Below are 115343 nucleotides of genomic sequence, written 5' to 3' on the forward strand. Positions count from 1 at the left end.
AGTTGTATCGCTAAGCTATGGACGGGTGACAATCCTACTAGGAAAAGGCGACGGTACTTTCCAAACGCCTTTCGAAGTCACGAGTGACTACCTGACAGCCCAGTCGCTGGCCACGGGAGATTTTAATAATGATGGAAAAACAGATATAATTTTCAGTAATTATTACAGTACCCCTCACATGACTTTGCTCCTGGGCGATGGTTCCGGAAAATTTTCAGAGCCGATACGATTTGATGTGGGCCAAGAAATACAAAAAATTAGCGTAGGGGATTTAAATGGCGATCACAAACCGGACCTCCTGGCGATCAGTATTGATAAACTATATACTGTCTTGGGCAATGGCAATGGAACGTTCCAAAGTCCTAAAACCTATACCGTTCCGTATGATGTGAGAAGTATAGACGTGAAGGATTTTAATCAGGATGGAAAAGCCGATATTTTGGTTTCATCGAATTATTATCTGTTGCAAAAGGAACCTTTTCTACTCTTTTTAGGCGACGGAAATGGGGGAATGAGTACGCCCGTTTCCTTACCTTTTTTCGGTGGTGTAAAATCCACTGAGGTGGCTGATTTTAATGGCGATGGATCCTTAGATATTTGTGCGTCTACTGGGAATCAAATGGGTGTGTTGTTAAATCGAGGCAATGGCACGTTTGAATTCAGCTCGTTCTTGTCAACCCCTGCGTATTCGAGAGCTTTAACCGCCGGGGACTTCAATGGTGATGGAGCGTTGGATATACTTTCTTCGTATAGGTCAAACCTATCCGTTCATTTGGGCAATGGAAAGGGCAATTTTGGTACCATTGCTCATTATCCGCTAGCCGGAGAGAACCCACTAAGCGTAGCAACGGGCGACTTAAATGAAGATGGAACGCCGGATATTGTAACTGCCGACAGCTACCTCAACACGATCTCCGTCTTGAACAGTAATGCCTATGGAAGTTATTCCCCTCCCGTAACCTATAAATTTACGGGTCGCCTTTCAGCCGTAACCATCGGAGATTTCAACCGGGATGGCCATTTGGATCTCGCTGCTACTGACATCGGTACGACGTTTGGTATATCCTACGCAGACCGGGTTAATGTTTTCATGGGGAAGGGGAATGGAACATTCGATACCCACGTGCGATATTTTGTTGATAAATCTCCTTCAAGCATCATCGCCATTGATCTGAATAAAGATGGTATTCTGGATTTAGTTACTACGAATGCTGTCGGTAACAATGTCGCCGTTTTAGTCGGAAATCCGGATGGTACCTTTCAACAAACGCAATACTTTGCGGTAGGAAGCAGTCCTTCGCAGGTGAAGGCCTTTGATGTCAATAAAGATGGCCTGCTGGATTTATTGGTTGTAAATCGGGCCAGCAAGTCCGTTTCCGTGCTGATGGGAATGGGGGATAGACAGTTTGCCCCAGCCGTGAATTACTCCATTGACGCTATGCCTCGGGGGCTTACGCTGACCGACGTCAATCAGGACGGTTTTATAGATGTAGTAACTTCGAATGAAACGGGTACTAGCTTGTCCGTTTTGCTGGGAACTAGCCAAGGCGGATTCAGTACGGGGATTGCGATTGCAACCTTGGAAAATACGTATGCAATCACTACAACGGATGCGAATTTTGATGGCAAAGAGGATCTGTTGGTCACTCACCATGGAAGCAATACCATTTCATTGTTGCTTGCTCAGGGCAATGGATCCTTCGCGGTTCCGGTGCAGTATGTAGTGCGGAATAGTCCTCGTTCCATCGCTTTGGAAGATTTCGATAAAGATGGTAGGAAAGATGTTATTGTCGCCAATTATGCGTCCTATGACGTGAATATCCTGTACAGTCGGTTCGAAGCTCCCACACCCGTTCGACTCCTTTCGTTTACTGCCACCCGGCAGTCGGAAACCGTTCGCTTAGATTGGGCTACTGCTAGTGAAAAGGATGCGGCTCTCTTCCTGGTCGAACGTAGCCGAGAGGGTAAGACGTTTGAAGCGATTGCAACGGTGAAAGCGGCCGGTAACCGTGGAAGTAGATACGTAGCTTATGATCACCTGCCCTTGAAAGGTCTAAATTATTACCGCCTCACGCAAGTGGATGAGGATGGTAAGAAAAACTCGTATCGTCCCGTATCGGTGCGAATGAGCGGAACAGATTTGATCTATCCCAACCCTTCTAACGGTGAGTATGTGGAAGTAGAAGCCCTTGTGGCGTCTGAGATTCAACTCACGACTTTGCAAGGACAACGTTTACTGTTTAGTACGGAATCGGTCGGTGAGCAGAGCCAGAGCTTACGAATCTATCCTAAGCAGGTGCTTAAGCCGGGCGTATATCTGCTACGGGTAGCCGGCGTCACGCATAAGTGGCTGGTTCAGTAAAGTAAAGTTTTAATTCGGAAAGGGCAGTATTTCATGCAGAGTACTGCCCTTTTGTATGTTCTGATTGAAGTCTTTCGAGCGTAAAGGTTTAATTTCCTAGCCTTTACCCGTAACTTGAGCCCGAATGCTCTAAACGATTTTAATCCTATGAATCTTTTTTCAGCCATGAAGAAGCCAAGTTTACGTCAATCCTTGATTGTACTAGGGGGATGGTGCTCCGTACTATTCTTGTCGTGTTCCAAACCATCAAGCGTTAAGCCCGAGGAAGTAATTCCGGCAACGTTTGCACTGCAAGACGTTCGCTACTTTAAAGCGGCTAGTAATGGGTTTGATACGGTGGCCGTGAAACTAAAAGGAATAACGGTTTCAAACCCAGGCGACCAGCTAATTACGCAACCGTTCACCGATACTTTCGATGAGTTGGTGAAGACATCAGCATTTGAAGTCACTAATCCCAATGCTCTTCCGAAGGAGGTGAACCTGAGTGAATTTTCCGTGCGAGTGCCGGAACGGTGGTACGCCAACGATTCGTATGGGTTATTTACTGAAGCGTTCCCCTTGCGGACTCAGGAGCAACAGAAACCGTACGGATCCTACCAGAAAGAAACATTAAACCTCAGCATTCCACCTAAATCGACTATTGTGGTTGATCGTCAGATTCAGGCGTATCATCTTACCTGTTCGTTCAGTGCGGTAGTGGTGAATGAAGCAACGGGCCAGCGTTACCCGGTCAGTGGAACCTGGAAAGGCATTTCTCACTATAATAATGCGTCCGTGAAGCTTACCCAGCACCCGTTAAGTAAGTAGTAGAAAGTAAGCATGTCGAACCGCTCCTGGCAATAGTGCCATTGGGAGGAATACTCAGGTTGTGAGATAAAGTAAGGCTTTCTCAACCTACGTTGAGAAAGCTCTTTAATCGTTTAATTCAAGTTGAAGGGTAACGAACAATTGAATGTAAATTTCTGTCGGTCATCTTCTTACAGAACTCCGTCAGTTGTTTTGTTCAAATCCCCCGAATGTCCAAACCAACTGACGGAGGAGGCTCCCAACCGCCGATAAAGAGCCCCAACCTGCTTAAAGAAATAAAAGCTGTCTGACGAGCCTTTATTAAACGAGATTATTCAAAGGTAAGGCCAATATGCATAGGATAATCAGGTATAATCTGTCCATAAAGTAGCCCCCATATTTCAGGTGTAGTATATTGAAAAATAGGTATTTATAGAGGAATATTATTAAAAAACAGGCCTACTCGTTTGTTCCAACTCTTCCGTATGTCTAACTGATGAAACGAAAAGGTATTTGCTTACGGCCTTTAGTTGTTGTTTTTTCCTATCTTCTAGAACAAGAGCAGTTTGCTAATCCGATGGACAATAGGAAAAATTTTTCAAAGTTTCAAAGGCAGAAACGAGTCCAGATTAACGATCACTCCAGCCACTAGCAATGTAAAGTTGAACCACCAGCCAGCCAAGCCCTGCCAGTAATGATAAAATTGCCATCCAGCGTTTACCGGGAAAGCGGGTTTTCATGTAGAGGAGCACGAGGCCGTAAACGATTAAGCCTATACTGCCGCAGACCAAAGCGTAGAGGCTTAACCACGAGGCAATGTGAATGCCTAAGCAGACGGTGACTACAGGGAATAGTAAGGCCAGCAGGAGTAGGGCATGATAAATAGTAAGTTTCATCCGTTTAGAGGGGTAACTGGGTTATTCAATCTCTTACTCAAAAGTCTTGCCAAGGGTACGGGGTAGTCATTGAAGGATGGGCAGGTTTCAATAATAGAAACGCGAAAAACCTAAGGGGTTTGTGCAAACACTAGATGATTCTTTTACCTCAATCAAGGAAGGAACATTCGCATCTAGTCGATTTACGGTTCTTTGGAATGACAGTAAAAGTTGCTCCTCCCAAGACTTCGTTCATTACGAAACTGACGAGCTAGGCGTTTGCCTGAGTTGTTGAAGTTGATTATCTTGTTAGCGAGTTGAATTCATACCCCTAATTCAAGGAAATACATTACAATTCCTAACCTTATGCTCGTCAAATGGATGAAAATGCTACTGATCGTTGGTCTAACAGTAGCGACTGTGAGTCTCATGATTCTCTATCTGGATATTACCTCGGCTGCTTTTAGTTTGGGAGTCAATTTCGCTCTTATGTTTTGGTTTACTCTGTTTGAATCGCAGCTTAAACCCAAACTCAACTCAACCTATTTTAATTCGCAGCCTTTTGAAAAGCAAGGCAAGTGGTATAAGAAGTTAGGTGTAGAGGGATACCGGACTATTTTAACCAAAATTGGATGGGAAAAGATGAGGCAACAGCAGACACCTATCAAAAAAGATCTTCGGGCATTTCAGGTCTATGAGCGAGCTTCCCGAGTAGCCGAAGTGGGGCATTTAGTTATTGGTGGAATCGTCCTGATCATTACTACTTATGTCATACTTATGTATTCAATCAAAGATGCGTTGTGGTTAATTCTATTTAACCTCGTTTTAAATATTTATCCTATTCTGCTGCAGCGGTATACGCGTCCAAGGCTTCAGCGAATGATTAAAAAATTTGAAGTCACGGAGCTTACTAGCGTCTAAAAGTATTAGTAGTTTCGCCTGTACAGAAAGATCCTTTTAAAGATAAAAATATTCCATTTAGAGTTGAAATTGAACCATTGATCGAAATGAATAGACTTTTGTATTCCTTCCATTATAGTTTTGTTTCATTGAAACAGTCAGAGAAGTGGCGGCTTTGAAGACAGGTTCATATTAAAGCCTACCCGTGAAGACGAGTAGGCTTTTTCATTATCGTATCTACAAGCTTTAGGTTCAACACCCGTAATAACCATCCATCCATTTATTCATTCTAAAGGGTAAGATTGAAATTTAGAGTTTAAAGGAAAATTTCTTGTTGAAAGTAATGGGTTAACACTGTTCTGCTACTCAATCAAAGCATTTGTCAATACCTTATTTACTCGAACTCCTCAGTGCTTTACAGGTCAACAAAGTCTTTAGCTGTTACATAATTATATTTTTTCATTATGGAAGATTTTGATGTACTTTTACTGGTCTTTCTAGCTCCATTTCTTTTGTATCTTCTCATTCAAAAATACCTAGATTGGAAAAATAAAATATGTAAGATGTGATGACAGCAGTGGAACAGACTAACCGTACAAGATTATAGAAGCATGTAGTGGTAAAAAGAGTAAATATTTACGAATAGCATTGCAGGTTAATGGATGTGTGGGGGGCGGGTATTAATTTCTTCAAGAATGGCTTGATAATCTTTCTGGGCTTCAAGTAACGCTCTTTGTAATTGCTCATAGTCGTGATTCAAAGAGCCAAGCAGTAGAATAGCATTTTCTAAAGTTTCTACCTTGTGTAAGGCGTAATAGGTTCTCTTCGTGTCTTCAGACTTATCTTCCAAAAGTAGTCTGAACGTTAAAAGTGAAGACGACTGGGTATTCGCTAAGGACACAAGGATGCGTTCTAGAAGTAGTGGTTCAATCATGACGGTGTAGGGTTATACACCGCAAGTTAAAGGGCTGGATAGACGCGGGCAAACCATTCGTCTAATAGCCTATTAGCGAAGGAAAGGTTATTAAGGATATATTGATAATTTGCACTTTTAAAACTTACAATGATTAGATATGAGCTGGGTTAACATCAGTCATGGTATCATTCCTACTGTGACGAAGAATGGGAGCCTGCTTCTGGAGTGAGTATTTCCACGTTAGATAATCCAGGTTGGCTGGTAAAAGTTGACTTGACAGGAACCTGCCTTCAAGTAACTCAGTTAGAATATCAATTAATTGATCACGGAGATAATGATTGGTATGGATACTCTATTGAAAATAATGTTTTCAAGGTTGTGGTGATGCATTTAAGCTTTCGGTCATTATAAACGTATTTCGGCAATTAGTATATAAAAAAGACAATAGCACTGCATAGCAAACTCAAGAATCCTAGAAGTCATTTAAGTGAATGCATAAGAGAACACTATAGGCGTTCGGGCGTGAAAAGGAACCTGTCAAACCCTCCCCGGTAGCTTGAGGTATCTGTCCCCCTCCGGGATGTTTCGTGTAAGACTCTTACATAATTTCCAATCCTTCCGGAGCAGGCATTTCTTTGATACCTTTCTGTTTAGAAATCCAGTCCCATAGCTGTGAGGTTAATTCTTCAAAACGTTTAACTTTTATCCACTCCAAGGGGCTTGGTCTACAGGCCGGATTGTAGGTTACTCGTTTAACAATCCCCTTATAGCGTATCGTTAAAATATGCGAAAAAAAAGCGAAGCCGCCACTGGAACAATCGAATTCTTCTGGAAAATGCATGAAGTCTGCTTCGCAAAAAGCTCGATAAAAGGCCTTCTTTTGAGCGAAAGATAAAGGGATATGCCGCACCGAATCACCTCTTACATAGTGTTTAGTATAGGTGCCCTTAGCGGAGTCATAAACATCTAAAGGTATAGTTTGATAAACAAATGAAAAATCAGCTGGCATTTGCTCATCGTACTTGCTTTGGCAGGCAGAGAAAAAAGTAGTGATCAGCAGAAGAACGGCTAGGGATAAACGAGGCATAGGATGAGGCTAGAGATTATAGCACCGAATCTACGCAAATCGGTCAAACCAACAGCGTATTAGATAGCTAACCCTAATTCGAAAAGCCGTAATCGGCTGATTATGAATGGTGTAATTTTCCTCCGGGCGGGGTGTTGAGGTTATTCATTAGGAAGAGCTTTTGCAATGGATTTATATAGCTAAGTGGCCATTCGCTTCGCTCTTTTGCAAAAGGTAATCCTGAGTTACCTTTAGATTCAGGGAGTCTAATTTTAGATTATCCGTCATCCAATGGATAGGTATTAAGTCAATTGGTATCAATCGCTTACTCGGAATGGGGGTAGGTTCGTAGGCACACTTTAAGGCGATTTGGGATTAATGGAGAGGTCAACTCAAAACTGAGTCGGCTAAATACCGGTGAAGGTGATAGTACAATATCTCCAAAAACGATACTTAGAATAGCAATCTCAGAAGATGTTGATTTTTGCAATTGCTTATTGATCATAAACATGGTTAAAGAAGATTCCATCAAAACGTACTATTTCCGTATTAACAGATGTATTGACTACATCAAAGCTCATCTGGACCAGCCACTTACGCTAGAGGACCTTGCTCACGAATCAAACTTCTCTAAGTATCACTTTCACCGGGTTTTCAGGCAAGTTACGGGCTATGCTCTCCATGATTTTATCAGAAACGCAAGAATCGAAAGGGCCTGCTTTTACTTAAAACATGATCCACTAAAGCCGATTAGTGAGATTGCCTACGCGTGCGGATTTACTAATGCGGTATCCTTTTCTAGAAGCTTTAAGCAAGTGCATCACCTCAGTGCAAGCGAATGGCGGTTAGAACAAGCAAATAGCAAGATCGGTATAGTGGATAGCAAGATCAGTGAAGACCAGGGATTCATCCAAGGCTACCTTGCATCGAAACTAAATCGCAGGACTTCTTCTATGATCTCTCCCAATCTACCTCTGCAGGTTAAGCTGAAACAAATGCAGAGCTTCAAAGTAGCCTTTATCCGTAACCTAAACATTCATCAGCACGACAGTGAAACGTTTGAAAAGATGTTTGACACCCTGTTTGCCTGGGCTGGGCCCCGAGGCCTGATCCACTTTCCTCAAACGAAAGCACTGACGATATTCCGTAGTAATCCGAATCCTTCCGGAATGATACAAGCTGATGTGGCCCTGTCTGTACCCGAGGAGGTAGCTGGCGATGGCATCATTGGTACTGCCGAGATCACCGGCGGTCTATTTGCAGTGGTTTACAAAGAGGGCACCATGGAGGAATGCCAAGAAAGCTGGCAATATTTCTTCAGTCAGTGGCTGCCAGCGAATGGGTACCGGCCGGATCATCGCAATTTTTATATGAGCCATTTAAATGACCATAAAATGCATCCTCTCAGGCATTATATCTACGAAATGTACGTGCCTGTAATGCCATTGTAAGATAAAAAGCCCCATACAAGGGGCTTTTTATTAAAGGCGTTGGAGACGTAGCAACCGGCCTGCGTTGGAGCCTTTACCTATCCTGCTCAAACGCTAGTTTGAAGTCCTCTTATCTTACAAATTAACAGACTACGATACAACTAATGAAAATGGAAAGGGGTCTTAGCTAAAAACTACTCGAGCTATGAAGCACTTCTTAGGCCTAGTAATCATTCTAAGTATTCTTTCTGCGTGCCGGAAGGAATCACTTGACTCTAAAACTTCACGTTGTCAAAATGCTGCCTATCCGTATGAGCGGACATCGGAGGTGCATCTGGTATCAGCTACTGTTCGAGCAGCAGTAATGAACAACCAGCCCATCAATGAGTACTGGATTTATCCAAGCGATAGTAGGCAAGTAGGTCCATTAACCCCCTGCAACCTGCCCATAGAATTCCAAAAAGATAGCTTGAAAGTTAAAATTAGCGGCTACATGCTAAGCTTTCCAGGAATGGAATATATGGACTTAACAGCTTTCCCTTTTGAAGTAACAGAGATTCAGCTAGCAAAATAGGAAACCTGGAGCGTATTAAACAGCCATTGGTTAAAGGTGAAATGTCTGCACTCGCATGCAAGCACCTACCCGAAACCCGGTATTTCTCCATCTTTCCGATCAAGACCTCTTTGTAGAGGACTAATATATAGTAGCTAGCTAAATTGGATAGATGTAAGGCTTTTCAGTATCAGTTTGGCAATGGAGCTGGCGGGGGCGGTGGTAGGGGTACATAGCTTCCAAAATGGATTTTTTTAGAAGTGGGTTTCAACTCTAACGTGTCAAAGAGTGGTGTTAAGCTGTAAGCTAAAGCCACAATGCTTGGCGAAGCTACGTTAGAATAACCGCCGGCCTTGTGTACAGTGCGGTTTGCTTGGTGTATCCAAAGATTGTAGGTAAAAGCATCAGCAACTATTCCTGTTGAGGCACTATCCGCTTCATAATGATAAAGGGAGTCGATAGCGATGTTTAATTTATGAATGACACTTGAGTCAACTTGCCCCTGAAAATAATTAGTTTCAATATCACGATGTTTCCAAAATAGCACTGTTCCATCCTTTGCAATTTTAAAAGAATAGTTACGTGGAAGGTATTCACCTACAAAGCTACCCTCAAGTGTATCAAAAGCAGGCTGGTACGTGTTTACTTTAGGCCCAGGACTACAGGCAGACACAAGCCAGGCAAGCAGTAAGCATCGTTTCATAGCGGTGAGGCTGTAAGCAGCCAATATAGCAAAGAAAGCTTACCCGGGACAGCGAGTAGGCTTCTTCATTAGTTGTGTAGGAGTTATTTTTGAGCTAAACCACCGAGTTGCTTTTTAATCCAATCAATGTCTGCTTTTAAGGAAGCTGTCTCACTCTTTAACGTACTTTTTTGGAATTCAAGTGTAGCGTTCTGATTGCTTAAGGAAGCATTCTCCTGTTGAAGCTCTTTGACGGCGACTTCCAGCTTTTCCACCTTCTCAATGAGTGCTTTGATGGCAATTAGGTTGACGCCATCAAAATCCGCTTGATTAATCGACTTATCTTCTCCGATAGTCCCTAACTCGTCTTTACCAAAAGCCGCGTAGAAATCCTGAGCCATAGGACCGTAATGACGGTACTGTTTTACATCTTGACCTTTGTAGTTCCAAGTACCGAGTCGCATGTTGCTGATTTTTTTCAGAAAGGCAGCTCCGTCAGCTGAGCGAAAATTTTCTTTACGCGTGGAGTCAGAGATAACAGACCACGCATTGCCCGAGCTATTCAGTTTCACGCCAACCGCTGAAGCCTGAGGATCATTCGACGTGTAAAGCATATACCCATTGCCGAATCGCATGGTCAACTGATTGGTAGCAGTGCTATTAAACACATAACCTCCGTAGTCGCCGATAATCATAGATCCTTGGTAGGAGTTGGTTGAAACATTGTTGCCGATCGCTGTAGAATTGCTGCCACTAGCGGTAACACGAAATCCAATAGCGAAAGTATTGGCCTTGCTGGCCAGGGCATTATAACCAATACCGAAAGAGCGGATACCTACCTGGGCATTATCCCATTGATTACCATCAATGCTACCCACCCGAAAGGCCGCTTTATCTGCAAACCAGAGGAGTTTTTCGCCCGCACTGATGACATCCGCTCCGAACAGCACGTCTCTATTACCGGCAACGTTGAAGAATGCTTTCGGCGTGGAAGTACCAATACCTATTTGAGCATGTGCAGAAAAGCAGTAGACCCCAAGGCCTAGGGAAAGTAAAACGTGTTTCATAGAAGTTAGTAGAAGTAAGTAATGAGGTAAATGTTTGCCTAAACTACATAAAACCAATGACTTATACGCTTTGATTGTTTGATGGTGAAAATATTTCTTGAATTATTTGTGGGAATATTCCACGAGTCCTACGCCTTTGAACCATGCAAACATTTACAAGTATCGAGGAGGCGTTTAAAGGGTAGCTTGCTCATATCGATCCCTCATTACCAACTGATGTCAAGAAAAGCAAGTTTACAAATGCCTGGAGGGACTATACACACAACAAAGGAACCTCAGATAAGAGAATGCTCGAAATCCTTCATGAATATGAGAAAGTCGAGGTTAAGACTGTTGTCAAATTCACTCCTAACTAAGGAGTCTATTTTTACCCTTTTTTGTTAAGATTCTCTACAAATCAAATCTTAAATCACTGACCATCAGGTACAACAAATTTCATTTCACCCCTCGGCACCAAAAGAGCTTCTGCTACTAACGACAACGGAGTTTCCTGAACGCCTGCAAGAGACCGTTGATTATTACTGGTGTGCGTTTAATACCGGGTTAGCCTACGTAGGCATAAAGCTTTTGAATAAATCCAGCGTAGTTGAGGTAGGGTATAAACTGTACTTGCAAGGGGCACGTGAGAAAACAGATACGAAGTATTTCGTTCCACATACGGATGCAGAATGAGTTTCTACGTTCGGATGAGACCACAGCCGCCATGTTGGACCATAAATCAACTAAAGAGCTTAAAAACTAGCTGCCGAAATCATCTTCCAGAATGCGAAGACCACACGAGAAGATTATGACTCCAACGTCTCTGTACATAAACGTCGAAGACGATGGAAGACAGCACGTAGCCGAGTATCATCGAATCGGATCGAGACCATCTGCCGGCACATTGAAGACCCCATGACAGTCCATCACGTATAGATATTTCCGTTCTAAACAATCCATTTTTTTTCAACGCTTTCCTTCTTTCACTGCCCCGCCGTGATTTTAAATAATCGAACGACGTCTTCGCTGAACAGAGAGAGCGGCTAAAGGACCTCATCTGGATTGCCATCTACTAACCATTTTCAGCCTCTTAGGGCTTCTCTAGGAGGCTGATCTTTTTCAAACGTTAGAACTACTTAATGCGGTTTCTATTCCCCTTCATCAGCTTGAGGAGGAGGAACGCTACGATGTGGCTGTAGCATTCACGGCAATGGTTGAACTATTGAGCAAGCTTGCAAAAGAGCGTCACGACGTCGATGCCCAGGATTAGATGGCTTTGGGCAAACGGCAGCTTAAAAAAGATAGCTTTGAAACCATAAACCCGTCTAGTGTTGCTGAGCGGGTTTATGCGTTTTTAAGTGAGCTTAAAATTCACCAGATAAAGGTTCATGATCAGCTAGGGAAAAAGAAGGTGATCCATGTAACGAACAACTCCCAAAGCCTTGCAAAACGTTGGGAGTATTAATGGCCACTTCTCTCCTCATTCACCAGGTGAGAAGCGGGAATAATGATAAACAAATTATCTGATAATTAAAAAGTTAGCAATTCAGAAGTAGCTACGGATACTATGCTAGTAGAGCAGGCTAATAGTGCTGGCATGAAAGTAGTAGAGAAGTCTCCCATCCACTCGACTAGCCTATAATTATCCAATATCTATGAATACCCGTGACCAATCCACGCCTAAGGAAGCACTTCGACGGTTCATCTTTGAAAGTGCAAAAGACTACGCCATTCTCACTCTTGATTTAGACCGACGAGTTACCAGTTGGAGTACTGGTGCTGAAGCTTTATTGGGTTGGAAGGAAGAGGAAATTATCGGGCAGTTGGGCGATTTGTTCTTTGTGCCTGAAGACCGGGCTCAGGGGGCTCCTCAACAGGAAGCAGAAAAAGCCCTTACCGAAGGGCAGGCCGAAAATGAGCGTTGGCATCTGCGAAAGGATCAGTCCCGCTTTTATGGTTCAGGAATGACCACCCCATTACTAAACGAGCAAGGGCTAGTTATTGGGCTGACTAAAGTTATGCGTGATCTAACGGCTCAGAAACAGGCTGAGGATGCTCTTAAAGAAGCTCATGAGCGAATGATAGACATTCTCGAAAGTACAACGGATGCCTTTTACGCTTTGGATGCCCAGTTTCACTTTACGTACGTCAATGCAAAAGCAGCTCAGCTTTGGGGACGTGATCGTAATACACTCCTTGGTAAGCACTCCTGGACGGAATTTCCGAATGCGGTAGGGAGTGAATCGTATCGTAAGCACTATGAAGTACTGGAAACTGGTAAATCAGCTCAGTTTGAAACGATGTCGCCCTTAGTCGCTACCTGGATTGACGTCAACATATTCCTAAGTAAAGGCGGCGGTTTATCGGTCTTTTTTCGCGACATCACAGTCCGCAAGCAGGCTCAGCAGGCACTTCAGGAGGCTAATCGCCGCAAAGATGAATTTTTGGCCATGTTGGCTCATGAGCTTCGTAATCCCATGGCTACACTTCGAAATGGCTTGCAAATCTTATCGATGACGGACTCGACAAGCATCCAGACCAGGACGGTTGTCGAGCGAATGAGTCGACAAACCGATCATCTGGTACGCATGGTCGATGAGTTATTGGATGTCAGTCGCATCAGCCAAGGTAAGATCCACCTGCAGAAAGAACGCGTTAATCTGGTAGAACTGGTCCGCCAGGGCGTTGACTCCGTAAGCCATTTGTTTCAGGAAAAACACCAGACCCTCCAGGTCCGCTTACCTAACGAACCCATTGAAATTGAGGGGGATGCTACTAGACTTGTACAGGTAATCATAAATCTATTAAACAATGCCACCCGCTATACTCCTGAGCAAGGACAGATCGTGTTAACTCTGGAACATCAGGGAGGAGAGGTGGTCTTTCGGGTAGAGGATAATGGGATTGGTCTGGAACCGGATCAGCTCTCGGCTATCTTTGATTTATTCGTCCAGGTGGATAATTCACTAGCTCGGGCGAAAGGAGGACTAGGGATAGGCCTTACGCTGGTCAAGCGGCTGGTTGAAAAACACGGTGGCAAAGTGGAGGCCCAGAGCAAGGGCCTGGGCCAGGGGAGTACCTTCAGTGTGTACTTACCCACGTGGACCAGAGCCGGTGGCCTTCGCTCAGAGCAGGCTGGGGCAAAAACAGAACTCACTCGCCGCCGTATTCTACTCATCGATGATAATGCCGATGCTACTTACACGCTAGGTATGCTCTTAGAAATCAAAGGCTATGAGGTGCATACTATAAACAGTGGAATAGCGGGCTTACAAGTCGCCCAGAGTCTTAGTCCCGATGTAATCCTCTTAGATATTGGCATGCCGGACATGGATGGCTATGAGACCTGTCGGCAGATTCGTCAGCAACCCTGGGGACACGACCTGTTTATTGTTGCGGTATCGGGGTATGGACAAGACGAAGATAAGCAGAAGGCCGAGGAGGCAGGCTTTAACCGGCACTTAACCAAACCTGTGGACTTTGAAACGCTTTTGCAACTGCTGAATAGTCTTTAGAGTTACGGGACTGAACTGTGTAAAAGGTTATTCACTACTTGGCTAGATTTTACCAGCTCAGTGTTAATGATTTAAATGGTTAATGTCAAGGAGTCTTCTCAAAATTGAGGGCTCTGATAATGAGGCGGTTCACCTAAAGGTGAAGGCCCTCGACATCAGGTCAAAACTCTATCAAGCAAGCTCGGCAGTCGTCGGGCTTGTTTTGTTAGGGGAGCACTACGGAGATTTTCCGATAGGTGATTATCACAGGACGGACATTACCCAGAATATACGTACGATTGAGGCTGTAACCGACTTCCTACTATCTTTGCGTTAACCCTTTGTCCACTACTGACCTGTATGAAGTTTTTTTTCGCCGCTTTCCTTTCTGTAGCCCTTTGCTATGCTTTAAGTGCCTGCAGGTGGTGACAGCGGACAGCCGCAAACGTTTGTAAGCGACTTAGTGGTAGATGGTCAAGTACTGGCTAGTGTCGTGAACCGTGCAAACAAAACAATAGTCGCTTCGGTTAGGAAATAGTGTTTCATTGAGAAAGCCTGGTGACGTTATCAAATAAAGACTGAGGAAGCTTATGAGTGGGTGAAATGATTATTTCTTTAGGTTCAGGTGCTTGGCTGTGAACAATTAAAGGAAACAAAAGGAATAAGAATAGTAAAGCTTTACGCATAACGGTACAGATTTAAATACTGCAAATTAAAGGGCTGGATAGACGCCGGCAAACCGTTCATCTAATAGCCTATCAGCGGAGGTGCGGAAAGATTGTTAATGGCTTAGGGAATTTTTCAATAATTTAGAAAAATTACAAAGTGCTGATTAGTAAGGTGTTAAAAAGTTTACATCCTGATTTTGCAAAGTCTCTATAGCCATCAAGACAGCATTAACCTTTTACTAGAATTTTAGTATAATTCCTGCATTCTCGAATGACCTGCCTGTAACAACATCAAGACATTCCTAACACGTGCTTGGCCCTTTCCAGGTTGACGCTTTGCGACAGATCCCAATACCACCATTTATTAGGATTATTCTTTTCTAGCTCATAGCGACGCAAGTAAGCGACTTGGAATAGATGGAGCATCAATAGATAAGACTTCAATAGTTCGCCTCTGGGCAGTTCAATGATTCGGGTGATGCCTGTCTTCACTCCATAGGTTTTCAGCACCACACAGGGCGTGTACGTGCGTTTTAGACGGCTGTTAGTAATAGCTGTTTCAATGTCCTCTTCCTTGGGCTTCGATTGAATGATAAGGAGTTGTAGATCGCTGAGGAGGGCCTTTTGACTGGATTCACTCCATTGCATCAAGCACTCGGTTAGTATTTCCACCGAAAGAAGCCCTTGAGCAAAGAGGTTGAGTTGTAATGCTTCGTATGAGGTCATTTAAGTGAATGGACAAGAACTGTATACCTTCGAGCGTGAAAGGGTACCTGTCAAACCCTCCCCGGTTGCTTAAGGCGTCTGACCCACCCCCGGGGTGTTTAGTGGAGGATTCTTATAGCAGTATTATATCTTTTTGATCGGGCAATTCTTTGACAGCTTTTTGATTATAAATCCAGTCCTTGAGTTGGGATCGTAAAGCTTTATAGCGTTTGACTTTAATAATCTCTAGGGGACTTGCATCACAGGTTGGATTGTAGGTTACCTTTTGAACAGTGCCCTTGTAATAAATGATTAATTCTTCGGGTAAATAAGGAAAGGCTCCTCCACCGAAGCATTCAAAATACTCAGGGAAACTTTGAAAATCAGCCTCGCAAAAGGCTTGATAAAAAGCTTTCTTTTTTGCCATAGACAAGGGTATATGAGCCTGTGAATTAGAATTGATACCTGTATGAAATTTGGTATAAATACCCTTAGATGAGTCATAGGAATCGTAATGGCTAGCGATAATCACAAATGAAAAGTCGGCCGGCATTTCTTCGTCGTACTTGCTTTTGCAGGCAGAGAGAAAAGTAGTGACCAGCAGAAGAACGGCTAGAGATAAACGAGGCATAAGATGAGGCTAGGAATTATAGCATCTAATCTACACAAACTAGTCGATTCAAAAGTGTACTAGATAGCTAACCTCAATCCGGTAAACCGAAACTGCCTGATAATCAGCGATGTGATTTTTCCTCCGGGCGGGGCGTTGGCGTTCTTCATCATGACGAACCCCCGCAGTGGACTTCTCTAGCTAACAGGCCATTCGCTTCGCTCATTAATAGAAGACTCGTTAGAGGGGATTGGGATTCGACTTCTGCACGCTGAAGAACCTAATTGTAACGACTCATTTTTTGCTGGGCCTTCACATAACCAAAACCCTATTTAGAGGTGTTTAAACCCGGATTGTGGCTATTCCTATCGTTATAGTTTTGCTGGGAGCATAGCTATAACGTGGGATTATTCCACCTTTTGCAAAAGGTAATCCCGAGTTACCTTAAGGCTATAGAGCTTAGCGTAAGAGAGTCCAATATTGGGCTATCCGTCGGCTTGACTTGGGAGAACGCAATTTTGCGTCATCCGATGGCTCTCATTCAGTCAAGTGGTAATCCCTTGCTTCCCCTGAAGGGGGGCAAGATGGTAAGCACCTTTTAAAATTGATTCAGGATCACCTTTTAGCTTAAGGCTTGCTTTCTTTACCATACCATTCTTGAAAGCTATCTTCGTCCCTCAACGCTTTAGGCAGGAATTCTTTAGCGGTGGTTAAAATGCCTTCCCATTGCTCTAGAGTCAATACTACTTTTTCAGCTATGGGGTAAATCGTGAAGGAAAGCTCCCGGTCGTCGGTAATGCCGATCTCCATAAAAGGATTCAACTGCTGCTCTTTAAAGAGTTCCAGATAAGGATAGGTGAAGTTAATGTCTCCTACCTTTTCAATGCGAATGGGTGTCATAGCTGCGATAACGAATACTAGTTAAAGATAGTAGAACGTGGCAAATCTTCATGATTGAGGTCAACTCAAAACTGAGTCGGCTAAATACCGGTGAGGGCGGCATTATAATGTCTCCAAAAAGGATATTTAGAGGGTGGATGTGTGAACGCTGTATGGACACCTGCTAAGCCAGGATTTTGACCGCTTTAGGCAAGCCTTTTATCAGTATATTAGCTAGTCAATTAACCTAACGTTTGACCATAGAACACTGAAGTAGCACTTTTTCCTTCTTAGCTATTATGCTTATCAAAAATATCAGTGTCGATCCTCTCTTACCTGACACCCTACAGGGACACGTTTACTTTCCTCTATTCAACAAGGACATTCTTGTGATAGAGTTTACCGCCGATCATATCGAGTATGCCAATGCATGTGTAGGCTTGTTAGTAGACCTGAGTGATTTAATGATTTCTAAACTATGTCAAGCCTCTATTCGCTATTGCAATGCCTGTTTAGAAGCGATGGGTGAACCTATCAGGCACTTTGAAAACGAAAGAGAAGTACTTGCTCTGGTTGACCCTAGGGCTTTGATTATAGGGTATAGTAATGTAGTTCCAGCTATACATTTAGAACTGAGTTGTGAATGGGAGAAAGAACATGGGATGGAATGGGCTATACTCCAGAATGAAGTTAAATATGTTAGTTCCTTTCAAGGGATTGGGCCTTTCGATGAGTTAGATGAAAATGATTCTAATTTTGCCAAGCCTTGATTTTTATACGCTTTCAAAAGCTTTACATAACCTTTGATTCTACAACGGAGCACAACCATGACAGACTCTAATCGTCAAGAACTAATACGTATGATAGAATCTGCTATAGGCACCACGGTACCCGCAAATCCTATTTTTTTTGAGGGCTTAGGCATTGACGGTGATGACTGTGTAGAGCTAATGAAAAACCTCGCTATTAAATATGAGATCGATATGACGGATTATCAGCCCCTGGATTATCAGGCAACCGAATACGAAATCAGTACGTCTTGGTTCGGGGAAGTTAAACTTGATCGTCGGTTAAAAACATTTGACTTGGAGCATTTGATTAGCGTGATCAATCGGAAGAAATGGTATAGTCCTCGCTAGTTCAACATCTGACGGATTATAGAACAGTTTAAGGTAATAACCTATTGGAGAAACGATACGAAATCCTGGAAAGCCTTCCACCGTATGGCCCCATGTATATACCTGTGAGTCCCACAGACCATCCATTTTTAAGTCTTTACAGCGAAGGATTTGTTATTAGGTTTTATACCACCGATGGCGGGAGCTGGGTAGCTAACTTTAACCTTGGAGATACCACCTTTCATCAGGTATTTGACTTCCCTGAAACGGATCTAACGCTAGTCATTGCTGGCGGCAGGGGCTATGTAATGAATCGCAATCAGGTTAAGCCCCTTTCTAGCTTCGGTGGTGATCTACAAATGGCTTTACGTACCCCTCAAGGCGAAGTTGTTGCTGCCAGTGCCACCGCTATTGCCATTCTTAACTCAAAGGGAGAGCAGTGGACCAGTTCCAGACTTTCTTGGGATGGAATCAAGGATTTAAGCTTAGAAGGTAGATTGCTTCAGGGATATAGTCATGATCCCATAGATGATAAGGATGAATGGGTAGCCTTTACGGTAGACTTGGATAGCAAGCAAAGCAACGGGGGAAGTTATGCTAGGTACTTTCATGCAGAGGGCAGTCCTAAGAAGACCAGGCGGTGGTGGCCATTTTTGGCTTAACATAACTAGTACTTAATATAACGTTAGAGATTACCAACAAATGAAATTAGAACTTAGAGATTCTCTTAGAGGAGGGGTTGATAAAACTATTAAGCAAATCTGCTGGGTAAACTTCGACGATGGTTTGGAAAAAGGGGCAGAGCCTTCAGAACAAGTATTGATTAGTTTCGAAGATTCTGAAGTACTGCTAGTGATTGAAGATGCTCTTGATGGGGAACGTATAGATGTATGCTTAGAAAAGACTTTGATGGTAAACAAAGCAAAAGAGTTAACAGTACCGGGTCGATGTAAAGTCTGTGAAGTTTCTGGTAGTGAGATGGAGTATCAATTAATTGGAAAGAAAGTAGATCAGATCCTTTATTCTAAAGACCGAAAGGAGTTTGTTATTAATAGCCAGACCATAAGCGGTAATTTAGACAAATGTGTAGGAATACAGATTCTGTGCGGGTCTCTAAGATGGATGATCTTCAATAATGGAGTGGGCATATACTCAGGTATCAACGCTCCATATGTCCCATGTTTTGAAGAGACTTACGAATGGTTTAATACTGTATAGACTTTTACAAACGACCCTCGGCCAAATGTGAAGTGTCTGCACTCGCACGCGAGCACCTTAACTCCTATATTAGCCTTTGGAATTAAACTTATGATTATGCGTAGTAAAGAAGGCTATACGATCTATCTGCAGGATTTTATGCGAAACATCTATGTGGTCTGCCCATCTTGCCACAAGCAGGCGATAGTCCAGCAAACTTCAACCTTCCGAATTACCTGTTTTAGCTGTGGTTACTCTAAGCTTGAGAAGAATTACAGGGCGGCAGGGCTTTCTTCATTTGGGGGTTATACGCTTTGGTTAACGACGGAATGTCATGGCAATGAGTTGTGGGCCTATAACTACGAGCACCTAGCGTTCTTACGATTACATGTGGAAGCAAAGCTCAGGGAGCGGAATGGCGTTGAAATGAGTAACCAGACTTTAGCAAGCCGTCTGCCCCGATGGATGTTAAGCAAGAAATATCGGCAGGATGTATTGAAGTCGATCATCCGTCTAGAAAGGAAGAGGTAAATAAATAAGCACTCGCATGCAACCACCTACCCTAAAACCCGGTATTTCTCGACCTTCTCCCTCAAGCCCTCTTTGTAGAGGCCCAATATATAGTAGATAGCTAAGTCAGATAGCTGGAAGGCTTTTCGAGGGCAGAATTGGGTGTAAACAGGGCTTTCAGGAGACGAATCAGTCCAGCAGTTGAGCAAAGACGACTTAGCTATATAGTCCACTGTGTCTATCAATTACAAGAAAGCCTACTCGTGATAGCGAGTAGGCTTCTTCATTGGATGAATAGTCAGATCAAGGTAATGGTTTTTTAGAGATATAGATGACGCCACGCTGCCCATCGCAGAACTTGAAGTCTTTTATACCTCCGCATACGGCAGCGGAGCCGGAGATGTATAAACGTTGCTGAGAGTCCAGATAGATACTTTGGATCTGATGCTCCTGAGGCAAAGCTACCCGGCGACCCGTGGACGTCTTATAGCCTATGGTTTGGACATAGCTACTCGAGCAATTGGGACACGTGGGTGTTAACAGCTGATCAATTTCATACACCACTCCATTCGCGGCTTTTAGGCGGTTACGAGGTACGCGTAAGCTGTCGCGTTGAGCAATGGTTAACGTACGCGGAGGAATGCTAAACCAAGACTTGCCCTGATCTGTGCTGTAATCGCCAGGGTTAGCGGCGTACTTTTCTGGATAAGCAGAGCTTGACCATTGAGAAGACAAGGTAAATAGAGTGTCTGCCCGGGGGGCAAAGGCCATCACCCAAGCCATAACTGAATAATCGCTCTTATGCCAGGACTTGCCTCGATCTTGCGTATAGTAGAGCTTATAGCCCGTTGAAATGACAAGCGTACTGTCAATGTTACCATACACACCCCAGACTTCCCGTTCTTCAGGGGCCGTTAGAATAAGCCAATCCTGGGTTTCACGAGGTTGACCTGCTTTGTCAGGATTTTTGGAGTCAGGCTTACAGGAAAAGAAGGCAACCACCAGGAAGGTAAGTAGGTAAAAGGTTTTCATAAGGTCGAATAGTTCAGGGCAGAAAGCTACTGCTCAACCTTTAATCACCCAAGCCGGGTTACGTTAAAAGAAGTTAAGGGCTTCCTATGAGCTAGAAACGCAGCTTTTGATGGAAGTAAAATATTTCTTGAATTATTTGTGGGAATATTCCACGAGTCCTACGCCTTTGAACCATGCAAACATTTACAAGTATCGAGGAGGCGTTTAAAGGGTAGCTTGCTCATATCGATCCCTCATTACCAGCTGATGTCAAGAAAAGCAAGTTTACAAATGCCTGGAGGGACTATATACACTACAAAGGAACCTCAGACAAGAGAATGCTCGAAATCCTTCATGAATATGGGAAAGTCAAGGTTAAGACTGTTGTCAAATTCACTTCTAACTAAGGAGTCTATTTTTTTAACCTTTTTTGTGAAGATTCTCCACAAATCAAATCTTAAACCACTGACCATTATGATTACGCTTCCTTTTTCATCTTCGCACCGACGGCATTGCCGATAAAGAATTTCCGGTCATATATACAAAGGTCATGCTCAATGGCACCCGGGTTAACATGGGCTCCACTGGACTTCGGGTTACCCGCGAAAACTGGGACTTCCGTTTACGTCGCTACAAAGGCAGAGACGCTATATCCTTGGCCAATAACGCTCAGCTCGATGGCATCGAAAGCTAGATTCGTTCGATTATTCTCTACTTCGAATCTCGCCAAGAAAAGCTTACGCCCCCTAAGCTCAAAGAGAGGTTTAAACCCTCAGGCAACTTTGAAAAGCCCGTTCTTAAACTCGTCAACCTCTATTTGGAGGAGTCCGGCAAGATGGCTCAGGTAGGACAAATCGCTAAGTCATCACTGGCTACCCGCACCCATAAAGTGAAGCTGTTTCTCCAGTTTCTTGACCACGAGAATAAAATGTCGTTACTCATCGAGGAGCTACGAGGCCTTATTTTGGAACGTTACAAGAACTGGTATTGCTTCGGGGTTGCAAGCTTGCCTACGCTCAGAAATGCCAGCAGTTTGTCAAGTCATTTTTGCTCTAGTGATGGTATAATGGTCACGTAAAAGAAAACCGACTGGCGAACTATCGGGTGAAGGTGAACAAAACGCCCATCCTGGAACATCTTTCGGAGAAGGAAATAGCAAAGCTAGAGCGAACTGTATTTACTAAACGAGTGCAGGAGACCGTATACTGTTATCTATTTGCGTGTTATACCGGGCTAGCTTACGTTGATATGACGCTACTAAGTGAGGCCAGCATCGTTGAACAGGAGGGTCGGGAGTACTTGAAGGGAGGCCGGTAAAAGACGGGTACTAGCTTCTTTCTGCCGCACCGAGCTTTAATTGGAGAAATTGCCTTGTATTATATGGGTAATTGTATGGATTCTCTCTTAGAAAATCGTCCAGGGAGGCAACACATCACTAACTATAGCACTATTGTGCTTATTGATAGTGATGAATTTGAAAGAATCGAAAACAAGGGCGTAGGTGAAGAGGAGACCTTCGAACTCATCGATGCAGAGGTGAAGGAAATAATGATTCGAAATCAAATGGTTGCTTTTAATAACAATTACGAAGATTATGAGCAGTTAGGTATTGAAATTAGTGACTATGATAACCCTAAAAAACTCATCAGCTTTGATAATGTGCTGAGGTATTTCAACGAAACTAACCCAGCTCTGATTAGTGCTACGGAAGATGAACTTCGTCAATATCTTCCCAAAGACTTACCTAAGTTAATGACCCTGGACTCGTTTCATTTTATGAGTAGGTTCGAAGACGATAAATTCAACGTGCCCAGCAGCCAGGAAACCTTTCAGTTGATTGCAAAGGTCTTGGCGACGCAGGATCCAGCTCACTGGAAGCCTACGCAGGAACCCAATAACCATTGGTCAAACTGGGAATCTGGCTGGCTATAGACTCGCTATCATTGGGGTTACACGTTATTGTTAGGTACGCGGGTCTATATCTGGTCCGAGTAGACGGCCGGAAAATCTTCAACAATCCGGATCCGTTGGAGGTAGTGGATTTTATTAGGGTCAGCTAGCGTGTTATATTGCACACACATTACACCTAATCATCTTTGTCCACGTCCACCTTGCCACGAAGTTCTATTGCCTCATGAAAAAAGTACCGTTATTGGTAGGAGCATTCTTGCTTTTAGTGCTCTGGTCCTGCAAAAAAGATCAAGACGAATCGATCCCGTTTCCTCGCTACCTGGTGATGGATTATGTAAAAGCTAAAACCCCGATTAGACTTTTTACGGCTGGCAAAGAAATTACCGATCAGTCCATTATCAGTGCTTTTCTAAAAGACTCCACCTACACAGGATTTGAAAGATATACAAAGCATGCGAGCTACTTTGGGTATGAGAAGAGCCCCATTACTGCTGATACCCTTATCACCTTCACGCATTCCGATTCGGTGGTAGTGGGAAAGTTTGATGTGTATTCAAACCCTAGGCGTTCTGTGGTTAGGAAAGGCAAAGAGTTAGTCATCATTAGTCCCATATACGCTATTAGGTTATCTAACTCTCCAATAAATGAGATCGTAAAGCATAATCTCATCATTGAGGACTATATGCATCTACCTAATGAAGTTAGATTATACAAAGTTAGAGAGGTGTATGCGGCGTATGGGGATTACAACCAGCTAGAAATGCCCCGAATCAGCTACTTTTATAAAAGAGGAAATAGGGGTAATTCTTTAAGCACGTTAAATGAATTTGACGAATCCTATATAACTAAAGTAGCGAAAGGGGATACACTTGTCGTACAAGAGTATTTATTAGGTTTAAAAGCCAAATAAGGTCTCCTCAAAATTGAGGACTTTGATTATCAGGATTTTAAACCTAAAGGTGAAGGACCTCGACATCAGATTGAACCTCTATCAAGCAAGCTCGGCAGTCGTTGGGCTTGTTTTGTTTAGGGAGCACTACGAAGATTTCCCGATAGGTGATTATCACAGGACGGACACTGCCCAGAATATACGTAAGATTGAGGCTGTGATTGACTTCCTGCTATCTTTGCGTCAACGCGTTGTCCACTACTGCCCTGTATGAAGTTTTTTTCCGCTGCTTTCCTTTTTGTAGCCCTGTGCTATGTTTTCAGTGCCTGCAGAAAAGACAATCCGCCCGCGGAACCTGCGACCAATCAAACCATCTTCATAGCTGATAGCAAGGGTGGGCTTTATGCCTTTAATGCTCAAACGGGAGCAACACTTTGGGAAAAGCAAATTGACCATCCCGTAAGCGAAGGATTTGTGGTAGCCAATGGGTTGCTCTATATGCCAACCCTTGATCAAACCATTCAGACCTACGAGGTGCAGACGGGGAATTTGAAATGGGAAGTGAAGGTTGACAAGGCTAATCTATCCACCAATAATATAGTATTAACTAACGGCATACTATGTATCAGCGGGATTGATTATTTAGTAGGTTTAGATGCAACGACTGGGCAAAAGAAATGGGAGTTAACTTCCTTGGCTAATGATGGAATGATCTATGCTCAAAACGGAATAATATATATCAGATCGAGTGCTATTACCGCTATAGAGGCTTCCACGGGTACAGTTAAATGGCGAACCACATTAAAAGAATTTACTGAATCCCCATTTGTTATCGATCATGAATCTTTGTATGTGTTTTCATACGCCTCAGAACCAGACCCCTCCAGTCCCTTCGGATTTCCTAAGCCTTATGAACAAGTGACTCGACTGGACTTAAAAACAGGCAACATAAAATGGAGTCAACGGCTTGCTGGAACCGCGAGGACAAGATTATTTGCTTCTTCACCGGAACATCTGTTTATAAGATATAGAGGCTCGTTTGAATATCGCCTGATATCTCTAGCAAAAGAAGACGGTCGGCTGATTTGGGATATACCAGAAAAGCCAGGGTTTGGCTGGTCTTCGCCTTTTTACTCGAAGTCATACCTGTACATGGGGGCTGAGGATGGAGGATTTTATCAAATGCATGAAGAGACAGGAAGTTTCAAAAAAGTATTTCAGAGCAATGAGGCATTTCGAACCAGTCCTGTCATTGTCAACGGAATGATTTACGTCGGGGGCCGAGACCAGCGTTTGTATGCCGTTGAAGAGGCAACGGGGCAGGTAAAGTGGTCCGTGCCCGTCAAGAACGATCTATTCATTGTCTCACCCGTTGTACTTGATACTAAAGGAAAAGCCTATCACTACGCCGAATCAGGGATGTTAGACTAAGATAAGACCCATAATAATACAAAGAGAGAGCCTCAAACTGAGACTCTCTCTTTAGTGGAGACGGAGGGATTCGAACCCTCGTCCAGAACAGGGACGCCACGCATATTCTACATGCTTAGTTGTCTTTCGATTGTCGGGAATTCGTCAGGTCGACAACAAACCGAACGGATTCCGTATTCGCTAGTACTGATTAGGGCTTAACGAAATGGGCCCCTCAGACACTACCTTTCGACGTCCCGAACTCCGACCCGGTAGTGTGACGGTTCGGCGGAACGATGGCTAATGGTTAATCCTCCGGATTAAGCAGCCATAGCGTAGCTATTGTTGCCAGCTATTGTTTTAGAAGAATTTTACACGGAAGGTTCTTCCAACTTCCGACATGCTTACACCCGCAACTTCAACCCGCTGTCAATACCCGTCGTCCCCGGATGTTGATTGGGCGAAAATGATCGTTTTCATTTTCAGGTTCACAAATATAACTCCTTTTTCTGATAAATTGTTCAGAAAAGGCCTTTGTTTATAAGCCCAGCTCACTTAGTTCATCTTCCCGTACCATCAATAGTATGGCAGAATGAGGAATAATGAGGTACTTTTCACCATCAATTTCCACATCAAACGCATTCCGACGTAAAAATAAAATCTGATCGTTTTCGCGTACCTGTAGCGGAACGTATTTCACGTCTTCTTTTTTTTCTTTCCAGGGCTCATCCTCATCGCTGGCCGCTGGAATTGGAAAACCGGGGCCTACCTTGATGACTACGCCCTGCTGAATATCTTCTTTCTCCGTAACGGTAGGAGGTAAGTACAAACCCGAACGGGTTTTCTGCTGACCATCACTGGGGCGAACCAGTACCTTATCGCCCGCCATGATTAGTTTTCGTAACGTATGAATGCCTTCGAGCGTACTCATGATCTTTTTAAGTTATGCGGATTCGATTCGTTAAAAGGCCATTCCGTACGGGGTCAGACGGAAAAATTGTCAGGAATTTTGCCTCGCTTGCCAAGCTCTACTGCTTCTACGTCAAAAATTCGACCCTGATCGACTTTAAAGCGGAGTGCTGTCATGATTCGATGAAAGCCTTCTTTCCCCGCTGCACCCGGATTCATGAATAACATACCGCTGGAATCCCGCTCGACTCGCAGGATGTGCGAATGTCCACAGATCAGTACGTCGGGTTTTTGCTCCCGTAGCAGCTGACGGGCGTCAGGTTTGTAGCGGCCGGGCGTTCCGGCAATATGGGTCATACCCACGTTAACCCCTTCGCAGGTAAAATGATTGATCAGCGGAAACAGAGAACGTATTTGCGTACCATCAATGTTTCCGTATACGCCCTGAATGGGTCTGGCATACATTTGGAGGCGTTCATACACACTGGTACCCCAATCTCCTGCGTGCCAGATTTCGTCCGCCCAGCGACAGTGTGAATCAAGGGCTTCGTCGAACCAGCCGTGTGTGTCAGAAAATAATAAAATCTTTTTCATTTCTAAAGTATCCTTTTACCTTGCCACCCGGCAGTCGTTTCGCTGAAAGTCAGTGAAAATCATGTGTTACCTTCTGTTGAGATAACGTATAGAGACCCGTTATGCTTACCGTTATCTGAGTTGAACTACTTCCGGTTTCCTTGAAATCCTAAAGAAGTAATAAACTTTAATCAACAGACAATCAATGATTTATTGCTTATGATTATTACACCTTTTGAAACCGAACTGTATCAAAAACTCAGTGTTTTCTTCGCCGAGAATGGGTTTGAATTGCTTTCGGATCGAAAGCAGTTCAGAAAGCAAACGCCGGTTGGATTCTACAATGTTGTCTTTTCTACCTCGTATCGAACCAACGAAATCTGGTTGGATGTAAGCATTGGTTTGCGGCACCAGGAAATTGAATTTCTAGCCCAGCAATTTCTCGATAATGCCGAGGAATATCGCGAAGATGCAAATACACTGGTGATTTCAGTAGGGAAATTTAATGACGATAAATATTTCCGGTACAAGTTGCAAAGCACCGAAGATTTAAACGACGTTTGCGACCAGATCAAGGAATTTTTATTGAATCAGGGATTTGCCTTTATGGAAAAATATGGTTCGCTGAAAGCGTTGAATCACCTGCTCAACGATGAACCGACCAAACCTAGCAAGTTTCTGTATAATCAGATTCATCGTTGTTTTAAGGGAATTATCGTCGCCAGATTTAGTAATCACGAACGGTTTTTACGGCTGATCGACTTGTATCGGGTACAGGTGGCTAAACTAGGAGCGTCCATCGAGGAACAGCAAACATTCGAACGCTTGCTGAGCTTTCTCTTGTATCATTCGTTGAATTAATATTCCGTAAGTATCCGATTATCATTCTATCCGTACATCGGCAATTACTTTTTTATGTCACGTACCGCATTTATTACCGGAGCTACTTCCGGGATTGGCAGAGCGACGGCTTTCGCTTTTGCTGAACTGGGTTATCGGCTGTTATTGCACGGCCGACGCCAGGAACGACTGGATGAACTCAAAGAAAAACTGCAGGACAAGGTGGAAGTATACACGCTCAACTTCGACGTTCGCTACCGCGAAGATGTGGAAGAAGCGTTTTCTCGCGTACCAGAGTCCTGGCAGGAAATCGACATTCTGGTCAATAACGCGGGCAATGCTCACGGACTGGGTCCCATCCAGGAAAATGACCCCGACGATTGGGATGCCATGATTGATGGGAATGTAAAAGGTATTCTGTACGTGTCGAAACTGGTGATGCCTGGTATGATTGCCCGGCGAAGTGGCCACATCATTAACATCAGTTCGGTAGCGGGTAAGCAAACGTACCCTAACGGGACGGTGTATTGTGCTTCCAAGTCGGCTGTAGAAAGCATTAGTCAGGGCATGCGTATGGATTTGAACCCGTTTGGTGTCAAAGTTACCAACATCGCTCCAGGAGCCGTAGAAACGGAATTTTCACTGGTTCGTTTCAAGGGCGATGACAAACGGGCGGATCTGGTTTATCAGGGATTCACACCGCTTTCGGCCGAAGATATCGCCGAAACCATCACATTCGTAGTGACCCGGCCACCCCACGTGGTACTGGCCGACATTTTGATTTTCCCGACGGCTCAGGCTTCAGCCATGCTTCTGAAGAAAGACTAAGCGTTACGTATACGGCCTGCGTTATTGAGCAGGCCGTATAACTACTTTAGGTAGGGTTAATTTTGGGGCGGACTCTTTTGTGACGAGTCTTCTTCGAAAAGTCATCCGACATGACGCTGATATTTCCATCCACTTCCAAGACCGCTAGGTCAACCTTTTCCAAGCGTTCCACGCCGTGTTCGCGAATGGCAGCCTCCAGTTCATTGACGCTAATCTGAGCCTTCGCCAGATTCCGATCTTTCACGTGACCTTTATATACCAGTAAAATGGGCTCCCCCTGTAAGAGATGATTGATTCGTGGACTCCGGTACAAGAGTTTTTTCAGCACGAAATTACTCGCAAATAAAGCTCCCGCCGCGACTACTCCGCCCATCAAGCTCGTATCCGGACCTACCATTGCGTTTTGTACGGCATTGGAAATCAGTAAGACAAAAACCAGATCAACGACCGATAGCTGCGTGAGTTCCTTCTTTCCGAAAAAACGGATGCACACAATAATAAACAGGTAAACGGCCACGGCCCGGCCGCTAATGTTCAGTAGTTCATTCATAATCGGTTCGTAAAATAAGATGTGGGTCGCGAGCATCCAACACATCAGGGGTATCAGGTGATTTCTAATGGCTATATACCCGAAACGTAGGATTCTACCAAACACAAACCAATGAAGAAGGGGAACGGTAGGCGATAGCGTGGCTAACGGGTGAGCACTATGGTTAGCGTTACCCTGGCGATACTATTGAAGGCTATTATGAGACTTTTAACCTTGAAGGAACGGGTGAAGAGTAGTAGAAATTCGACTAGCAACGTTCTGCCTAAACATGGGTCAGGAAGCAGGAGTAAGGTAGTGGCAAGCATTGTAAAAGCTGAGGCCGGGTCATTGGTGAAATGACCCGGCCTCAGCTTTTACAATGGTAAGTATTTCTCTGATACCTTTAGTTTTGGCCAGATGATCAGTCTCTGAAGTAATTTTCAAAGATCAGTTAAAAGCCTGACGAAATTCCAGTGGCGATAGATTTGTCTTTTTCTTGAAAAGCGTGCTAAAGGATTGTGTGTGCTCAAAGCCCAGGGCATAGGCGATCTCGCTGACCGAGAGATTGGTTGTGGAAAGTTTTTCTTTGGCTTTCGCGATCAGTTTTTCATGAATATGTTGCTGGGTGTTCTGACCCGTATGAACTCGAAGTAGGTCACTCAAGTAGTTCGGCGACAGATTCATCTGTTCCGCAATATGTTTTACCGTGAGCAAACGCTGGGCGTCGTTGGTAAAGTAGTCATCGATCAACTGCTCGAACCGGGTTAACAGGGCTGAATTATTATTCTTGCGGGTCAAAAACTGCCGTTCATAAAACCGATTAGAATATTTTAGCAGGCTCTCGATCTGCGTCAGAATAATCTCCTGGGTATGCTTATCGATATGCTGGCATTCCTTGTCAATTTTATGAAGAATCGTGATCAGGTCATCTTCTTCTTCGGCTGACAGGTGCAGGGCTTCGTTTATCGCATAATCGAAAAAACCGTAGTGATGAATGCTGTTTGCGAGCGAATGCTGTAATAGGAAGTCCGGGTGAAAGATCAGGAGATAACCGGACCCGCATTCCATCGTATGCAGGTCCAGTTGCTGCACTTGATTGGGTGCGGTAAACGTCAGTACGCCTTTATCGTAATCATAATGCTGCTGTCCATACCTGATCTTGCCTTTGGCTTCGCGTTTGAGTGCCACGCAATAGAAGCGGTTGAAGAAACCTTTCCAGATCTCGTCTTCCAAAAAAACACTTTCTGTCAGATTGATCACACTCACCAGCGGGTGACGAGGTTCGGGTAAGGACAGTAGACGGTGAAATTCCGATATGGAGTTAATGGCGTTCATACCTAAAACTAATCAATTAATCCCATACTGAACTCATCGTAAGGAGCACCGGTATCCGTTCCTAAAGGCACGATGCTTTCCAGATGTGATAAATCCGCCGGAGTTAATTCAATCGTGGTTGCGGCAATGTTTTGTTCCAGGTACTTCCGGCGTTTCGTGCCGGGGATCGGCAGAATGCCTTTGCTCATGATCCAGGCCAAAGCTAACTGCGAAGAAGTGACCTGCTTGGCTTCAGCCATTGCTTCAATGGCCTTAACCAATTCAATGTTCTTGTTAAACATTTCGCCCTGGAAACGCGGAATGGCCCTACGGAAATCATTCTCAGGCAGGTCATCGATGCTTTTGATCTGTCCCGACAAGAAGCCACGGCCCAGCGGTGAGTATGCTACAAAGCCAATACTCATTTCCTGTAAGGTTGCCAGAACGCCACGTTCTTCCACCGTCCGCTCGAACAACGAGTATTCGCTTTGTACGGCAGTGATCGGGTGTACGGTATGGGCTCGCTTCACTGTTTCCGACGAAACTTCTGATAAACCGATGTACCCCACTTTGCCTTCCTGAACCAGCTCCGCCATCGCCTGAACCGTTTCCTCGATCGGCGTATTTTTATCCAGGCGGTGCAGGTAATACAGATCAATGTAATCCGTATTCAGATTTTTGAGCGAACGCTCCAACGCTTTCTTCACATACTCTTTCTTGCCATTAATGGCCCAGGTTACCTTGTTGTGGTCATCGATCTCCCAGCCAAACTTAGTCGCCAAAATATACTGATCACGTTTACCATGGATGGCTTTCGCAATCAACTGCTCATTCTTCAGCGGTCCGTACAGATCGGCAGTATCTAAAAAAGTACCGCCTAATTCAAGCGAACGGTGGATCGTTGCGATGGCTTCCTGCTCATCCGCAGGACCATACATGTGTCCTTCTTCAAAGCCCGTCATGCCCATACAGCCCAGGCCGATTACTGGGACAACCAAACCCTGGCTGCCCAATGCGATTTGTTTTATTTCCATGATGCAAAGGTCGGGAGGCGTAATTACACGCCTGTATGCAAACCCCTGAAGCTTGTAAGCAAAACAAGGAAGGATTATAAATTCAGTTTCACGTACGGGATCGAGGTTGTGAATATGTCTGTAGATGGTATTTCAATTGCCAGAGATCAACTTAGTGTAGACGTGGATGTGACCAATCCGTAACCACCAAGTAAAAGCCATTGACTATCAGTAGGGTAATCAATGGCTTTTATTTGGGGACAAAAGATGTCTTCTAAAACTACAATACTTTACTTATTTCAATTCACTGGCTTTAATCTCCTTGGTCCACTTCAGCTCGCCCCGGGTGTTGTACGCTTTTACGGTTAATACCCGTTCGTTTTTGGCACCGGAAAGCGACATGACCGCAAAATTGCGTTCGGTCAGTACGGTTTCAGGTAAGAGGGTTGGAGATACCGCTTCTTCTTTGGTTTGACGGGCAGGGCCTGAGGTGAAGGGCGAAATGGTGAAATCATAGAAAGGATACGCGTTGAATCGCTGGAGTTTGTGCACGGCCGTATGGTGACGGTCGCCCGAAAGGAATACCACGCCCGGAATTTTCTGTTCCGCAATCCGTTTCAGCAGTTCTTCCCGCTCTTCCGCGTATACCGAGTAGTTTTCAAACTGAGCCGCTGGATTAATCACCTGACCACCGCAGACCACAAATTTAAACGTGGCCTGGCTAAATTTCAGAGCGTCAATCAGCCAGTCAAGCTGCTTCTTGCCCAGGTAGTCTTTATTAGAACCTTCCAGTTCGTTAGGGGCTCGCCACCAGCGGTCATCCAGCATGAAAAACTGACAATCGCCCCACTGGAAGGTGCCCGTAATGCCTTCTTTGTCAAAGGCATAGTTTGGGTTGCCCCAGAATTGCTTGAAGATGTCGAGGGCATCCCTCTTCATCCAGAAACTACGGTCCGAATCATTAGGGCCGTAATCATGATCGTCCCAAATGGCGTAGTGGTGCGTACGGGCCAGCAGGGATTGCAGTTGTGGGAACGAACGGCCGTGCGTCATACGGCGGAGCATCCCCGTACGCGTACTCCAGTCCACCTCCCGGTAGTAATTGTTGTCACCACCCCAAACCATAAAGTCGGGACGCAGACTGTCAATTTTCGTAAAGATCTCGTATTGCTGACCGTAAGGCGTACCGGGGCGGTCGTACTCGGGTTCGCTGAAATAGGCACAACTACCGAAGGCAAAGCTAAACGCGGGTGGATCAGTACGGAATTGCCACAATTGTTGCGTCTGAAACTGAAGCGGATAGGGGCGGACTACTTTTTTTCCATCCACCCAAACTTCATACTCATACTTCTTACCAGGCTCTACCTGGTCCGCGTATAAATGAGCAATGTACGCGTTGGTTTTTTCCGTATTGACCTCATCGGTAGATCGTTTGTTGGAGGGATTGCCCACTTCCCAGTACTGAATTTTAACTTTAGCCGCTTTCTTAGTCTGAGCCCATACCATGACTTCCATGTAGTCGGAATAGCCCAGCATGGGACCGCTTTGTAACTGAGCCTGAGTGGTCAGAAGTGTACAGGTGAATAGAAGAAAAAGCCAGAAACGTATCGTTTTCTGCATGTGTTGATGATTAAGAAATAGTTAATAATGGCTCGTTGCCTTGCAGATTGCAAATTTAGGGGGTAACGTTTAAAGATGAGAGCCGCTGCAGTTTGTAGTTTGCGAAGGTAAAGTCGGTAAAGATAGCGGGACGGGTTGTCCGTAGTATTCACTACGGACTTTTTAAGTTGGTGGGCTGTGCCTACCGGGCTGGATGTTCCCCGCATTGCCTACGGGGCTAATCACACCCTTCGGAGTTGACTCTTGCGTTTTTGTTTTATAAATCATCTGCAGCTAAGGGGACGGGGTCTGTAACAGGATTGAGGTTCGGCTACTTGGCCTTTGTCAGGACGTTTGAAGAGCAAGTGTAACGCAGGAAAGGCCCGGCGACACCCGCCAAACTAATCCCATAAACTACGCATTCCTCTTTGGCAAACCCGTCACTTTCTGCCAACTTGCAGCTTTATTTTTTCTTACATTCCCATGCAACTCCGAGAAGGTTCTTATTTCATACAAAATCAGAAAGTTACTGATCTGGCCGAGCGTTTCGGTACACCCCTGTACGTATACGACGGCGAAAAAATTATTCAGCAAATTCAAAGCATTCATCAGGCTTTTGCAGGGATTGATCTGAAAATTAAATACGCCTGTAAAGCCCTGACTTCGCTTGCGGTACTTAAACTCATGCGTAAGCACGGCGTGGATCTTGATGTGGTTTCTCCGCAGGAGTTACAGATTGGTCTCCGGGCTGGCTACGCAGGAAATCAGATGAACTTTACGCCCAGCGGCGTGAGCTTCGACGAAATAGAATTTGCCGTTGAACAGGGAGCGTTTGTAAACCTGGATAACCTCGATGTACTGGAAAAATTTGGTCAAAAATACGGTTCGTCCAAACCCTGTATGATTCGGGTGAAGCCTAACGTAGCGGCGGGAGGAAATGCAAAAATCATGACGGCCCACGAAGGGTCTAAATTCGGTATCGATATTCGGCAAAAGGCGGAAATTCTGGCTCTGGTTGAAAAGTACGATCTAAAAATCGTGGGCTTGCACCAGCATACGGGCTCTGATGTAAAAGAAGCTTCTGCTTTTATCGAAGCCGCCAGTCGTGTATTCGAGTTTGCCTACGATTTCCCCGACTTGCAGTGCATTGACCTCGGCGGTGGGTTTAAAGTGGCCTATAAAGAAGGCGACTACACAACAGATATGGAGAAATTCGGAGCGGAGCTTTCAGGATTTTTCCGGGAATTCTGTGAAAAATACGGTCGTAATTTACAGTTATGGTTCGAACCTGGCAAGTACCTCGTTAGTGAATGTGGCTATCTGCTGGTATCGGCCAATGTGGTGAAAGAAGCTCCGGGCCGTACGTTTGTCGGCGTGAATTCCGGGCTGAATCACCTGATCCGTCCGATGATGTACGATGCCTACCATCATATTGTGAATGCCTCCAATCCGGATGACTCGGAACAGGATGTGTATGACGTGGTGGGATACATCTGCGAAACGGATAACTTCGCTTTAGGCCGTACCCTCAACAAAGTCAAAGCCAACGATATTCTCGCCATACTCAACGCCGGAGCCTACGGTTTCGCCATGAGTAGCCAATACAACAGTCGCCTGCGTCCGGCGGAGGTACTGGTATTGAATGGTGAAGCACATTTAATTCGTCAGCGGGAAACGCTGGAAGACGTCTTACGCAATCAGGTTGAGATTGATGTGTAGCAGGCAAAGTTTGAGGTAGTTTCAAGTTTGAAAGAGGATAAAGTGGGATGTTGCAGTACAAATCGTTATATTAATCTCCGACTGACTCGGAATGAGTATAAAGAGAATTTGTTAGTAAGACCGTTAAACGCTATACTGGCAAGGGAATTTACTCCTTTGCCAGTTTTCTATTTAGGCTATGTCGTTTCAATCAACTATACTCATTCATCCGGGACTCGGAAATTCCGGCGAAGGTCACTGGCAAACGCTCTGGCAGGAGCAATACAACCTTGAACGCATTCAACAGCGGGACTGGGAAACGCCCATCCGTACCGACTGGGTACAAACGCTGGATGAAGCCGTACTTCGGGCGGGTGTATCGAATGTGATTTTGGTAGGTCATAGCTTGGCCTGCGTGACAATTGCCTACTGGGCGGAACACTATCAGCGTCCGATCAAAGCCGCCCTGCTGGTTGCTCCGAGTGATACCGAAGCGGCTTCGTACCCCTCCGGCACGACCGGATTTTCACCCATGCCTACGGTAAAGCTGCCTTTCCCTTCCATCGTTGTTCGCAGTACCAATGATCCGTATATGACGATGGAACGGGCTCAAGACATGGGAGAAGCATGGGGGAGTGAGCTAATCACCATTCCCAATGCCGGACATATCAACGTAGCTTCGGGATACGGTTCCTGGCCGGCGGGGCTCGAACTTCTCCAGCAACTGGATCACCTGTAGGTTTGATTTCATAACGTTTTCCCCCATTCAAACGATGCTTTTTCGTTGTATTCTGGTTTTCTTTTTAGGCCTGGGCAGTCTGCATGCCCAGCAAAAGTTTGCGGACTTAGGTGATTTGAAACTTGAAAATGGGTTGACGATTCAGAATTGTACCATTGGCTACCGAACCTTTGGAAAACTCAATCCGCAGCGTTCCAATGTCATCTTGGTGCCTACCTGGTTTGGAGGCACCTCCCAGCAAAAGGCTAACATTGCTAATGCCGGGAACATGGCCGACAGTACTCATTTTTTCGTCATTGTGGTCGATGCCCTTGGGAATGGGGTCTCTACTTCACCCTCGAATTCTAAAACGCAACCTAACGAAAAATTTCCCCTCTTTACGATCCGCGATATGGTGAAGAGTCAATACGAATTGGTAACGAAGCATCTGAAACTGAATCACCTGTATGCGGTGATGGGTGTATCGATGGGAGGAATGCAATCCTTTCAGTGGGCCGTGAGTTATCCCAGCTTTATGGATCGGGTCGTTCCGATTGTCGGCACACCCCGTCAATCCGCGTATGATGTTTTGTTCTGGAACATCGAACTACGGACACTCGAAAGAGGAAATTATACCACCGAAGCTTTGAAAACAACGGGCCTCATTCACGAACTGAATCTGTTTACGCCCGAATACACACAGAAGAAAAGATCCGCACCGGAGGCCACGGCTTACCTCAATCAGGTAGAAAAGGATTTAAGTACGAAGAATCCGTATGATTGGGCGAGTCAGATTCGGGCCATGCTCAAGCAGGACGTAATGCCGGGAAAAACATTGCAAGAGGCCGCGAAGCAGGTGAAAGCAAAGCTATTGATTGTGGTGGCTACGCAGGATCACATGGTTAATCCGGCGGCAGCAAGCGAATTTTCAGGGTACCTAAAAGCTCCATTGGTTGAATTAACGAGCAACTGCGGTCACTTGGCAACTTCCTGCGAATCAGAGAAAGTGACGAGTTTTGTACGGGCGTTTTATGGGTTGTGATGGTTGATGGGATAAATTTGGTAAAGATAGTGGGGCTGTTCAGGTTGAATTGCTTTGGATTAAATAGCTTAAGATAAGGATATTAGTTGCGAAATTTGAAAACTTCCGTTCAGTAGTTCGAGCAGAAAAATAGAAAGAAAAAGCGGTTCGGAGTCAGTAACTCCGAACCGCTTTTTCTTTAAACATAAATCTCACTTTTTCCGGGCGAAATAGAAGAGCTGCGAGGGGAGGAGTTTAAATTTCTCTCCCAGCGTGAAATACCCTTTTCCATTTTTCTCAAAGCAGACGGCTTCACCCTGTGGCTCGAAAACGTAGGGAAGCATAAGCTTGTAACTGGAATAAATGACGTCCTGAATGGGTTCATTGACATCATCCCGATTCCAGAGATACATCGTCGTATAATTCCGCAGAATGATTTGCTTGCCATCCGCTGAAAAATCCCCACTCGTGATCATATACATGGGCAAGTCACAAACGTACATGGCTGGCATGGGCGAGTCGTACTTCTGTGGATAAGCGAGCTTGTACAACTTCGATAGTCCCGGACTTTTCGTTATGACGTAAATGTCTTGCGTATGGGGCTCAATCAGGATGGCTTCTGTATCCCGACTTCCTTCGGGATAGTAGAAAACGATTCGGTCGTATTCCGTCACTTCTTCATTCACCGAAGTCGGTTCCTTAAACCGATAAATGTAGTACTCGGGATACTGCTGCAGATTATCACCGGTATCGGCCAGGTAGATATAGTTAGTACTGTCTTTCTTATTGAAAAACAGATCCATATCCTCCCAGTCACGATTGGGGAAGGGCAAATTTACCCGTCCTTTCAATTGGCCCTGGTAGTTGATCAGCGAAAGACGGTTTGGGTTGTTACCGTCTTCCTGAACCCATAAGTGTCCGGGCATCGAACGGCTGTCAGCCATACCCGAAGCTTCATCAATGGTTCCAGCGGGAATACTATGGGACTGTTCGTACTCAAAAATAAAGGGCGGTGGCTCTGGTTGAGATCGTGTCAAGCCTGTTACCATCAACCCTAATATTATGACACGTAAGGTACCCATTTTAATTGGCGGTACTTTTCTCATCACGACAAAATAACAGGGCTTAGGGATAGCAACAAAAAATGCGTGCTAATTCCCTAGTATATAACAATTAACTCCGCAAATAGTCTAAAAAGTATAGACTACCGCGGAGTTAATTTTAAAATACCTTTGGATAAAATATGAGTACTAGCTCGCTCGCCATACCTCCTGGCTACCACCCATCGAGAGAATTTCGAGACGTGGGGGCGAAGGAAGGAGTACCATTTTAGCGTCCAGATTCGGGAAGTCCTTGAGCGTCACCCAAACGCCATCACCGGGACCAATTTCGTATTCTTCAAGGCCCGTTTCTTCGTCGATGACTTTTTCGTATTGCGTACGGGGGAGGTACGCCGTGGGTAAAAGTACATCAGTATCCGGACAAAATGTGGCATGAACGCGTTCCAGAATCTGCTCGAATTCTTCGCCGTATTCATCTACGAAGTCGTCTTCCAGGGCTTCCAGCGTTTCCTCCGCTTCATCGTAATCGGGATGGTCATATCCCATATGTTTTAAAGCGAAACGCTTGGATAAAAGCTCAAGTAACGTATCGTTTAGTTTCTGCGTGTTCATAACTAGTCGATCAAAATAGAGATAGCGTGTATTTCGACAAAAATAGGTCAATTCAGGTCATGTAATCAAGCCCAAAGCTCAGAGTTTCGCAGAATTACCTAATTCGGTCATCACGACCATACGCAGGGAATTTTTCTAGCCTAATTGGTATGCGTAGTGAAGGACTGTTGTAACAGCTGTAAATCCCAAGGTTGCTGGCTGTTGTAGCTAAGCTGACCCTGTGCTATGCTAAGTGGTGAAGGTACATTGTTGTAATACAGACCACCCGTACCCAAACCCTGCGGCAACGGATTCTGAAACTCACCAGCGAACTGAGCAATCGCATTCAATCCTATGTTCGATTCCAGAGCAGACGTAAGCCACCATTTAATCTTGAGTCGATTGGCAATCTCAATCCATTCTTTACAGGCGGTAAAGCCACCCAGTAACGTAGGCTTGAGAATGATAAACGTGGGCTGAATTTTTTTGAGTAGCCGCATTTTATCCATGTAGTCGTACACGCCGATCAGTTCCTCGTCGAGAGCAATGGGGATAGGGGACTGTTCACACAGGGCCGCCATGGCTTCGGGCTGGCGGGCTTTGATGGGCTGTTCGATGGAATGAATGCTGAGTTCAGCCAGCCGATTGAGTTTTTCCTGAGCTTCTTCCGGGGTCCAGGCTCCGTTGGCATCGACCCGTAGGGTAATGGCTTCGGGTGAAAAACGCTTTCGAATGGAGGTCAGACATTCCATTTCCTGCTCAAAGTCAATGGCTCCAACTTTCATTTTAAGCGTACGAAAACCCGCTTCGAGTTTCTGGTCAATTTGCTGGAGCATCCAGTTTTTATCGCCCATCCAGATCAATCCGTTGATGGGGATTTCCCGCTCACTTTCAGAAAAGCTATTTTTAAAAATCTGTCGTTTCCCTTCGTGTAACAAATCCCGTAGGGCCGTTTCCAGTCCCATTCGAATGGTAGGGTAGCGGGTTTCAACGAGCTGATTAAGGATCAGATCCAGATTCCAGGAAAAAACTTCCAGATCGTAGCGGTTGAAGGCCTGACAGACTTTCTGCAGCGTAGCTTCAAAGTTTACGTAATCGGGACTCAGACCGGCCAGCGGACTGGCTTCACCCAGTCCAAAGCAGTACGGATTTTCGTCATCAAAAACCTTGAGGTAATACGCCGTGTGCTGGGTAAGAGTACCCCTGGACGTGCCGGCTGCAAACCGGAAGTCAAGAATATGCTTGTGAACCAGCACTTTAAGAGACATACTAAAGGGGAATTGTTGGTTTAAAAGGGGGCAAAACTAAACAATTAGCCGCGTTTTGACGTTCTTTGCCGCAATATTTAATCCTGGAGTGTTCCGCAGTGCGGACCTCTGCTTGTCTGGTTTTACCCAACGCATGGGCCCTTTACTTACAATATTACGCCGACTTCTGTTGCCTTTTTCCTGGCTGTACGGATTTATTACTGACTGGAGAAATAGCCTGTATGATCGGGGGCTGACTCCGGTCACGAGCTTTGAGTTACCCGTAATTAGTATTGGTAATCTGACGGTTGGCGGCACGGGAAAAACCCCGCATCTGGAATATTTGATCCGTTTGCTGAGTCCATCCTTCGTGTTGGCGACGCTAAGCCGGGGATATGGTCGGCGTACCCGAGGGTTCCGTATGGCGACGAATCAGGATACGGCCGAAACCCTGGGTGATGAGCCGTTGCAAGTATACCAAAAATTTGGAAAAACCGTACGGGTTACGGTCGGAGAAAAAAGAGCGGAAGGTATTCCGAACATTCGTTCGGCGTTTCCGGAAGTGGCGGCTATTCTGCTCGATGATGCGTATCAGCACCGGGCCGTGCAACCCCGCGTTAATCTGTTGCTTACCGACTATAACCATCCCTTTTATACGGACCACCCTTTTCCTGCCGGAAACCTTCGGGAACGCCGGAACGGAGCCGAGCGGGCAGATGCCATTATCGTAAGCAAATGCCCACCCACCCTTACGGATGAGGAACGGCGACAGATTCAGCAGAAAATACTTCCATATGCCAAGGCTCCGGTTTTCTTTTCCGCAATTCGATACGGACAACCCGTGGCAGTACATACGAACACACAGGCGATCGGAAAGGTGATTCTGGTCTCGGGACTGGCCCGCCCGGAACTCTTTGAAGCTTACGCTCAGCGGCAATTTACCGTTGGACAGCATCTAGCCTTTGGAGATCATTACGCGTATACGCCGAAAGACTGGCAACGGATCGAGCAGGCTTGGGAGCAGAATGGTCGGGGCTGGGTCTTGACTACCGAGAAAGATGCCGTAAAGCTGAAAACGCTGGCACCGCCTGATTTCCCACTGTTTGTCGTGCCGATTGAAGTCTATTTTCTGGAAAGTAACCCCCTGAATTTTGACGAATGGCTACTGGAGCGATCCGGTCTGCACGTTAAAAAAGCTTAAGTCCCCCCGCAACTCATTTTTGCTTGTATTTTTGACGCCGTGAAGCTCTATCGATTCCTAGTCTCTTTTGGTTTTCTGGCCTGTTCGCTGCTGGCGAAGGCACAAACCGTACCCAATCCATTGCCGAATGCCCCGGGCGAAGTGGCTCCCAAACCGGCGGACGATCCCAACCGTCGCGGGAAAATTCTCGATGATTCGACCCAGCAGATTTACGGCCCGACTACTTCCCGGTATTTTTTGGAAGAAGATCTGTTTAACAACCGGAAAACGTTGTACGCAATTGATACCAATTACATCAACTTTCACCGGTTTGATTACCTGGAACACAAGGGCCGCTGGTATACGGACCTGGGCGTACTCAGCTCGGCTTTGCGACCGTTATACTTTACAGCTCCCCAGCAAATTGGAGCCCAATTAGGCTATGACGTCAACTCGCCGTATGCCATTACCCCGTACGACGTCAAGTATTACGATACCAAATCACCGTTTACGCAGGCTTATTTTGTGCAGGGTGGAAATGGACAAAGTGTGCTTCAATTTGATCTGAGTCGAAATGTGAATTCCCAGTGGAATATTGGTCTGCACGTCGAGCGAAATTTGAGTCGACGGCAAATCAGTGTAGGTTCGGCCCGAAGCCGATCCGACCGCGATCTGGGAGGCTTCTGGAATTTTGTAACGCATACCAATTACCACACGAAAGATGAGAAGTACGCCGTGCTGGGTCATTTTCGACTGTATGAACATTCCATTCGTGAACCCGGTGGCATCTATCCCGAAACGAATCCGGCGCGGGCTAATTGGGACAGTGTGCTGGCCGATCCGGCGTCAGCTCAGCAATTTCTGACGGCGTCCCGCAGTCGGGAGCGGCGAAATCAGTTTCACGTCTATCAGGAATATGTGCCTGTGAAGGGATTTCAGGTGTATCACGTCGGAGATTATATCAACCGGTTTAATCGCTACCGCGATCGGAACTATCAAAATTCCGTAACGACGGGCTTTTATAACAACCTGCCCGAACGAACCACCATTGGTGATACCATTCAAGCTCAGGCTAATTACTGGTTGCTGGAAAACAAAATTGGGCTGAAAGGAGCTCTGAAAGGCTTTAACTATCGGGTACACCTCCGCCGCCGGGATTACGGCATCAACCAACGCTCACGTCTGACTATTCAGGGAGATTCAACGACGTTTTTTACCCGTACGGTCATCGTCAACGACAGCGTACGTACGTTGACGGAACGCTTTACGGTTAGCAATCCTACGTACGGAGAACAGACCATTCGTCGCCGGAATGAAAACTTTCTGGGAGCCTGGCTGGCGTATTACTTCAAAGACAGTACCCGCATTGAAGCCGAAGGTGAGTACCTGATTGGGGCGGATTACCGCCTGCACGCCGATTATTACGGCAAATGGTTTAAGGCTACGTTTACGAGCACGCTCAATTCGCCTACCTTGATACAAGAGCGGTTTTTAAGTCCGCTAGTATCCTGGAGTAAGAATTTCGACAATGTCTTTACCAATCAAATCACGGCCTCTGCTCCGGTACGAATCAAGAACTTTTTTGTTGAACCCAGCCTGCAGTACAGCCTCACCAAAAATTACATTTATTACGATACCCAGTCAGTAGCTCAACAGGAAAACAGTGCCATCAGCATGTACCGCATTGGCGTGGACCTGGGCTGGCGAGCTGGAAAATTCAGTACTTCGCATCAGGCTTTTTTCACAACGACATCCGGGCCGGATCTGATTCGGATGCCCAAAGTGTTGACGCGTTCCAAGTTTGCGTTTGACTTTGTGTATTCGAAAGTCATGTACGTACAGGTGGGACTGGATGCTCATTACCGCATGGGTTATTACGCTGATTTTTACCAACCTCTGACCAATCAGTTCTATCTCAATAACACGTATAAAGTACCGGGATTTCTGGTGGTGGATGCCTTTGCGGATGTCCGTATCAACCGCGTCCGCGTATTCGTGCAGTTTAAAAACGTAGCCGATGGTCTGCTTTCAAATGGATACATGCCAACGCCGTATTACCCGGGCATGAAACGAAGCTTTGGCTTTGGCGTGTGCTGGCCGTTGTTTGATTAAAGTTAAGGTCCGTTGCAAGGATGGATGCCAGTCTGCCGGACTGGCATTCGTCGTTTATACGGTTCGAATTACGTACCTTTACTACTAGTTTAATTGGGAAGTATGCCTTCGTTGGATCTCCCGAAACCCGAATTTTTACTCGATCGTCATGTCTTTTCTTTCGGAAACGGCTCGGTATATTTTTGAACGCCATTCGCTGGAAACCATCGCCCGCGTGTGCGTGGTCGTACCCAGCCGCCGGGCCGTATATTTTTTCAAGCAGGAACTGGCTAGCCTCTCGGATCGGCCTTTTCTGGCTCCAGAAGTAGTGGCCATGGACGATTTCATTCTGCAACGGGCGGAAGTCGAAGAAATCGACCCCGTATCGCTGCTGTTTGAACTCTACGACACCTTTAAAACCATTGACCCCCACCTGGATTTTGACCGCTTTACGAGCTGGGCTCCGGTGGTACTGCGGGATTTCGACCAGATTGATCTCTATGACAGCAACGCCAAAGCCGTATTTAGCTGGGTAGAGGCCGAGAAAGCCATCGAACGCTGGAAAATCGACACCACCATTGCTGAAGATTCCTTCACCGATAAATACTTTCGCCTGTTTGAAAATCTGCTCGGAGTTTATGATCAGCTAAAAGCCCGTTTACTCGAAAAGAAGCTGGCGTACCGAGGGATGGCGTATCGCAAAGTGGCCGAGGAGGTGGAAACGATTTTCCTGGATAAACCCAGCCATGCCTTCCATTATTTTTTGGGCTTTAACGCCCTCAGTCAGTCCGAAGAGCGAATTCTGCGGAAGCTGGTGAGCCTGAATAAGGCCGAGATGCTCTGGGATGCCGACGTTTTTTACCTGAGAAATCAGCACGAAGCGGGTCGCTTTGTCCGTAAATACCTAACCGACGCCGAACTGAGTCGGGGCGATTGGAACAAGCGTTTTCGAAATTATCGCGAGTTTCCGCAGGTGCAGACGGTCCCCAGTGATCTGCTGACGCAGTCTAAAAACTTTATCAGTATTGGCGTACCCAATGCCACCATGCAGCCCAAAGTCGCCGCTCATTTGATGGCCCAATGGGAGCAGGGTACAGGAAAAACGAAGGGCTATCAGCCGCCACATACGGCTCTGGTACTGGGCGACGAAAATCTGCTGATGCCGGTCTTGTCCTCAATTCCCAACAGCTACGATGATTTCAACGTTACGATGGGGGTTTCTCTGCGAAATTCCCTGCTGTATTCCTTGGTGGAAAGCTGGTTTGAATTGCAGCGGAATGTGGTAGAATTTCGCCGAAAGGAAGGGCAGGGGACTATTGCTATTCCGAAATTCAGCTACAAGCACATCACTAAGATTCTGCACCATCCCTTCATTCAGAAATACTGGATGGAAAACGAGGGCAGTTTTCGAACCCTGTTACGGACGCTGCGGGATGAAAACCGATTGTTTGCTGATGAAAAGGAGATTAAAGAACTGGGTGGAAACGAACCCCTGATCAATACCCTCTTTACCCGCTGGGACAACGACTCGAGTCGGGCGACCCGGCAGATGTATCGGCTCATCGATCTACTACGGCCCCTGTACGTCGATAAAGATGCCATCGAAACCGAGTACCTATACGAGTTTTATACCATACTCAAACGGCTCGAACGCGTACTGGACGAACGTCGTCAGCCCGTATCTATTAAGTCGTACCGACGATTTTTGCTGGAGTTACTGCGACAAACGAAAATTCCATTTTCGGGAGAACCCGCCGCTCCGCTACAAATCATGGGGATGCTGGAGACCCGGTGTCTCGACTTCGAACGGGTGATTATTCTATCCGTCAATGAAGGCACGTTGCCGACGGGGAAAAAGCAAAATTCGCTGATTCCGTTTGATGCCGCCTGCGAGTTTGGCCTGCCCACGTACATGGACGCCGACGCGGTGATGAGTTATCACTTCTTCCGCCTGTTACAACGGGCCAAGGAAGTCATCTTTCTGCACACGGTACCCGCCGGTGATGGGGCCAAAGCCGAACCCAGTCGTTTTTTACTGCAACTGGAATACGAGCTGGGTGAACAAAACAAGCAGGCTAAGCTGCAGAAAAAGCGGGTAGAGTTCGGCTCCGAACGCAGTCTGGAAGAAGAGCTGCCGGTATTACGCATTACCAAAAACGAGCAGATTCAGCGAGAAATTCTCCAGTCGCTCGCCAATCGGGGGCTGTACGCGACGCACCTGAACATGTATTACCAGTGTTCACTCAAGTACTACTTCAAACGCATTGCCGGGGTAGCTGAAGAAGAGGAGTTGTCGACGACGCTCGAAGCAAACGACTTTGGTACCTGGGTGCACGAAGTGCTCGAACGGATTGACCGGGAGATGATCGAGCGAAACGTTCGCGTGTACGAACGGGCCGATTACGAACGGTTTACGCAGCAGATTCCCAGTCGTCTGGAAGCCGTTTTTCAGGAAAAATTTCCCGGACAGGTCATGAACGAAGGGCAAAACCTGTTGTTGTACAACCTGGCTAAACGCAACCTGCGAAACTACTTCCAGCTACGCATGGACGAACTCGACGCCGGTTACCGCGTGGAAGTGCTCGCTCCGGAACAGAAGCTGGTGGCGACGCTGGCCTATGGCCAGGGTACAGTACAGGTAGCCGGGAAGATCGACCGCCTGGAGCGGGTCAATGACGTTATCCGGATTGTAGATTATAAAACCGGAAAAGTAGACGCGAAGAATCTGGATCTGAAAGTAAACCAGGATGAATGGCAGCCCGTGTTTCTGACGAACCAGAACTGGGACGTGATGCGGCAACTCTGGCTGTATAAATATCTGGTCCTGAAACAAAACGACAAACGCGTTGGCGGCGTAGAACTCTCGGCTACGCAGACCGTACAACCGGGGATGATCTCCTTCCGAAACCTGGCGGCGGGTTTTATGGCTCAGGAAAATCTTCGTTTCCGTCCGGATGAAACGCCGGAAACGTTTCTCGAAGACAGCGAAGCCATGTTAACGCAGTTCATCGACGAGCTGCTTGACCCCAGCCGAGCCTTTGAACAAACCGTGGACCGTAGTCACTGCGAATACTGCGATTACGCCCGGATTTGTGGACGGGCCAATTAAGGATGATGCTAGCCCCGGGGCTGGCATCATCCTTTTTCAAGCGTAGTAAAACCTTACCCGAATGAAGTATACTCGATTAGGTTCCTCGGAATTAGTGGTGAGTGAAATTGCCTTTGGCGGCATGTCACTGCAAAAAGATACGGCTACGAAACTGCTCCAAAAGGCCTTCGATGAAGGAATTACCCTGTTTGATACGGCGGATATTTACGACCAGGGCGAAAACGAACGCCTCATGGGCGAAGCACTGAAAGACCACCGGAAAGAAATCGTACTGGCGACCAAAGTGGGCAATCAGGAGCGGGCCGATGGCAAGGGTTGGGACTGGAACCCGACGAAGGGTTACATTCTGACCTCGGTCGAAAAAAGTCTGAAACGCTTGCAAACCGACTACCTTGATTTGTACCAGTTACACGGCGGTACCATGGATGACCCGATGGATGAAACCATTGAAGCCTTTGAATTGCTGAAAGAGCAGGGAAAAATCCGGGCGTACGGCATTTCATCCATCCGTCCGAACGTGATTGAACAATACGTCAATCGTTCCAATATCGCCAGTGTGATGATGCAGTATAATCTGCTGGACCGTCGTCCGGAAGAAACCTGCCTGGAGCTGTTGCACCAGCACGGCATCAGCGTACTCGCCCGGGGTAGCGTCGCGAAAGGACTGCTGGCCGGAAAACCTGCGGATACCTATCTCAATTATACAGCCGAGGAAGTAAGGGCCGCCGCTGAGGCCGTACAGGCCCTGAGTACGAATGAACGGAATCCGGCTGCTACCGCTATTCGGTACGCTTTGTACCCGCCCGCCGTAGCCGCTGCGGTGGTGGGCGTTCGGACGGCGGAGCAGTTGCAGGACGCCCTGCGAGCGGGCGACGCCAGCCTGGGTGCCGAGGAATACGCGGAACTCGGGGCTGTACTGGCGGCGAACAATTATCAGGAACATCGAATTTCTGCTTCTTAAAATGTGTTATCAGAGATAGAAAGCCAAACGAATGCTCGTATGCTCTTACGTACCATCAAACCCACGCGATATTTCTCGGACGAGCTACTCAGCCATTACCGGCAACAAACCGATCCGGCCGCCGATGCGATTATTGAACAGGTGGCCGCGGCGGGTGGCCCGGCGGGGGTACGCACCTTTCTCCAGCAACGGACGGAAGGCAAAATTCCGCTGAAAGAGGTACCCGAGTGCCGACGCTTTGTTCGTGAAGAGGGACGACTGCCCGACTGGGCTGATCCAAAGCTGATGGCTAGCGGCATTCGCCTTTTTCAGCGGCATCGCGATACCATTACTTTGTTGCTGGGCTGCCTGTCGCTACCGTACGCTTATCTGGCTGCCGATGGGGTGCAGGTACTGGCTCTTTCCAAACGGATGCAGAACGACACGCGGCAACGTCTGGAAGAAACCGGGGCTTTTGTCTTTGGCATTACGGAGGCCGAAGCCTGGCAGGGAAAGTATCCCACCGCCATCGAACGCATTTTGAACGTACGCCTGATTCACGCCGTCGTACGCTGGTTTTGTCAGCATTCGAATCGATGGAACCCGGCCTGGGGCGAGCCCGTCAACCAGGAAGACATGGCCGGTACTAATCTGACATTTAGCTATATCATCATTCAGGGCTTACGGAAAAACGGAATTGAACCCGACGAAAAAGAGGCGGAGGCTTACCTGCATTTCTGGAAAGTGGTAGGCTACCTCAGTGGTGTACCAGAAGACTTGCTACCCGAAAACCTGCGGGAGGCCTACGTACTGGGGCAATCCATTGCCCGGCGATTGTTCCGACCTTCGCCCGAAGGACAGCAGTTAACTCAAGCCTTGCTACGGGCACTGGAGGATACCGTTCCCGAAGGTTTAAAGACCCTCCCGGCGGCTCAGATGCGGTTTTTATTGGGGGATGAGTACGCGGATCAACTGGCACTGCCGGCGGTACCACTGGAAAAAAGACTGGTTCGCTTGTTACCCATGCGAATTTTTTTCCGTCCCTGATGTCCATACTGGTTTGATATTTTCGGGAGAACTAGCCAATTTGCGGCCTTTTTCAGACTGAACGCGATCCGCTGACGGACCGAAAAGGCGAGTACCCAATTATTCATGAAAAGACGATCCGTTCGTCAACAGCCAGCAATTCTATGACTTTCGAAGAAGTAGACACTAAAATCAAGCAACTCGCCGCTCAGAAAGGCGGTACGGGTGACGTAATCAAATTTCAGACCGATGAGGGAAACATTGTCATTGATCGCGATGGTACCGTAACGAACGATGATCGCGAATCAGATGTTACGATTGGTATCAGTGCCAAAGATCTGGGCAAACTCATGACGGGTGACCTCAATCCGATGACGGCTCTGATGTTCGGTAAAATTAAAATTACGGGTGATATGTCGCTCGCCATGAAATTGCAGTCGCTGTTTTAAGTCGCCTTCAGGGCGGTTTATTGCCGCAGAGGCTGTTGATTCTGGTCAACGGCTAAGCCGCCCTGAATTCCCTTTATCATGTCAGGTACGTTTACTTCCACCATTTGTGCCCTCGCTACGCCGACGGGTATTGGTGCCATTGGCGTCATTCGGGTCTCGGGTCCCGAGACTTTCCCGATTGTTCAGAAACTTTTTCAAGGCAAAAATCTGAGCCAACAGGCAACGCATACCATTCACTTCGGAACCATCCGGGACGAAGCCGGGCAAATTGTGGATGAAGTCTTGCTTAGTTTATTCCGAACGCCGCATTCCTATACCCGCGAGGATTCGATTGAAATTTCCTGTCATGGTTCCAACTTCATCATCCAGAAGATTCTTCGTTTGCTCATTAAAAACGGCTGCCGGATGGCCCAGCACGGCGAATTTACGCAACGGGCTTTCCTGAACGGGCAACTAGATCTGGCTCAGGCCGAAGCCGTGGCTGATCTGATTGCCTCGGATACGGAAGTCAGTCACCGGGCGGCGATTCACCAGATTCGCGGGGGATTTTCGAAAGATATCGCTCAGCTACGCGAGCAACTGATTCACTTCGCTTCATTGATTGAACTGGAGCTTGATTTTGGCGAAGAAGACGTCGAGTTTGCGGATCGTACGCAATTACGTCAGCTCATCCGTAACATTCGGCAAACCTTACGTCCCCTCATTGATTCTTTTGAGTTGGGAAACGTGCTGAAAGAGGGGGTGCCCGTAGCGATTGTAGGACCGCCCAACGCCGGGAAATCGACCCTACTCAATGCTCTTTTGAACGAGGAGAAAGCCATTGTGACCGAAATTGCCGGTACCACCCGCGATGTCATTGAAGACACCCTGGTTTTAAGTGGAATCAAGTTCCGCGTGCTGGATACAGCTGGCATTCGGGAAACCAGTGATCGAGTAGAGGCCATCGGCGTCGAACGTTCGCTAGCCGCACTGGACCGGGCCGAAATTATTCTCAAGCTAAGCAGTACGGATGTGGCCAGTGCCGAATTTGAATCCCTATTTGCAGCTCGGGTACCGGAGCCTGGACGGGTGATTCGTATCCACACCAAAGCGGATGTGTACGCGGATCCTTCTGCGGATCTTTCCATTTCTGCCGCTACTGGCCAGGGCATTGAAGAACTCAAGCAACGCCTCGTGGACCGCGTAAACCTCGAGCGGACCAACGACACCGTAGTGACTAATCTTCGCCACTACGAACACCTAACTGCCACCGATACCGCCCTGCAACGGGCCCTCGAAGGCCTCGATGCCGGCATCACCCAGGATTGGCTAGCGATGGACATCCGCCAATCCCTGGTACACCTCGGCGAAATAACGGGACAAATCACGACGGATGATTTGCTGGAGAATATCTTTTCTAAGTTTTGTATTGGCAAGTAATATTGCCAAAGTAGGTCTGATTCACCCCAGGTTGTTTCTAGATGACTTTCAAAACTAGCCATTAACTTTAGTGGTCTATGAAACGAAAGGTTATCTGTTTCTTTTTAGGACCTTTTCTGCTGGGCTGTCAATCAAAGCAGGATCATTACTAGTGGCAAAGGCTTAAACTTGCCAGCGGTATGGAGAAAAATGTTCTAAACATCAGGCATGAAAAGAGAGCTTTTTCGAATGGTTATACACTAGAATATATCACTGCATTCGAGCGTGAGTATTACCTGAGAGATACCCTAAAGAACCGATTGGTCTGGAGCCGGGACAACGAGAAGAATGTTGATTTGGATACCTTGATACACGTAGAAGCAAAGGTGTTTTACTTACAAGGGCAGTCTTATCGGATCGAACATTTTAAATCACAAATGAGAGCCATTGACGAAGGGGTTGATTTTTACAGGAATGATAACTAGGGCCATTGTTGAAAAGAGCGACGTATTGGCCAGTTTACAGCGGACTTCAATCGTAGGATCAGTACCTAAATAAAAAATTTGGGCCTTAGTGAAGGCAGCTTACCCGGCGATAAAAGAATACATTTACAGGAGAGGAATACTTACGCCAGAGATAAAGCCCGGGTTTGAGCCTATCATTGATGAGAGCTACTGGATAGACTAGACATTATGCAGCGTACTATATAGCTAACTCAATTACACTAAACTGAAAAAGCGGGTGACAGTCAGCGGGCGAATTCAAGGGTGACGTCTTCGTGCATCCAGGTACCAAGAGTATAGCCCCCTACAATAGTTTTAATTAGACTTTCAGTATTCGAAAATCGAACACTGCTGAGCTCTTGTTAAAAAGCAATACTTGACGGTAGTTCTAACCACATAGCTGGACGCTTCCCGAACGGCTTGGCCATTCACCATTAGCTTGCCTGACTCCGTGCGAAACATCACCTTACTGTTTTGATACTCGAAAATCTGAATTCCTGTTTGCATAGCTATTTATCAAAACCACGGAAATAAGCCTTCCATCTGACCAAAGGAGCCAATTAACACCTAAGCGTGACGAAATACTACGATAAGTGATAGTATCACCCAGCATTAAACCTCAACTCCTCTCTATCTATGAATTATATCACACTACAGGGCTCATGGTGCTGGTTCTTCGTGGTGCCCATGATCGTGTTTTATCTGATTGGCTTTTACTTCGTGATTCGGTGGCTCTTTGCCTATCTAAAGCAGAAGTTTCCAGGCAAGCGATCCGTCTATGTGGTACTTTGGCAAAAACAGACGCCTGAATTTAGTGTGTTTTATACCCTTAAAGCCGCCAACAAAGAGCGGGATAGACTCGCAGATCAGGGGGTGAGCATGGCAGATATAAAGGTTTTATCCCGCTTCGTCTACAAGAAAGCTACCAAGTGAATCAATGGCGTGCCTAGGGATTCGGAGGCTAAATCCAAATTACCAGGAATTCGGTTAGTTACAAAGATCCTTCATAGCAGATGAGGACAGCAGCTCTCAACTGGACTTCTCTAGTTAAGTGGCCATTCGCTTCCACTAGAGGGGGAGCAAGTTTGTAGGCTCCCTTTAAAACGATTTAGGGTTAATTGAGAGGTCAACTCAAAACTGAGTCGGCTAAATACCGGTGAGGGCGATATTATAATATCTTCAAAAACGATAGTTAGAGGGCAAAGAAGACTTTTTAGAAGTCGTCAACGCGTACGAAGCAACCATTCGGTTGCTTGAGGTGCTAAAAGTAACTTCTTTGATAAAAATCAGATCTTTTATATTTAATGCCTAGTGGCTCAGGGAAAAATACGGGAACGAACAATAGGCTAATCATTGAATTAACAAGGCTATTGATCCGGTCGTCTGAGATCAAGAATGTGTAGAGAGCGTATTCAGCGACTAGAATACCACCCATAGTCAAAATAAAAAGAAGGGGTTGCTTAATCTTGAGAGCCCAATACATGGGAATAAACAAGAATAATAGTAGAGTAAGGGGTAGAAAGACGGCATATAGGCCCGCATAAAATAAAGATGCGGCATTGAAGACTTGCTCTTGGGTGGCCAAGTATACTATGAAAACCAAATACTTAGTGATTCAGAAATAAAAGATTCTCAATCCAGGATGAGGCGTGCGTATCATAGATTGGCAATATGATAAAACCTTGTGTATAGATTGCACTAGCTATGCTAGATAATTATTCCCATCCTGAAAGGCGGTCCTATGCATTGAGTTGTTGGCTATTTTTGAGTGCGTTGAATTACATTTCAGCTAAATCGTCTCAAAATGGCCTTTTTACAGACCGCCTGGGGAGATCAGGCCGATATCATATCCATGGATGAGATCAATCAGGCTATTGCTCAGCTTCAGGACATGGATGAAGAACATGGGGCCTTCTGGGTCGGTGACGATGAGGAGGACTACGTGTTAGAAATACACCGTGACTTAAAAGTAATGGTAAAATTCCCGGAAGATCCCGACGAAGAAAACTGGGGTCAGCTTAGCCGTTGGGAAGATATCCGCACGCTTTATGCACACTTGTTAAGCTAGGATTTTGACCACTTCAGGCAGGCCTTGCATGCGTATATTGGCTAGTCGATTAATATAACCCCTAATTACACCATTTATTCTATACCTAACAGCACACACGATCATTCATGTCTGATAACACCCCCTCGTCTGGTTCGCCACTTACTCCCGACGAGCAAGACAAGCTCCGGGAACTAACCACCCAAAGCTGGAACCTCGAACTAGCGATCTCCGGGGTGGCCATGTTCGCCATCCTGCAATTGCCCGATTTGCTAGAATCGCTGTTCAATTACCTCCGGTATAATTACATGGCTCACACCAGTGGACCCGCGGCCACCTTACCCTCGCTAGCCTATAGCCTGATTCGGGCTACTTGTCATGTTTTGTTTGCGGCTTTTCTGGCCAATTTTGTGATGCGAGCGTTTTGGGTAGGTCTGGTAGGGCTACTAGCCGTTTTTCCCTCGGGCATCCGCTACGACCATATTCCCTTCTCTACGCCTTATGCCCAGAAACGTATGGCTGACGAACTGGGCCCACTCGACCGTTATATTCTCTGGCTCGACAAACGGTGCAACATCGTCTTTGCCCTCGCTTTTCAGTTCGTGTTCCTGCTCGTGGTGATAGCCCTAGTCTACTTGCTGGGGTTACTGTTTTACTTAGTGGTTCAACCCAACGTATCTGCCCCGGTCTGGCTTGGGGTCAAAATGGTCTTAGGCTCCTTACTAGTCGTTTTCTTCTTAGCTATTATCTTGTTGAATCAGAGGAGGATCAGAGAGACCCCCAGGGGCAGTCAGCTTCACTACCGGTTTACGAAGGTAGGACAACTACTATTCTTGGGCTTATACAAACACACCTCCTACGTTACCAACACATTTTATAGCAATATCCGGCCCGGCAAGGTAATTCAGGCGGCAACGATTTCCATGGTAGTACTTTTTGTGGTGTTCTTTCTCGAATACAGCAACTATGTCTTGCCTATGCGAGGGAGAATGTCGCTTTTCAACAGCCGACATCTGTACTCGGCCAGTATCGATAGTCTCTACATCGAGCCTACGGCCTATGACAACCAGCGTCCGGAGGGTGCCTTTATTGGCGGAGCTTCCATCCAGTCAGACGTTATTCGGGAACCTTACCTACGCTTATTCATTGCCTATCCTAAAGCACTCGACACCCTGCTTGAGCAGGTAGTGCCCGAACCAGCCTGGAGTGATACGCTGTCGAGTAGGGGACGTCGGCAGCAGTATGCGATCTGGAGCAGCCAGCAGATCAAGAAGCTGATCCGCATCACCGTGAACGATTCGGTTTATGCTCAACCTGACCTGCTACTTACCAAAGCCGGCAGTCAGGAGCAAAGCGGCTGGCAAACGGTGTTGGTACCAGGTAATCTTAGAACGGGCCATAATCGGCTCGGCGTGGCCCTGCAAGACCCTCGAAAAAAAGAAGCCGATCAACTGGCGACTATTCCGTTCTGGTACGTACCTGAACCCTAATGAAAATAGCTTTGGGTTCATATAATTGCCACTTATATAACAACGCCATGTAGTACAATTTAGCCTTTCTTAGCATGAAGCTCAGCAGGACAGGCTTTGATCATGTCGAGTTGCTCACAAAACCAGTCTAAAATGAATACTGATATCTATCTAGAAGAGCCTCAAGCCAACATCGAGCTCCTGGTGGCAGAAGTAGACAATGGAGGTTTTGGTCAGTACTTCATTAATTCTTTGGGCGTTGATTGCTTCAAAACACTAAGAGCACTTAGAAGTATGGGTAAGGTCAAGACGGCTGAAATCCTTCAACAAGCAATTCATCTAATCAATCCCTAAAACTTGCCTGAAAGCCAGCTTATTGATAAAATCAGAAGTAGACAGATAAAGGAACGGGATGATGAAGATGTAAATAAGGCTCTTCCTACATTGGACTCCTTGTTTTATACCCAGCCTGACGGACCGTTAGCACCATAAGGGTGAATATAATACCTACTTGTAAAACGGCGAAAAACAACGTCATTTAGGCTAACATTAGTCTCCTAAGCTCAGAGCGATCACTGAGAACTATTCATTAATTCTGGACTGAGCCGCCGCAGTGGTCCAAAGCAGTTCGTTAAAGCCAGCGTTTACCTATTGGGTGGGTGTAACCTACCAAGGAAAGAAAGGATGACGGAGCGGGCCGGTAGCCCATAAGCCGTTAACCTGTTCTATACTAGTGAGTCATCAAAAAACAGCATGCGATGATCTACCAAAGCACTCAGCCTCACCCCGCTTTACAGCCCTTTGTCAAAGAATATATTCTGATCCATTTCAACTTTAAGGCGTTGACCGGTCAGCGGCCAGCCCGACTCTTGGAAGCTCGGGCCGAACAAAGCCTTATTTTTTATCCCTCTGGTCAGTTCACCAAAATAAGTCCGGACCAGCAGCAACGACTCGTCATCCCAGCCAGTGTGATTCAAGGCCAGTTACTGAGTAGCTGGTTTCATCACTATCCGGAAAATTTTAAGGTAGTCAAGATTGTTTTTCAGCCCGGAGGACTCTTTCATTGGCTGGGTCAGCTACCCACCACCTATTTTGCTAATGCCGTAGTTGATGCGGAAGATGTACTGGGCCGGGAAACCTACCAGATCCTTCAGCAATTGATGGATACCCAGCAATACGACCGTATGATCCGGACCACCGAGACCTTTCTGCTCACGAGGTTTCAAAAACTGCGTTTACGGATCGAGCCGATCGATCGGCTCAATGGCTTCGGGGAGAAGCTCTCTGGGCCTCTATCTCTGGACGATCTCGTGCATCAGTCCTGTCTTAGCGTTCGGCAGTTTGAACGAAAATTTAAGCAGCGTAATGGGGTGAGCCCTAAATTATTTCTACGGATTGCCCGCTTCAACCGGGCCTTTGCCCTCAAGCAGCGAAAGACAACCTTGGATTGGCTCGCCGTTGCCCTGAGTTGTGGCTACGGAGATTATCAGCATATGGTCAAAGACTTCAAACAATTTGCCGGACTGACGCCGCCTGACCTGCTGGAAGCCCAAGCCCGTGCCCCCGAAAAATTACTCGGTCTTCGGTAAAGATGTCGTTTTTTGACCACCACCCTTTCTACCGGCAAGGCTAGCTTTGTGACCCTCACATCCAGTCGATCAACGCTATGTATCCTCCGACACGCCGTTCTTTCATAGTGCGTTTATCCGCACTCGCCGCTCATCGCTTGCTTTCGCCTACATTAGCGACTACTACTATGGCTAGTTCAGCAACCAAACCCTTTGTGATTCAAGAGAGTGAAGCGCGCTTTGGCCAGCTTTATCAGGTTCTGGGCATGGAGCTCTCCTTAAAAATAGCCGGTCAGGATACCCACCAGCAGTTGACCATGTTTTATGGCAAGTATCATAAAAACGACGGCCCACCTGTCCATGTTCATCATGGACAGGATGAGCAGTTCTACATCGTCGAAGGCGACTTTCTCGTGCAGGTGGGTGAACAGACTTACACCCTGCACGGGGGCGATACTATCTTTTTACCCAGGCAGGTGCCCCATGCCTTTTTAGTACTCAGTGAAACGGGGAAAATGTTTTTTCAGACCAATCCAAGTGGCCAAACCGAAGCACTTTTCAAACGCCTGTCTCAATTGCCAGCTACGGCTACGCTGGAAGAGATCAAACAAGTTCACCAGAAGCATGGCGTCAGTATTGTTGGACCGCGGTTACAAAACTAGGGTACCACTGACTGGGCCACTGGGTTTGAACGGGTGTGCTAGTTGGGTCAAGCACTGTAGGTATTTATTGATTGGGTTAGGGTCGAAAGGGTTCTAGAAGACCCCTATCTGATTATTCACTAGTCAAGGCATCGAAGCGATTTCACTAGAAAACCTGTTTGTCTTACAGAGGAAATCAAAAGATAGACTTCTCTGGAAGATCGATGCCATATCTACTCTATATCCTTTTACATACAACCCTTGGCCAAATGTGAAATGCAGGCATTCGCACGCAAGCATCTACCCGAAAACCCGGCATTTCTCCACCTACTCACTCTTTGTAGAGGCCCAATATATAGTCGGATAGCTGGAAGCCTTTTCAAGGGCAAATTAGGAGTAAAAGAGACGTTTCAGGGGGCAAATCAGTCCACCCGTCGAGCAAATACCACTTAGCTATATAGTCCACTGTAGCTTTAGCTTACTGAATCGCTCAGTGGTGACTTGTTCTGATAAGCAAACGGCTTTAAGGAATGATTCATGGGAAAGCCTACTTGTCGTTGCAGGTAGGCTTTTTTGTGACCGAACTAACTATCCTTCTGCCTGGCTAATGTGAGCCGCAACAATCTGCCAGCCATTCTCGGTCTTATGCCAAACGCGGGTATAGCGGAATAAACCCTCTATGGCACTTTCGCCCACCCATACCCTTAGCTTCATCAGGGCAAACACGATCGCAGTTTCCAGGAACACCTTGATTTTAACCTCCTGTGCGATGATGCTTTCAATGCGTAACTGTCCGGATTGGTGGGCGGCCAGATCATCCGCCTTGCTCAGCAGGTAGCCGGCTGGATCCGTGACAATCACTTCGTCATCGATCAACGCATCCAGTGTTTCTACATCGCTTTGCAGCATAGCCATACGTAAACGTTCTTCCTGGTGTTGGATTTCTTCTAAAGCCTGCATCGTCTTTTTTTAGGCAAAGAACCAAGCATTACTTTGACTCGATAGTCAGTTTTACTTGAGATTTAGTGGGGAATTCAGAGGGCTGGCTATAGGCTTTTGACGGGGCGAAAAATATTTCTTGAATTATTTACTGGAAAAATGCACAAATCAAATCTTAAAACCATTACCATCATGTACAACAAATTTAATTTCACCTCCGCACCGACGGTATTGTTGGCAAAGGCTTAAACTTGCCAGCGGTATAGATAAAAATATTCTAAACATCAGATGTGAAAAAAGAGCTTTCCCGAATGGTTATATACTAGAATATAGCACTGCACTCGAGCGTGAAGATTACCTGAGAGATACCCTAAAGAACCCATTGGTCTGGAGCCGTGGCAACGAGAGGAATGTTGATTTGGATACCTTGATACATGTAGAAACAAAGGTATTTTACCTACAAGGGCAGCCTTATCGGATCGAACATTTCAAATCACAAATGAGAGCCATTGACGAATGGGTTGATTTATACTGGAATGATAACTAGGGCCATTGTTGAAAAGAGCGACGTATTGGCCAGTTTACAGCGTACTTCAATCGTAGGATCAGTACCTAAATAAAAAGATTTAGGCCTTAGTGAAAGTGGCTTACCCGGCGATAAAAGAATACATTTACGTGAGAGGAATGCTTAGGGTAGAGTTAAAGCCTTGGGTTGAGCCTATCATTGATGAGAGCTATTTAATTAATATAGTAGATAGCTAATCTTAATTTGACAAGCTTCAGTCGATTGACAATTAATTTTTTATCCAGAGGCTAATGACATACCAACCCTAAAAGAATATATGCAACGTGAGGAACTAGAGAATACCGCCCTCTTCCTACAGCCGATTATCCGGCTCTAAAAATTGAGTAAGTTGAGGTAAATGCCGACTTTCTCGTGAATTAGGAATTAGAACTTGGTAAACTGACGGTGCATGCTTTGATAGTACCGATGATCTAATAAAATTCATTACTTTTATTAATAGCAGCAAATTCAAGATTTCCAGCGAAGTCGAACGAATTCAGATTTTGGTTTCGGCTTTGCGGAAGTTTCGAGAAATGATTCATGCCGAACTAGGCCTTTGGCTATCTCAAACCAGTAATAGGAACTATTGAGCAAGGTACCCCAAATGTGGTCTTAATACGCTAGAAAATTTTAAAGGATCTTTCGACTAAGGTTACCGTAAGGGTAGAGGCTGAATAAGAGAAGATTCAGCGAAAGATGCAGTACTAGACTTCAATACGCTAAGCCCCTTGTAACGGAATACAGAGGAGGTGTATTGCTGGTATAAATAACTAAATAAGTCAGTTCTATTAATTCGGTTGTTTGTGAGTAGCAGAAGCGATTAGATGAGTATTGGAAAGCAGTATGAGCAGTCTTTTCAATTTAGAGGTCTTTTTTTATTCAACACAGTACTATCTTTGATTGCCTAAATTTAAAAGCTCTATATGAAAATTTTTACCGCTCTTGCTTTTTCCTTAATAGCTACCACCGCTTTTTCCCAAATTGGTATTGGTACCCAAACACCGCACCCAAGTGCCCAATTGGAAGTCAATTCAACGAACAAAGGAATACTTATTCCACGGGTAACGCAGGCCAACAGACCGGGTAGTCCTGGTCAGCCCGAAGCTGTTAATGGCTTAATGATTTACCAAACTGATGTAGACCCGGGATTTTATACCTTCAACGGATCTGCATGGGATAAAATGGTTAGTAAAAGTGAAATTCCCAGTAGTACTTATTTCTACGGAGTGAATGGCTACACCCGGTATTTCGTTTTAGAACCAATCGTACCCAAAATGATGAATTTCCCAGCTATCAATAGTTCTGATGACTTTGAAATCAATGAGGATAAAACCATTTTCACCGTCAAAAAAGCTGGGAATTATTTGGTTAGCTTTTTCATAAGTGCAAAACCAGAGTCTTTAGAGAATAGATATGGATATCAAGCAGCTTTATTTGTGGACCCTTATCCTAGTAGTCAGGCTTACGTGAGATCATCTGATTTAGATTATAAAGTGCAGTCTACTTCTATTATACGATTAAAAGAAGGAGATAAAGTAGGGTTACATGTAGCTCAATACAACCAGCAAACCATTACGCTTCAACTAGATGATTTTGCTCAAGGGGCTTCTCTTACCTTGGTAAGACTTAACTGATGTATTGATAGATAATTAGGATAGCTTATTACCATAGAAAGGCCATTGGCTATCCTATACCATAGTGAGTAGCTAAGAGGTCACTAGGTATCAAAACGTTCGAACCACTAAAGCAGACTCTTTCGGCTAAAGTTACCGTAATGGCTGAAGCTGAGCAAAAGCTAGCTATACGCAAACGTTGTAACTAATCTAAAATATATTTCTGACCCGTCTGGCATTGCTGGGCGGTTTTTTTTAATAGTTCGTATAGTAGTAAGCGTACGAAACAGTAGTCCTACATCTAACGAAATAATACCCCAGTACTGGAAACCTCAGTAGTGGGATTTTCTTGACTTAAGGTAAGAAAAATAGCTATCCTATGGCTGCTGCTTGGAATAGGCTTACTTAGACATTCATTCCCGCCAGAATTGAACCCTTTTACTGCTTAGTGATTACCCACGATTACTAGTTGAGTCCCTCCAACCTTTTTATCGTTATGGATGCTAATAAAAGCAGTTCGCACGCTTCTGTTCAAACGAATGAGTATCAAATCTTACTTGAATCCTTCGCTCAGGCTTTTTGGGAAACCAACGCAGAGGGTTTAGTCGTCGTTGATTCACCGAGCTGGCGGGCCTATACGGGTAAGTCGCTGGGTGAAGGCTGGGTGAAAGCTGTACATCCCGATGATCAGGAATATGCCCTTGCTCAGTGGCAGGAAGCGGCTAAACGGCTCTGGCCCGTAAACGCTGAATTTCGTCTGCAACGACCGGGGGGTGGTTGGCGGTGGACCAACGTGCGGGCGATACCGATCCTTAACGCCGATGGAAGCGTCAAAAAATGGTTGGGCATCAACATTGACATTCAAGCCAAAAAAGAGGCCGAAGCAAACTTATTGCATACGCAGCAAACCTACCAGCAAGAGCTTGAGCAGCAGGTAGCCGAGCGAACCCAACAGTTACAGCAAAGCCAGACTTTACTTAAAGCCACTCTGGATAGTACGCTCGATATGATCCAGGTGTTTAAAGCGGTACGCAATCAAGCCGGTGAAATCATTGATTTTGTCTGGATTCTTAACAATCAGAGTAGTGAACAGCAGTACGGAGATGTAATCGGCCAGAGCCTGCTCACGCTCAATCCCGGCGTGAAAGAAGTCGGCATTTTTGATACGTTCAAGCAAGTCTGCGAAACGGGCATCGCGGATCAGTCCGAGCGGCACTACGCCCATGAACAGTTTGATGGGTGGTTTTATCAGTCCACCGTTAAGCTGGGCGATGGTGTGGCGACGACGACCACCGATATAACGGCTCGCAAGCAGGCAAAAGCCGAGTTAGCGTCTACGAAAGAATTGTTGCAGGCGATTCTTGATAGTACGCCCTTCATTATTCAGGCTTTTGAGGCCGTAAGGGATGATGCTGGTCGCATCAGGGACTTTACCTGGATTATGAACAATCAGGGGGGCGTCAGTCAGAATGGTGAGGTCATTGGTCAACAGCTGCTTAAACTAAACCCGGGCGTAGTAGAAACCGGCTTGTTTGAAAAGTTTGTACAGGTTACCGAAACGGGTCTAGCTATTGAGCAAGAGCAGTATTATTCCCATGAACAGTTTCAGGATCAGTGGTTTTATCAGACCCTAGTGAAAATGGGGGATGGCTTCGTGATGACTACTCAAGATATCACGGAGAAGAAACAAGCGGAACAGGAGCTCAAAGCAAGCAAAGAATTAGTGCAGACCGTTTTTGACGTTACGCTGAATCCCATTGCTTATCACAAAGCCGTACGGGACGAAAACGGCACCTTGGTTGATTTCGAGTTTCAATTAGAAAACCAGCAAGCCCGTAAGTATGCTCTTCAAAACCAAAGGGGTCAGCGATATTCACAGGCGTATCCCGGCATTAAAGACACGCTGGTATTCAAACTGTATCGGGAGGTGGTAGAGACCGGTACTGAATTGAATACTGAAGTCCAGATTAACCTCAAAGGCATGGACCGCTGGTTTCATCTGATGGCCGCTAAACTGGAGGATGGCCTGGTGGCTACTGCGATCGATGTCACGCAGCAAAGAAAAGCGGAGCAGGAATTACTTGAGCAGGCACATCTCATTCGCATGATTAGTGAAATTTTGCCCGATGTTGTAGCCGTAGTCGAGCTTTCCTCTAAAAAGATCCTGCATGCTAACCAAAATCCGATAGTTGTGCTCGGTTTTGACCCGGAGGAAATAGTAGCCATGCCCTTCGCAGATCGGATGAGTTTGTTTCATCCCGAGGATTTGCCCGCTATTCAGGCCTATTATCAGCGGTTTGAGACACTAGCAGACGGAGAGGAAAACAAGACCGAATATCGGCTGAAAAATAAGAAGGGTGATTGGGTGTTACTATCCATTCGTGGCAAAGTGTTCAAGCGGGATGAAGTGGGTCAGGTGACTCAGATTTTGATAATCGCAACCGATTATACGGAACGCAGAAAGGCCGAGCAGGAAAATCTTCGACTGAAAGACGAAATAGCTAAACGTGCTCAGGATAAGTATCAATCGCTATTTAACTCCATCGGCGAAGGCTTCGGTATCATTGAATTGATCTATGACGAGACCGGCTATGCCGTAGATTATCGTTTCATTGAAGTTAATCAAGCCTACCTATCGCACACGGGGCAGGATGACCCGACCGGCAAACTCGGTTCCGAAGTCGCTCCTGGTACGGAATACTATTGGCTGAATACGTACCAAAGCGTGATCGATACCGGAGAGCCGGTTTTTCTAGAGAACTATCACGCTGACTCCGAACGCTGGTACAAGTTGTATGCTTCACGTATTGGCGGGTCAGATAGCCATCAGGTCGCTGTTGTTTTTGAGGACATCACCGAACGTAAACGCCAAGAAGAACAACTGGCATTTTTAGCTGAAATAACTAAAGATCTGATTGATCTAAAGCCCATTAAAGATACGGTGGGCATGCTGGCGGAGAAAATTGGCAAGCATTTCAACGCTCAGTGGTGCAATTTCGGGGAAGTATCTGACACGTTGGAAGTAGAGGTGTTTATGGAGGGCTGGACGGCCGATGACGTACCCTCAGTAAATGGCCGCCACCAGATAAAAGACCTTTGGACCGAAGAACAAATTGCCAAGAATAATGCCGGCGAACTTATCGCGGTAATCGACACGGAGACCGACTCCCGAGTGAGCAAAGAGGCGTATGCGGCCTTACAGATCCGGTCTTTTGTCGCAGTGCCGCTGGCTCATAAGGGTACTTTCAAATTCATGCTGGGAATTGCAGCGATGCAACCCCGGCGGTGGCGTAAGGACGAGATTGAATTAATAAAGGAGTTAACCACGCGAATTTGGAACCGGCTGGAAAAAGCACGCATCGAAGAAGCCTTGCAGAAAAGCGAAGAAAAATACCGCACGTTGTTTAACTCGATTGACGAAGGGGTTGCCATTGTGGAAGTCTTTCCCGACCCGCACGGGCGTATTACCGATCTGATTTGGCATGAAGCGAACCCGGGGGTTGAACGTCATGCGGGAATCGGCGGCTGGTTGGGAAAGCGAGCCAGTGAAATCGTGCCCCATCTGGAACAGGATTGGTTGGATGCGATGAGTGACGTTTATCAAACCGGTGAGTCAGTGCGGATGGAAGCCTATAACGCTGACTTGGGCCGTTGGATTGACACGTACTACTCGCGAGTCGGCGGGGCGGGTAGTCCCTTCATGGCCGCCGTGTTCCAGGACATCACCGAACGCAAACAACAGGCCGAAGAGCAGGCTTTCCTACTTAAATTTTCTGACGAACTACGAACCCAGCTAACGGCGGATGCGGTAGCGAACCGAGCCCTTGAACTACTCACCGAGCAATTACAACTGGATCGCAGTTACATTACCTCGTACTATGTAGAAGAAAACCGGGCCGATCTTGATTATCAACTTGGCAAAGATACCGTGCCCCCCTTGCCTGACCACTTTGTTTTGTCCGACTATCCAGAAGCGTTTAAGGCTATTTTCGATGAGACCTTCGTCATTGAAGATGACTACGAAAGGCAAGGCCTATCCGAGGCCGAAAAGCGAAACAGTAAGAAATTGGGTATGCGAGCAATGGTGGCCTCGACTTTGCGTAAAGGTGAAAATAAGCCCTTGTGGTCCATGGTCGCTATCTCATCGCATCCTCGCCGCTGGACACCCAGAGAGATTAAATTGGTGGAAGCCGTAGCTGAACGCACCTGGGCGGCGGTGGGACGGGCAAAGCTGGAGGAAACCCTGCGGCAATCAGAACAGCGGATTCGGCTGGCGGTAGAGGCTGCCCAGATGGGCACCTGGGAATGGGATTTAGTAAACGACCAGGTGTATTGGAATGAAGAGCATTTTCACTTGTTAGGCATGAACATCGAGCCTAATCCAATCCCTTCCAGTGCATTTACCCGTCACCTGCATCCCGAGGATGCTGAATCGATTCTGACTCAACTACAAGAAGCCATCACGAATCGTACACTTTATGATGCGGAGTTTCGAATGATACGGGAAGATGGAGAAACGCGATGGATGAGCGGCTATGGAAGAGTCACTGCCGAGGAAAATGGCCAGCCCCTGCGGGCTAGCGGAGTCATGGCTGATATTACAAACCGTAAAGTCGTTGAAGAAGCCCTGCGGGAAAATGACGTCCGACTGGCCGCCCTCTTTGAAAGCCTGCCGGTCGGCGTTGGCGTAATGGATAGCACTGGAAAGATCGTGCTGAGCAATCAGAAAATGGACTATTATATGCCCAGCGGTATCATTCCTTCCCGGGACTTAGATCATCCGCAACGCTGGCGTGCGTACGATGCCGAGGGGCAAGCCTTGGCGTTAGAAGACTATCCAGGATCACGGGCACTAAGAGGGGAGTCAGTTGTGCCGGGTATTGAAATGCAATATACCGAAGGGGGGGAATACCTACATTGGGCCCGGGTAGCGGCGGTGCCTATCTGGAGTCAGACGGGCCAGGTCACCGGAGGCGTGGCGGTCATTACCGATATCCATGCATTAAAGCAGACTGAACATCGGTTGAAAGAAGCGGATCGGCGTAAGAATGAGTTTCTGGCCATGCTGGCTCATGAACTTCGCAATCCCATGGCTACGCTTTCCAACGGATTGCAGGTACTATCTCTAACGGTGGCAACCAGTACTCAGGCCCAATCCGTACTGGAGATGATGACTCGCCAGATGAATCACCTGGTACGCATGGTGGACGACCTGCTCGATGTCAGCCGCATTAGTCAGGGGAAGATCGAACTCCGAAAAGAGCGTGTCAATCTAGTCGAACTCATCAACCAGACGACCGAAGCTGTGCGAACCTTGGTGAATTCAAAGCAGCAAAAGCTAACGGTACGTTTGCCGGATACCCCGGTTCAGTTGGAAGGGGATCCTACGCGGCTCATGCAGGTAGTGATGAATCTATTAACGAATGCCTCTCGCTATACAGGCCCACAGGGTAACATTCATTTGAGCTTGGAACACACGGGAAATACGGCTTTACTCCACATCCAGGATACGGGTGTTGGCTTAAGTCCGGATCAGCTAACCTCTATTTTCGAGTTGTTTGTGCAGGTTGATAATTCGTTGGCCCGTTCGGCAGGCGGACTGGGTATAGGGCTTACGCTAGTCAAACAGATTGTCGAACTGCACGGCGGGCAAGTAGAGGCTCAAAGTGAGGGACTGGGCCGGGGTAGTACGTTCATGGTCCGCTTGCCTACCGTAAAAGAGGTTCAATCGCACTTTGCGGTCGGAGAAGACGCAAAAACGGGTCCCCTACGCATTTTGCTGATAGATGATAATCCCGATGCTACGCTCACCCTGCGTATGCTTCTGGAAATACACGGGTATCAGGTACACGCCTGTAATAGCGGCAGGGACGGAATCACAGCGGCGGAAAGTCTCAGACCTGACGTCATTTTGTTGGATATTGGTATGCCCGATGTGGATGGGTATGAAACCTGCCAGCAGATTCGCCAACAGCCTTGGAGCAGGGGAGTATTCATTATAGCGGTTTCGGGATATGGTCAAAAGGAAGACCAACGGAAGGCCCAAGAAGCGGGCTTCAACGAATACTTAACTAAGCCTGTAAATGTGGAGTCATTGATTCAAGTACTGTCCCGGCTTTCTTAACTTGATTCGCTTAAATAGTAGTAGCTGTGGATCATTAGTATTTACAGCCCGTACTATAGAATTCATTGATCAGGTACATTGAAAAAAGATAATCATGAAACGCTCCGATTTTTGCACTGATGAGCGGCTTTCAAAGTAGGTCAAAATGTACGGTACCCTTCGCATTTTGTATTAGAATACCGGGATATTCAACTAATAGAAAAACATGCTCAATAAAAGGCTATTGACTTTTCCCACACTCACTACGGAACGGTTGACACTTCGGCAATTGTTAGAAAACGATGGGCAAGCCATTTTTTGCTTCGATCTGACCCAGTAATAAACAAGTACCTTGATCGAAAGCCGAGTCAAACCTTAGAGGAAGCATTGCAATTTATTCGAAGCATTCAGGCCAATAATCTTCTGTATTGGGCTATTGTAGAGACTTTTAACGGAAAGGTGGTAGGAACCATTGGTCTTTTTAACGTTTCAAACGAAGGCAATACAGGCGAAATAGGCTATGAGCTTTTACCGGAGTACCAAAGACAAGGAATGATGAATGAAGCAATGAAGAAAGTCATTGCATTTGCCGTTGACATACTTGGAATCAAAACCATTGAAGCTTTCACTCATAAAGACAACCAACGTTAAACTAAACTGCTTCAAATACTAAACTTTGAGCAAGCGGAAATTGTCGACGCAGCCAATCCTGATTTGATCGTGTTTTGGCTAATAAACTGAGGAATTAAATAAAAAGACGATTAGGTGTAATTACAATATAATAATAACTCAACCTGAATTTCACTGACTGCCTATCTTAGTTACTGCTTACCATCAACCTGCACATTTAAGTCGGTTCATTCAATAACTACCTTGTCAACACACTCACTTTTTTCATTGATATGGATCAAAGAGCACATTTCATTAAAGATGAGATCGGGTGCATGAAGACAAAAAGCTACTCTTCTACTTTTAGGTAGCTAAGCAGGAAGAATGATTATAGGTGTCTCGAATGAAGCATACTAATCACTAATCCGATTTGCCCCAGGTGATAAAGGTCATGTTGAATGATACCATTGATGAGGTATTCAAACGTATGTCCCTGATCGTTGTAGGGGATTGCTAATACTTCATCCGACTGCTGGCTCAGCAATTCAATTAAACGGGTCTGATTGCTTATCAACTCTTGCTGTAAAGTATTCCATCCTAAAGCCTGAAGCTGCTCCAGTGAAGGCCAATCCTGAGCACTTTGCATCTGGATTTGATAGTCATAATTGCCTTCCAGCCGCTTGATTAAGACCTGACGCCAGGCAATCAGATGAGCCAGGATTTCAGCTGCCGAGTGAACAGGTGGATAGGGTCTTTGAAAGGCTTGCTCGCTAGTTAAGCTTCCCGTCTTTTTCAACAGGGTCTCATCCAGCCAGGGTTGTCCATTAAACAGGCTTTCGAGTTGGGAAATATAATAGGCGACTGTCATGACATGGTCGGTAAGGTTAGGGGGTAAAGCTAGCTAGATACAGGTTAAGATACCTTTGGCCAGGAGTGAAAATATTTTGAACGAATAGTTTGATGAATCCAGCCGGTTGGATTCATCAAACTATTCACAAGCGTTGAGATAGCCTGCCTGGTATGAGCGTTGAGAAGTTATACCATGGCTGGCTAAGAGGTGTGGCGGCGGTTAAGAACTAGGTCTGCCGTTCGTACCAAGAAGCTTATCAGATTGTCTGGTATTTACGTATATTGGCAAGGATTCTATTCAGGACACTAACATGACAGGTAAACAAATTTTTGACAATTACCAGAGAAACGGACGAGCAGCACCCGTAGGTAGTGAGGAACGGGAATATGGAGGTCTGTTACTAACGGCATTGATGACCGTAGGCAAAGAGGAGCTTTTCGCTACGCTGGAAGAAGCCGAAAAGACGGGTAAGAAAGTCGCCCTCACGTATCCTGCTGAATCCGTTCCTGCGGAGCCTAACGGCATTACCCTGGTTGACTAATTCGCCTTTTCGTAGGACTAGGGTTGGTTGAGAATTGAGTTGTAATTATCTGGTAAACAATGATCTATGATATAACTCATGAAGCCATCGATCTTAAGAAGTCTAAGGGCAGGTAAATATTAAAAGAGCTTACGCAGAGTACGTAGGTAGGTGCCGTCCCTAATCCTTACGCTGATTATCTGGCTCTGGAAGAAGTTGAGGTGTATACCGATTTTATCTATTTAAAACGTGAATTTTACACGTATAAAGCCGCTCCGGATATCCGAAGCGGCTTTATACGTGTAAAGGGAGATCACTTGAAACCGTTAAGGTAAGCGTCTGTAAGCTTCGTCTGCACCACCTCCAGCGGGTAGAAGCTCATAACCTGGTATACTAAGACTGCCAAAAGGGGGAAGTAATCCACTTAGACCCGTTTGAGGTCCAGCAAAAGCTTCGGTGCGGCCGCGGTCCAGGGCGTTTAACAGGCTTATGTCACCCCGTTGAAGGATGTTTCTACCGCGAATAATAAACGTATCGCGGCCTTGGGATCGTGGATCAACTTGAGTAATATTCTGAGCCACAACCAAACCTACTCCAGAAATTCTACGGGCTTCTATCGGTGTGTTGTTGACGGTCCAGGAACCTAGGTAAGTCCTGCTAAAATAAACATCCGTAACATTTTGAAAACGATCCTTGACGCGATAAGCTGGAGAGCCGTCAGTAGCCGTCACTTGCTCGAAATCAGAACCTAGGTCGTTGACGCTGAAACCTGAAACAAACCATCCATTTGCATCTGGACCTGGTTCAAAGCAGCCACTAGCTCCTTGTGCGATGGCGGCTGGATTAAAGTCGCTCCGTGCAATGAATTGGCCACCCCGAATAAGAAAGCGTGAACCAAATTGAGGCTCCGGTAAAATTTGTCCTACGTATTGTCGATCACCGTCCCCGGCAATGATTACTTGAAAACGACTATTAGGCACGGTGTTCCAAGTCCCCAATTCTCTTCCAAAGGTAAGGGTAGCACATTGCCCTCCCTGGCTTAGTCTGGCACCAGCTTGTTTGCTTATTGCGGGCGTAGGGGTGTCAATCTCTTGCCTGTTGCAACTCATAGGTATGGTGATCAGACCCACCAGAATCGCATAAAGTCCTTTTCGCAATGTTTGATTCTTGTACATGTTTCGTTCCATTGTATAGATTTAGAAATACCCGTTAAGTGGCCATTCTCTGCGGGTGAGTTACCAGATCAATCTGCTGAACAAAGTTGATTGCCAAGTACTCCGAATACAATAGGGGAAAACCATGGATTTTATAGAACAAATAGGGGAATTCGCTAGCTAATGCGATCAAGTATTTTGATAGCAATTTGGCGTAACTTACTTGTTGATTGAAGGGATAATTTCTGAACTATTCGAAGCTTATGATTCTCGACCGTTTTTACACTGATCGAAAGCTTACTAGCTATTTCCTGATTGGATTCACCCCAACCAATGAGACCTATTACCTCGCGTTCGCGAGAAGTAAGTTTGGCAAGGTAATTTAGCATTTCCGGGTGATTATCCACGGCCGTTAATGGGATCGATGCATAGCGAAGGCCTTGCTGAAGTTGATGTAAGCAAGACCGCAGATCTTGGACGGAAAAGATTGCCGGTAAAAGTCCACTTAAGTCTAAAGAGTTGAATAATTGATGATTTCCTTCGGAGGATAAAAATACAATACACTTTGTTGCTAACTTGGGTGTTGCCCGGATTTGTTGAAGTAACCCGAAGGTGTATTGGTAGAGTGAAAGCTGGGGTGGTTGAATCAGGAAGAAGTCAGGAGCCAGAAAGCTTACTGCTTGATGAATTGGCGTATGATGATCTTCTAAATTGATTAACAGATACTCGTCAGATAGGGAATTGATGATGGAGAGCTGTTCGGCCTTGAGTGCGGGTAAATGATAGGCAATAGTCAGAGGTAGGCGGCAAGAATTCATAAGAGCGTGGCGGATTAGTGGATGGCCAATTTAATCTCTTTTAAGTCTAACTTCCGCTAAGTGCACGAACTAATTTTCAGCGACTTAGCGAAAGGCAGCAGTAGGGAAGGGAAGTGCCTATAGACTTAAAGGGAAAATGCAATCCTACAAGGCCTGATGCATCTTTTAAATGAATAAAGTTTAAATTAGAGCTACTGGTATCGTGCAACAGGAGGTAAAAACTAGTAGGACTTTTGAGCTTAACTCTACTCCAATTCATTTATTCCGTTGCTTTTATTAGTGCTCTTTACTTTTATTATTCTTTTAGAGAGGTAATGAGCTGTCATAACTTAAGTCAAGAAATATTTAATTCTTACGAGAATGAGAGCTTCGAATAAGTTATTAAGGGCTATAATTCAATACAAAGGCTTTAAAATAGGTGTTAGAACTAGTTTTTACAATAAGTGATCGTTAGAATTTACATATCCTACAGTCAAGTTTTAAAAACAATTTATGTTATTCGCTTATTGACAGTAACCGTTGGATATACTATATGTAAAGAATATTATACAAAAGAATGTGTAGTTCTAATAGCTATCTAAAAATATCCTTAAGCTATGATGCGAAAGTGTTTTGATTATTATTAAAAATAAAACTATCTTTTATAGTGATAAAACAGTAGCAACGTAGAACTTGAATTTTTATAATCTATGCTTCTGACTTTCTAGGTGTAAATAACTTTTAGATTGTAAGACTCAGCGGATAATAGGGTTGTCAAATCGTTGAATTAACCTATATAGGAATATTGAACCTGTCTTGTTATTTAAAACGAAAGAATTAGTCCGTTGTGTTCAGTATATATTCCGCTCAGGTAGTTGAATCTTAAGCAGCGGCGTTTGCTCCGTTGTATCGAGGAGATCAACTGGAAAACAAATAATCAGATTCTGCATAGCTAGTAAAAAAGGCAGCAAATTACTCCTATTAGCAATCAGACCGGATGATCTCCCCTAACTACCGCGACAGGACAGAGGAGTAGCGAAACGCTTCTTCTGGCAAACTAAGATGGAACTAGTAAAGGGTAGATGAGATCTCAATGGATCGAAAAAAGAATGACGTCTATACCGATCAAATCCGATTCATTCGAATCAAAAGGTAAGTTAGACTAGCTTCGTATGTTCTCCTCCGGTAATCATCTAGCATGTTTTACCTCTTTCCTCCCCACTAAAAAGATGGTATAAGTTTTGTGATTATTTAGGGTACGTATCTATTCCATCATACTATTATGAAAAATACAACGGGTGCTGACCCTATCTTCAAAACGAAAACCTCTCCCTCGGCAGAGCCGGCTTTACAGGAACTCTTTTTGGATTGTCTACGGGATATCTACTGGGCCGAAAATCATTTGGTACAGAGTCTTCCTAAGATGATTAGTTCCGCCACTTCCGATAAACTCAAAAAAGCGATTGAAGATCACCTGACGCAGACTGAAACGCACGTGGATCGCCTGGAGCAAATCTTCGAGATCCTCGGCGAGAAAGCCATTGCCAAGAAATGCGATGCGATGGAAGGCCTGACTAAAGAAGGAGAAGGCATCATTGAAAGTACCGACGAGGGTACTGCCACACGCGACGTTGGCATTATTCTGGCTTCGCAAAAAGTGGAGCACTATGAAATTGCCACGTACGGCGGCTTGACCCAATTGGCTCAAACGCTGGGCTATGACGACGTTTCTTCATTACTTGCTCAAACGCTGGAAGAAGAAAAACAAGCAGACGCCCTGTTAACGGAAGTAGCCGAAAGCGACGTGAATTACAAAGCTTCTCAGGAAGCCTAAGCCTAGTATCTATTCTTACGAGTTACGAGCAAAATGACGCATCAACCCAATCAACCAGGAAACGATAAAATCGATAATCTGGCTCCGCATACCGAGCAATCCTCGGGTGAAAAAATGACGACCAATACAGGTCTGAAAATTAGCGACGATAATAACTCCCTGAAAGCGGGAGATCGGGGTCCTTCCCTGCTGGAAGACTTCATTTTACGCGAAAAAATCACGCACTTCGACCACGAACGGATTCCGGAACGCGTTGTACACGCCCGGGGATCGGGAGCACACGGTGTGTTCAAGGTGTATGAGTCCATGGCTCATCTGACGAAAGCCCAGTTTCTGAATGATCCTTCGCTGGAAACGCCCGTGTTTGTGCGTTTTTCGACCGTTGCCGGCTCGCGAGGATCGACGGATTTGGCCCGCGATGTTCGCGGTTTTGCCGTTAAGTTCTACACGCAGGAAGGTAATTTTGATTTGGTAGGGAACAACATGCCCGTATTCTTCATTCAGGATGCCATCAAATTTCCAGACCTCATTCACGCTGTTAAGCCGGAACCGGATAATGAAATTCCACAGGCCGCTTCCGCTCACGATACATTCTGGGATTTTATTTCTCTGATGCCCGAATCCGCTCACATGGTTATGTGGGCCATGAGTGACCGAGCCCTGCCCCGCAGCTACCGGATGATGGAAGGCTTTGGCGTTCATACCTTCCGGTTTGTCAATGCGGAAGGCGTATCAAGTTTCGTTAAATTCCACTGGAAACCCCTGTTAGGTGTTCACTCGGTGGCCTGGGACGAGGCTCAGAATATTTCCGGGAAAGACCCCGATTTTCACCGTCGCGACTTATGGGATGCGATTGAAAGCGGTCATTTCCCGGAATGGGAACTCGGTGTGCAAATCGTAGCCGAAGAAGATGAGTTTAAATTTGACTTTGACCTGCTCGATTCGACCAAAATCATTCCCGAAGAACTGGTACCCGTGCAACGCATTGGTAAACTAACGTTGAATCGTAATCCCGATAACTTCTTTGCGGAAACCGAGCAAGTGGCTTTCCACCTCGGACATGTTGTACCGGGTATTGATTTCACCAACGATCCCTTGTTACAGGGACGTTTGTTCTCCTATACGGATACGCAGCTGTTACGTTTGGGGGGACCTAATTTCCAGGAAATTCCGATCAACCGTCCCCTCAATACGGTACACAATAACCAGCGGGACGGTCACATGCGTCAGATGATCAATAAGGGAAAAGCGAGTTATCACCCTAATTCCTTAGGTGGCGGTTATCCCGAGCAGTCGAAGTCTTCGGAAGGCGGCTTTTCCAGTTATCCTGAACGCATTGAAGCCCGAAAAGTACGAGCCCGTAGCAAGAGCTTCATGGATCACTTCAGTCAGGCCCGACTCTTTTTCAACAGTCAGTCCGAACCCGAGAAGAACCATATTATTGATGCATTAAGCTTCGAATTGGGTAAGGTAAAAACCGTGGCTATTCGGGAACGTATGCTGGGTATTTTATCACTAATCGATAAAAACCTCGCCGCTGAAGTAGCCTTTGCCTTACGTATTCCGGTACCCCAGGATCCGGCTTTGCCCGTTAATCACAGTGTCCCAGCCGATGCAGATCCTGCGGATTATGATTCCGTCATGGCAGAAGGGTCATTGACTTCCTCGGAAGCCCTGAGTATGGCTAATACCATCAAAGACAGTATCCAAACGCGAAAAGTCGCTTTTCTGGCTGCGGATGGAGTGGACGAAGAATCACTCCAGATTGTGAAAAGCAAGCTGGAAGCCGAAGGTGCTGTAGTAGAAGTCATTGCTCCGCGACTCAATTTCATTCTATCGGCTGATAATACTGAAATTCCCGTCGATCACAGTTTCCTGACGGCGGCATCCGTGTTATACGATGCGGTGTATGTACCCGGAGGAACGAATAGTGTCGCTGCGGTAGAAGCGGAAGCCGATGCGGTTCATTTCTTAAATGAGGCCTTCAAACATTGCAAGCCGATTGCAGCTCACGCTTCAGCTCTGCAAGTACTGGAATCAACGTATTTTGCGAAAAAACTACCAGCCGACTTTTCGGAAGATACCGTTTTACGGGAAGGTTTAGTAGTAAGCGATGATTCCGCAACACTAGCTGACTTGTTTACGAAAGCGATTGCTCAGCATCGTTTCTGGGAACGAGAAAAACCCAGAAAAATTCCAGCTTAGGTTTCACTAAGAAAAAGCCCAGTCTGATAATTTCAGACTGGGCTTTTTCTTAGCTGCGGTTTTTACATGTAACGTATCAGGTGTTACGTTCTATCGCTATTCATCTTTCAGTAATTCAGCAGCTTCGATATTATTCTGTTGTAAGGCCAGGTCCATCACGGTTAAGCCTCGTACGTCGCGAATCGTTTTATCGGCTCCGTACTGGAGCAATAATTTCACTACTTCGTTTCGACCAAACATGGCGGCAAACATCAGGGCGGTTCCGCCATTGCCGTGCTGCAAATTTAAATCCGCTCCCTGAGCAATGAGTAACTCGGCCAGATCCGTATAGCCCTTGAAACTTACGCCCATCAGTGCCGTATTTCCGCCAAAATCCTGAGCATTGACATCAGCCCCGGCCTGAAGCAGAAGCCGGGCTGCTTCAAATTGATGATTATAGCAGGCAATGATCAGGGGCGTATACCCTTTCTCATCACGAGCGTTGACATTAGTATGACGATCAATTAATTCCTGAATAACAGCCGTTTCTCCCAGACGGGCGGCGTGAATAAGTACAGGTTCCAGATTGGTAAGGCCAGCAACGGAAGATTCGGTCATCGTAGGTTTTAGTAAGTATAAAACAAGTCTATCTCCTATTCTGCACAAATAGTATACCAGCACCAGGGGTGATCTTCCCATGAACTGCATGATTTAGTACATACTTCCCAGCAGCACGCCCATGGAATATACTGAACAAGCATTCTCCATGGCTAAGTGCATTCCAGTTTGGTTGCGGTACTTTATTCGCTCCGAAGATTTTGGGAATGGAATGGGTCTCTAGTAGTAAGACAAGTATCTGGAAAACCACTTACACGAATCGTACGTAACGCTCCGAAGAGGAACAAAAAGAAATCTAGATATAACGGGGATGAAATGCTGGCCTGGCGTTTCCACTTTCTCATTTGCTAATGCTGCTGTTCAAGCACCTACAGATTTGATCAAACTACAGGTGACTAAGGTAATAGTTGAGTCTACTAGAAGCACTGGCAACCTACTTACTGTAATCAGCAAGTTTATTCACCCCAACTGATTAGCGATTCATCCCTTTTATTTTTTTACCGGAAGGTAGAGCATATTCTTTGTTTTACCAATGAAACAAAGAATATGCTCTACCTTCCTCGTCACCGAACAGTTTTTATTACTCAATTTATCGTCCTCTTTTTATTCTGGTACTTAGTTAAATACTATTTGTCAAAGGACACCCTTTATTTGTATACGAGTACATTTTTAGTAGCCTTTGTATTCGCTCTGATGGGCTTACTAAGCTATGAGATTATCATCAAATCCATTTTTTCAACGGAGCAGAATAAGAGCCTTCTCGGGCGTATCTTTTGCTTTGGAAGTGTTCTCCTTCTGAGTCAAGTGGTCTTAGAGGTCGTCAATCTGTCGAAGAGTATACCCTTTGTAGCTTACGTTGACCGCATAATGCATCCGGGGGACGCAATTAAAAGCTTCATGGTGGCTTTAAGCGGATGGTCTCAAAGAACATGGGCTTTATCCAGACTACTGGGTTCTTTAGTCCTTTATAGCCTGTTAGGATTCTGCTACTTGGCTGTAGACACTTTTTATCGACGTAGGCAACTTTCTTTAGCGGCCCGCGAATCCGAGTTAGGACTGCTAAAAACTCAGATTAATCCGCACTTTTTATACAATGCTCTGAATACGATTTATGGTCAATCCTTGCGGGAAAATCAGTCTTCCATCACTGAATCCATTCAACAGATAGCTACCCAAGCACGCAAGATGCTAACCGTTGAAAAGGCCTTAGAAATCCCCGCATTTTCTAAAAAGAAGGTGCTAGTCAAAGTATCAGTATGTTTAGGGCTAGTGAGCTTTGCCTATTATGCCTACTTATATTATATAACGCACCCAACGCCGGAAAACGCTTTTCTACCCTTTATATGGTACAAGATCATTGCAGGGGTAGAAGGGACATTGGTAAAAGGCTTAATCTGGTCAATCTTCACGTATATCTACTTTAGGTTTTTATTCCAACGCTTATGGACCAAAAAAGACGTGGGTATAGCCATTGTATGGAAAGGACTAAACTATCTGGCAGGGCTATGGGTACTAGCGTTTGCGTATTGGATTGTTATAAATATTCAATTTACCTTTAACCAATGGCTAGTGAGAATCGGTTCGCCCTATCAAGGCTCTATCTACGGCTTTGGTACGCAGTACTTCTGGGAAGTTACGCATACGCTTATGGATTACCAGCGGATGCTAAGGAGCGTATGGGTGATTTGGGTATCGAGCACTATTCCCTACTTAGGTACTGCGGTTGTGTACCAGGCCATTCTCTGGTATCAGCAGTCCAGGCATTTGGAAAAGCAGGTACAAAAGCAAAAAAAGCTAAATAGTAATCCGTATTTACTCGACCAGCTTCAATCGCTGCTCAGGGGCCAGCCTTCTTTAGTGGGTACAGCTACCGGGCAAAGTTTTCAGCAACTAGTTGCTCTCATGGCCTATATACAGGATACGGATGCCGAGAAGCAAGTTCCTTTAACCAGCGAGCTTACATTTGTTAAAGCCTATCTTGACTTTCAACGGAAACGAATTCCTACAGATACATCCATTGTCATTCAAACGGAACTGCCTACGCATATACCTGCACTTTCGATTGCCCCACTTTTATTGATTCCTTTCATCGAGAATGCCTTTCAGTACGGTATCCGCACAGATGCTCCCTGTTGGATTCGATTGGAGATTAGTTGTAAGGGCTCGCAGTTAATAATGAAGCTTGCTAATACCGTGGTTCCCCAAACTAACTTGCCCAACAGCTCGGGAATTGGCCTGAAAAATGTGAAGAAACGGCTACATTTACTTTACGACCGTCAGCATACGTTAGAGATACATTCGAATGAACATACGTATCAGGTATACCTGTGCATTCATCTGGACCATTACTAGCTAATACATCCCTGCCATGCTTACCTGCCTAGCCATCGATGATGAACCCATTGCTCTAGAGATTATTCAAACCTTTGCCGAACGGATTCCTTTCTTGGAGCTTAAAGCTACTTTTACCAATCCCCGTAAGGCACTGGATTTTCTCCGCTCGGAACCGGTCGATCTAGTTTTTCTAGATGTTAATATGCCCGTGTTTAATGGGCTGGAAGTCGCAGAAATTCTTCGCAGGCAAACGGCGGTGATTTTCACTACGGCTTACCCTGAATATGCCTTAAAAGGCTATGAGCTGGAAGTAGCCGATTATCTGCTCAAACCCATTGCTTTCGATCGTTTTTTGCAAGCTACGCAGAAAATCAGGGATCGGAACCGCTCATGCTCTGTAGTTGCTTCAACTCCCCTTTTTGTCAAGGACGGCTACGAATGGGTAGGTATTCAGCCTCACCTGATTCAGTATTTGGAGTCAGCCGATAATTACGTTAAGATCTGTCAGGCCCACCAAACCATTCTTATTAGAAGCAGTTACCCGAATTGCTGAATTTGCTTCCTGCGGGTGATTTTGTTCGTGTACATCGCTCTTTTGTGGTTAACATCCAATACATCCAGCGAATGGGTCGTTCAGAAATTCAAATGGCCTCTCGGCAAATTCCTATCGGAGTTTCTTATCGTGCACAAGTGGAGGCCTTGCTGTAAAATACCCCAATACAAACTAGAGAGGGAGAAAACAATCAGTTTCTTCTTTGCTACTTAGCGGAGGAGCTGTGTCCTAAAGTCTATTATTTATCTCAGGAAAGGTGCATTTGACCATTAACTACGTCTTCTTAGCCATATGGTGTGCTTTTATTTAATAAAGAACGCCAGGGTGTCTCCAAATTGATTACTTCCAGATTCTTCCTTTTAACAAATCGCATGAACGAACTAGATAGAGCAGAACTGCTCTTCAGCTACCCGTCATAGGTAAATAATAAGGAAACCGCAGCTACTAATTATTTTCAGCTGAAAGACAATACCTTACCAATACGTAGGGTCTATCCTAATTTTCAATCCATACAAATAACACTTTATTTGTACACCAAACATATGTATCAAACGATGACAAAGATTAACGTAATCGCTACCCTGTGTCTGCTTCTTGGACTGGTTCAATTTTCACAGGCCCAAATGACCCTTGAAGAAAACGTCAAAGAGTGGGAGCGGGCCAAGGCCTACACCAAAGAGTACTTGGATGCCATGCCTGAGTCGGGCTATAGCCTCAAGCCTACGGCTGAAATCCGGTCTTTTGCCCAGCAAATGCTTCATCTAAGCGATGCCAATTACGGATTTGCTTCAGCCGCTACGGGTGAGAAAAGCCCATATGGAATGGGGGAGTTGGAAAAATCGACGACGGATCTATCGAAAGCGAATGTGACCAAGCTAGTCTTAGCGGGGTATGATTTTGTGATTGAAGGCATAAAGAAGCTGAAACCCACTCAGCTCAATGAAAAGGTTAAACTCTTTGGTCGGTTCGAGATGACGCGGGCCATGGTTTTAGCGAAGGATTTTGAACATCAGACACATCACCGGGGACAAACTACAGTTTACCTGCGGTTAGCAGGGGTAACTCCGCCTCAGGAAAAATTATTCTAACTTTCTCGGTTTTACCAACTAAGCCCCGCCCAGACCATTCACTCAATGGTCTGGACGGGGCTTAGTCTATACTAGTCATTGGTTCATAGAAAATGGCCAGGGGAGAAAGTTCTTTAACCGACAAACCTACGCTTTAATCAATGTAAATGATTGATGCCCAGAACCTATTTATCTTTTGCTCCTCCGCTCCAAGTACTATTTTTTATAAAAAATAATCTATTTCATCTTGAAATTTACATATTAGCTCTAATTGTACTATTCAGTCAAATCCAGATGAAACAAGTCCTGCAATTTATGGTCATTAGTTGGGTCATTGCTTCCTGCAATCAGGTAGAAAAGCCTACTGCACAGGTTGATGAGCCTACTAAGTATGGGTCCAATCAGGGGAAATATGTAACCCTATATCAAACAAAAATCTATTATGAAGAGTATGGGAAAGGCGTTCCGTTGTTGCTTTTGCACCAGGGGTTAGGATCGATAGAAAACTTGTCGGGTATCATACCCGAACTGTCAAAACACTACCGGGTGATCGCACCGGATGCTCCGGGACACGGTCGCTCGGAGCACGCGGATACTTTGAGTGGCGAACGAATGGCCGAGTACTACTCGCAACTGATCGATCAGTTGGGGCTGGATAGTGCGTATGTGATGGGTTGGAGCCTGGGCGGAAACACAGCTTTACTGCTGGCAGCCAAAAGACCCGACAAAATAAAGAAAGTGGTAAGCGGTGCGTCGAACGCCAAAGCAAGCGGACTGACCGAGGAGGGACGTAACTTATTGAAAGAATACACGGTTGAAGCCGTCAAGGAAGATAAAGATTGGTTAGAACATTATCAGCAGATGAATCCAGAACCGGAAAAGTGGATCAAGTTTTGGGAGGACAATCAGAAAATGTGGGCCAGGGAGATTAAAATCCCAGACGATAAACTCACCGCCATCCACGTACCGGTATTACTCATTCGTGGGGACAGAGACCTCATTAAACTGGAACACACGATAGCCATGTATAAAGCACTCCGCTATGGACAATTATGTGTGTATCCGAATGTAGGACACGAAATGCCCGAGGAGAAAGGATCAATACTGGCTGGGATCGCGATTGATTTTCTGAATCAAAGAAACGCTCCTAACTAAGGGGCTTTTGAAATGACACTCCAGGGTGGAAACGCTATTCATAGGATCGGCCCAAGGGTGAAGCACTCTTTTCGAAGCAAACTAAGTTTCAAAGGTCCGTAAGGAAAATAGAATGCGGTCTTTTGTGGTTGTTTAGGTACGAAGAAGTGGCCATTTCCCCGTACCTAAATTCCCCGTAACTCCGTGATTTCACCCAGTGTATTAGGGCTATAAGTTACAGTACTGCTTTCCTTTCATAGTACGGCATCAATGGCAGTAGCGTACTCGGCAGGATATTGCATCCCCCAAACTATTGTTCTAAGTAATCCCTTGCAAAGGCTACCCAATCCTTGATTGATGGATCTAAATACACATCGGGCTGAATACCAATGTTATCAATGGGATAGTCTGGCAACCGTAAGGCTCGATACGTGGGCATGAATAATTGAAAGGGAGGGCAATCAAAGTCAATTAGAAAGGCATTTCCGTAATCCAAGGCCCCATAGCTGGGGGTGCCTAGTACCTTGACTTTTTTACTTTGCTTGGCAATAAATAAAAAATATTCCGCCGAACTGCCGGTGCCTTTGTTGGCAAGAATAATAATCTGCTGAGGACTTTTAAGAGCTACGGTTAGGGTATCAATAAAAAAAGATTTTCCGGTACTGGTAAAGTTTACAAACCTTCCCAAATTTGCCTTTAATGTCTGAATCTGTTGATCGATTTTCTGCGTTGGCGTATCCTTACCCAGGCTTTTTTTATACGTTTCTAAATTATTAATATACGTTTGAGTAGCCAGGAATTCGACTCCTGTATGGCGTATAAACTTTCCTGAAATGTAGGGGAGTAGTTTTTGATAGGCATCCGTAGTTCCGCCGGGATTGCCCCGCAGGTCAATGATCAGATTTTGACTAGATTCCAGTAAGGCAGTATGCTCAGTAAGCAGCTGGTTGATCGTCTCTACATGCTGGTACTCAAAACTGGGTAGTCTTAAGACTGAGGTCTTTGCTGATACTTTTTTGAAGTAAAAGCCTTCCAGTTCTTTGCGACGGCTTTCGATCTGGCCGTTGTCGATGCGGGGTTTGGGAGTTTGTTTAGTTAAGACCACCTGGATCTGCTCTAAAAACAAAAGGGCTCCATAAAAACTTTGATACTGTCCTTTCTGAATGGATCGGTCCATCAAGGCGTACGTAAAGCTACCATTGGCAAGCAACTTGAATTTAATGTCTTTCGGTTTCCAGGCATTGGAGGCAGACTCAAGGATGAACCCGATGTATTCGTTAGCAGGGGTCTTCTTTAAACCAACTTTGTATCCTGGCATCGTATAAATGCCTTCCACACTGTCCGGTGTGGTTTGGAGATCTTTCTCAAATTCCTTTAAATCAATCGTCAGCTTCTCGCTAAATGTAGTAGTAGCTGCTACGAAGGGCGTGCCATTCGCTCCCACCCAGAGATGTGGATCTTTGAAAAAATCTGTATAGGTTTTCAATACACTCGGGCAGCCCTTCGCATCTCTACCCTTTGCCTGTTTATGAAGCGTTTGCTTGAGGCTTTGATAGAGGGAAGTGTCTTTGGTTTTACTTGAAAAGCCGGGGTATTCGCGTTCTACTTTGAGCACCAGTTTTTGCAAAGCTTGCGTACAGGGGCACTGGAGGGGTTGAGCTTGGAGGGGTAGGACAAGTAGTACGAAAAAGGCAGACAGGTAAAGTAATGGTTTCATTGGGATACAAATCAGTTGTCGGGCAAAGGTAGGGGGGGCTGACTCGCTGAAATTGTAAAAATGGAAACACTTAGATAAAGAGCCAAAGGCATTCCTGATCGGTATCTACCTTCTTAAAGAAAGTATAAGGACTGACAGAAGTAAATTGCTTGAAATCTTTGATGAGGTGGGACTGATCGTAAAACAAGCTTTCGTGAGAGAGCTCCGTTAAACTTTTCATATTTTTTTGTTTCGCTATAGCTGCTCTAAAGCGATGAATCTTACGATATTCTACCGGGGATTTACCGACTACTTTGCTAAAGAGCTTACTGAGGTACTGCCTTGAAAAGCCATTTTTATGAGCGATGCCCTCTATTCTTTCTTCGGATTCAAGAGCCAAGATAACCTCTTTGATGGGTGGAAATTCTTTGATCTGTAGCTTTGAAAGCCAATACGCTTCCAACTTTTTTCGCTGAAGTATTCGATCTGAAGTCGAAAGAATCTCGGTCATGTTGGGAATGAAATCAGGAAAGGGATTAAAATCAAGGGCGGTATTTTGTTCAAAAAGCGTATGCGGATCCTTAATGAACTGATTGATTCCCAGAGGCTTAAAATAAATGGTTACTTCGAGTATGGGTCCATCGTAAAGCACTTCAATGGGCGTCGTATAACGAGAAACAAAGTTGGAGAGAACCGTTGGCTGAGCAGAGTGTCTAACGAAGAGTTTATTTTCTCCCATTTCGATAGCTACGTCCTGGCTTACGGAAACAATGAAAAAATTGTTAGGGAAGGTCCAATAATGAAGATTACTGGCATGTTCACTAGGGGAAATAAAGTAATACCCCTCGATATAGGGACTTAAGGCTTCTAACGTAGGTCTATAGAATTCCAGGTTCATGGGATCTCGTGTAAAGCTTGATCATAGGTAAATGCACTTGCAAAAAAGAACTAAATAAAGATTCAAGCAACGTTAGGAGATGCACCAACTAAAATTCAGATGCGTCGGCTCAGCGTGACCCGGTCACGCTGAGCTAGCAATGGGCGATAAAGAGATATTTGCCGTATCGCGTAGTATCTATAACGTATGCTACTGCTGGCCTTAGCGAATTCAAGATAATTTACGATGATGCGTACGGATGAGAGGTGGCTAGGCATGCCTAAAAGGGAGTGGTTTGTGCGTTTCTTTTTTGAATATCATCTTCAGTTCTGGGAAGAAAAATGGTATGTAGGTTTTGTTGGGCTTCGGTCTGTACCTGTTCGATAAACGGGAGAAAGATTTGATTATACGCCTGAAACGCTACCTCAATGTTTCCCTCGTGTTTTTGTAAGGCATCGGCTAAAGCGGCAGCACCACTGATGGCCAGGGAGCCCCCCATACCCGCCGCCGGAGAAGCACAATAAGCGGCATCGCCCACTAGGGCCACCCGGCCCTTGGTCCAGGAGGGCATTTTAATTTGGTAGAATTCAACGAAATAAAAATTATCCGACTGCTGCATTTCGTCTAATAGCTCGGCAGTTCGCCAGCTTTCGCCCGCAAACTGCTCAAGAATCAGTTGCCTTTGCTGTACTTTATTGCGGTAATCATAGGGGATCTCTTGATCGGAAACAAAGCTAAAAATAACGTCCGTTTTATTCTGGTAGGCATTTAGAGTAATGGATTTGCCCGGTACTCTATAAAGCTGCATGGTGCCTGGTTTGATCAGTAGTTTATTTAAAATCGTGAGTGAAGCATACGCATTTAAAAAATGGGCATAGTCCGCTTCCTTACCAAACCAAAGCTTTCTTACCCCCGAATGAACCCCATCGCAACCAATCACCAGATGAAAAGTACGTTGTAAACCAGTTCTAAATTCTACGTCTATCCCTTCTGTATGCTCTCGCAAGGCTGTAATGCTGTCGTCAAACAGAAAGGTAACGTCCGTTGATAACGCTTTGAAGAGAATATCAATTAATACTTCGCGTTCAATCTCTATCTCATCAGAATCAATACCCTCCATTTGGATGAAGCCTTCCGTACCATCGTTCGCATTCTTGAACTCGACCCGGTCAACGTGTAAGCGTTGTTTGCTTAATTCATCAAACAGCCCCATGCGTTTCACTACGTCTATTGTAGCACCTTTCAAGTCTACGGCAGCTCCATTAACTCGGGGTTGCGGGGCTATTTCAACTACGGTTACCCGATACCCTAATTGATTCATCCACCAGGCTGTACTAAGTCCGGCTATACTAGCACCCGAAATGAGCACTTCTTGTCCTTTTATTGAGTCCATGATTTGTATGATTTTCAATGGCTCAAAGGAACGTAGACAACTCAGGGTAATAAATGCCAGGACCGGGTAAGTATTGGACTAATCGCGGCTTTTAGCTCGAAAGGCTAAGGCACTTAGGCCCGTAACTTTGGTAAAAAGCCGGGAAAAATAAGGGTAATCGTCGAAGCCTAAGGTAGCGGCAATTTCTTTCACCGATTGATCGGAGTGATAGAGCAAGCGTTTTGCTTCTAAAATGATGCGTTGCTGGATATGATGAGAAACGGACTGGCCAGTCGTATTTTTAACGCATTCGTTGAGATAAGCGGTTGAAAGATGTAATTGCTGAGCGTAGGCTGCCGGACGTTTGCCGGTCGTATAATTCCTTTCTAGCAGCTCCCTAAAAGCTTTGGTTATCATTTCACATCGCGAAAGCTTAGGGGTGGTTTGGGTTTGCTCTAAATAAGTGGCAAGAATCAGAGCAATCAGGGCGTTACAACTATCCTTTAGGATAGAGTGCCGTAAGGGATCAGCCTTCCGTTTAAAAACGTTCAGGCAAAGGGCTACTGCCTGAGCAATGAGAGTTAAGGGTTCGGGTGCTAGGACTAAGGGCTTCAGCGGGGCGAGATGTTCTAAGCGATTCAAATACTCCGCGTTCAGATTTTCATTGGTAATAGCCAAACTGACGACGGTTACCTGACCAAGAGCTGTAGTCCGGTGTACCTGATTAGGATGGATGTAAATGACTGACGAGGGTTCCATTTGGTAGTGTTGGAAATCAACGTCAATATAAACGGTTCCCTCTTCCAGTAAGTGAAAGGTATGGGTGTTGTGGCGGTGTGCGAATCGACCTTCTTCAACAATACTGGGGTCATGTAAGGGAGGTAAATACGGGAAGGTTATTTTTTCAATGGAGATTCCCGTATCCCGCTCGTCCGTCATCGTATTAACTGGTATGAGTTTCGTTTTTTTAGTCATGGGGTTGCATTTCTTGGGGAAGACCAGAAAGGCTCTTCATTTTTCAATAATATAGACGGCCCTGTTTTTAGACGTACCACTCCCGGTCTGTTTTACGATAGTGATACCTCACCAAACTTTTTCAACCAATCAAGAAACTCACGATCTGGTGATCCGCATTAATTTTCTAAATATATCAGGATAGGAACGAAAAGGTAGACCGGTTATACCTATTCTCCCGTCCATCGGCAATCAGGAATTCGTACTGCCGAAAAGCCGCTTGCCTACTACCCAGCATTAGGTAGTAGGCAAATAGAGTAAATTCGTTGTGTATGCGAAGAGTGTTTTACGTAAGAAGCTTCGTGAGGCAGGCGACTAGTTTACTGCTCGGCCAGCAGAGGGGCTTTCCCTACAAAGTCGTTACTGGTTAAGGCGTCAACCATAAATCGAGCCAGCTGCTGGCGACTGATGGTAAAGGGGGAAGGGGTCTGCCCGTAATGCACCAGTAGTGTTCCACCAAGTTGCTTGTCATTAAGAGCTACGGGTCGGGCGATGACCCAGTCCAGATTCGATTGCCGTAGTAAGGTTTCCTGGGCATCATGGTCGGCAAAGACCAGCTTGAAGTTCGTGAACCGGATCATCAGCCGCATGTACCAGGGGGCCAAGGGTTTGGAGTCTCCTGCTCCAATGGAAGAGAGGGTCACGATGCGTCGTAGGCCTAACTCGTTCATAGCCGTGATGGTATGATCCATGGTGGTCTTTAGCGTATGGGGTGGGGTCATTCGCTTAAGCGAGAAGGAGTCTGTCTCCGATAGTGCACTCAGCGTGCTAATGACAAAATCACACCCTTGCATGGCTCGCCGTACATCGGCTAGATAGGTAGGCAATCCGTGCACCACGGTGAGATGAGGAGACTGGATCGTAAGTTTTTCGGGATTACGGACTAAGGCAGTCACGGCATATCCCTGTTGTAACGCGTAGGCTAGTACTAAACGGCCCGTGCGACCGGTAGCTCCATAGATTAAAATTCGTTTCATACGAATGAATAAAGGGTCAAGTTGCCCGTCAGTTACTGGCACTTTTCTGGATGATCGCTGTCTGATTCGTCAAGGATCCGAACGTATCCCAACTGGGGCGTTCAAGGATCGGATTGAACAGGACGGCATCCAAGCGATCCCTATCCAGCCAGGATCATCGTTGCGGCCTTGCTACTGCCTGCCAGCCTAAGGCCGTGCAAAAGTCTGGGCAGGTTTAGCTAGTTTTGGTATGAATTACCAAAAGGATACCGGTTACCAAAAGGATACTATTATGCTTAGTTGCCCCGGCTCTGCTAGCAAAAGTCAACACCAGGCGGTCCGTGATACGCTGGATGTGATCAGCGGCAAGTGGAAACTTGTTATTTTGGCCATGCTACTGGATCGGCCCTATCGGTTTAAGGAGCTAAGCCGTGAGCTTGGGATCTCCCCACGCGTTCTGTCGAAAGAATTACAGGAAATGGAACAGCATCAGCTGGTGAGGCGGACCGTATGTGATACGCGTCCAGTCACGGTCGAGTACGCAAGCAGCGATCACGGTCGTAGTCTACTAAGCGTCGTGCAGGCGATGAGTGATTGGGGATATCTGCACCACGAAACTATTGTGGGCAAAAAGCGTAGTGATGATCCTGCGGCTAAAATGGGTTGAATGCTAGCAAGACCTGCAAATTCATGGAGATTTCTTTACCTGTTGGTTAGCGATGTAGAACAATTCTGGAAAGTAGAAAGGCTACTTTTTGAGGCAAGCGTTTGCTTGAGTAGACCTGCTTTTATTCAAGGTCTCGGATCGCTTGAATAGACTAGGTCGTATTGTTTTGATGCTAATCGTGTCAGCGTACTCGCATTAGTTGCGTGTGCGAGTCAAACGCTCGACTCACTAAAGAAAGTCGATGAGCCTGTTCAGTAAAGACTTCTTGAATCTTTTGGGCGGTACTAGGCAAAAGAGCCAATACAACAGTTAGATTAATTTATTGGCGTATACTTAAAACGACTTCTATATTCTTGCGGAGAATAACCATAAACTTGCCTAAACTGACGACCTACATTTTTAGTGTCCGTAAAGCCCAGATCCAAGGCTATATCAAAAATAGCCTGATCCGTCTCCAGTAACTTTTTAGAGAATTTCTCCATTCGCAAGTTCTGCATGTACTTGTAAATCGGAAAACCCACCGATTGCTGAAATCTAAGCTCTAATGTTCGGCGAGAAAGGGGGAGTTGTCTGACTACATCTTCTACCTGAAGGTTTTTATCAATGTTTTGGTGAATGAATTTCAAAGCCATAGCAATGGATTCATCCTGAGTGGCATAGATATCGGTAGATTGTCGGGTTACGATTTGGGTGGGCCGAACTACGATGTCATAAAACTTGTCCGTTCCATGTTTGATCATGGATTCCAGCAAACGAGCGGCTTCATAGCCGCCTTTTTCAGCATCCTGAGCAATACTGGAAAGGGGAGGATCGGAAATTTCGCAGAACATGCCATCATTATCCACGCCCAATACGGCCACATCCTGGGGAATGCGAATGCCCGAGTGGCGGCAGGCCTCGGTGATATGTAAACCCAAACGATCATCACAGGACATGATGGCGATAGGCTTGGGTAATGATGTGAGCCACTGGCTCAACGCACTGGGCTTGTAATACCATAACTCTTCACTGCTTTCTTCCTGGTTTTCGAAGTAATGAACCGAGTGCCCCACCTGATGCAATCGCTCTTCAAAACCTTGCGATCGTTCACGGGACCAAACGATGTGTTCAAAACCATAAAAGGCAAAATGCCGAAAGCCCTTGCGAAGAAAATAGTCGGCTCCCATTGCTCCCGCCTCGCGGTGTGCTCCCGTGATGTTAGGGATCTGGGTAAAACGTTCTTTAAAGTCCTGAGCAATCGTTGGAATACCTGACTTTACAATGGTACTAATGCTGGAATCATTATAGAGTTGACCAATGATGCCATCGGCTCCCCATTCTTTGGCCCAATCAAGAATCCCTTCCATGCCCAGCGTCTCCCGATTGTAAAGGGGCATGAGGCAAAAAATCCAGGGACCTTTCTCCCGGGAATAACGGGTAATGCCTTTCAGTAATTCTTTGCTATATTCTTCGGAAAAATCGATCAGTAAAATGATTTTGTACATAGCGAAGCAGGAGCGAGTTAGTAGACAATAGCAGGGGCAGAACTTACCAGGGCTGCGGCTCCCAGAACACCACTATTTTCATCATCAGAAGGGAGAATCAGAAGGCGACGAAGAGTTTCTGAGTACGAAAAATCCGATAAGTGAGCCCGCATCGAAGGTTCAAAAAAGGCAAAGGCTTTAGAAATGGATCCCCCCATGATGATAATCTCGGGGTCGTAAGCATATAAAATTGTTTTAATAGCCTGAGCCAGATGCCGACCGAATTCCGCCCAGAGCATCAACGCATGAGTATGACCAACGGTAGCCAGTTCATAAGCTTCTAGTGGAGTGATTTGGTGTAGATCCGTAAAAAAAGAGGCCGAACAGTAATACTCTAGGGTTCGGTCCAGGTAACTCAACATTCCAATTTCCCCGGCTCCGCAATTAGATCCCATATACAACTCACCGTTCAGGATGAGGCCACTTCCCAAACCCGTCCCTGTGCACAGACCAAGAGCCGAAGAATAGTTACGGGCGAGACCATATTGATACTGCCCGAGTATAAAGCAGTTGACATCATTATTAATCCAGACGGGCAAGTCTAAGGCTTTCTCCAGAATGTCTTTTAACGGTACTTCCTCCCATGAGGGGATATTCACGACCTGATAGACAATGCCTTTTCGCACATCCACGACCGAAGGCACTCCAATACCAATACCTTCTACCGGGTATTGACATAAGGGACGAATCAGGTCGATGAGTTGAGATAAGGTATGCGTAAGGGAATCTTTTTGCTTCAGTATGTGGCGGCGGAGGGTGTGTACTTGACCCCCCTGCACAAGACCTGCCCGGATATTCGTTCCTCCCAAATCAACGCCGATCCTCATGAATACTATCGATTACTTATTTTCTTCAACTCGGCTTCTTTACGGGCTTTGTACTCCTGAAAGCGGTTGCGATATTCTTCCTTTTGCTGAGGCGTATTTCGTTTCTGATACTCCGCCGGAAGCTCCAATCGTTCGGCGGGTAACTCAGGATCGTGATCTACCAGCCTGTTTTTGCCTTTAGCATTTTTGATGAGTTCAAAGGCATCGTATTTCTCACCCGTTACTGCATAGGATTGATACTTCAAGGTATCCTGGCTTACCTGAATGGTTTGAAAAAGCTGAATATTCGAGGCCGCCCGGTTCATCCAGTCCTGCAAGCCAATCTCGTACATTTTAGGCCCACTGACGGAAACGACATAAATAGGTCCATCGGGCTGTTTTCGACTTTTACCCAAGGGCATGTTTAATCCGCGACCATAGGTGTGGTCATGGCCCTGTAAAACCAGATCTACACCGTATTGGCGGTAAATGGGTTCCATGCGGTCTCGCCACTCATCATTATCCCGCCCTTTGGACGTAGAATACACGGGGTGATGGTGCATGACAATCGTCCACCGATTCGGATTGGTTTTAAGGACATCCAGCAGCCAGTTGGCCTGTTTTTCCAGAACTACGGAATCCAGTAAAGCCCCCTGTGAATCCAGTGAGATGAAACGAGTTCCTTGGTAATCAATATAGTACGCCGTTTCCGTTAATCCCTGTGGACCGTTTTCGGGCAGTACAAAAGATGGCCGCCAGTGATAAGATACCCGGCGATTCCCATTTTCCATTTTGAAATATTCGTGGTTACCCGGCACCGCCAACGTAGGGATCATACCGTTAATCCAGCCGCCCGCTTCGAACCACTCGCCCCATTGCCAGTCCGTGTTCGAAGAGTTAATCAGGTCCCCGGCGTGCAAAATGAGCTGGACGTTAGGCAACTTGGAATAAGCTCCGCGAATGGCCCGCGACCAAAGCGAACGAATGTCATTCTGAGCATCCCCAAAATACAGGAATGAAAACGGAGCCGGTTTATCATGAGCCGTTGTGAAGTGAAACCACTCGCTCCAATGCGTACCATCACCTACCCGATACGCGTACTGGGTAGCGGGTTTAAGATTTGTAAAGTGAGCCGAGTGGTAATGCACGGTTTTTCCTTCCAGGACCACTCGCTCGGTTTGAGCATCAATGGTTTGGGCCTTGGCAACCATATCGGGTGAGGCATCCGCTTCAACAATTGCCGCTACTGATTTGATCACGGTTGAATCCGTCCGCCAGTTCATGGATTGAGAAGTGGCCACATTTCCCTGATAGCCCATGATCAGACGATCGGGGAAAGCCGTTGGCGTATACGATTTATGTTCCTGAGCCTGAGCTATCGATACAGACAGAAGGGAAAGAAGACAAGCTTTTTTGAGCATGATGAAATAAGTTAGGGCATCTGGGCAAGGGCACGCCGAAGTTCAGTAACGTGGTCGGTCTGAATGCAATCCACGCCACAAGTCACGGCTTTTCGGTACCAGAGGAGGGTATCTTTATGATCCAATAAATCGACAAAAACCAGAATGTGATGTTTATGAAGCTCGGCCACTAGGGCAGGGGTCAGTAATTCCGCAGCAACGTCAAAGGCATAAGGTTTCAGACGTTCGGCTTTCTCCTGCCAGTTACCCATTTTGGGAAAGGCGGGCATGAGCTGAAGACTTGAATCTTCCTGCTTTAACTGAGCTAGGTAAGCATCGTTTCCGTAAAAAACCGCCTCTTTTTCGAGATTGTATTTCTTCAGTACGTGAACTAGTGGACGCGGCTCTACCGCTTTGCAGTCTACGTACAATTTTGCTTTAGTAGGATGATCGGCATTCCAGCGGGTGACCAGCTGACAGACTTCAGCAAGCGTAGGAATGGGCTGTTTAAAATCCGGCCAGCCTTTTCCGGCCGGAATGGATTTCAGTTCTTTCCAGGTACGATCGGCGACGGGGCCATTCGCCTTTGTCGTGCGATCTAACGTTCCGTCATGGAGAATGACCAGCTGAGAATCCCGGGTCGTTCGTACGTCAATTTCTAGATAATCAGTACCCTGACGCAAAGCTTCCTGAAAAGTGGCCAGCGTATTTTCAGGAGCTAGACCCGAAGCCCCCCGGTGAGCAGAAATAAGTATAGTTCGGTTCGTATTCATCGCCAGTAGTCCTGACACGATTAAGGTCATAACCAAAAATACTACCGGCCGTAGTTGCTTTTGCATGCGAGTAAATGTGAATGCTGGAGGTAATACGGCAAAGGCGATGAAAAGGACTACGGTTGGGTGTGTTAATTTGAAAATAGTAGGGAATGATTCGACGGAGCAGCCTTGATAATACCCAAATATCTGCCTAGCCAATAGGGGAGTAACCAGGTATCTCCGGCACTGAATTCACTCTGACCAGTACCGTTTTCATCCAGAATAAAAGTGTTGCGATTGTGTCGCTGCATGGGTCGCTCGGCCGGAGATACTACCTGCGACGTAGTTTGTTTACGGAAATTGTCGGGTAAAAATCGTAGATCCTGACGATGACTGTTTTGAATACGCCAGTCGATTAAATCCAGTGGATAGTGCTGTAAATACCAGATCGATTCTTTAACATCGAACGTTTGGGTACCCGTCAAGGCAGTGAAGAAATTCCAGGTTGCATCTTTTTCCGGACGCTCGGCCTGCCAATGATCGATGATCGCTTTCCGGTAGTGAGATCGTAGGGTATCATTGAACGCATAACGATAAAGACCCCAATAGCCAAGAAAATACATCTCGTCGTCGGAATGATTCCAGCCCTCCGAGAGCAGCTTACTATGCTCGTCGGCGTTGTCCGGAGCTTTACCGATTTCGTTCATGGGGCGGGCTAGGTTCGCCAGATAGCCATGTTTCTTCATCAGTTCAAAGGCCTTCTGACGGTATTTTTCCTTTTTTGTGAAATGAAAAGCCGTTTGCAGCATCCCGATGATATTGGAAGAATTGAGCTTTCGGTCACCCACATTTACCGGAAATGAATTGACGTATTCAGGATTCCAGCGGCCCCATTTGGTCGGCTTGCCATCGTAATCCACTAGATACAAATCATGGCTGACAATGTGATTCATTAAAGTATCCAGCAAACGAATGGCTTTCGCTTGCAGATTGGGATCGTTGACCAATTCGGCCACCGTAGCAAAAGCGAATACGTGGCCAATGGCTTCGTCGCTGCTGGTGGTGGCCTTCCAAGTCCAGCCCGGTTGTGGGGAATTTTGCCAGACTTTAGAGTCGGCTAACTGAGACTTGATACTGCTACGCTCGAACGAACGAGCCGGAAACCCGGGAACAGGTGTAAGGGTATAAAGCCGTTCCAAGGCATCCAGCGATTCACGGCAATTTTCCAAAGCCTGTTTTTCTTGAGTCGCGGCATAACGAAACGCCTGACTTCCCAAATACATCGAAGTCCACAGACCGTCGTTATCCGCATCAGCGAGGTAACCCGTCGCAAGATTTCCCTTCTCCATTCCTTCCAGCGAAGCATTGAAGCCATTACGGATATGTCGGGCTCTGACCTGATTTTCAAAGAAATAAGCTTTATCCTGAAGAGTAATCGATTGTTTGCTAAGTTGAGCCAGTCCATGGGTAGTAAAAACCAGAATAGTCTGCTGCGGTCCTTGGGCTATGGATACGACCTGATCTCCCGGTAACCAGCGTTCTCCCTGAAAATAAGCATAGGTTCCATCGGGTTTTGGCGTAAACACACCCTGGTTTGTTCCCAGCCACGGATGCCCATCAATGAGGGCGATGGCAGAAATGGATACACTCGGAAGTTTAGTATGCAGCGTAGGCTGCTTCGCTCTTTTATTCCAGTGATAATAGCCTTTTTCACTTCCCAGATAGATACTGGTATCGTTCAGGGCAAGACTGGTGAAACCATCGCCGGAGTAATAGTTCTGTAGTTGGTGATTCTGGAGCGTATAAAGATTTGTAACGGTCAGAATCCAGAAAGTATTCCGGGCGTAATGAATCGCTTTTACGTCTTCTCCGGTCAGTTTCGTTTGCCAGAGGGTGAGAGAATCTTTGATATATTCCAATGAAGTACCATCCGAAACTAGAAAGCGGTAGTCGGCCCCCCCGGCGAAGCTCTTCGCCTGAGGTAGATGATGAGATAACGCCCTACGCCCCGCCCAGGCATTACTCCACAGTTTGCTTTCATCGAGATACCAGAACTGATTCTGATAGACGTTCATTGTCCGGATTTTAGCACCCTGCATCGAGCGATAACGCGTATCGAGCATCAAGGTACCCGGATGTAAGAACTGTCCATTCGCAGGCAGAAAAAGCTGACCTCCCGATAGGCCCTGAACGAGGTGGTTACGATCACTGAAAACTTTCCCATCCGTACGCACTGTGGCGTAATACTTGATGCTGTACCACTGCTCAAAGGGTATGTCGGGGATTTGCGAAAAACCGATTCCGGACCAGAAAACAAGTAGAAAAGTCAATCTCCAGCTATTCATCTTATTAGATTCTTTTAATACTCCCTACTACACCTGTACCGCTAAAAAGGACTAGTTTTTGTTTGAAAATAGGTGCAATGTGAAGCGTAAGCATAATTAATATTACCCCAGTATGAAGTTTTATAGGCTTACGCAAATTGAGGTCAACTTTACGCAAGTTGCGTAATAATCATTTCAGAAGGTCTTCTATTTTTGCGGAAGATCGGAGGAAATAAAGCTAAAGAAATCTCGGAAAATACTTCCGATTTAGTCTGATATTTAACTTTAATTATTGACCGTTCAGCTTTTTATTCAATGCTTTATTTGAGTAAAAAAATGTTTTATTAACCCAGCATCTTTATGAATTACTGTACAGAAGATACGTCCCCTCGGACGGTATCCGGTGAAGCCTTTGTCTTTTCTAATCTGTATCAACATTACTACACTTCTGTTTTGAAATTCTGTTCAGATCTTATCAAAGATCGGGCCGAAGCGGAAAACATTGTTCATGATGTTTTTGTGAAAATGTGGACACGGCGTAGCTCGCTCAAGGCGGAGATGAATTTGAAATCTTACCTCTTTACCAGTGTAAAAAATCTTACACTGGATCGATTAAAAGAAATTAAAAAGTCAGCATTAGTACAAAAACAGTTTCTTCTCGAAGAACTTTTTGAAACGCAGGAAGAAGAGGAAAATCAGCAATTACAGCATTTGAGCGAAGCTTTGGGCAATCTTTCTGATAAAAGGAGGCAGATCCTTTTCCTAAATATTCAGGAGAAAAAATCGTATCAGGAAATTGCAAATGATCTGGGGATTTCGAAGAATACAGTGAAGAACCATCTCATTGTTAGTAAGAAAATTATTCGTGATCGCATGCTATGGTCCAAATACTAATTGATTTCTGTAGTATCTCTGATCAAACAAACTAGTTAATTAACCACTCAGTCCTATAAAATGGACGAGTAGGAATGTACGAAGTCCGTAAGTGATCTTCATCCTTCTATCATTCTTTATTCTTTTCTCCCTTTTTCATGCCTAAATGATTTAAAAATTACATCAAAAATCATGCTTTTTATCAAAAATGATAAACCTGTACCAAAGTCATTGGTGTGGGTGCTACTACTGACGCCATGGATTTACTTTCAATCCTGGGCAAATGTTCCTCTTCAAACGATTACCGGAAAGGTAACCTCGGCCAAAGATGGCTCGCCTATTGTCGGCGTAAACGTACGCATCAAGGGTTCTTCGGTGGGAACTACTACGAATCAGGCAGGGCAGTATTCGATCAGTACTTCCTCGGCTCAGACGGTATTGTTGTTCTCTTTTATTGGCTACCAGTCTCAGGAAATTGTAGTCGGAACCCAAACACTTCTGGACGTTGCTCTGGTAGAAAGCGATGCTGCACTTCAGGAAGTAGTCGTGACGGCTCTGGGGATTCAGCGGGATAAACGTTTACTGGGTTATTCCGTGGGTGAAGTGCAGGGAAAAGACATTACTCGGGTAGCTCAGGAAAACGTACTCAACTCATTAGCCGGAAAAGTAGCAGGTGTACAGATTAGTCAGACGGGCCCAACGGGTTCTTCCGTGAGTATGGTGATTCGCGGGGCAAAATCCTTAAGTAATGACAATCAGCCCCTTTTTGTAGTGGATGGGGTTCCATTGGCAAATTCGCTGAACAACGTAACGGAAATGGGTTCGGGTAATAAGGTAGACTATGGCAACGCCATTTCTGACTTGAACCCGGAAGACATTGAAAGCGTATCGGTGTTGAAAGGCCCGAGTGCAGCGGCACTTTATGGATCACGAGCCGGAAATGGCGTCGTTTTGATTACGACCAAGAGCGGTAGTAAAGTTAAGAAAATGACGATTTCGGTGACGACCAATACGGTTCTAGACCGTCCTTTCCGATTTTTAGAGCGTAATAATCAGTTTGCTTCGGGGGTCTTCCCGTATACGCCGGCGTTTAATCCCTATCCCGGTGGTGTACTGCAAATTGAAGAAGGCTCGGCGGCGGGGAATGGCCCGGAATTAGACAAAGGGTACAAAGCCATTCAGTGGAATAGTCCGCGTGATGCCAATGGTAATTTGGTGCCACTGGATCTAGTTTCTCATCCGGATAACGTCCGTAACTTCGTTCAAACGGGTATTACTTCCATGAATGGTATCTCCATCGCCAACAGTACGGACCGCATGAGTTACCGTCTTTCGTATGCCAACATGCGTAATCGGGGCGTTATTCCGGGTTCTGATTTGTACAAGAATACCCTAAGTTTGAATTCTACCGTGAAGCTGCATAAGAAACTAACGCTGAGCAGCAGTATTGACGTTAGCCGTAACAACTCTAACAATCGTCCTTCGGGTGATCGGGGTACCAATCCCATGCAGTGGGCGTATGCCGTTTCTCCGCACATTGACATCCGCGACCTGAAAAATTACTGGGTTTCGGGAAAAGAGGGAATCGAGCAACGTACGCAGGCTGCGGGCGAATACAATAACCCCTATTACCTGGCTCATGAAGTGAAGAACAGCTTTGTGCGTGACCGGATGTTTGGTAACCTGAAAATGGACTGGCAACTCACGCCCGAATTAAGTCTGATGGCTCGTTACGCAGTGGATACGTATACGGAGCAGCGTGAGACGAAAATTCCGTTTGGCTATACGGACGAACCTAAGGGGGCTTACGGGATTACAAACATGACCCGTTACGAACGCAATGCCGATTTTCTAGCGACGTATAAAAAAGACCTGAATCAATTTCACTTCTCGGTATCCGCCGGAGGCAACGTGCGTTACCAGAATGGAACCGATCAGATTACTTCCTCGAAAAATAAGGCAGGTTTGATTCTGCCGAACCTATACACCGTTCAAAACATTGCGGTAGCGAACATTAACTATTCCAACAGCCGATTCCAGCGTGGTATCAATAGCCTGTATGCACTGGCTAACTTAGGTTTCAAAGACATGATTTATCTGGATATTACGGGCCGTAACGACTGGTCAAGTACGCTTCCCGCGGATAGTCGTTCGTACTTTTATCCTTCTGCTTCCTTGAGTGTGCTGGTGAATGAAATGGTTCCAATACCGCAACCTTTCAATCTGGTGAAACTACGGGCGGGAGTGGCTCAGGTAGGTACGGATGCTAATCCGTACAACCTGTATAACACCTTGGCGAACGCTGGTGCTTGGGATGGAATTACCCGCCTGGGAACGTCAGCTACCTTACTAACGCCCAACCTGAAACCTGAAATTGCCACTTCGACGGAAGTGGGTCTGGATCTGGCTTTGTTGCATAACCGCTTACGCTTCGCCGGAACGTATTACATCTCTTCAAATAAAAACCAGATTATCAGTACGACCTTGCCCTCTTCTTCCGGTTATTCTTCGAAAAACGTGAATGCTGGTTTGTTAGAAAGCCGGGGCGTTGAACTCTCGCTGGGCGGCACGCCCATTGATCGGAACGGCTGGCGTTGGGATGTTACCGCCAACTTTACTAAAAATACAACGACCATCAAGCGTCTTTCCGATGGACTCAAAAGCTATACCCTCTGGACCGATGCCAAAGGGGGTGCCTGGACGTACGTAGGAGAGAAGATCGGCGACATTTACGATGCTGAATTAGTAACGGTTACGGATCCCGCCTCGCCTTACTACGGCTATCCAATCCTGGATAAGAATGGTTCCTGGCAGGCGGTGAGTGCCAGCAATACCCGTAACAAAATCGGTAATTTCAATGCCGACTTCATGCTAGGCTTGCAGACGTCTCTTTCCTACAAGCGTTTCACGCTGAACATGAGTTTTGATTGGCGTCAGGGGGGGAATTTTATCTCGCAGACCTATCGGTATATGGAATCTGATTTTAAAACGAGTCGATTCCTCAACAACGTAATTAATCCCAATGGTTTGTCGGGTGATGCCCTGCGTAACCACTTGGTAGCCCATGCCGATCAGATGATTCGGGTGAATGGTAACAACTTCCACGTCGTAGGCGGCCCGACGGCGGCTTATGGAAGTTATCCTTTTGAGTCGGGGGGAGTAGTTTATCCGTATGGTGGCGTCTTTAATCCCGGCGTGATTGCTCAGTACGATGCCAACGGAAACATTACGGGATACACGGAAAACCTCGGCTCCAGCGGTACCAAATACCTGCCGTACGCTGATAACTACCCCTGGGATTTTGCCCGGGCGGCTCTATTCGATGCTTCATTCCTGAAACTGCGTGAAGTAAGTCTGGCTTACGAACTGCCTTCCGCTTTTGTGCGATCCTTAGGTCTGCAAAATGCCAGCTTCTCCGTGTACAGCCGAAATATCATGCTTTGGACGGCGGCCAAAATCGGTATTGATCCCGAAACGGCTTTCCAGCCCCAGTCGGGTACGCAGGCAGGAACTCAATTCAAGCAGGGTATCGAGCGGTATAATGTTACGCCCTGGGTTATTCCCGTGGGTTTTAAACTAGGTCTAACTTTCTAAGGATGAAAACGTACTATAAATTTTCCTTTCTGCTGGTTTTCAGCGTATTGTTTTCCTGTAAGGATTTAACGGAACTGAACGTTAATCCAAACGGAATCCAGGCGGACGTCGCCAATCCAAACCTGGTGCTCACAACCGTATTAACCGAAGCTCCCAAGCTGTATTTGAATTTAGGTTTTGGAGATATTTCGGGCGTTATGCAGCATACGCAGGGTGACGCCTGGTTTAGTTCTCGTAACGATTATGACTGGGCGGGCAGCCAAAGCTGGACGGCTTATTATGACGTTCTGCGTAACAATCAGATGGTGTATAACCGGGCCGTTGACCTGAAGTATGAATTCCATCAGGGCGTGGCACTCACCATGCGGGCATTCCTGTTTGGTCTTATTACGGATCTCTGGGGTGATGCTCCTTATTCCAACGCCTTGAAGGGCGATTTGGGCGGTAATGAATACACCATGCCCCAGTACGACACTCAAGAAAGCATTTACGCTGGGGTGCTTGCTGACTTAGAAAAAGCAAATACGCTGCTTTCAAAAGCAATGGCTGAGTACCAGGGAATCGATGCCAGTGCTGATGTGATTTATGGGGGTAATCCTGCCAAATGGCGTAAACTGGCGAACTCTTTAGCTCTTCGTTATTACCTCCGCATTTCAGCAAAATCAGCGGGAACGGCAAAGACTGGTATTGAAAAAATCGTAGCGAATCCAACGCAGTATCCCATCATTACGGAGGCTACGGATGATGCCACGTTGGCTTACGTAGGAAATAACGCGGGTGATTCCTGGCCTTCCAACGCCGTATACGATGCCAGCGGAAGTAACTATCGTCGGATTAAAATGTGTGCAACCTTAGTCAATGCTATGCAGGCTATCAATGACCCGCGGTTAGGCATTTGGGCCAAGAAAGTCGAGACGCCATTAGTTGTGGATGCTACCTTACCCGCCGGAACGGACGTAATCAAGGACGGCAAACGTTACCTGTCTCCCGATAAAGTGGGTACAACTCCGATTAATACAAACGCGGATTACGTAGGTTTACCTCCCAGCGTTTCGGCTTTGCCCTCATCGTATAATCTGAATCCTACGCCGGGTCAGCTTTCGTACAATCCGCACGTTTCTTATTTGAACGATAGCTACAAAGCGGCCAAAGGAGCTTTATTGAAAGCCCGCCTTGTTTCTGCCGCTGAAGTTCACTTTATTCTGGCCGAAGCTGCTCTGAAGGGCTGGGCGGCGGGCAATGCCCAAACGCATTACGAATCTGCCATTAAAGCTTCATTGGCGACCTGGGGCGTTGCTTCATTGGCGACCACTTATCTGGCCAACGAAGGGGTGAAATACAAGGGAACACTGGAGCAACTCATGCAACAAAAGTGGATGGCTAGCTGGACTGCGGCTACAGAATCGTGGTTTGACTTCCGTCGCACGGGTTTGCCTGCATTGACTCCGGGGCCCGCAGCCAATCGTCGGGTGCTTCCGGTTCGTTTCTATTACATGGCCGATGAAATACGGATTAATGAAGCGAATGCAGCTTCTGCTATTAATCAATTACAAGAGTCTGCCTACTCACAGGCCGATGGTAAAAACAGTGCATGGTCGAAAAGCTGGTTATTAAAGGGTACTGCTAAACCCTGGTAGCATTACTATCGAATGAAAATACCAGGAAGCCGAAGTACGGCTTCCTGGTATTTTCATTCGATAGGTTTTGTAGCTCATGTAAACTATTTTTATCTGCCATTAAACTCTGGGGTTGATGCAAAACTAATTTTATCTATTCTTAGAATCTTCTCCAGTAAACACTTCCAATGTATGGGTAACTTTTCTCCGATCCCATCAGGTGTAGTATAAAGGGATATTAGATAACTTGCTAGTACTAGGATGAAAGACGCTAATCATTTGCAAAATGCGAGAAAAAAGTAATCCTATTCCTGTTAATGTACTTTCTACCGAGGTTGATGAAGGAATTTTCATAGCGAGGTCTTCTACGCATGGACCCCCGGAATTCAAAGAAGTAGAGCGGTCTCACCGGGACAGTGGGCATTGCTTCTTTTTACAGGAAAAGGGAACGACTACTATTGAAATTGATTTTCAGGAATACATTGTTACCGCTCCATCGATTGTATATATCCACCCCAACCAGGTCCATCGGGTGATTGAGTTCAATCAGGCCACCATCAGTAGCTGGATTATCACTATTGAAAACCTTCATCCGCAGTATCTGAGATTACTGGAAGAAATCTTTCCTGTGAATCCATTAAAATTAACCGTAGAAGAGTACGCCCTTCTAGCGGCTACGGCTTCCCTTTGCCTGCAGTTCTCGGAAAGAACGCACGACAAGTTATACTTCCCAATACTCAAAGAAAGTTGTAACACGTTGGTTGCATTAGCCATTTCGCAATACTTAGCCCAGCCCAAAATTAATGACTATGCTTCCCGTTTTGAAGTCATTACCAAAGGCTTTAAGTCTGCTTTGGAGGAAAATTACAAATCCATCAAAAGTCCTATGGTGTACGCGGATCAGCTCAATATCTCTACGCCTTATCTCAACGAATGCGTTAAAAACAGTACGGGTTATTCCGTTTCGTATCATATTCAGCAACGGGTCATTTTAGAAGCAAAGCGACTTCTTTTTCATTCGAATTGCTCGGTGAAAGAAATTTCAAGCGATTTAGGCTACGAGGATTATGCCTATTTCGTACGCCTTTTTGTAAAAGTAACGGGAATGACGCCTTTGACTTTCCGGAAGAAAAACCGCGATTAGTCCTATTTCTACTGCTGATCGGCCTGGTCTCCGTGTACGGACTGACCTTGCTTTGCATTGACTTACAAAGCAACGAAAATGGAAGCATCACAATCAATACAAGTAGTACCGCATACCCGTGTGGCTATCGTGGGCGGTGGCCCCGGAGGCTTGACCCTGGCTCGTCTTTTACAAGCGAAAGGAGTGGAGGTGAAGGTTTACGAACGTGATTTCAATAGAGATTCCCGTATACAGGGAGCCATTGTCGATTTACACTTCGAATCAGGACTGAAAGTACTAGAAGCGGCTGGTTTAATGGATGCGTTCAAAGCCAGTTACCTGCCTGGAGCCGATAAATTCCGCTTAGTCGGTCCAGATGGCCATTTTTATCTGGATGAACATACGCAGGATTCCGAAGGCGGTTTTGGGGATGAAAGGTTCAGACCCGAGATTAGTCGCGGGGCTCTTCGAGATTTACTGATTGATTCGCTTCTGCCCGATACGGTGGTTTGGGATAGTCAGTTTACTAGCATGAAACCTAGTGGCAAAGGTTGGGAGCTTCATTTTAAAAAGGGTACAACTGCTCGGGCTGATTTAGTGATTGGTTCAGATGGGTATCGCTCTAAAATTCGTCCGTATGTTACGGATATTGCTCCTTTATACTCGGGAGTCACCCTCATTCAGGGAGAAATAGAGGACCCTGAAAAAGCGTGTCCGGCCATGAATGCCCTGGTTCATAATGCTAATTTCATTGCCATGGGTACTGGAAAAAGCATTGCTGCCCAGCCGCGTGGTGATGGCGGACTGGCTTTTTATGCTTCATCGCTTTACCCTGAAAATTGGCTTGAAACGAGTGGAATCGATTTTACTAACGTAGAAGAGGTGCGAGCGTATCTGACCGATTTTTACCAGGATTGGAATCCAGTATTTCACACGCTTTTTGAAGCTTGTCCTCGTTTTATTCTTCGTCCCCTGAATTATTTTCCAATGGATCAAGATTGGGAAACGAAACCGAATGTTACCATACTGGGGGATGCCGCTCATGTAATGCCGCCATCGGGTGAAGGAGTCAATACGGCTATGCTGGATGCGTTGGATCTAAGCGAATGTCTAACCAACAACAATTTTACGGACATTCCGTCGGCCATCGCTCAGTTTGAACACCGCATGCGAGCCAGAGCGGCCGAGCTGGCAAAAGAAGCCCTAGAGGGAATACATGATCTTTCTTCTCCATCGGAAGCCTCTATTAAAAAACTGATTGATCAATACAATCAGTCCGGAAATTAAATAATTTCTTAAACGCTCGTTTTAAACCCCGTCAGCTAAACACCAGTAGAGGGAATCATTCATCAAAATTCTTTCCTAGTTTCGCAAATTAAGATTCCTCATTTCTTTGATCAAGTTACTAACCCAGCATTGTACGGTGAACACCCTTTTGCTTACGCTTCGCGAACGAAACGCCCTTCTCTATGGGTTTGGAGTCATCTGTCTGGTTGGTTTCGTCGTATGCCTTGTACTCGTGCTCACGACCAGTCGGCAAGTACTGGGCGTGAATGCGTTCGTGAAGCCCGCTAAGTTTTTCATCTCCATCTGGCTCTTCTGCTGGACGATGGGCTGGTATACGGGACTCTTGACTCAAAAGTCTCACGTAACGCTCTACAGTTGGGTTGTAATAATTGCCATGGTTATTGAACTGGTAATCATCACTGGCCAAGCCGCCCGGGGCAATCAATCCCATTTCAACGTAAGCTCAGCCTTCAATAGTATGCTTTTCACCACGATGGGCGTTGCTATTACGGTTGCTACCTTATGGACAGGTTATATGGGTTTACTATTCTTTGGGTCGCACCATACCGTTACTGATGCAGCTTACCTTTGGGGGATTCGACTGGGTATTCTCATATTTGTACTGTTCGCTTTTGAGGGTGGATTGATGGGAGCCCGACTCAGTCATACGGTAGGGGCTGCTGATGGGGGACTAGGCTTGCCGGGGCTTAACTGGAGCAGACAATACGGTGATCTACGCATTGCTCACTTCGTGGGTATGCACGCTCTTCAGGTACTACCCCTGCTGGGCTATTACGTAGCTCATCGTTCGTCTTTAATGATCGGCGTATCCATTGGGTATTTTCTTTTGACTACACTGCTGTTTGTACAAGCTCTCCGAGGGAAGCCGCTGGTGAGTCATCTATGGGGCGTGCTGGAATCCAGGTCCGTGTAGAGTCAAGCGTAATACAGATGTTTATCAATCATCACGCGGGCCGGAGCGAATCGTAGAGGCTTTACTTCAGGAATTGACTGTATGTTGTATCAAGGTGAAGGCTAATCAATACGTAAGACTGTACATGAACTAACACGCTTGTGGCTGGACAGTACTAAACTAAAACGAATTCCCGAACTGGGTACGCTGGTTCGGGAATTCGTAAAGGTTTATTGCAAGTCCATTATTTCAATCCACCAGGGGTTTGATTAAGTATAATCGCTTAACCTCCGAAGAAGCTCTTTAAATATATGTCAAACCAGATGAAACTGCTCTTTTAGTAGCTGAGCTACTTTCCCATCGGGATTCATGGGTTTGACTTTGGCTGGTTTGACTTTTCGGTAGGTAATCGAAACTCTTCTTTCCCGGTGTTTGATCTGTCCATCAACTACGTCTTTTTTCCGAGGTGGAATGGCGTGTTTCCATTTGAGTCGGGCTTCATCCTGCATCACGTACAAAGATCGCCGGGGAATCTCTACATCAATTACTTCCACATTCTTACCCCGAATAAATCGCATGATACATCCACTGCCCAGGTTTACCCCGCAAATCTGGTTATCAAAGTAATTACGGTCTTTGTGAGGCTTGATCCCTTCTCCGGGAGTGTACTCATTAATGATCACCTGATCGGGCCGATGAAGGACAATGTTTTGTTCAACAATTTGCTCCGATAATTGCTGGATCAACGGGGGCATTTCAACCGGAAACGCAACGAGATCATAAGGTTTATCGAGTTCATTGCGATATCCATAATATTGCAGTCTTCGTTTGTAGTCTATGATCCAAATCTGATTGTCGATTTCCTCCAAAAGCCGTGCTTCGGTGGCTTCATCAATGAAGTCAGGGTATAATAATAAACCCGGTACTGGTGTTTCCATGGTTGGACGTAGAAATTTTATTTGAAAAGACAGCGTCAGGATCAAATCAGGCGTATCAAGCATGAGAGTAATCTGATCCTGTAAACGCTTTCAGAAATAAGTGTTCCTGTCTTGTAAAATGATTGTTATTGTCCTGTAATCTATGACAAGGGAGGTTACTCATCAATGCCAGAGTACCGAATACTGCTTGAATAAGGCATAGAACATTAGGACCTATATATCCATATCAACGGTTTGTATTCCAGAGCTGGTTAGCATACAAGTTAACTAGGAAAACCTTTTACAAAACTTTTCAGAACGAAGGATATTAGGATAACTGTCGCGTTACGGAAGAGGATCCTTGAAGGAATGGTAATACCCTACGGTATGTGTTTGTCACTCTTTAAAACGAGTAATTGACAGGAACATAGGGTAGGTAATGATCCGTCTCAATTTAATGCAGCATTACTCGTCTTGCCATTAGACAATGACAATATCCTATCCTATGGATAGTACAAACCTATCAGTACATACGTAATAAAATTGAAACCCCATTCGAGTCGTCAGTGGTACTCGTCAATCGTGTAGGGCATCCAGGTAGTTTTAACTTTAGCTTTTTCGTCCTGAAAGTAAGTGCCCGAGATATAATCAGGCTTGTCTAAAATGGGGGCATTTCTGTAATATATCTTGAGTGAGATCTAATAAGCTAATCGGCTAAACACACTAGTTACATCGTATAAATAAAGAAATAAAATGTTATTTATTTAAGTAAAATTACTCAAAATACTGTTATTGTATGGAGTTTTTTATAGAAAATCAGGCTAATTTTTAGGGGTCATTCGATAGCTTGCATAGTTTTTGTAATGATAAGTGATAATAACATCCTTTCTTACTTTAAACATGACTCAACCTTTTTCATTCGAGACGCATCCCTTGGTTATTTTAGAAGATGACGAAGATGATCGACACATTTATGAAAGTGTGTTAAGTGAAATTGCCCCATATCTTCAGCTTCGTTTCTTTGCCAAGGGAGAAGATTTACTTATTGCTTTACAAAATAAAAGCCTGCAACCCTTCTTGATTATCTCTGAAGTACATTTAAGTGGGATGACAGGCATGGAACTCAGAAGACAACTGGATAAAGATGATGAAATCAGAACGAAAGCGATCCCCTTTGTTTTTTTTTCTTATCCCATATTTAAAAAGGAGCTTGAAGAAGCTTATCACTTAACTATTCAAGGTTTTTTCGAAAAAAGTCCGAATCTGGATGACTTTAAAAGGCAACTTAATTCGGTTATTCAGTACTGGTCTGACTGCCAACATCCGAACCGTTCAGACATTAAGCCTTAGCAAAAAAGTAATTGCTAAATTTATAAGTCGACTCGTATATACAAAGTAAAGATCTATAGAGAATAGTAACCAGGAGGTGGTGAACTAATGATCAATTGCTGCCTCTTGGATTCTCTTATAAAAAGGGAATTTCTACATAGAAAGTGCTACCCTTATCTACTGCACTGACTACCCATATTTTACCACCGTGAGCATCCACAATTTGTTTACAAATAGATAGGCCAAGACCATAGGTTTGTTCGCCTGCAGTACCTACTCTTTTTGCAGTTGTGAAATCATCAAAAATAGCATTCTGTATTTCTGCAGGAATTCCAATGCCGTGGTCAGTTATGGTTAAGATGGTACTGTATTCTTTCTTCTGTATGTCTACGCGAATGGTTTCGTTAGCATAGGAGAACTTTATGGCGTTAGTTAATAGGTTACTGACGACTCGCCAGATTTTTTCGCGGTCCAATGTAATTAGTACAGATTCAAAGGAAAATTCAATAGTTTGTCCTTTTTCTTCAGCTTTGTGACTTAACATATCCACACAAGATCGAACTACTTCTTCGAATAATACGGGTTCTTTTTTGATAGATATAGCTCCTAGATTATTGTATAAAATTTCAGAAATTAGAGCCAATGCCTTTGTCGATGATTCCTGAATAATGGATAGAATTTGCTTTTGATGATCATTCGGTGTTTTATCCAAAAATAACAAAAGAGAAGCCGAACTCATGGCTCCTATAGGATTCCTTAAATCGTGTGCAATCAGTTTTAGGAATTTTTGATTTTGATCTTGGTATCTTTCTAAAGCCTTAACGGTATCTTCTAAAACAATATTTTTCTGTGCAACGACCTGATTAATAGCGAGCAATGACGAAATATTTTCACGGGCATTACGAACATTTTTCCAAATCAGAGAAGTTATGGCAGCTAAGGAGATGGTGACTAAAATAACTAATCCAAGAATTAAATTTTGTTGCTTTTGCTTTTCCTCGGACAACTGTACTAAATGTTGCTGTTCTATTTGGGCTAGAATTTGTCCAACGTTCGTTTTATTCTCAGCCCTAGCTGCTAAAACACTCTTGTATTGCATCTCTGCATATTCCAAGAGTTGTTCACTGGCTTCTTTGTAACGCTTCTTACCGAATAAAACTTGACTGTAAAAGCGTTGCCAGTACGTGTAAATTTCTTTGTTCGGTTTCTTCTGTAAGCCTTTCTTTAAGATGTCTAACTGTTGATGAGCTTTTTCATATTGTTTGGTATGAATATAAAGTTTGCTTAATGCGACTCTTGTCGCTTGCGAATTATCGAAAGCGTAGCCCGTTTTCTCGCCTTCGATCAGGCATTGTTTGAAAATAATTTCCGCTTTTTCAGGTTTATTCTCTAGAGCATAAGCTTCTGCCTGATTACTCATCACAACAATCCGAGCATAATCTATAAAATCTTTATGGCCCGGAAAATACTTTTGATTTGTATTAATAAAGTCTAAAGCCTTTTGATAGTAAAATTGTGCACTATCTAATTTATTCAAATACATGTAACACACGCCAATGTTGTCTAAACAGCCTTGTTTCTCAACAAACATCAATTCGAAATCAGTTGAATCTTGGCAGGATAAAAGTTCCTGATGCTCTTGCTTCCAGAAGTCAATGGCTTGATAATAATTTCCCTCTTTATAAGATACATTAGCGATACGGCTTGAATAACGACTATATTCACATACTTCATTCAAATCTGTTAAGGCTAATTTACCATCATAGTAGCTTCTGTAAGCGTTCGAGTAATCTCGCCTGGCTAATAAATCGTCTCCCTTCAGAAGTAGTGCTTTAGCATACTCTTTAGCATATTTTTTCTTTAACTGGTCTGATGGGAATAATCTTATGATACTATCGGTATAAAAACTTGCTGTAATCGCATGGGCTGAATCACGTTGATTCAATAAACGCATGTGGGTATAATACAAGATTTGGTCAGTAGTGGAGACGGAAGGGAGGCGGTTGAAAAGCGAATCGTATTTATTCGTAGCGTTTGCAAAGCCAATTTTTTCAAATTGTTGATCAATATTGGAATACCATTTGTTAATTTTTTCAGAATGGTCATTCTCTGTGTAAAATTGACAGCTATAAAATGCGATACTGAACAGGAATAGAGAAAATACAAAATAATTAGCTTTTTTAAAAAGAAAACACAAAATATTAAACCGTCTCATAGAGTAGAGAACAAATAGTATTAACTAAATCTTTACAAAATAATGGAATTACAAGATTTCAAGACGTTCATAACCGAAATATCTGGATATTTAAGTATTTTTACTTATTTTACTCGGTAGTCATTTTAAAGAATTAATATAATAAAGGGGTACACTAGATTAAGTAAGGAGAACCATATCTAATCTAAACATTACTTCGATATAAAGTTTTATTTGTTATTTTCTTTCAGGTAAGTAGCTAAAATCTCCCAACGTATTTTGTTTAGATCAACGGTGTTGGTATTACTTAATAGAATAAGTGTTATATGTTCTTCAGGTAAGTGCACCCAGTTTGAATGATGGCCGTACCCATACCCTTGTCGCTCGGCTACTGTATATTCCTTCCCTCCAATCTTCTTCGGATAAACCCAAAAACCTAGAGCTACATCATCCAGATGCTTGTATGATGTGAGCATTACTTGTAACGTTTGTTTTTTTAACAAGGTATGATTAAACAGGGCTTGATCAAATAAAAGCAGATCGGTAGGAGTAGAGTACATGGCTCCCGCTGAAAAGTAATTGTCGATATAGTAATTGGTAGGTCGATAAAACGTGAGCGGTATCGTATCGTGGTGAAAGTAGGCTTGGTCTAAGTGAGAAACGAGGTCATCATGACGTAGATAATTCGTATGATGCATTCCAAGGGGAATCAAAATTTTTTTGCGTAATACTTCTGAATAAGGTTCTCCATACATATTCTCAATGATTTTACCAAGTATAATAAAGTCACCATTGTTGTAATTAAACGTGGTACCGGGGATATTCACTAGTCGATCGGAACAATAGTTAGCAATAAAAGTATCTAAAGGCCATATCGTCGTATTATAGGCTTCCGCTAATGACTTTACATCTTCATTAGCACGACCACTACTATAGGTTAATAAATTTCGAATCGTAGCCTTTTGGGCTGCTTCGCCCTTATAATTGGGATAGTAGGTAGCAATTGAAGAGTCGAGATGGATTCTACCCTGTTCGTAGAGTTGTAGGATTAAAGTGGCCGTGAAGGTCTTGGTTACCGAAAAGATATGAAATTTAGATTTGGCTGAATACGGCACACTATCGGTTCGATTAGCAAGCCCTACGTAAGTTAGATAGTCAATTTTACCGTTACGGGCAATGAGAATCGATCCATTAAAGTTATTTTGGCTGAAATAATTCTTGACCAACGCCTCTACTTGTCCTTTCTGTCCGAAGGTTGTCCGGCTTGACGAAAGCAGAAGAAGTAAAAAGAATAGGATACGTACCGTCCGTTTTGTCACTGGGTGATTTTAATTAGATAAGCGATCAGTATACTAATTTTAAACTCATGTTCAGGAATACAAAGGTTAGTAAGTTTACAAGCTATTGATTTTACAATAATTACAGATAGCTGATGTTTAGAAAGTACGCTAAGTCTTGTGGCATTTTTAAATTCATCGCATACGGTTGGTCTAATCGGTATTCTCGACTTTTACAATGAAATAGTACATGAATGAAATCATTAGCGGATAATTTCATTCATGTCATTGGGTTTCCCAAATCAGTCCCCAAACTTCCGTGTTTGAAAACCGTTAGTTCCATGAATGGAGGCGACTTGGGTACTAGGGGTTAATTAAATCAAACACGGCATCTCGCTCCTGACGCAGGTAATCGGCAGCACCAATGGCTGCTTCGTAAGTATCGGTTTGTAGAGCATTGATTACAGCGTCGATAAAATCGTTCATGGGCATCAGCTCGTCCTTACTGTTATCATAATCGTCCTGATGACCCAAATTGGTACCGACGGCTGGAGGAATAATTTCAAAAACTCGTACGGATGTGTTACGTAGCTGGTGACGCTGCGAGAGACAGAAGGAATGCAAAGCGGCTTTGGTGGCACAATACACAGGTACACTCGCCAGGGGCGTAAAGGCTAATCCCGAGCTTACGTTCACTAATGCAGCTACCGACTGACGTTGAAGGTGCTCAATAAACAGGCTACCCAGATGAATCGGAGCCAGGACATTGGTTACCAGTTCGGTCATTACCTTCGTCGAATCGACTGACTGAGTAAGGTCAAACTGTTGCATAATCCCCGCGTTATTGATCACCATGTTAAGGGTTGGGTAGTGAGTCGTGGCCCAATTTGCTAAATCACGGCGTTGCGAATCATCGGTAATATCGCATAGGTACGTAATCATTCCCGCATGTTCCGTAGCTACTTGGTCGAGTTGCTGCTGATTGCGACCACAGGCAATAACTTGATTTCCCAATTGGTGGAGTCTGCTGGCCAAGTGTAGGCCTATGCCCGAGGTAGCTCCCGTAATGAGAATGGTTTGCTGAGTGAGATTCATGGATTTACTAAGTAGATTCGAAAAACCCGTGTTCCGAAAAACAAAGGTGAGGAGCGATCAATGATTAGACAATAAACCTGATTTGTATCAAAAAGTTACCTTTAGGATTAAAATAGTGCCTAGTTTATGCATTGAAAGGAATAGGGGACTATGAATAAGTAAGCGTAAGAATTGTATTCTATTTTAAAAATAATAGATTAATAAAGTGATTGATTTTTATGTCTGTTAAAAAAGAATGATATAATGAAAATTTATTGTAATAAATAGGTTGAAAATTAATGCTTTTAAAGTAGATATAGTTACGTTAATAATGAACAGAATAAACTTAAAATACTGAATTTATAATAAAATTAGGAACAGTTGGTATTGAAATCTAGTAAGGCGTTTGATTTGTGCGGCTGGGATTTTATAAAAAAGCTAAGATCATTAATTTAAATACGTTCGAAGAATTTTATTCATAAGTATAAGGAAACTAGTAGCGGGAATCTTGCCGAGAAGAAAAAAGTACAATCCATTTATTGCCTAGTTAAGTCAACGTATATTGCGGAAGTTACTACTGGCAATGAACAACAACAATCTGGGCACCAAGCCGCATTATTTGATTTTAGATGGGCTTCGGGGAGTAGCCGCCATTATCGTGGTCTTCTTTCACCTGGCCGAGCCACTGGCAAGCAGCCGCTTTGTAAATGTGGTCAATCACGGTTATCTAGCTGTTGATTTTTTCTTTCTTTTATCCGGTTATGTCATTGGTTATGCCTACGATGATCGGTGGGAAAAACTAACCATTGGCGGTTTTCTTCGTCGCCGGTTCGAGCGGCTCCATCCACTCGTCATAGGGGGGATGACACTAGGGGCCCTTACTTTTTACTTTACCGACTCCGCGATATGGCCCCTCATTCATACCGTTCCGGTCTGGAAATTAGTGGTCGTTACGCTGATTGGTTATACGCTTTTACCTATTCCGCTTTCAATGGATATACGCGGATGGCAGGAAATGCATCCACTCAATAGTGTGGGCTGGTCTTTATTTTTCGAATACATCGCCAATATCCTCTACGCTCTAGGGCTAAGAAAATTATCCTCAAAAGCATTGGCGGGCTTTGTAGCATTGGCCGCAGTCGTGCTTGTGCATTATGCAGTTACTAACCCGAACGGAGACGTTGCGGGCGGTTGGACATTAAATGCTCAACACTTGCGTGTGGGCATCACTCGTACGATATTTCCATTTTTTGCCGGTTTGCTTTTGTCGCGGCTCGCACGGCCTACCTTTATCAAACATGCTTTTGTCTGGTGTAGTCTGTTAGTGGCTATCGTCTTATTCATGCCCAGAATTGGCGGGGAAACCCATCTGTGGCTGAATGGGTTGTATGAGTCTTTTTGCATTATCTTCATTTTCCCACTCATTGTCTATCTCGGGGCCAGTGGCGTGGTACATACCAAAACGGAAGCGAAGATCTGCCAGCTCCTCGGCGACCTTTCGTATCCCTTGTACATGACCCATTATGTGTTGGTCTATTTTTACGTAGCCTGGGTAAGCAATCATAAAGGAAATACCTTGGGACAGGCATGGCCATATGCACTACTGACCTTCGGCGGAGCAATCGTATTGGCTTATATGAGTTTAAAGTGGTATGATGAACCAGTAAGAGCCTGGTTACGAAGAAAAATGAACTAAAAAAAAAGAAATATCTATGCTTTAAATTAATCTCTTCGATCATAGCAATTATACTGCCTGTCATTTTCAAGTATCCGGACTATGGTTGGAAATTTTTAGTTAAGGGTACTCTGAAAATCCTGTTTCATCGTGACTATTCCCGTGCACAGGGTGAACTAGCGTGACAACGTTGTGAAATGTAGTTTTTTATACTCGTTAGTTAACGTATAGCTGCAATAACTAGTAGGATCAATAAGAGAAGTTTTATTATACAAATCAACTCATTGCGTGTGTAACTAGTCTCGTATTTGTAATAGTGTATATGGACTATAAAAATGATTAAAATTGATTGCTTAACTGGAAAGAGGATAATAGATTTAAAAGGTTTTAACTTTTAAATCTAAGTCTTTGTAGATGATCTAGGTTTTTACTAGTTTCCACTCACATTTCAAAATTTTAACCTAACCATTCGTTCTATGTTAGCAAGTAAGGACTATTCGGCCCTGACACTCGAAGAATTAGTATCCGAAGAGAAGAAAATGAAATCCCAAAAGATCTTCGTTGGCTTGGTCATCGGTATAACAATGGGCATTGCTGTTTACGGAGCTACTCATAAAAGTTTTATGTTGCCCTGTATCTTGGTAATTCTAGCTTTTCTAATGGGTAAAAGGCATTCACAACGCTTGGATGAGATCCAAGCGGAAATCGGCCGCAGAAACGAGGTTCGTTAACGTCAGAGCAGTCTTATATCCTCACGCAAGCATAGAGCAGCAACTAGGCACGATTGAATCGTCAGGAAGTGATAATCTGAATAGCCAATACTAAGAAGCTACAGATAGACTTTTCAGTATTCCGCTCCACAGGGTCAATCTACGGTACAGAACAATATGGCAAATGGTCGTAGCTCAAGAATAGCCTTTGTACGTTGATTACCGCTTGGAAAGTCTGGATGGCAGTTGACCTTGCCCAAACATTCGTATACAATTCTATTAATCATTGGAATACCGGAGATAGATGGATACGAACCGGTTAGCTAGCCAGCACCCTAGTATGTATCGAATCCCTAGTATATAAAAAGAGCTGCTTGTAGAAAGCAGCTCTTTTTATATACTAGGGATAACGAGGTTTATCAATATCAGGTTTATCTTCATTTCGATTGGGGTGCCGTACCTTAATCGATGGATCCAGCTCATCCCCATCCGTGTACTCTTCATCGATTCGATCCGTAGGCGGAGCATCTTTTAAAGGTACTTCGCTTGATACGCCACTAAGTCCATCAATGGAAGTGTCGGTCAATCCATTCGGACTGGCGGCCTTCTTGGCATTAATCTCGTCCTGTTTCATAGCAGTATACGTTTAAATGATTACGGCTATACGAGAAAAATAACGTGCTTGGGGTATTCCGTCCGCTAATTGAGTAGCTCAGGCGTCAGTCGAGTCTTTGAAAATAGCGTAAGAAACGGTTACCCTATTTTCGCGAAAAATTATTTTCACCACATACTGTAAAGTCTATCCTTATCGTTTGATATATAACTAGGATCGGAGAGTGGCGGCTTGAAGATCTAGCCTCTAAACGGCCTGTCCTGTGGGACCAGGCCGTTTGTGTTAGTACGCCTTTGAAAAAATGGGCAGAAAATTTGCTCTAAACAAAAATCTTTTTTAGATTTGATTATGCTTCTCGACTCCGAGTGGAGAGCTTTAACAAACTGATCACTAACCCTCCTGACTCTCTGTTTGCAACTAGATTAGGAAAGAGAAAGCCCTACCTACGTAGGGCTTTCTCTTTTTAAAAACGAACGTAACCTTGGCCGAAGGGTACTGGACTGCTATCCAAAAATCTGATCAAAACACAAGATGGATAGCAATGAAAAATGACTGCATTTAGAGAACCAGTTTAGTAGTCAGCGTTATTTTTTGAACCAATTCAGAACCCCTACATTGGTTCAAAAAAACCGTTTTTATACCCGAGAAAGATATAAGCCGATCCTTTATTAAGGACCGGCTTTGTCGATAATAGACTTTACCGTTATAGAGTCAATTCCATAGTATGCAAGAGATCATTTGCTCAATTAAATAGATCAAAAAGAAAAACTAACCTACCTGGGTGTATGCTCATAATTTATCATCTGATAATAAGGGAATCAGAAGTTAAATTTTGAAAAAATAATTCATGTTTAGTAAGATGGTCCCCAATTTCAGTAATACTGAACGTTACTAATGCGTAGAAAAACGTTTAAAAGTTTTTCAGTACCCGGACGTTAAATCTATCGAATTGGGATTTATAAATTTACTGATGAAATTTATAAAGTATTGATAATCAATATCATGAAAAGCCGAATTTGTCATCTTGATGCTCAGGTTCTAGAGCGGTGGTGATACTATTAGCAACCGCTGCATACGATTCTTTTATAATTAAATAGTGACTAGTTTCAAGATAAATACCCGTCGTATCATTCGTTACTTCTTCGAAAGCCACAATAGCTGAAGCCCTAATCTGGATTTCCTGGTTGTATTTTTGCGTAATAAATTTGATGAATTTCATGATCTTCGTCTGGTTTTAGTCAGTGTAATATGCGAAATTCGCCTTCTTAATAATTGGTTAATTGTTAACCTTGGTAGTTAAATTGTCAAACTACAATGGCACGCTACGATCTAACCATTGAAGCATAAAAAACCGTTCTAATCCTTTTGCAGTTAAGCGTAGGATAAGTTGAAAACCAACAAAGATTTCTGAGTAATTTATTTTAATGAATTAAAGTTATGTTAACCGCCGAACAGAAAAGAAAGCTAATTGAAGCGTTAGCAATCATTGGGAATGAACCCCTCCACGAAAACTTTGTTCATCAGCATTACGGGCAGTCCACTCAACGTATTGATCGTCTCAAACAGAAAATAGAAAATGTAGCCCAGGTAGAATCCGTACGGTTTTGGGCTCGCCATTTGAAGTCAACGAATGGGCTTGAGCAGACCATCGAACGCGTACAGGTAATTGGTGATTTAACGTGTTCCATCGCGTACGCCGTCGCGGCATCGCTCAGACAAGACGCCGCCTATGATCAGTGGAACACCCTTGATGAAGAAGGATTGACGGTATTTTGCAGCGAGGTGGTACGCTCGGTATCTATTCGTAGTTTTATTACTAATGCCTTGTAAGAGAGATTTTTACGGAAGCGGTAGGGGAGGCATCGCAGGTAAATAGATGCGGAAGGTTGTGCCTTGATCAGGTACGCTGGCAACGGTGATGTTGCCATGATGATTTTCGACCACTTTTCGGCATATGGCCAGCCCAATCCCCGTCCCTTCGTATTTTTCTTTCGAATGCAGACGTTGAAACATCTGGAAGATGCGATCCTGATAAGCCGGTTCAAATCCTATACCGCTATCCGAAATTTCAATCCATTGATAGAAACGAACAAACCCATTGAAAGTTTCCGAGGTTTCTTCTGCTACCTGACTACCCTTAATTTGAATGTGATTTAGTCGGTCAATTGCCCCGAATTTTAAGGCATTGGTCAACAGATTTTGCAGGAGTTGCTTCAGTTGCGATGCATTCCCCCATACGCTCGGCAGTTTACTAACTTCCAGTCGCACATTTTCCTGCTGAATTGATTCTTCCAAATCCTCCAGTACTTCTTCCACCAGCGAGGTAAGGGATACCTGAGCCATGGGGATTTCTTTTTGAGTAAGGGAAGAAAAGACCAAAAGGTCGTTGATTAACGTAGACATCCGGCGGGCCGAAGCGTGGATCCGATCGAGTGTATTAGCCCCTTTAGTACTGAGCTGCTGAGCTTCTGAATTGTACAATAAGGTTATGAACGACTGTATTTTCCGAAGCGGTTCCTGTAAATCGTGACTTGCTACAAAAGCAAATTGTCGAAGATTCTCGTTTGACTGTTCCAATTCCAGATTACTCAGTCGCAGTGCTTCGGTGCGTTGATGAACGAGTCGTTCCAGCTCTTGTTTAACCAGTTTCTGATTCGTAATATCCTGGGCTGTACCCGTCAGAGCATAGGCAAGGCCGTCTTCGTTGGTTAGCGTACGGGCTTGAGCATGAACGATGCGTTCTTGGCCCGTAAGTCGATTAATGATCGTAAATTCCTTATCACAGGGTTCTGAATAGCCTGTCTGAATGGCCCGATTTAAGCTACTGCCTATGTGCTCAACGTCCTTTGAGTGAATGTTGATTAACAGGGATTTCAGATCCGAGACGGGTTCGGTACCCAGCCAATTACTAATGCGATCCGACAAACTCATTTCCCCACGCTGAAGATCGAAATACCAGGTACCAAGTTCGGCCGTATCAATGGCGAGGCGGAGATTTTCTTCGGCATCGGCAATCTTCTGCCGAGCTAGTACTCGCTCCGTAATATCAACGGCCATGTGCAGGATAGACCAAACTTCACCTCGCTCATTCCGTAAGGGTTTATAGGTAAACTTGAACCAGTATGGGCGAAGCTGATCGCCGTCGTACAGATCAGCTCGTTGTTCCTGCGTTTCATATGCTATACCGGTGCGATAAACCTCTTTGAGGATCGCTTCAAAGGGTTGATCTTTCAGCTCCGGTAATGCTTCGCTCAGTTTCTTGCCAATAACGGAAGCGTCCTTACTCCACATCTTCAGTAGAGCATCATTCGCCATTTCGATACGAATATCTTCGGTTACGTACAGACCAATGGCAAAAGGAGCTTGCCAGATGAGATTGTAAAAATGATCTTGGCTGATTTTTAGTTTCTGCTGGGTGATGACCCGATCTGTAATATCCAGTACGGCTCCGACGTAACCTTTAAACTGCCCGTTTGAATCGTAATGCGGATTTCCCGAACAATCAACCCAGCGGAGGGAGCCATCCAGGTGCTCAATCCGAAATTCACTCCGATGCGGTCGGCGGGCTTGGAAGTCGGCCTGAAACATTTGGGCCGCTCTTTCGCGATCTTCCGTAACGATAGCATCTAACCAGCCAATCCCCAGGTGACTTGCTAAATGACGACCAGTCCAGTCTCCCCATTTCTGGCTAATATACGTGGTAAGGCCTTCCTGGTCAGACATCCACAAAGCTGCGGGCACTGCCTGGGTGATACTTTCAAAAATACTAGCGTTATCTTGGAGAACCTGTCGCGTATGTACTTCATCCGTGATGTCTTGTACACTTCCAGCAAACCGATACAAACGATTTTGCTCATCGAAATAGGCTTTGCCTTTACCGTGCAACCAACGTTGTTTTCCGTTCATGACGGTTCGAAACTGAGCCTCGCAGGTGCAATGTTGCGGCGATTGGATGGCGGCTTGGATGGCATGCCGCAACACCGTATAATCGTCAGGATGGATGTGTCTGATTACCTCCGTATAAGTTACAACACTGGTATTCGGGAAACCAAAGAGTTCCTGACAAAGACTATCCCAGTGAATGGTATGCCGTAACATATTCCAATCCCAAGTGCCTACACCAGCTGCTTCAAGGGCGTAACGATAATGTTCGCCCTGTTCATGGAGCTGGTAAAGGGTAGAGGGATTGAAATTTTCGTCCCTAGTATCTTGGGTAGAACCGTAAAGCATGTACTGGTTTGGCGTATGATAACGTTTATAGGGGTACGAACGAAGGCGATGTACTAGAAAGCAGCGAGTTAAGCTAATATTACAAAGAAAAGACTCGACCTACTAGCGTACAAGTAAATTCTAAATTAAGAACTCAATTGTAGCCTTTACAAAAAAATATTCTTTCAATACAAATTGAAATAAGGCTAAATTAAGTGTATGTACTTAATTTACAGGAATGTAATGATCTATGGCAGGCAACCGTTTCAATGATCACAAAACAATCGGTTTATGG

The 115343-nt window shown here is 45.2% G+C and carries 96 protein-coding genes, 1 other RNA gene and 1 pseudogene (1 of these 98 running past the window's edge); 57 read left to right on the plus strand and 41 right to left on the minus strand.

Translation table 11 applies throughout. The annotated features are described in order from the left end of the window. Both C5O19_RS08515 and C5O19_RS08520 read left to right on the plus strand, forming a co-directional pair. Nucleotides 1-2362, plus strand: partial view of a T9SS type A sorting domain-containing protein gene (locus C5O19_RS08515; protein ID WP_104711315.1) — the 3' portion only. 362 nt of this gene lie to the left of the window's left edge; only the last 2362 of its 2724 coding nucleotides appear in the window; its start codon lies off the left edge, out of view; its stop codon occupies nt 2360-2362. Nucleotides 2363-2509: 147 nt separating this feature from the next. Next, nucleotides 2510-3169, plus strand: coding sequence for a hypothetical protein (locus tag C5O19_RS08520; RefSeq protein ID WP_104711317.1), 660 nt, complete (start codon nt 2510-2512; stop codon nt 3167-3169). 608 nt (nt 3170-3777) lie between these two features. On the opposite strand, the gene C5O19_RS08525 is transcribed toward C5O19_RS08520, so the two are convergent. Beyond that, nucleotides 3778-4044, minus strand: a complete 267-nt coding sequence (locus tag C5O19_RS08525; protein WP_104711319.1) for a hypothetical protein — start codon at nt 4042-4044, stop codon at nt 3778-3780. Nucleotides 4045-4389: 345 nt separating this feature from the next. Between C5O19_RS08525 and C5O19_RS08530 the strand changes: the two genes are divergently transcribed. Beyond that, on the plus strand, nt 4390-4944 hold the full coding sequence (locus C5O19_RS08530; RefSeq protein ID WP_104711321.1) for a glycosyl-4,4'-diaponeurosporenoate acyltransferase CrtO family protein: 555 nt from the start codon (nt 4390-4392) through the stop codon (nt 4942-4944). Nucleotides 4945-5578: 634 nt separating this feature from the next. Here C5O19_RS08530 and C5O19_RS08535 read toward each other — a convergent pair. After that, nucleotides 5579-5857: a hypothetical protein gene (locus tag C5O19_RS08535; protein WP_104711322.1), complete on the minus strand. Its 279-nt coding sequence runs from the start codon at nt 5855-5857 to the stop codon at nt 5579-5581. A 168-nt stretch (nt 5858-6025) separates the two neighbouring features. On the opposite strand from C5O19_RS08535, the pseudogene C5O19_RS26500 reads away from it, so the two are divergent. Continuing rightward, nucleotides 6026-6250, plus strand: a pseudogene (locus tag C5O19_RS26500) (Imm53 family immunity protein); the annotation flags it as partial. A gap of 187 nt (nt 6251-6437) precedes the next feature. Here the strand turns inward: C5O19_RS26500 and C5O19_RS08545 are convergent. Beyond that, the gene (locus tag C5O19_RS08545; RefSeq protein WP_104711324.1) at nt 6438-6926 is read right to left on the minus strand and encodes a hypothetical protein; all 489 of its coding nucleotides are present in this window, start codon (nt 6924-6926) and stop codon (nt 6438-6440) included. Nucleotides 6927-7414: 488 nt separating this feature from the next. On the opposite strand from C5O19_RS08545, the gene C5O19_RS08550 reads away from it, so the two are divergent. Together C5O19_RS08550 and C5O19_RS08555 are read left to right on the plus strand one after the other, a co-directional pair. Next, on the plus strand, nt 7415-8356 hold the full coding sequence (locus tag C5O19_RS08550) for an AraC family transcriptional regulator (RefSeq protein WP_104711326.1): 942 nt from the start codon (nt 7415-7417) through the stop codon (nt 8354-8356). A gap of 184 nt (nt 8357-8540) precedes the next feature. Beyond that, on the plus strand, nt 8541-8909 hold the full coding sequence (locus C5O19_RS08555; protein WP_104711327.1) for a hypothetical protein: 369 nt from the start codon (nt 8541-8543) through the stop codon (nt 8907-8909). A 169-nt stretch (nt 8910-9078) separates the two neighbouring features. On the opposite strand, the gene C5O19_RS08560 is transcribed toward C5O19_RS08555, so the two are convergent. Next, nucleotides 9079-9591, minus strand: a complete 513-nt coding sequence (locus C5O19_RS08560) for a hypothetical protein (RefSeq protein ID WP_133163328.1) — start codon at nt 9589-9591, stop codon at nt 9079-9081. Between the two features lie 83 nt (nt 9592-9674). Further along, nucleotides 9675-10637, minus strand: coding sequence for a tail fiber domain-containing protein (locus tag C5O19_RS08565; protein ID WP_104711331.1), 963 nt, complete (start codon nt 10635-10637; stop codon nt 9675-9677). 1249 nt (nt 10638-11886) lie between these two features. Here C5O19_RS08565 and C5O19_RS08570 point away from each other — a divergent pair. Together C5O19_RS08570 and C5O19_RS08575 are read left to right on the plus strand one after the other, a co-directional pair. Beyond that, a complete protein-coding gene (locus C5O19_RS08570; protein WP_104711333.1) occupies nt 11887-12081 on the plus strand; it encodes a hypothetical protein in 195 nt (64 codons plus the stop codon). Nucleotides 12082-12271: 190 nt separating this feature from the next. After that, on the plus strand, nt 12272-14131 hold the full coding sequence (locus tag C5O19_RS08575) for a PAS domain-containing hybrid sensor histidine kinase/response regulator (protein ID WP_104711335.1): 1860 nt from the start codon (nt 12272-12274) through the stop codon (nt 14129-14131). Nucleotides 14132-15069: 938 nt separating this feature from the next. Here the strand turns inward: C5O19_RS08575 and C5O19_RS08585 are convergent. The 3 genes from C5O19_RS08585 to C5O19_RS08595 all read right to left on the minus strand — a co-directional run bounded on the left by C5O19_RS08585 (nt 15070) and on the right by C5O19_RS08595 (nt 16993). Next, the gene (locus tag C5O19_RS08585) at nt 15070-15504 is read right to left on the minus strand and encodes a DUF5958 family protein (RefSeq protein ID WP_104711339.1); all 435 of its coding nucleotides are present in this window, start codon (nt 15502-15504) and stop codon (nt 15070-15072) included. A gap of 112 nt (nt 15505-15616) precedes the next feature. After that, complete coding sequence (locus tag C5O19_RS08590; protein WP_104711341.1) at nt 15617-16114, minus strand: hypothetical protein; 498 nt, start codon at nt 16112-16114, stop codon at nt 15617-15619. Between the two features lie 606 nt (nt 16115-16720). Continuing rightward, the gene (locus C5O19_RS08595; protein WP_104711343.1) at nt 16721-16993 is read right to left on the minus strand and encodes a hypothetical protein; all 273 of its coding nucleotides are present in this window, start codon (nt 16991-16993) and stop codon (nt 16721-16723) included. Nucleotides 16994-17271: 278 nt separating this feature from the next. On the opposite strand from C5O19_RS08595, the gene C5O19_RS08600 reads away from it, so the two are divergent. The 5 genes from C5O19_RS08600 to C5O19_RS08620 all read left to right on the plus strand — a co-directional run bounded on the left by C5O19_RS08600 (nt 17272) and on the right by C5O19_RS08620 (nt 19818). Further along, nucleotides 17272-17742 (plus strand): DUF6985 domain-containing protein, encoded by a 471-nt coding sequence (locus C5O19_RS08600; RefSeq protein ID WP_104711345.1) that lies wholly within the window; start codon nt 17272-17274, stop codon nt 17740-17742. Between the two features lie 180 nt (nt 17743-17922). Continuing rightward, the gene (locus C5O19_RS25975) at nt 17923-18111 is read left to right on the plus strand and encodes a hypothetical protein (protein WP_165795972.1); all 189 of its coding nucleotides are present in this window, start codon (nt 17923-17925) and stop codon (nt 18109-18111) included. A gap of 104 nt (nt 18112-18215) precedes the next feature. Next, nucleotides 18216-18752, plus strand: a complete 537-nt coding sequence (locus tag C5O19_RS08610) for a ligand-gated ion channel (protein ID WP_165795973.1) — start codon at nt 18216-18218, stop codon at nt 18750-18752. Between the two features lie 40 nt (nt 18753-18792). Continuing rightward, complete coding sequence (locus C5O19_RS08615) at nt 18793-19308, plus strand: hypothetical protein (RefSeq protein WP_104711351.1); 516 nt, start codon at nt 18793-18795, stop codon at nt 19306-19308. A 96-nt stretch (nt 19309-19404) separates the two neighbouring features. Next, nucleotides 19405-19818, plus strand: a complete 414-nt coding sequence (locus tag C5O19_RS08620; protein ID WP_133163329.1) for a hypothetical protein — start codon at nt 19405-19407, stop codon at nt 19816-19818. Nucleotides 19819-20100: 282 nt separating this feature from the next. On the opposite strand, the gene C5O19_RS08625 is transcribed toward C5O19_RS08620, so the two are convergent. Continuing rightward, nucleotides 20101-20829 (minus strand): beta propeller repeat protein, encoded by a 729-nt coding sequence (locus C5O19_RS08625; protein WP_104711354.1) that lies wholly within the window; start codon nt 20827-20829, stop codon nt 20101-20103. 529 nt (nt 20830-21358) lie between these two features. Between C5O19_RS08625 and C5O19_RS25980 the strand changes: the two genes are divergently transcribed. The 4 genes from C5O19_RS25980 (at nt 21359) to C5O19_RS08660 (ending at nt 25039) form a co-directional block, all read left to right on the plus strand. Next, a complete protein-coding gene (locus C5O19_RS25980) occupies nt 21359-21502 on the plus strand; it encodes a hypothetical protein (RefSeq protein WP_165795974.1) in 144 nt (47 codons plus the stop codon). A gap of 677 nt (nt 21503-22179) precedes the next feature. Next, complete coding sequence (locus C5O19_RS08645) at nt 22180-22740, plus strand: DUF7003 family protein (RefSeq protein WP_394341769.1); 561 nt, start codon at nt 22180-22182, stop codon at nt 22738-22740. A gap of 202 nt (nt 22741-22942) precedes the next feature. Next, nucleotides 22943-23629, plus strand: a complete 687-nt coding sequence (locus C5O19_RS08650; protein ID WP_133163330.1) for a hypothetical protein — start codon at nt 22943-22945, stop codon at nt 23627-23629. A gap of 249 nt (nt 23630-23878) precedes the next feature. After that, on the plus strand, nt 23879-25039 hold the full coding sequence (locus C5O19_RS08660; protein WP_104711366.1) for an outer membrane protein assembly factor BamB family protein: 1161 nt from the start codon (nt 23879-23881) through the stop codon (nt 25037-25039). Nucleotides 25040-25091: 52 nt separating this feature from the next. Here C5O19_RS08660 and ssrA read toward each other — a convergent pair. The 3 genes from ssrA to C5O19_RS08675 all read right to left on the minus strand — a co-directional run bounded on the left by ssrA (nt 25092) and on the right by C5O19_RS08675 (nt 26521). After that, nucleotides 25092-25465, minus strand: a transfer-messenger RNA (tmRNA) gene (ssrA, locus tag C5O19_RS08665). A gap of 91 nt (nt 25466-25556) precedes the next feature. Further along, nucleotides 25557-25949: a co-chaperone GroES gene (locus tag C5O19_RS08670; protein WP_104711368.1), complete on the minus strand. Its 393-nt coding sequence runs from the start codon at nt 25947-25949 to the stop codon at nt 25557-25559. Between the two features lie 53 nt (nt 25950-26002). Then, nucleotides 26003-26521 (minus strand): metallophosphoesterase family protein, encoded by a 519-nt coding sequence (locus C5O19_RS08675; RefSeq protein ID WP_104711370.1) that lies wholly within the window; start codon nt 26519-26521, stop codon nt 26003-26005. 192 nt (nt 26522-26713) lie between these two features. Between C5O19_RS08675 and C5O19_RS08680 the strand changes: the two genes are divergently transcribed. Beyond that, nucleotides 26714-27361 (plus strand): hypothetical protein, encoded by a 648-nt coding sequence (locus C5O19_RS08680; protein ID WP_262509717.1) that lies wholly within the window; start codon nt 26714-26716, stop codon nt 27359-27361. Nucleotides 27362-27415: 54 nt separating this feature from the next. Further along, nucleotides 27416-28168, plus strand: coding sequence for an SDR family NAD(P)-dependent oxidoreductase (locus C5O19_RS08685; RefSeq protein ID WP_104711374.1), 753 nt, complete (start codon nt 27416-27418; stop codon nt 28166-28168). 46 nt (nt 28169-28214) lie between these two features. On the opposite strand, the gene C5O19_RS08690 is transcribed toward C5O19_RS08685, so the two are convergent. From C5O19_RS08690 to C5O19_RS08710, 4 genes are all read right to left on the minus strand, one after another. Beyond that, on the minus strand, nt 28215-28718 hold the full coding sequence (locus C5O19_RS08690; RefSeq protein WP_104713996.1) for a DUF421 domain-containing protein: 504 nt from the start codon (nt 28716-28718) through the stop codon (nt 28215-28217). 426 nt (nt 28719-29144) lie between these two features. Next, nucleotides 29145-30032 (minus strand): helix-turn-helix domain-containing protein, encoded by an 888-nt coding sequence (locus tag C5O19_RS08700; protein ID WP_104711378.1) that lies wholly within the window; start codon nt 30030-30032, stop codon nt 29145-29147. Nucleotides 30033-30040: 8 nt separating this feature from the next. Beyond that, nucleotides 30041-31045 carry an aldo/keto reductase gene (locus C5O19_RS08705; RefSeq protein WP_104711380.1) on the minus strand — a complete coding sequence of 335 codons (1005 nt, stop codon included), beginning with the start codon at nt 31043-31045 and terminating at the stop codon, nt 30041-30043. Nucleotides 31046-31318: 273 nt separating this feature from the next. Next, nucleotides 31319-32644: an alkaline phosphatase D family protein gene (locus C5O19_RS08710; RefSeq protein ID WP_104711382.1), complete on the minus strand. Its 1326-nt coding sequence runs from the start codon at nt 32642-32644 to the stop codon at nt 31319-31321. 462 nt (nt 32645-33106) lie between these two features. On the opposite strand from C5O19_RS08710, the gene lysA reads away from it, so the two are divergent. The 3 genes from lysA (at nt 33107) to C5O19_RS08725 (ending at nt 36081) form a co-directional block, all read left to right on the plus strand. After that, nucleotides 33107-34342: a diaminopimelate decarboxylase gene (lysA, locus tag C5O19_RS08715; RefSeq protein ID WP_094808449.1), complete on the plus strand. Its 1236-nt coding sequence runs from the start codon at nt 33107-33109 to the stop codon at nt 34340-34342. Between the two features lie 178 nt (nt 34343-34520). Then, entirely contained in the window at nt 34521-35060 is a 540-nt protein-coding gene (locus C5O19_RS08720; RefSeq protein WP_104711384.1) for an RBBP9/YdeN family alpha/beta hydrolase, read from the plus strand. 34 nt (nt 35061-35094) lie between these two features. After that, nucleotides 35095-36081, plus strand: coding sequence for an alpha/beta hydrolase (locus C5O19_RS08725; protein ID WP_104711386.1), 987 nt, complete (start codon nt 35095-35097; stop codon nt 36079-36081). 191 nt (nt 36082-36272) lie between these two features. Here the strand turns inward: C5O19_RS08725 and C5O19_RS08730 are convergent, their stop codons facing one another. The 3 genes from C5O19_RS08730 to C5O19_RS08740 form a co-directional block, all read right to left on the minus strand. Next, complete coding sequence (locus C5O19_RS08730) at nt 36273-37097, minus strand: PE-PGRS family protein (protein ID WP_133163331.1); 825 nt, start codon at nt 37095-37097, stop codon at nt 36273-36275. Nucleotides 37098-37310: 213 nt separating this feature from the next. Then, nucleotides 37311-37733: a hypothetical protein gene (locus C5O19_RS08735; protein ID WP_133163332.1), complete on the minus strand. Its 423-nt coding sequence runs from the start codon at nt 37731-37733 to the stop codon at nt 37311-37313. 140 nt (nt 37734-37873) lie between these two features. Beyond that, entirely contained in the window at nt 37874-38980 is a 1107-nt protein-coding gene (locus C5O19_RS08740) for an o-succinylbenzoate synthase (RefSeq protein ID WP_104711390.1), read from the minus strand. Between the two features lie 133 nt (nt 38981-39113). Here C5O19_RS08740 and lpxK point away from each other — a divergent pair, with 133 nt between their 5' ends. The 13 genes from lpxK to C5O19_RS08815 all read left to right on the plus strand — a co-directional run bounded on the left by lpxK (nt 39114) and on the right by C5O19_RS08815 (nt 55401). Further along, on the plus strand, nt 39114-40160 hold the full coding sequence (lpxK, locus tag C5O19_RS08745) for a tetraacyldisaccharide 4'-kinase (protein ID WP_104711392.1): 1047 nt from the start codon (nt 39114-39116) through the stop codon (nt 40158-40160). A 39-nt stretch (nt 40161-40199) separates the two neighbouring features. Continuing rightward, nucleotides 40200-42251, plus strand: a complete 2052-nt coding sequence (locus C5O19_RS08750) for a putative porin (RefSeq protein WP_165795975.1) — start codon at nt 40200-40202, stop codon at nt 42249-42251. 148 nt (nt 42252-42399) lie between these two features. Next, nucleotides 42400-45339 carry a PD-(D/E)XK nuclease family protein gene (locus tag C5O19_RS08755; RefSeq protein ID WP_104711395.1) on the plus strand — a complete coding sequence of 980 codons (2940 nt, stop codon included), beginning with the start codon at nt 42400-42402 and terminating at the stop codon, nt 45337-45339. A gap of 61 nt (nt 45340-45400) precedes the next feature. Then, nucleotides 45401-46300, plus strand: a complete 900-nt coding sequence (locus tag C5O19_RS08760; protein WP_104711397.1) for an aldo/keto reductase — start codon at nt 45401-45403, stop codon at nt 46298-46300. A gap of 39 nt (nt 46301-46339) precedes the next feature. Continuing rightward, nucleotides 46340-47326: an oxygenase MpaB family protein gene (locus tag C5O19_RS08765; RefSeq protein WP_104711399.1), complete on the plus strand. Its 987-nt coding sequence runs from the start codon at nt 46340-46342 to the stop codon at nt 47324-47326. A 143-nt stretch (nt 47327-47469) separates the two neighbouring features. After that, nucleotides 47470-47754 carry an SCP2 sterol-binding domain-containing protein gene (locus C5O19_RS08770; protein ID WP_094808693.1) on the plus strand — a complete coding sequence of 95 codons (285 nt, stop codon included), beginning with the start codon at nt 47470-47472 and terminating at the stop codon, nt 47752-47754. 78 nt (nt 47755-47832) lie between these two features. After that, nucleotides 47833-49173, plus strand: coding sequence for a tRNA uridine-5-carboxymethylaminomethyl(34) synthesis GTPase MnmE (gene mnmE, locus C5O19_RS08775; RefSeq protein WP_104711401.1), 1341 nt, complete (start codon nt 47833-47835; stop codon nt 49171-49173). 1118 nt (nt 49174-50291) lie between these two features. Next, nucleotides 50292-50588: a hypothetical protein gene (locus C5O19_RS08785; protein ID WP_104711405.1), complete on the plus strand. Its 297-nt coding sequence runs from the start codon at nt 50292-50294 to the stop codon at nt 50586-50588. 871 nt (nt 50589-51459) lie between these two features. Beyond that, on the plus strand, nt 51460-51723 hold the full coding sequence (locus C5O19_RS08795) for a hypothetical protein (RefSeq protein WP_104711410.1): 264 nt from the start codon (nt 51460-51462) through the stop codon (nt 51721-51723). A 107-nt stretch (nt 51724-51830) separates the two neighbouring features. Next, the gene (locus tag C5O19_RS08800; protein ID WP_104711411.1) at nt 51831-53192 is read left to right on the plus strand and encodes a hypothetical protein; all 1362 of its coding nucleotides are present in this window, start codon (nt 51831-51833) and stop codon (nt 53190-53192) included. A 132-nt stretch (nt 53193-53324) separates the two neighbouring features. Continuing rightward, nucleotides 53325-53525 (plus strand): DMP19 family protein, encoded by a 201-nt coding sequence (locus C5O19_RS08805; RefSeq protein ID WP_165795976.1) that lies wholly within the window; start codon nt 53325-53327, stop codon nt 53523-53525. Between the two features lie 404 nt (nt 53526-53929). Next, nucleotides 53930-54760: a helix-turn-helix domain-containing protein gene (locus C5O19_RS08810; RefSeq protein WP_104711415.1), complete on the plus strand. Its 831-nt coding sequence runs from the start codon at nt 53930-53932 to the stop codon at nt 54758-54760. Nucleotides 54761-54927: 167 nt separating this feature from the next. Then, nucleotides 54928-55401: a cupin domain-containing protein gene (locus tag C5O19_RS08815; protein WP_165795977.1), complete on the plus strand. Its 474-nt coding sequence runs from the start codon at nt 54928-54930 to the stop codon at nt 55399-55401. A gap of 567 nt (nt 55402-55968) precedes the next feature. On the opposite strand, the gene C5O19_RS08820 is transcribed toward C5O19_RS08815, so the two are convergent. Beyond that, nucleotides 55969-56340 (minus strand): nuclear transport factor 2 family protein, encoded by a 372-nt coding sequence (locus C5O19_RS08820; RefSeq protein ID WP_104711419.1) that lies wholly within the window; start codon nt 56338-56340, stop codon nt 55969-55971. A gap of 1467 nt (nt 56341-57807) precedes the next feature. Here C5O19_RS08820 and C5O19_RS08825 point away from each other — a divergent pair. From C5O19_RS08825 to C5O19_RS08835, 3 genes are all read left to right on the plus strand, one after another. Further along, the gene (locus C5O19_RS08825) at nt 57808-58518 is read left to right on the plus strand and encodes a hypothetical protein (protein WP_104711421.1); all 711 of its coding nucleotides are present in this window, start codon (nt 57808-57810) and stop codon (nt 58516-58518) included. Nucleotides 58519-58993: 475 nt separating this feature from the next. Then, complete coding sequence (locus C5O19_RS08830; RefSeq protein ID WP_104711423.1) at nt 58994-64621, plus strand: PAS domain S-box protein; 5628 nt, start codon at nt 58994-58996, stop codon at nt 64619-64621. Nucleotides 64622-64918: 297 nt separating this feature from the next. Next, nucleotides 64919-65251: a GNAT family N-acetyltransferase gene (locus C5O19_RS08835; protein ID WP_165795978.1), complete on the plus strand. Its 333-nt coding sequence runs from the start codon at nt 64919-64921 to the stop codon at nt 65249-65251. A gap of 346 nt (nt 65252-65597) precedes the next feature. On the opposite strand, the gene C5O19_RS08840 is transcribed toward C5O19_RS08835, so the two are convergent. Beyond that, the gene (locus C5O19_RS08840) at nt 65598-66077 is read right to left on the minus strand and encodes a DinB family protein (protein WP_104711427.1); all 480 of its coding nucleotides are present in this window, start codon (nt 66075-66077) and stop codon (nt 65598-65600) included. A 292-nt stretch (nt 66078-66369) separates the two neighbouring features. Here C5O19_RS08840 and C5O19_RS08845 point away from each other — a divergent pair, with 292 nt between their 5' ends. After that, entirely contained in the window at nt 66370-66600 is a 231-nt protein-coding gene (locus C5O19_RS08845; RefSeq protein WP_104711429.1) for a hypothetical protein, read from the plus strand. A 305-nt stretch (nt 66601-66905) separates the two neighbouring features. Here the strand turns inward: C5O19_RS08845 and C5O19_RS08850 are convergent, their stop codons facing one another. Next, nucleotides 66906-67754, minus strand: a complete 849-nt coding sequence (locus tag C5O19_RS08850) for a hypothetical protein (protein ID WP_165795979.1) — start codon at nt 67752-67754, stop codon at nt 66906-66908. Between the two features lie 155 nt (nt 67755-67909). After that, nucleotides 67910-68551, minus strand: coding sequence for a helix-turn-helix transcriptional regulator (locus tag C5O19_RS08855; RefSeq protein ID WP_104711432.1), 642 nt, complete (start codon nt 68549-68551; stop codon nt 67910-67912). A 1261-nt stretch (nt 68552-69812) separates the two neighbouring features. Between C5O19_RS08855 and C5O19_RS08860 the strand changes: the two genes are divergently transcribed. Further along, nucleotides 69813-70364, plus strand: coding sequence for a YciE/YciF ferroxidase family protein (locus tag C5O19_RS08860; protein ID WP_094811630.1), 552 nt, complete (start codon nt 69813-69815; stop codon nt 70362-70364). Between the two features lie 33 nt (nt 70365-70397). Then, nucleotides 70398-72569: a catalase gene (locus C5O19_RS08865; RefSeq protein WP_104711434.1), complete on the plus strand. Its 2172-nt coding sequence runs from the start codon at nt 70398-70400 to the stop codon at nt 72567-72569. Nucleotides 72570-72665: 96 nt separating this feature from the next. Here the strand turns inward: C5O19_RS08865 and C5O19_RS08870 are convergent, their stop codons facing one another. Then, the gene (locus C5O19_RS08870; RefSeq protein WP_317046483.1) at nt 72666-73256 is read right to left on the minus strand and encodes an ankyrin repeat domain-containing protein; all 591 of its coding nucleotides are present in this window, start codon (nt 73254-73256) and stop codon (nt 72666-72668) included. Nucleotides 73257-73712: 456 nt separating this feature from the next. Here C5O19_RS08870 and C5O19_RS08875 point away from each other — a divergent pair, with 456 nt between their 5' ends. The 5 genes from C5O19_RS08875 (at nt 73713) to C5O19_RS08895 (ending at nt 78275) form a co-directional block, all read left to right on the plus strand. Next, nucleotides 73713-75518, plus strand: coding sequence for a histidine kinase (locus C5O19_RS08875; RefSeq protein WP_104711436.1), 1806 nt, complete (start codon nt 73713-73715; stop codon nt 75516-75518). A gap of 16 nt (nt 75519-75534) precedes the next feature. Further along, nucleotides 75535-76053: a LytR/AlgR family response regulator transcription factor gene (locus C5O19_RS08880; protein ID WP_104711438.1), complete on the plus strand. Its 519-nt coding sequence runs from the start codon at nt 75535-75537 to the stop codon at nt 76051-76053. 2 nt (nt 76054-76055) lie between these two features. Next, nucleotides 76056-76208, plus strand: a complete 153-nt coding sequence (locus C5O19_RS26505; RefSeq protein WP_394341783.1) for a LytTR family transcriptional regulator DNA-binding domain-containing protein — start codon at nt 76056-76058, stop codon at nt 76206-76208. 399 nt (nt 76209-76607) lie between these two features. Next, on the plus strand, nt 76608-77141 hold the full coding sequence (locus C5O19_RS08890; protein WP_104714002.1) for a DinB family protein: 534 nt from the start codon (nt 76608-76610) through the stop codon (nt 77139-77141). A 273-nt stretch (nt 77142-77414) separates the two neighbouring features. Next, on the plus strand, nt 77415-78275 hold the full coding sequence (locus tag C5O19_RS08895) for an alpha/beta fold hydrolase (protein WP_104714004.1): 861 nt from the start codon (nt 77415-77417) through the stop codon (nt 78273-78275). A 289-nt stretch (nt 78276-78564) separates the two neighbouring features. Here the strand turns inward: C5O19_RS08895 and C5O19_RS08900 are convergent, their stop codons facing one another. The 5 genes from C5O19_RS08900 to C5O19_RS08920 form a co-directional block, all read right to left on the minus strand. Further along, nucleotides 78565-79971, minus strand: a complete 1407-nt coding sequence (locus C5O19_RS08900) for a S41 family peptidase (RefSeq protein ID WP_104711442.1) — start codon at nt 79969-79971, stop codon at nt 78565-78567. A gap of 70 nt (nt 79972-80041) precedes the next feature. Continuing rightward, complete coding sequence (locus tag C5O19_RS08905; RefSeq protein WP_165795980.1) at nt 80042-80689, minus strand: helix-turn-helix domain-containing protein; 648 nt, start codon at nt 80687-80689, stop codon at nt 80042-80044. A 418-nt stretch (nt 80690-81107) separates the two neighbouring features. Continuing rightward, complete coding sequence (locus C5O19_RS08910; protein ID WP_104711446.1) at nt 81108-82220, minus strand: FAD-dependent monooxygenase; 1113 nt, start codon at nt 82218-82220, stop codon at nt 81108-81110. 78 nt (nt 82221-82298) lie between these two features. Next, complete coding sequence (locus tag C5O19_RS08915) at nt 82299-83174, minus strand: helix-turn-helix domain-containing protein (RefSeq protein WP_165795981.1); 876 nt, start codon at nt 83172-83174, stop codon at nt 82299-82301. Nucleotides 83175-83533: 359 nt separating this feature from the next. Then, nucleotides 83534-84190 (minus strand): NAD(P)-dependent oxidoreductase, encoded by a 657-nt coding sequence (locus tag C5O19_RS08920; RefSeq protein ID WP_104711448.1) that lies wholly within the window; start codon nt 84188-84190, stop codon nt 83534-83536. 271 nt (nt 84191-84461) lie between these two features. On the opposite strand from C5O19_RS08920, the gene C5O19_RS08925 reads away from it, so the two are divergent. Next, entirely contained in the window at nt 84462-84836 is a 375-nt protein-coding gene (locus C5O19_RS08925) for a winged helix-turn-helix transcriptional regulator (RefSeq protein ID WP_104714009.1), read from the plus strand. A gap of 314 nt (nt 84837-85150) precedes the next feature. Here the strand turns inward: C5O19_RS08925 and C5O19_RS08930 are convergent, their stop codons facing one another. From C5O19_RS08930 to C5O19_RS08950, 5 genes are all read right to left on the minus strand, one after another. Beyond that, a complete protein-coding gene (locus tag C5O19_RS08930; RefSeq protein WP_104711450.1) occupies nt 85151-86320 on the minus strand; it encodes an AraC family transcriptional regulator in 1170 nt (389 codons plus the stop codon). 17 nt (nt 86321-86337) lie between these two features. After that, a complete protein-coding gene (locus C5O19_RS08935; RefSeq protein ID WP_104711451.1) occupies nt 86338-87186 on the minus strand; it encodes an ROK family protein in 849 nt (282 codons plus the stop codon). A 5-nt stretch (nt 87187-87191) separates the two neighbouring features. After that, a complete protein-coding gene (locus tag C5O19_RS08940; protein ID WP_104711453.1) occupies nt 87192-88586 on the minus strand; it encodes a purple acid phosphatase family protein in 1395 nt (464 codons plus the stop codon). 11 nt (nt 88587-88597) lie between these two features. Further along, a complete protein-coding gene (locus C5O19_RS08945; RefSeq protein ID WP_104711455.1) occupies nt 88598-89404 on the minus strand; it encodes a glycerophosphodiester phosphodiesterase in 807 nt (268 codons plus the stop codon). 65 nt (nt 89405-89469) lie between these two features. Next, entirely contained in the window at nt 89470-91665 is a 2196-nt protein-coding gene (locus tag C5O19_RS08950) for a hypothetical protein (protein ID WP_104711457.1), read from the minus strand. Nucleotides 91666-92004: 339 nt separating this feature from the next. Between C5O19_RS08950 and C5O19_RS08955 the strand changes: the two genes are divergently transcribed. The 6 genes from C5O19_RS08955 to C5O19_RS08980 all read left to right on the plus strand — a co-directional run bounded on the left by C5O19_RS08955 (nt 92005) and on the right by C5O19_RS08980 (nt 101071). Continuing rightward, complete coding sequence (locus C5O19_RS08955) at nt 92005-92538, plus strand: sigma-70 family RNA polymerase sigma factor (RefSeq protein ID WP_104711458.1); 534 nt, start codon at nt 92005-92007, stop codon at nt 92536-92538. Nucleotides 92539-92709: 171 nt separating this feature from the next. Next, nucleotides 92710-96111 (plus strand): SusC/RagA family TonB-linked outer membrane protein, encoded by a 3402-nt coding sequence (locus C5O19_RS08960; protein ID WP_104711460.1) that lies wholly within the window; start codon nt 92710-92712, stop codon nt 96109-96111. A 2-nt stretch (nt 96112-96113) separates the two neighbouring features. After that, nucleotides 96114-97748 (plus strand): SusD/RagB family nutrient-binding outer membrane lipoprotein, encoded by a 1635-nt coding sequence (locus C5O19_RS08965; protein WP_104711462.1) that lies wholly within the window; start codon nt 96114-96116, stop codon nt 97746-97748. Nucleotides 97749-98013: 265 nt separating this feature from the next. Continuing rightward, on the plus strand, nt 98014-98871 hold the full coding sequence (locus C5O19_RS08970) for an AraC family transcriptional regulator (protein WP_104711464.1): 858 nt from the start codon (nt 98014-98016) through the stop codon (nt 98869-98871). Nucleotides 98872-98949: 78 nt separating this feature from the next. Next, nucleotides 98950-100137, plus strand: a complete 1188-nt coding sequence (locus C5O19_RS08975) for an FAD-dependent oxidoreductase (protein WP_104711466.1) — start codon at nt 98950-98952, stop codon at nt 100135-100137. A 136-nt stretch (nt 100138-100273) separates the two neighbouring features. Continuing rightward, nucleotides 100274-101071 (plus strand): hypothetical protein, encoded by a 798-nt coding sequence (locus C5O19_RS08980; RefSeq protein ID WP_104711468.1) that lies wholly within the window; start codon nt 100274-100276, stop codon nt 101069-101071. A gap of 293 nt (nt 101072-101364) precedes the next feature. On the opposite strand, the gene C5O19_RS08985 is transcribed toward C5O19_RS08980, so the two are convergent. Beyond that, complete coding sequence (locus C5O19_RS08985) at nt 101365-101988, minus strand: alpha-ketoglutarate-dependent dioxygenase AlkB (protein ID WP_165795982.1); 624 nt, start codon at nt 101986-101988, stop codon at nt 101365-101367. Between the two features lie 879 nt (nt 101989-102867). Between C5O19_RS08985 and C5O19_RS08990 the strand changes: the two genes are divergently transcribed. Continuing rightward, the gene (locus tag C5O19_RS08990) at nt 102868-103317 is read left to right on the plus strand and encodes a response regulator (RefSeq protein ID WP_104711472.1); all 450 of its coding nucleotides are present in this window, start codon (nt 102868-102870) and stop codon (nt 103315-103317) included. Nucleotides 103318-103432: 115 nt separating this feature from the next. Here the strand turns inward: C5O19_RS08990 and C5O19_RS08995 are convergent, their stop codons facing one another. The 3 genes from C5O19_RS08995 to C5O19_RS09005 form a co-directional block, all read right to left on the minus strand. Next, nucleotides 103433-105250 carry a sensor histidine kinase gene (locus C5O19_RS08995; protein ID WP_165795983.1) on the minus strand — a complete coding sequence of 606 codons (1818 nt, stop codon included), beginning with the start codon at nt 105248-105250 and terminating at the stop codon, nt 103433-103435. Between the two features lie 470 nt (nt 105251-105720). Further along, nucleotides 105721-106809, minus strand: coding sequence for a serine hydrolase domain-containing protein (locus C5O19_RS09000; RefSeq protein ID WP_207766394.1), 1089 nt, complete (start codon nt 106807-106809; stop codon nt 105721-105723). Nucleotides 106810-107130: 321 nt separating this feature from the next. After that, nucleotides 107131-107862 carry an SDR family oxidoreductase gene (locus tag C5O19_RS09005; RefSeq protein WP_104711476.1) on the minus strand — a complete coding sequence of 244 codons (732 nt, stop codon included), beginning with the start codon at nt 107860-107862 and terminating at the stop codon, nt 107131-107133. Between the two features lie 562 nt (nt 107863-108424). Between C5O19_RS09005 and C5O19_RS09010 the strand changes: the two genes are divergently transcribed. After that, nucleotides 108425-109537, plus strand: coding sequence for an acyltransferase family protein (locus tag C5O19_RS09010; RefSeq protein ID WP_104711478.1), 1113 nt, complete (start codon nt 108425-108427; stop codon nt 109535-109537). Between the two features lie 455 nt (nt 109538-109992). After that, nucleotides 109993-110247, plus strand: coding sequence for a hypothetical protein (locus tag C5O19_RS09015; protein WP_104711480.1), 255 nt, complete (start codon nt 109993-109995; stop codon nt 110245-110247). A 379-nt stretch (nt 110248-110626) separates the two neighbouring features. On the opposite strand, the gene C5O19_RS09020 is transcribed toward C5O19_RS09015, so the two are convergent. Continuing rightward, on the minus strand, nt 110627-110860 hold the full coding sequence (locus C5O19_RS09020) for a hypothetical protein (protein ID WP_104711482.1): 234 nt from the start codon (nt 110858-110860) through the stop codon (nt 110627-110629). Nucleotides 110861-111839: 979 nt separating this feature from the next. Then, a complete protein-coding gene (locus C5O19_RS09025) occupies nt 111840-112058 on the minus strand; it encodes a hypothetical protein (protein ID WP_104711484.1) in 219 nt (72 codons plus the stop codon). A 218-nt stretch (nt 112059-112276) separates the two neighbouring features. On the opposite strand from C5O19_RS09025, the gene C5O19_RS09030 reads away from it, so the two are divergent. Next, nucleotides 112277-112669 (plus strand): hypothetical protein, encoded by a 393-nt coding sequence (locus tag C5O19_RS09030; RefSeq protein ID WP_104711485.1) that lies wholly within the window; start codon nt 112277-112279, stop codon nt 112667-112669. Between the two features lie 9 nt (nt 112670-112678). On the opposite strand, the gene C5O19_RS09035 is transcribed toward C5O19_RS09030, so the two are convergent. Then, nucleotides 112679-115069, minus strand: coding sequence for a PAS domain-containing sensor histidine kinase (locus tag C5O19_RS09035; protein WP_104711487.1), 2391 nt, complete (start codon nt 115067-115069; stop codon nt 112679-112681). Nucleotides 115070-115343: the final 274 nt, after the last annotated feature.

The organism is Siphonobacter curvatus, assembly GCF_002943425.1.
GTDB lineage: Bacteria > Bacteroidota > Bacteroidia > Cytophagales > Spirosomataceae > Siphonobacter > Siphonobacter curvatus.

Excerpts from the sequence above, each read along its gene's own strand:
- C5O19_RS08595 (WP_104711343.1), bottom strand. The coding sequence starts at position 16,993 with ATGACACCCATTCGCATTGAAAAGGTAGGAGACATTAACTTCACCTAT.
- C5O19_RS08845 (WP_104711429.1), top strand. The coding sequence starts at position 66,370 with ATGACAGGTAAACAAATTTTTGACAATTACCAGAGAAACGGACGAGCA.
- C5O19_RS08575 (WP_104711335.1), top strand. The coding sequence starts at position 12,272 with ATGAATACCCGTGACCAATCCACGCCTAAGGAAGCACTTCGACGGTTC.
- C5O19_RS08545 (WP_104711324.1), bottom strand. The coding sequence starts at position 6,926 with ATGCCTCGTTTATCCCTAGCCGTTCTTCTGCTGATCACTACTTTTTTC.
- C5O19_RS08700 (WP_104711378.1), bottom strand. The coding sequence starts at position 30,032 with ATGAACGCCATTAACTCCATATCGGAATTTCACCGTCTACTGTCCTTA.
- C5O19_RS08590 (WP_104711341.1), bottom strand. The coding sequence starts at position 16,114 with ATGCCTCGTTTATCTCTAGCCGTTCTTCTGCTGGTCACTACTTTTCTC.
- C5O19_RS08690 (WP_104713996.1), bottom strand. The coding sequence starts at position 28,718 with ATGAATGAACTACTGAACATTAGCGGCCGGGCCGTGGCCGTTTACCTG.
- C5O19_RS08985 (WP_165795982.1), bottom strand. The coding sequence starts at position 101,988 with ATGGAAACACCAGTACCGGGTTTATTATTATACCCTGACTTCATTGAT.
- C5O19_RS08565 (WP_104711331.1), bottom strand. The coding sequence starts at position 10,637 with ATGAAACACGTTTTACTTTCCCTAGGCCTTGGGGTCTACTGCTTTTCT.
- C5O19_RS25980 (WP_165795974.1), top strand. The coding sequence starts at position 21,359 with ATGCTCAATGGCACCCGGGTTAACATGGGCTCCACTGGACTTCGGGTT.
- C5O19_RS08920 (WP_104711448.1), bottom strand. The coding sequence starts at position 84,190 with ATGAAACGAATTTTAATCTATGGAGCTACCGGTCGCACGGGCCGTTTA.
- C5O19_RS09010 (WP_104711478.1), top strand. The coding sequence starts at position 108,425 with ATGAACAACAACAATCTGGGCACCAAGCCGCATTATTTGATTTTAGAT.
- C5O19_RS08925 (WP_104714009.1), top strand. The coding sequence starts at position 84,462 with ATGCTTAGTTGCCCCGGCTCTGCTAGCAAAAGTCAACACCAGGCGGTC.
- C5O19_RS08870 (WP_317046483.1), bottom strand. The coding sequence starts at position 73,256 with ATGCAGTTCATGGGAAGATCACCCCTGGTGCTGGTATACTATTTGTGC.
- C5O19_RS08955 (WP_104711458.1), top strand. The coding sequence starts at position 92,005 with ATGAATTACTGTACAGAAGATACGTCCCCTCGGACGGTATCCGGTGAA.
- C5O19_RS08860 (WP_094811630.1), top strand. The coding sequence starts at position 69,813 with ATGAAAAATACAACGGGTGCTGACCCTATCTTCAAAACGAAAACCTCT.
- C5O19_RS08910 (WP_104711446.1), bottom strand. The coding sequence starts at position 82,220 with ATGGACTCAATAAAAGGACAAGAAGTGCTCATTTCGGGTGCTAGTATA.
- C5O19_RS08810 (WP_104711415.1), top strand. The coding sequence starts at position 53,930 with ATGATCTACCAAAGCACTCAGCCTCACCCCGCTTTACAGCCCTTTGTC.
- C5O19_RS08900 (WP_104711442.1), bottom strand. The coding sequence starts at position 79,971 with ATGAAACCATTACTTTACCTGTCTGCCTTTTTCGTACTACTTGTCCTA.
- C5O19_RS08560 (WP_133163328.1), bottom strand. The coding sequence starts at position 9,591 with ATGAAACGATGCTTACTGCTTGCCTGGCTTGTGTCTGCCTGTAGTCCT.
- C5O19_RS08800 (WP_104711411.1), top strand. The coding sequence starts at position 51,831 with ATGTCTGATAACACCCCCTCGTCTGGTTCGCCACTTACTCCCGACGAG.
- C5O19_RS08935 (WP_104711451.1), bottom strand. The coding sequence starts at position 87,186 with ATGAGGATCGGCGTTGATTTGGGAGGAACGAATATCCGGGCAGGTCTT.
- C5O19_RS08770 (WP_094808693.1), top strand. The coding sequence starts at position 47,470 with ATGACTTTCGAAGAAGTAGACACTAAAATCAAGCAACTCGCCGCTCAG.
- C5O19_RS08995 (WP_165795983.1), bottom strand. The coding sequence starts at position 105,250 with ATGCGTTTATTGAATCAACGTGATTCAGCCCATGCGATTACAGCAAGT.
- C5O19_RS08830 (WP_104711423.1), top strand. The coding sequence starts at position 58,994 with ATGGATGCTAATAAAAGCAGTTCGCACGCTTCTGTTCAAACGAATGAG.
- C5O19_RS08520 (WP_104711317.1), top strand. The coding sequence starts at position 2,510 with ATGAATCTTTTTTCAGCCATGAAGAAGCCAAGTTTACGTCAATCCTTG.
- C5O19_RS08990 (WP_104711472.1), top strand. The coding sequence starts at position 102,868 with ATGACTCAACCTTTTTCATTCGAGACGCATCCCTTGGTTATTTTAGAA.
- C5O19_RS08765 (WP_104711399.1), top strand. The coding sequence starts at position 46,340 with ATGCTCTTACGTACCATCAAACCCACGCGATATTTCTCGGACGAGCTA.
- C5O19_RS08725 (WP_104711386.1), top strand. The coding sequence starts at position 35,095 with ATGCTTTTTCGTTGTATTCTGGTTTTCTTTTTAGGCCTGGGCAGTCTG.
- C5O19_RS08890 (WP_104714002.1), top strand. The coding sequence starts at position 76,608 with ATGACAAAGATTAACGTAATCGCTACCCTGTGTCTGCTTCTTGGACTG.
- C5O19_RS08535 (WP_104711322.1), bottom strand. The coding sequence starts at position 5,857 with ATGATTGAACCACTACTTCTAGAACGCATCCTTGTGTCCTTAGCGAAT.
- C5O19_RS25975 (WP_165795972.1), top strand. The coding sequence starts at position 17,923 with ATGAAAAACCTCGCTATTAAATATGAGATCGATATGACGGATTATCAG.
- C5O19_RS09015 (WP_104711480.1), top strand. The coding sequence starts at position 109,993 with ATGTTAGCAAGTAAGGACTATTCGGCCCTGACACTCGAAGAATTAGTA.
- C5O19_RS08785 (WP_104711405.1), top strand. The coding sequence starts at position 50,292 with ATGAATTATATCACACTACAGGGCTCATGGTGCTGGTTCTTCGTGGTG.
- C5O19_RS08625 (WP_104711354.1), bottom strand. The coding sequence starts at position 20,829 with ATGAAAACCTTTTACCTACTTACCTTCCTGGTGGTTGCCTTCTTTTCC.
- C5O19_RS08895 (WP_104714004.1), top strand. The coding sequence starts at position 77,415 with ATGAAACAAGTCCTGCAATTTATGGTCATTAGTTGGGTCATTGCTTCC.
- C5O19_RS08795 (WP_104711410.1), top strand. The coding sequence starts at position 51,460 with ATGGCCTTTTTACAGACCGCCTGGGGAGATCAGGCCGATATCATATCC.
- C5O19_RS08975 (WP_104711466.1), top strand. The coding sequence starts at position 98,950 with ATGGAAGCATCACAATCAATACAAGTAGTACCGCATACCCGTGTGGCT.
- lpxK (WP_104711392.1), top strand. The coding sequence starts at position 39,114 with ATGGGCCCTTTACTTACAATATTACGCCGACTTCTGTTGCCTTTTTCC.
- C5O19_RS08570 (WP_104711333.1), top strand. The coding sequence starts at position 11,887 with ATGGCTTTGGGCAAACGGCAGCTTAAAAAAGATAGCTTTGAAACCATA.
- C5O19_RS09030 (WP_104711485.1), top strand. The coding sequence starts at position 112,277 with ATGTTAACCGCCGAACAGAAAAGAAAGCTAATTGAAGCGTTAGCAATC.
- C5O19_RS08965 (WP_104711462.1), top strand. The coding sequence starts at position 96,114 with ATGAAAACGTACTATAAATTTTCCTTTCTGCTGGTTTTCAGCGTATTG.
- C5O19_RS08950 (WP_104711457.1), bottom strand. The coding sequence starts at position 91,665 with ATGAATAGCTGGAGATTGACTTTTCTACTTGTTTTCTGGTCCGGAATC.
- C5O19_RS09025 (WP_104711484.1), bottom strand. The coding sequence starts at position 112,058 with ATGAAATTCATCAAATTTATTACGCAAAAATACAACCAGGAAATCCAG.
- C5O19_RS08755 (WP_104711395.1), top strand. The coding sequence starts at position 42,400 with ATGTCTTTTCTTTCGGAAACGGCTCGGTATATTTTTGAACGCCATTCG.
- C5O19_RS08620 (WP_133163329.1), top strand. The coding sequence starts at position 19,405 with ATGCGTAGTAAAGAAGGCTATACGATCTATCTGCAGGATTTTATGCGA.
- C5O19_RS08525 (WP_104711319.1), bottom strand. The coding sequence starts at position 4,044 with ATGAAACTTACTATTTATCATGCCCTACTCCTGCTGGCCTTACTATTC.
- C5O19_RS08805 (WP_165795976.1), top strand. The coding sequence starts at position 53,325 with ATGAATACTGATATCTATCTAGAAGAGCCTCAAGCCAACATCGAGCTC.
- C5O19_RS08600 (WP_104711345.1), top strand. The coding sequence starts at position 17,272 with ATGCTTATCAAAAATATCAGTGTCGATCCTCTCTTACCTGACACCCTA.
- C5O19_RS08945 (WP_104711455.1), bottom strand. The coding sequence starts at position 89,404 with ATGCAAAAGCAACTACGGCCGGTAGTATTTTTGGTTATGACCTTAATC.
- lysA (WP_094808449.1), top strand. The coding sequence starts at position 33,107 with ATGCAACTCCGAGAAGGTTCTTATTTCATACAAAATCAGAAAGTTACT.
- C5O19_RS08850 (WP_165795979.1), bottom strand. The coding sequence starts at position 67,754 with ATGTACAAGAATCAAACATTGCGAAAAGGACTTTATGCGATTCTGGTG.
- C5O19_RS08840 (WP_104711427.1), bottom strand. The coding sequence starts at position 66,077 with ATGACAGTCGCCTATTATATTTCCCAACTCGAAAGCCTGTTTAATGGA.
- C5O19_RS08530 (WP_104711321.1), top strand. The coding sequence starts at position 4,390 with ATGCTCGTCAAATGGATGAAAATGCTACTGATCGTTGGTCTAACAGTA.
- C5O19_RS08855 (WP_104711432.1), bottom strand. The coding sequence starts at position 68,551 with ATGAATTCTTGCCGCCTACCTCTGACTATTGCCTATCATTTACCCGCA.
- C5O19_RS08685 (WP_104711374.1), top strand. The coding sequence starts at position 27,416 with ATGTCACGTACCGCATTTATTACCGGAGCTACTTCCGGGATTGGCAGA.
- C5O19_RS08740 (WP_104711390.1), bottom strand. The coding sequence starts at position 38,980 with ATGTCTCTTAAAGTGCTGGTTCACAAGCATATTCTTGACTTCCGGTTT.
- C5O19_RS08650 (WP_133163330.1), top strand. The coding sequence starts at position 22,943 with ATGAAAAAAGTACCGTTATTGGTAGGAGCATTCTTGCTTTTAGTGCTC.
- C5O19_RS08585 (WP_104711339.1), bottom strand. The coding sequence starts at position 15,504 with ATGACCTCATACGAAGCATTACAACTCAACCTCTTTGCTCAAGGGCTT.
- mnmE (WP_104711401.1), top strand. The coding sequence starts at position 47,833 with ATGTCAGGTACGTTTACTTCCACCATTTGTGCCCTCGCTACGCCGACG.
- C5O19_RS08930 (WP_104711450.1), bottom strand. The coding sequence starts at position 86,320 with ATGTACAAAATCATTTTACTGATCGATTTTTCCGAAGAATATAGCAAA.
- C5O19_RS08960 (WP_104711460.1), top strand. The coding sequence starts at position 92,710 with ATGCTTTTTATCAAAAATGATAAACCTGTACCAAAGTCATTGGTGTGG.
- C5O19_RS08550 (WP_104711326.1), top strand. The coding sequence starts at position 7,415 with ATGGTTAAAGAAGATTCCATCAAAACGTACTATTTCCGTATTAACAGA.
- C5O19_RS08970 (WP_104711464.1), top strand. The coding sequence starts at position 98,014 with ATGCGAGAAAAAAGTAATCCTATTCCTGTTAATGTACTTTCTACCGAG.
- C5O19_RS08710 (WP_104711382.1), bottom strand. The coding sequence starts at position 32,644 with ATGCAGAAAACGATACGTTTCTGGCTTTTTCTTCTATTCACCTGTACA.
- C5O19_RS08675 (WP_104711370.1), bottom strand. The coding sequence starts at position 26,521 with ATGAAAAAGATTTTATTATTTTCTGACACACACGGCTGGTTCGACGAA.
- C5O19_RS08705 (WP_104711380.1), bottom strand. The coding sequence starts at position 31,045 with ATGGAAATAAAACAAATCGCATTGGGCAGCCAGGGTTTGGTTGTCCCA.
- C5O19_RS08555 (WP_104711327.1), top strand. The coding sequence starts at position 8,541 with ATGAAGCACTTCTTAGGCCTAGTAATCATTCTAAGTATTCTTTCTGCG.
- C5O19_RS08720 (WP_104711384.1), top strand. The coding sequence starts at position 34,521 with ATGTCGTTTCAATCAACTATACTCATTCATCCGGGACTCGGAAATTCC.
- C5O19_RS09035 (WP_104711487.1), bottom strand. The coding sequence starts at position 115,069 with ATGCTTTACGGTTCTACCCAAGATACTAGGGACGAAAATTTCAATCCC.
- C5O19_RS08825 (WP_104711421.1), top strand. The coding sequence starts at position 57,808 with ATGAAAATTTTTACCGCTCTTGCTTTTTCCTTAATAGCTACCACCGCT.
- C5O19_RS08660 (WP_104711366.1), top strand. The coding sequence starts at position 23,879 with ATGAAGTTTTTTTCCGCTGCTTTCCTTTTTGTAGCCCTGTGCTATGTT.
- C5O19_RS08865 (WP_104711434.1), top strand. The coding sequence starts at position 70,398 with ATGACGCATCAACCCAATCAACCAGGAAACGATAAAATCGATAATCTG.
- C5O19_RS08815 (WP_165795977.1), top strand. The coding sequence starts at position 54,928 with ATGGCTAGTTCAGCAACCAAACCCTTTGTGATTCAAGAGAGTGAAGCG.
- C5O19_RS08670 (WP_104711368.1), bottom strand. The coding sequence starts at position 25,949 with ATGAGTACGCTCGAAGGCATTCATACGTTACGAAAACTAATCATGGCG.
- C5O19_RS08915 (WP_165795981.1), bottom strand. The coding sequence starts at position 83,174 with ATGACTAAAAAAACGAAACTCATACCAGTTAATACGATGACGGACGAG.
- C5O19_RS08735 (WP_133163332.1), bottom strand. The coding sequence starts at position 37,733 with ATGAACACGCAGAAACTAAACGATACGTTACTTGAGCTTTTATCCAAG.
- C5O19_RS08820 (WP_104711419.1), bottom strand. The coding sequence starts at position 56,340 with ATGCAGGCTTTAGAAGAAATCCAACACCAGGAAGAACGTTTACGTATG.
- C5O19_RS09005 (WP_104711476.1), bottom strand. The coding sequence starts at position 107,862 with ATGAATCTCACTCAGCAAACCATTCTCATTACGGGAGCTACCTCGGGC.
- C5O19_RS08940 (WP_104711453.1), bottom strand. The coding sequence starts at position 88,586 with ATGCTCAAAAAAGCTTGTCTTCTTTCCCTTCTGTCTGTATCGATAGCT.
- C5O19_RS08875 (WP_104711436.1), top strand. The coding sequence starts at position 73,713 with ATGCTCTACCTTCCTCGTCACCGAACAGTTTTTATTACTCAATTTATC.
- C5O19_RS09020 (WP_104711482.1), bottom strand. The coding sequence starts at position 110,860 with ATGAAACAGGACGAGATTAATGCCAAGAAGGCCGCCAGTCCGAATGGA.
- C5O19_RS08880 (WP_104711438.1), top strand. The coding sequence starts at position 75,535 with ATGCTTACCTGCCTAGCCATCGATGATGAACCCATTGCTCTAGAGATT.
- C5O19_RS08760 (WP_104711397.1), top strand. The coding sequence starts at position 45,401 with ATGAAGTATACTCGATTAGGTTCCTCGGAATTAGTGGTGAGTGAAATT.
- C5O19_RS08905 (WP_165795980.1), bottom strand. The coding sequence starts at position 80,689 with ATGGGAGAAAATAAACTCTTCGTTAGACACTCTGCTCAGCCAACGGTT.
- C5O19_RS08615 (WP_104711351.1), top strand. The coding sequence starts at position 18,793 with ATGAAATTAGAACTTAGAGATTCTCTTAGAGGAGGGGTTGATAAAACT.